Raw genomic sequence first — 111937 nt, 5'->3', positions numbered from 1 at the left:
CGCGGCCGCGCGCGACAGCTACCTGCAGTGGCAGCGCATCCTCGATGCCGCGAAGGCGACCGGCGCCCAGGCCATCCACCCCGGCTACGGCTTCCTGAGCGAGAACGAGGACTTCGCGCGGGCCTGCGCCGCCGCCGGCCTCGTGTTCATCGGCCCGCCGGCCGAGGCCATCGCCGCGATGGGCAGCAAGTCGGCCGCCAAGTCGCTGATGGAACGTGCCGGCGTGCCGCTGGTGCCCGGCTACCACGGCCGCGACAACGATCCCGCGCTGCTGCAGCGCGAGGCCGATCGCATCGGCTACCCAGTGCTGATCAAGGCCAGCGCCGGCGGTGGCGGCCGGGGCATGCGACGGGTCGACCGGGCCGAGGACTTCGCCGCCGCGCTGGCCTCCTGCCAGCGCGAGGCCCAGGCCAGCTTCGGCGACGACCACGTGCTGGTCGAGCGCTACGTGACCCGGCCGCGCCACATCGAGATCCAGGTCTTCGCCGACGGCCACGGGCAGTGCGTCTACCTGTTCGAGCGGGACTGCTCGGTCCAGCGCCGCCACCAGAAGGTGCTCGAAGAAGCGCCCGCGCCCGGCATGAGCGCCGCACGCCGTGCCGAGATGGGCGCGGCGGCGGTGGCGGCGGCGCAGGCGGTGGGCTATGTGGGCGCGGGCACGGTCGAGTTCATCGCCGAGCCGACGGCAGACGGTGACCTGCGGTTTTTTTTCATGGAGATGAACACGCGGCTGCAGGTCGAGCATCCGGTGACCGAGGCCATCACCGGCCACGACCTGGTCGAGTGGCAGCTGCGCGTGGCCGGTGGCGAGCGCCTGCCCGCGACGCAGGACGCGCTGCGCATCCGCGGCCATGCGATCGAGGCCCGCCTCTGCGCCGAGAACCCCGACGCCGGCTTCCTGCCCGCCACCGGCTCGCTGGACGTGCTGCGCTGGCCCGCCCACGTCGCCTTCATGCGCAACGCCAGTGGCTCGGGCGATGAGCCTGCGGCCGCCTTGCGCGTCGATGCCGGCGTGCGCGAGGGCGACGCGATCAGCCCGCACTACGACTCGATGGTCGCCAAGCTCCTCGTCTGGGGCGAGGACCGCGCCCAGGCGCTGGCCAGGCTGGATGCCGCGCTCGCGCAGACCCGCATCGTCGGCCTGCAGACCAACGTCGCCTTCCTGCGCCGCGTCGTCGCCAGCCGGTCCTTCGCCGAGGCCGACCTCGACACCGCGTTGATCGAGCGCGAGCGCGCCGTGCTGTTCGACCAGCAAGGCATGCCGCTCGAATGGGCCGCCGCCGGCGTCATCGCCCAGTCGCTGCAGGCCGAGGTAGCGCTCGAAGGCACGGACCCCTGGTCGCGCCGCGACGGCTGGCGCCTCCACGGCGGCGCGCGGCGGCGCTTCGACCTCAAGCAGGGCGAGGTCCACCACATCGTCACGCTTGAACGCCACCACGACGGCCGGCTGCAGCTGGCGCTGGGTGGGTCGTCCTGGCCGTTGGTCGTGCAGGCGCTCGGCGAGTCCCGCCACGACATCACGCTGGGCAGCGAACGACGCACGCTGCACGTTCACGCGGTCGGCGAGACCGTGGCCGTGTTCGGCGCGCAGGGTTCGGTCGAGCTGCAGGACTTCGACCCGATCGCCCATGCCGGCGACGGCGCCGATGGCGGTGGACGCCTGACCGCGCCCATGCCCGGCAAGGTCGTCGCGCTGCTGGCCCGGGCCGGCGACCGGGTCGAGCGCGGCCAGCCGCTGGCGGTCATGGAGGCGATGAAGATGGAACACACCATCGCCGCGCCGCGCGACGGCGTCGTCGCCGAGCTGCTGTACGCGGTCGGCGACCAGGTGGGCGAGGGCGCCGAGCTGCTGCGCCTGGAAGACTGAGCGACGCTGAACCCGACACGGAGCCCTGCCATGAAGCCATCGATGAACCTGCCCGCCCTCGTCACGATCGTCGAGGTCGGCCCGCGCGACGGCCTGCAGAACGAGAAGCAGGCCGTTGCCGCCGCCGACAAGATCGCCCTGGTCCATGCGCTGCAGGCCGCCGGCCTGCGCGAGATCGAGGTCACCAGCTACGTCAGCCCGAAGTGGGTGCCGCAGATGGCCGACAACACCGAGGTCATGGCCGGGATCACCCGCCAGCCGGGCGTGCGCTATTCGGTGCTGACGCCCAACCTGAAGGGCTGGGAAGCGGCTCGGCAGGACCGGCCCGACGAGATCGTCGTCTTCGGCGCGGCCAGCGAGGCCTTCAGCCAGCGCAACATCAACTGCTCGATCGCCGAATCCATCGAGCGCTTCGCGCCGGTGGTCGCGTCCGCCCGGGCGGCCGGCGTCAAGGTCCGTGGCGCGATCTCCTGCGCCGTCGGCTGTCCCTACGAGGGCGAGATCGCGCCGGGGCGGGTCGAGCTGGTGGCGCGCCTGATGCGCCAGATCGGTGTCGAACACGTCGGCGTGGCCGACACCATCGGCGTGGGCACGCCCGGCCGGGTCCGCGCCGCGCTGGAAGCGGCCCTGCGCCATTACCCGATTGAGCAGGTCAGCGGCCATTTCCACGACACCTACGGCATGGCGCTGGCCAACGTCTACGCCAGCCTGGAGGTCGGCATCGCGACCTTCGACACCAGCGTCAGCGGCCTGGGCGGCTGTCCCTATGCCAAGGGCGCGACCGGCAACGTCGCCACCGAGGACGTGGTCTGGCTGCTGCACGGCCTGGGCATCGAGACCGGCATCGACCTGGACCGCCTGATCGATGCCGGCCAGGCCATCCGCGCCGCGCTGGGCCAGCCCAACGGCTCGCGCGTGGCGCGCGCGCTGCTCGCCAAGCGCGCCGCATGAACAGGTCGCATGAACAGGCCGCATGAACGGGTCGCCACGCAAACCGAACACCCACAGGCTCATTCGATGATCCACCTGCACCACTGTGTCGCCGCCCGGTCCTTCCGGGCCTTCTGGATGCTGGAGGAGCTGGGCCTGTCGTACCAGCTGACCGTCTGGCCCTTCCCGCCGCGCGTGCAGGCGGCCGGCTACCTGGAGGTCCATCCGCAGGGGACGGTGCCGCTGCTGATCGACGGCGAGACCCGCCTGGCCGAATCGGCCGCGATCTGCGAATACCTGGTCGCCCGTCACGGCGGCAACACGCCGCTGGCGGTGCGGCCCGACGAGCCGGCCTTCGGCGCCTGGCTGCAATGGCTGCATTTCGGCGAGGCCACGCTGACCTTTCCGCAGACGCTGCTGCTGCGCTACGCCTGCTTCGAGCCGCCCGAGCGCCGCCAGCCGCAGGTCGTGGCCGACTACACCCAGTGGTTCTTCTCGCGCTTGCGCACGCTCGACGCCGCGCTGCAGCAACCCGGCGCCGGCACCGACCACGTCTGCGCCGGCCGTTTCACCGCCGCCGACGCCTCGCTCGGCTACGCCCTGCTGCTGGCCGACGAGCTGGGCCTGTCGGCCCGCTTCAAGCCGGCGGTCGCGGCCTACTGGCAGGCCCTGCAACAGCGCCCGGCCTTCCAGCGCGCCCGGCAGGCCGAACGAGATGCGGCGATCGCGCAGGGCGTGTCGCCGGCGTCGGCGGTGCCGAGGTTGCCGGGCGCCTAGCGGCGGCTTGCGTCAGGACTCACAACCCGGACCTCAGCTGTCCCCGACCGCCTTCCCCAAGGCCTGATCCACATCCCACAGGATGTCGTCGATGTGCTCGATCCCCACCGAGATGCGGACCATGTCCGGCAGCACGCCGGCGGCGCGTTGCTGGGATTCGTCGAGCTGGCGGTGGGTCGTGCTGGCCGGGTGGCTGATGAGGGTGCGGGTGTCGCCGATGTTGACCAGGTGGCTCATGAACTGGGCCCCCTCGATGAAGCGCACGCCGGCTGCCGCGCCGCCCTTGACGCCGAAGGCGAGCAGGCCGGAGGCGCCGCGCATCTGGCGGCGCATCAGCGCGTGTTGCGGGTGGTCTTCCAGGCCGGGGTAGTTGACCCAGGCCACGCGCGGGTCGTCGCGCAGGTGGCGGGCCAGCGCGAGGGCGTTGGCGGTGTGGCGTTCCATGCGCAGGTGCAGGGTCTCGATGCCCTGCAGCAGCTGCCAGGCGCTGGTCGGTGCCAGCGCGGCGCCCTGCACGCGCAGGGTCTCCATGCGGCAGCGCATCGAGAAGCCGAAGTCGCCAAACGTTTCGTAGAACTTGACGCCGTGGTAGCCCGGTGACGGTTCGGTCATGCCGGGGAACTTGCCGTTGTCCCAGGGGAAACGGCCGGCCTCGACGATCACGCCGCCCAGCGTGGTGCCGTGGCCGCCGAGGTACTTGGTCACGCTGTGGATGACGATGTCCGCGCCCAGGTCCAGCGGGTTGCACAGCGCCGGCGAGGGCACGGTGTTGTCGATGATCAGCGGCACGCCGTGCGCATGCGCCACCTCGGCCACGGCGGCGATGTCCAGCACGACCAGGCTGGGGTTGCCCAGGCTCTCGGCATAGACCGCACGCGTGTTCGGCCGCATCGCGGCGGCGAAGGCCTGCGGGTCGGTGGCGTCAACGAAGGTGGTCTCGATGCCGAACTTCTTCAGGTTGACCGCCAGCATGGTGACGGTGCCGCCGTACAGCGCGCCGGCCGCGACGACATGGTCGCCGGCCTGCAGCAGGGTCATCAGCGCGGTCGCCTCGGCCGCCATGCCCGAGGACACGGCCAGCGCGGCGCGGCCGTTCTCGAGCGCGGCGACGCGCTCCTCCAGCGCCGCGACCGTCGGGTTCGACAGCCGCGAGTAGACGTTGCCGAAGGTCTGCAGGTTGAACAGGCTGGCCGCATGCTCGGCGCTGTCGAACACGAAGCTGGTGGTCTGGTAGATCGGCAGCGCGCGTGCGCCGGTGGCCGCGTCGGGGATCTGGCCGGCATGGATCGCCAGGGTCTCGGGCTGGTAGGCGTGGTCGGCCATGGCGGGTCCGGTGTTCGTGGGGGGCGGCTCTGGCCGCTCAGATCGGCCGCTGCGCCGAGATCACGCCGGTGTTGACGCCGGCCCAGTTCAGGCCGCCGTACAGGCGTGCATGCTCGATCTTCACGCAGCGGTCCATCACGCTGATCAGCCCGGCGGCGCGGGCTGCGGCGTCGGCCTCGCGGTTGATCACGCCGAGTTGCTGCCACAGGCAGCTGGCGCCGATGGCGACGGCGCTGTGTGCGATCGGCAGCACGTCGGCCGGCTTGCGGAAGACGTCCACCATGTCGACGGGAAACGGGATGTCCTCCAGCCGCGCGTAGCTGGTCTCGCCGAGGATCTCCGGGTAGCGCGGGTTGACCGGCACGATGCGGTAGCCCTTGGCCTGCAAGTACTTGGCCGCGAAAAAGCTCGGCCGGTGCCACTCCGCCGACAGGCCGACCACCGCGATCGTGCGGCAGGTCCTGAGGATGCGGCGCAGCGTGGCGATGTCGTCGTCGGGCATGGTGCGGGGTCTCCAGCAGCGAGGACGGGCGTCGGCTCAGCTTGGGTCGGTCAGCAGCCGGCGCCAGCCTGCGGCGCCGAGCTGGCGCAGCGTCTCGATGTTGCGGTCGTAGATGTCGGCCGCGTCGGGGAATGCCTCGACCGCCGCCTCGATGCTGGCCTCGCGCAGCAGGTGCAGCGTCGGCCAGGGCGAGCGGTTGCTGGCGTTGTCGACGTCGTCGGGCTCGGTGCCGTCGAACTGGTAGTCGGGGTGGAAGCTCGCGACCTGCAGCTCGCCCTCGTAGCCCAGCTCCTCGACGGTGGCGTCGGCCACTTCGAGGAAGTCGTTGTAGTCGAGGAAGTCGGTCAGCACCTGCGGGTGGATCAGCAGCGTGGTCTCGATCTGTTCCGGGTCGGTCTCGGCCAGCCGGTGCAGTTCGATGGCGAGTTCGGCCTGCAGCGCCTCGGGCGTGGTGGCCTGGCTGACGACCCAGCGGATCTGGTCCTTGACATGCACGGCCTTGGCGAAGGGGCAGAGGTTCAGGCCGATGACGGCGCGTTCGAGCCAGCGGCGGGTGGCGGCCAGGACCTCGCCATCGGTCGGCACGGGCAGGGCGGGCATGGCGGGCAGGGCAGCTTGGGGCGTGTTCATCGTGTTCAACGCAGTTGCAGCGTGGCGGTGGCGGCGGCCACGTCGATGCCGCGGGCCTGCAGGCGTGCGGCGATGTCGGGCTCGGACAGCAGCGCGGCCAGCGCCGGCAGCAGCGGGCCGAGGCGCTCGTCGATCGTGTCGCGCACGGTGTCGACCATGACCTGGGTGCCGCGCTCGATCTCGAGGTTGAGCGCGTCGCCCGGCCGCTTGTCGCCGAAGGTGGTCTGGCGCAGCGTCTCGGGGATCAGCCAGACCTCGAACCAGCCGGCCGCGCGGTCGGCCTCGGCCACCGTCAGGCTCGCGCCGTTGACGGCGATGTAGCCCTTGGGGAAGACATAGCGCATCCAGGCCGGCGGCACCGAGATGCGCAGCACGTGGTTGTTCTCGGGCTTGCGGACCGACGCGACGCGGGCCTGGCAGTCGATGTGGCCGGAGATCGGATGGCCGCCGATCTCGACGCCATCGCGCGCGGCGCGTTCGACGTTGATGCGGCTGCCGACCTGCAGCGTGCCCAGCGTGGTGAGGTTCAGGCTTTGCTGCATCACGTCGAAGTCGGCCCGCTGCGGGCCCAGGTGGCGCGTGACGGTCAGGCAGCAGCCGTCGCAGGCGACGCTGGCGCCGATCTCCTGGCCGTCGAGGAAGCCGGGCGGGAACTCGAGCGTGAAGCTGCGCAGGCCGGGCCGGTCGTCGATGGCGACGACGGTGGCGATGGATTGGACGATGCCGGTGAACATGGGCGGTCGGTGCGTGGGGTCGTGGTCCTGGTGTCTTGGGTCGGCGGGCGTTCAGGGCAGCTGGTAGGCGACCTTGCCGTGGTCCAGCTCGCTGATCCAGCCCTGCGCGAGCATGTTCTCCAGCAGCGCCTCGACGCCGGCCTCGCTCAGGTCGGCGCGCAGGTGCGAGCGCAGGTGGGCGCGCAGCGAGGCGACCTTGACCGGCCGCTTGCCGTCGCCCAGGCGCTTGAGGCTGTCGAGCGCCTTTCGGGTGTCCGACGGCATCGGCTCGTCGCGCAGCTGGCGGCCGGACGGGGCCGGCGCGGGGGCGGGCACCGGAGCCGGAGCGGGTGCCGGCTCAGCCGCCAACTCGGCCACCGCTGCCGGCTTGCGGCCGGCCGACTTGCGCGCGGCCTTCTTGGCCGGTGCCGCTTCCTGTGCTGCTTCCGGAGCGGGTGCGGGTGCGGGTGCGGGTGCGGGTACGACAGGCTCGGCCGCGGCGCTCACCGCGTCGGCCTTCGCCGTCTTCTTCGCGGCGGCGTTGCGAGCGGTCTTCTTGGCGGCCTTCTTGGCAGGGGCGGGGGCAGGTGTGGCCTCGACCTCTTGGACCGGCACGACCGGTGCCGCGTCTTCGGCCTTCGCAGCGGCCTTCCTGGCCGGCGCCTTCTTCGCCGCAGCCTTCTTGGCGGGCGCTTTCTTGGCGGCGGCCTTCTTCGCTGCGGGAGCGGGTGCCGGTTCCGGCGCGGCGACGTCGACGGGCGCGGCAGCCGGCGCGTCCTCGTCATCCGAGGCGACGATGTCGGCCATCAGCTGCTCGACCGCATCGCGCACGTCGTCGTCGACCTGGGGCGGCGGGGCCATCGGTGTCGGCGAGGCAGCAGGCGCCAGCGCGTTCGTGACCACCGGCACGGTGACCGCTGCGGTGGTCTGGACGTTGGGCTGCGGAGCCGAACGAGGCGCATCGCGGCGCGAGCCGTCGCGGCCGCCACCGCGACGCTGGCCTGTTGCCGCAGGGGCCTGGGCGGACGCGGTGCCGCGACTGGAACCGGACTTGCCGCCACCACTGCCGCCGCCGCCACCGCCACCGCCACCGCCACCGCCACCGCCACTGCGGCTGCGTGACGTGCGCGGCGCGCGGGGCTGGCGGCCGGTGCTGGCCGGCGCGCTCGACTCGGGCTTGACCACCGGCGTGCCGTCGTCGTTCATGTCCTCGTCGCGCAGCGAAGGCACCAGCGTGACCTTGATGCCCAGCTTGCCGCCGTGCTCGATCAGCTGAGAGAAGCCCTTGCGGTCACGCGAGACGATGACGTACTGGGCCTGCGGATGCTGGATCGACAGCCGGCCGAAGTGGAAGGACAGGTGGAAGTCCAGCGCGTCCTTGCCGGCCTTCTCGCACTGGATGAACTCGACCGCCGCGCCGACCGGCATCAGCGTCGTCGCCAGCTTGATCGGCATCGAGTTCTGGCCCGGTCCGTGGAAGACCTTCAGCAGGTGCTTGCCGACTTCCAGGTCGGCCAGGTCCTCGGCGGCGGGCTGCACGTTCTCGTAGTCGACGAGGATGATGAGTTCGATCACGGCGGATGCTTTCGGGCGATGCGTCACCGGGACGGTGCGCGAAGCCGCAATGATCGGTGATTCGGTGACGCGGCGGTGTCATGCGCTGCGGCGCGGCCGCCACGTCGGGGTTCTTCCCGTGGCCCTGGATCAAGCCGGGCGCAGGCGTCTGCCGCTAACCTTTGCGGCCTCACGACTCCTGGAGAACCACACCATGCGCAAGACCCTGCTGACCTTCGCTGCCGCCACCTTGCTGAGCGGCTGCGCCTCGATCCAGACCGGCGACAAGGGCGTCGAGCAGACGCTCAAGAGCTTCCAGCCGGTGGCCGGCAAGACCAGCCTCTACGTCTGCCGCGAGGACGCGATGCTGGTCGCCGCCGGCGTCAAGACCACCGTGCTGGTCGACGGCCGCGACATCGGCACCGTCAAGCCCAACACCTTCGTGCATGCGGTGATCGAGCCCGGCGCGCACAAGGTCCAGATGCGCAACGACGGCATCGCCGGCGTCTACAACCCGGCCATCGACATCGAGACCCAGGCCGGTGCGCTGGCCTACCTCTGGATGGGCGTCAACGGAGGCGGTTTCGGCACCTACACGATCGACTACTTCCGCTCCGACGCGCAGGCCCAGGCCTGCGTGAAGGGCGCGACCTACGTCGTGCCGGCCGCACGCTGAACGCCGCGATGAGCACGCCGGCCGGCCCGCGCGACAGCGCCCACCAGCACCCGCGCGTCGGCGTGGGCGTGCTGGTCCAGGACGATGCCGGTCGCGTGTTGCTGGGGCTGCGACGCGGGGCACATGGTGCGGGCACCTGGTCGGCGCCGGGCGGACACCTCGAATGGGGCGAGTCCTTCGAGGACTGCGCCCGCCGCGAGGTGGCCGAGGAGACCGGCCTGGTGATCGGCGAGTTGCGGGCCGGCCCGGTCACCAACGATGTCTTCGCAGCCGAAGGTCGCCACTACGCTACTGTCGTGATGCTGGCCCGCCACCCCGGCGGCGAGCCGCAACGGCTGGAGCCGGACAAGTGCGAGGCCTGGGCCTGGTTCGACTGGGAGGCGCTGCCGCAGCCGCTGTTCGCGCCGCTGGCGAGCCTGAAGGCGTCGGGCTGGATGCCACTGGGACGGGGCCCCGTGCCCGCGTTGTTCGACGCCTCCGTGCCGGTCTTCCTGCACTACCTCGACCGGCTGGACGGCCTGGTCGCCAAGGTCGAGCGGGCCTGCCGCGCGGCGCCCGACGCGGCCGCGGCCGAGGCCGGCTGGCTGGCCGCGCGCCTGGCGCCGGACATGCTGCCCTGGGCGGTGCAGGTGGAGATCGCTGCCAACTTCGCCTTGCGTGGCTGCTGCCCGCTGGCCGGCTTGCCGGTGCCGCCGGGCGAGTCGCCGCAGGGCCTGACGGGCCTGCGCGGGCGCATCGCACGTGTGCGGTCCCGCGTGGCCTCGTTCCGGCCGCAAGACTACGCCGGTGCCGACGCCCGCCGCATCCGCAGCAGGGCCGGCGATGCCGAGCTGGACCTGCCGGCCGGCGAGTTCCTGCAGCGCCACCTGCTGCCCAACTTCTTCTTCCACCTGGCGATGGTCTACGCCATCGCCCGGCAGCGCGGCCTGCCACTGGGCAAGGCCGACTTCGACGGCTACCACGCCTATCCGCCACCCGGCATGACCTGGAGCGCCCCATGACCCTGAAGATCCTCTGCGTGCACGGTATCGGCAAGCACGAGCCCGGCGCGGCCTGGGAGACGAGCTGGCGCGAGGCCATCCGCGCGCCGCTGGCACGGGTCGCGCCGGAGCTGGCCGTGGAGATCGCCTTCGTGCACCTGGACGCGGAGTTCGGCGCCCGGCAGGCCGGCGCCCTGGACGTCGCGCGGGCGGTCGGCAAGCTGCTCGGCAGCGGCCTGGGCTCGCTCGGCGGCACCGGCGCGGCGGCGTTGCCGCGCGAACGTGGCCTGCTCGGCAACGTCATCGACCGGGTGCGCTGGACCGCCGGCATGGTCGTGCAATGGGTCGAGGACGCGGCCCTGCGGCGCGACACCCGCGCCACGCTGGCGGCCCGGCTGCGCAGCTTCCAGCCCGATGTGGTGGTCGCCCACAGCCTGGGCACGCTGGTCGCCTACGACACCTTCACGCAGGCGAAGACGGCCCCCTTGCTGGCGGGCCGCACGCTGGTCACCTGCGGCTCGCAGATCGGCAACCCTTTCGTGGTCGGCCAGTTCGCGGCTGGGCGGCTGATGCCGCTGCCGCAGGCCACGCGCTGGTTCCACCTCTACAACCCCGAGGACGACGTCTTCACCGCGCCGATCCGGCTGGCCGAGGCCGACAACTACACCCCGCTCACGACCCGCTTCGACATCGACGGCATCGCCGATCACGACGTCGAGCAGTACATGGGCCACCGCCTGACGGTCGATGCGGTCTGGGCGACGCTGGCCGCGCAGGCCGTCGCCACGGGTGCGACACACGACAGGGCAGAACCTGCCGCCGAGGCCGTAGAAGCCGTGAAAGCCGTGAAAGCCGAGAAGGCCGTGAAAGCCTTGAAGGCCACCGCCACGCCGGCACGTCCGCCGCGCCAGCGCGCGTTGCTGGTGGGCATCAACGAGTACGCCGATCCGGCCGCCAACCTGTCGGGCTGCGTCAACGACGTCTGGCTGGTGAGCGCGCTGCTGCAGGAGTCCGGCTACGCGCCCGAGGACATCCGCATCGTGCTGAACGACCGCGCCACCACCGCCGGCGTGGTCGAGCGCATGGACTGGCTGCTCGACGACGCGCGGGGTGGCGACACCTGCTTCTTCTACTACAGCGGCCACGGCGCGCAGGTGCCGACCTATGGGCCGGACGGCAAGGTCGACCGCATCAACGAGTCGCTGGTGCTGCACGACTTCGACTGGTCGGCCGGCAAGGCCTTCAGCGACGTGCAGTTCCATGCGCTCTACAGCCAGCTGCCGTATGACCTGCGCCTGGTCTGCATGTTCGACTGCTGCCATGCCGGCGGCATGACCCGCGCGGCGGCGCAGCGGGTGCGCGGGCTCAACCCGCCCGACGACATCCGCCACCGCATGCTGCGCTGGGACGGCGCGCGCGAGATGTGGTTGCCGCGCCGCTTCGACGCCCCGAGCAAGGCCTACGACGAGCGATTCAACGGCAAGCCCGCGACCCGCTCGGCCGGCGGCCAGGACCAGCCGCTGCGCGCCACGCACCGGCTCGGCCAGGCCATGGACCTGCGTGGGGGCTACGAGCCGGTCCGCGCCGGCAAGGCCGGCACGGCGCAGCAGCGCGGCCACCTCGGGCCCTACCTGCCGACGCTGATCTATGCCTGCAGCGACCAGCAGTTCGCGCACGAGTACGAGCACGGCCCGATCTCGCACGGCGCCTTCACCTACAGCCTGGTCAAGACGCTGCGGCGCGACCGTCGCGAGGCCGGTGGTGCCCGCCGCGGCAAGGCGGCGAGGTTGACCTTCGCCCAGCTGGTCGAGGCGGTCGGGCGCGAGCTGGCCGAGCTGGGCTATGCCCAGTCGCCCAGCCTGATCGCGCCGCAGGTGGTCAAGGACATGACCGTGCCGCTGATGGCCTGAGCGACCGGGCAGCGCCGCCGCCCGGCCAGGCGCCTGATCCGGTGCCGGATCAGGTACCGATGAGGCCGCCGTCGGCCTTGCGCACCACGACCGTGGCCGAACGCGGGCGGCCATCGGCACGCTGGTCGGGCCAGTTCGACACGGCACGCGGGTTGGCCGGGTCGTTGCGTTCGCTGGCCGGCTCGCCGGGGTGCTGGACGTTCAGGAACATCGTGCGGCCGTCCGGCGTCATGGTCACGCCGGTGATCTCGCAGCCCTTCGGGCCGACCAGGAAGCGGCGGATCTCGCCCGTCGCGGGGTCGGCCGCCAGCATCATGTTGTTGCCCAGGTTGACGAGGTCACCCTTGCCCATGGCCGAGGTCGACATGTCGCACTGGATCCAGAGCGTGCCGCGGGCATCGACCCAGAGGCCGTCCGGGCAGGCGAAGGCGTCGCCCTTGATGTTGCCCTTGGCGTCGGCGCGCTCCAGGCTCTTGTCACCGGCCATGACGAAGTGCTTCCACGCGAAGGTGGTGCCGTCGAAGTCGCCGCTGTCCTGCCACTCGATGATGTTGCCCATCGTGTTGTTGGCACGCGGGTTGGCGGCGTCCACGCCGGGGTTGCTGCCCACGCCGCGGTTGCTGTTGTTGGTCAGGGTGCAGTAGACCTTGCGGGTCTTCTGGTCGACCGCCGTCCATTCCGGGCGGTCCATCTTGGTGGCGCCCAGCAGGTCGCTGGCCTGGCGCGACTTGATCAGCACCTCGCCCTGGTCGGCAAAGCCGTTGGCCGCCGTCAGCGGACCCTGGCCATGCACCAGCGGCAGCCACGCGCCCTTGCCATCGGCATCGAAGCGGGCGACGTAGAGCGTGCCGTGGTCCAGCAGCGTGGCGTTGGCGCGGGCACCGCCCGGCTTGATCGCGTCGCGGCTGACGAACTTGTAGATGTACTCGAAGCGCGAGTCCTCGCCCATGTAGATGACGGCACGCTGTTCACGCGTGACGGCCACCGTGGCACCTTCGTGCGCGGCACGGCCCAGGGCGGTGCGCTTGACCGGGGTCGAGCTGGCGTCCATCGGGTCGATCTCGACGACCCAGCCGTGGCGGTTGATCTCGTTGGGATGCTTGACGGCATCGAAGCGCTCGTCATGCTCATGCCAGCGGTACAGCTTCGCGTCGACCTTCTGCAGGCCCCAGCGCTTCTGGTGCGCATCGGGCGTGGACGGACCGTTGAAGTAGTTGATGAAGTTCTCTTCGCAGGTCAGGTAGGTGCCCCACGGCGTCTTGCCCGAACCGCAGTTGTTGAAGGTGCCGAGGATCTTCATGCCCTTCGGGTCGGCGGCGGTCTGCATCAGCTTGTGGCCGGCGGCCGGGCCACCCACGGCCATCGGCGTGGTGGCGGTGATGCGGCGGGCCCAGGGCGAGGGCGTGACCTGCGTCCACTTGCCGTCCTTGAACTCGACCTCGATGACCGACACGCCGTGCGCGGCCTGCGACTTCTTCACCTTCTCGGCCGTCCAGGTGGCCATGCCGTCGGCATGCAGCAGGCCGTCGTCGACGTACTCGTGGTTCATCACCAGCAGGCCGCTCTTGGTGGCGTCGGCCGAGCCTTCCTGGGCGTAGAAGTGGATGCCGTCGTGGTGCATGCCCAGCTGCGCGGCCTGTTCGGCGGCGGTGTTCTTGCCGTCGAACTTGAAGGCCGGGGTCTCGCCCGACAGGCCGACCGGCTCACCCCAGGCGGCGATGGCCTGCGCCACATAGCCCTTGGGCACGGCGATCGCGTCGGCGGTGCCGACCGGCACGCTCTCGAAGCCGATGAGCTTGCCGCCCATCAGGCCACCGACGCTGGCGCAGCCGGTGAGCGCGCCCAGGCCCAGCGAGCCACCGAGCAGCGCGCCCAAGCCGCCGCGCAGCATCACGCGGCGTGACGGGTCGGACACCTCGTGGATGCTCGGGTTGTTCGAGCGGTTGCTGTCTTCCATCGTGTCGAAGTCTTTGGCCATGGGGGCTCCTGCTGGGGTCGTTGCAAACAGCGCGCGAGGCTCGCAGCAGTCTGTGACCGTGTTGTGACGGATCGCACACGATTGCTGCACCGCCAGAATGCAGGGCATGGCCGAACCCCTCAAGAACCTGCTCGACGGCAGCCAGGTCGACGCGATGGCCGCGCACCTGTCGCGCGTCTGTCATGAATTCGACCGCGAGGCCTTCGTCGCCCGCGCCCGTCCGGGCCTCGACGCGCTCGCGTTCAAGGCCCGCGCCATGCAGCTGGCCGATGCGCTGGAGGTGGCCCTGCCGGCCGACTTCGACCGTGCCGCCGACGCGCTGGAGGCGTCGCTGGCGCCGGTCACGGCACACGACTTCGACGAGCCCGGCGAGCTGCGCACCCACGCGCTGGGGCTGGCCGGCTGGCCGGTCTGGGCGATGGGCGAGTATGTCGCCCGGCGCGGCCAAGACCTGCCCGATCGTGCGCTGGCCGCGCTGCATGCGCTGACCCAGCGCTTCAGTGCCGAGTTCGCCATCCGCCCCTTCATCGTCCGCCACCCGGCGCGCGTGATCGCCACGCTGCAGCGCTGGACCACCGATCGCAGCGCGCATGTGCGCCGCCTGGTCAGCGAGGGCAGCCGGCCGCGCCTGCCCTGGGGCCTGCAGCTCAAGGCCCTGATCGCCGACCCGTCGCCGACGCTGCCCCTGCTCGAAGCCCTGCAGGACGACCCGAGCGGCTACGTGCGCCGGTCGGTCGCCAACCACCTCAACGACATCGCCAAGGACCATCCAGCCCGCGTGGCCGACTGGCTGCAGCGCCACCTGCCGGAGGCCAGCGCCCAGCGCCGTGCGCTGCTGCGCCATGCCAGCCGCACGCTGGTCAAGCAGGGTGACGTGGCCGTTCTTGCGGCCTGGGGCCTCGGCCAGCCGCTGCAGGGCCGCGCGGTGCTGCGCGTCACGCCGGCCTCGATCCGGCTGGGCGAGTCGGTCGACCTGAACCTGATGCTGGTCTCGACCTCGCCGCAGCCGCAGCGCCTGGTCATCGACTACGCCGTCCACCACGTCAAGGCCAACGGCAGCAGCTCGCCCAAGGTCTTCAAGGGCTGGAACCTGGAGCTCGCCGCCGGCGAACACCGCGCCATGCTCAAGCGCCACGCCGTCAAGCCGATCACGACCCGGACCTACCACCCCGGCTGGCACCGCATCACGGTGCAGGTCAACGGCCAGGCGGTGGCGGAGGGTGGGTTCATGTTGGGGTGATGAACGTGGTCCAAGCCTGAGCGCCCAAGGGAGATTGACACCGGATCCACTTGTCATCAGACTAGTTATCTGACTAGTTTTGGGGGTTCCGATGAATGCTTGGCCCGTTCAAGACGCGAAGGCGCGATTCAGCGAGTTCCTCGATGCCTGTCTCAACGAAGGGCCGCAGATGGTCACGCGTCGCGGTACCGAGGCCGCCGTGCTGGTGCCGGTGCAGGAGTGGCGTCGGCTCCAGTCCTCTGCCCGTCCTTCGTTGAAGGACCTGCTGCTGAGCGACGAGGCCCGCGCGGAACTGGTCCTCCCTGCACGCGGTCAGGCGAGGAGGCGAGCCGTGGAGCGACTGAAATGACCGGCGGCTACCTGCTCGACACCAACGTGGTGTCCGAGTTGCGCAAGCCACGGCCGCATGGTGGCGTTCTTGCGTGGCTCCAGACGCTCGACAACGCCCAACTCCACCTGTCCGCCGTCACCCTCGGAGAAATCCAGGCCGGCATCGAGATCACGCGCGAACAGGATCCTGAAAAGGCCGCCGAAATCGAAGCCTGGCTGGAGCAGGTGGCCGGTGCCTTCAACGTCCTGCCGATGGATGCCCGTGCCTTCAGCGCCTGGGCGCGGCTGATGCATCGCAAGTCCGACACCCTGTTCGAGGACGCGATGATCGGCGCGACCGCGCAGATTCACGGCTTGCAGGTGGCCACGCGCAACGTCGCCGATTTCGAGGCACTCGGATTGACGGTGTTCAATCCCTTCGCAGCCGCGCGGGCATGAAGTCCGTGTCTCCGGGAACGGTCCATCAGGCAGGGTCCAGCGGCAGCCCCAGCACGAACACCGCCCCGCCTTCGGGCGCGTTCTCGGCGCGCAGCTCGCCGCCGTGCTGCTCGACGATGGCGTAGCTGATCGACAGGCCCAGGCCGGTGCCCTGGCCGACCGGCTTGGTGGTGAAGAAGGGATCGAAGACGCGCGGCAGGTGCTCCTGCGGGATGCCGGGGCCGTTGTCGCGCAGGCGGATCTCGACGCGGCGGTGGGCCGCATCGACGCGGCTGCTGATCCACAGCTCGGGCGGGTCGTGGGCGTTGGGGCGTCCGTCGGGATGGGCGGCGGTGGCGGCGTCCAGCGCGTTCTGGACCAGGTTCATCAGCACCTGCTGGAGCCGGCCGGCGCTGCCGCTGACCGTCACCGGCGGTCCCAGGTCGCGGTGCACCGTCAGCACGCTGGCGCTGGCCTTGGCGACCCAGTGCAGCGCCCGTTCGATGACGGCGTGCAGGTCGACGGCCTGGCGTTCCTCGCGGTCCATGGCCGAGAAGCGACGCAGGCCCTGCACGATGTCGGCGGTGCGCTGCGCGCCTTCGAGCGTGCCCTCCATCAGCGAGGGCAGGTCCTTCAGGATCGGGTCGATGCGCAGCGCGCGGCGCTGCTCGGCCAGGGCCTCGGGCGCGGCACCCGCATGGACCTGGTCGAGGTAGCGGCCCAGCCGCTCGCTGTAGCGCTGCAGCGCGTGAACGTTGGCCAGCACGAAGCTGATCGGGTTGTTCAGCTCGTGCGCGACGCCCGCGACCAGCCGGCCCAGCGAGGCCATCTTCTCGGCATGCAGCAGCTGCTGCTGGGTCCGCTTGAGGGCTTCGTGGGCTTCCTGCAGCTCGCGGTAAGCGCGCTTGATCTCGCCCATCGGGCGGCCGACCCAGACATGGCCGACGCGCCGCCCGGTGGCGTCGAAGCGGGCGGTGCAGTTGAAGTCCACCGGCACCGACTGGCCCTGTGCGTCGACCAGTTCCAGTTCGACCGACAGCGCATCGCGGCGGGCCTGCACCGCCCGCGTCAGCGCGCCCAGGCGCTCGGCCGGCGCGGTCGCGTCGAGCGGGTCCGGGCGTGCCGGGCCGGCCATCAGCTCGGCCATCGGCCGGCCGCGCAGCTCGGCATCGCGACGGCCGACCAGCGTGCACAGGGCGGCGTTGGTCTCCTCGATGCGGCCGTCCTCGCTGCAGGCCAGCAGCACGTCGCTCATCGAGGCCAGCAGGCTGAAGATGAAGCGCTGCGACTGCTCCAGCTGCGCGTTCTTCTCCTCCAGAGCGACCTCGTCGGCGACCAGCTGCGAATAGACCTCGTCCATCTTCTGGATCACGTCCAGCCAGGTCGACTCGTCGATGCCTTCGGCGCCTGCGGGCATGTCCGGAGGCAGCGGGCGAGGGCGTGGGCTGTCGCTCATGACACGGGGGCGTTCAATGGACGGTGCAGACCATGCAGGGGTCGAACGACCGGACGATGTGCTGGACCGACACCGGCGTGGTCTCGCCCGGTTCGACCCGTGCGCCGACCAGCGCGGCTTCCAGCGCACCGGGCGTGCCGGCCGCGTCGCGCGGCGAGAAGTTGATGCTGGTCGGCGCGACGATCTGCCAGCTCGCGATGCGGCCGTCGCGCACCACCGCCCAATGGCCCAGCGCACCGCGCGCGGCCTCGGTCAGGCCGACGCCGGTGCCGTCCTCGGGCAGCTGGAACGGGGCGCTCCAGGGCTCGCCCGGACGCAGCGCGGACAGCCAGCCGACCATCTCGGGCAGCACCCGCGCGATCTCGACCAGGCGGGCCAGCACGCGGGTGCGCACGCTGGCACCGTCGCGGCGCACGGCCTGGGTGATCAGCGGCTGGCCACTGGCCAGCTGGCGGGCCAGCGCGCCGGTCTCGACCACCTGGCCGGCCAGCCGGGGCGCCTTGTTCCAGGTGTAGGCACCGGGCTTGTCGGGCTCTGGCTGGGTGTGGCCGCGCAGCGGTGAGCGGGCCGGCGCGGCATCGGGCTCGTCGCCGGGGCGTGTGGCCAGCCAGGCGTGGGTGGCGTCCTCGGTGAGGTCGGCGCTGTAGCGGGCCGCGTCGATGGCCTGCGGCCCGGCATCGGCCGTCCAGACGCCGGCGGCCAGCAGGTGGCTGCCATCGGGCTGGCGGTAGGCGCCGACGCTGAGCGTGCGGCCCGGACCGATGCCGGCCTGCGCCAGGTCCAGCGAGTCGGCGCAGCGCAGGAACAGCGCCAGGTCGCTGGCCGCGCCGGGTCCGTCGGCCCAGGCACTCAGCGCCGCGTCGTCGGCCAGCGCGGCGATGGCCTCCAGCGGCGCGCCGAACAGGGTCTGTTCGCAGAAGGCCTGCAGCTCGCGCACCTTGGCGATCAGGCGCAGCCGCTCGGCCGCGTCGATCGCCCGGCTGCTGCCGCCGGGGTGGATGCTCTGCGTGTGCGGCCACTTGCCGCCCAGCGTGCCCATCACCGTGAACCAGCGCTGGCGCGCGGCGGTGGCAGCCCGGGCATGCTCGCCCCGGCCGGCGGCGAAGCGCCGCTCGACCTCGCCGAACCACGGCTGCGCGGCATAGGCTGGCCGCGCGAAGTCGGGCATGAAGAACAGGTGGAAATGGGTCAGGTGGTCGGCCAGGTTCTCGCAGGCCAGCATCAGGTTGGTCGCGATCAGGCCGTTGGGCGGCACCTCGACGCCGGCCAGGTCGGCCAGCGCCCGCGCCGCCGCCACGCTCTGGGAGACCGAGCAGATGCCGCAGATGCGCGGCACGATGAACAGCGCGTCCATCGGGTCGCGGCCGACCAGCATCTGCTCGAAGCCGCGGTACATCGGCGCGTTGACGCGGGCCGAGCGCACCCGGCCGTCGACCACGTCCAGGCGCACCTCCAGGTCACCCTCGACGCGGTTGAAGGGTCCGACGACGAGCGTGCGGGTCATGGCATCCCGTTCACTTCAGGCGGGTCTTGCGCGCCACCGGCGGCACGACCACATGGTCGGCGTTGGCGTTCTGACGGACCCGCTTCGGCGTCGCGCTCTTGGACAGCGAGGCCAGCGCGACGAACCAGGCCTTGGGCATGTCGGTCGGCAGGCCGATCGGGATGCCGGCCAGCTTGGGCGTCTGGTGGAAGGCGTGGCCGGGGTCCTGGAAGCCCGGCTCGGTGCAGCTCACGCAGGCATAACCACCCCGGGTGCAGGAGCCTTCACCGTTCCACAGCCGGGTGTTGCAGTCGGCATGCGCCTGGGTGCCCTTGCAGCCCATGTGTTCCATCATGCAGCCGAGGTCGGACGGCTTGTCGGCGCTGGCCTTGAACTCGTAGAACTCGTTGCGGGTGCAGCCGTGGTGGACCAGCTGGTCGGCGTAGAAGCGCGGCCGGCCCAGCGCATCGAGGTCGACCGGACCGAGCAGCCCGGCGGCCAGTGCCGACAGGCTGTCGATGACCCAGCCGGGGTGGGTCGGGCAGCCGGCCACGTTGACGACCGGCAGGCCGCCGCGGGCGACGAAGCCGGCGCCCAGCAGGCCGCCCCTGTGCTCGTCCTCGAACTGCAGGCCGCAGGCATCGGTCGGGTTCGGGCCACTGGCGGTGACGCCGCCCCAGGCCGCGCAGCTGCCGATGGCGACGACGTGGCGGGCGACCGCCGCGAGCTGGCGCACCCAGTCGATCATGGCGACGTCGGTGCCGGCCAGCACATGGAAGCGGCCGCTGCCGTGCGGGCCGCGCAGCAGCGCGCCTTCGACGCACAGCGCGTCCAGCCGGAAGCGGCCGGACAGGCAATCGGCCAGCAGTGTCTGCAGCTCGATGCCGCCGTCCAGCGACAGCGACGGGTGCCACAGCAGCTCGATGCCGGCCTGCCGCAGCGTGGCCTGGAAGTCGGGCGTGTCGGCGCACAGCAGCGACATGCTGCAGCCACCGCAGCCGCCCGATTGCAGCCAGAGCACGTTCAGGCGGGTCATGGCGCGGGGCCTTCCGAGGGCTGCGCCTCGTGGGGGTCGGCGGGCTCGTCGCCGGCCCGCGCGGGCTTGTCGCCCAGCCCGAAGCGCAGCATCTTGGCGCGCAGGCCGACCCGCGACAGCCCCAGCTCGTCGGCCACCCGGGTCCGGTTCCAGCGCTGGCGCAGCAGGGCCTCGCGCAGCAGCCGGGCCTCGATCGCATCGAGGCGTTCCTGCAGCGTGCCGACGGCGGGCAGTCCATCGGCGCGGCTGGCCTGCGACGGCCCGGCCTGGCCGTGCAGCACAGCCGGCGAGAAGGCCGTCGCGTCGATGGTGTCGGCGTCGCTCAGCGCGATGGCGCGGGCGATCTCGTTGCGCAGCTCGCGGATGTTGCCGGGCCAGGGGTAGGCCAGCAGGCAGGCCAGCGCATCCGGCCCGAAGGACAGGCCGCTGCGACCCAGCTCGGTGCCGACCGCATGCAGCAGGCGGATCGCGATGGGCGCGATGTCGCCGGGCCGTTCGCGCAGCGGCGGCACCTGCAGCGTGACGCCGGCGATGCGGTAGTACAGGTCCTGCCGGAAGCGGCCGGCGCGGACCTCGTCGGCGAGCTGGCGGTGCGTCGCGGCGACCACCCGCACGTCCACCGGCACGGCGCGTGCCGCACCGACCGGGCGGACCTCGCCCTCCTGCAGCACCCGCAGCAGCTTGACCTGGAAGGCCGGCGAGGTCTCGCCGATCTCGTCGAGGAAGACGGTGCCGCCGTGGGCGCGCTGGAACAGGCCGACATGGTCCTCGAAGGCGCCGGTGAAGGCGCCGCGCTTGTGGCCGAACAGTTCGCTCTCCAGCAGCGTGTCGGCCAGCGCGGCGCAGTTCTCGACCACGAAGGGCCCGGCCGCGCGCGGCGAGGCGACGTGGATGGCGCGCGCCAGCAGTTCCTTGCCGGTGCCCGATTCGCCCAGCACCAGCACCGGCAGGTCGTAGTGGGCGACCCGCGCGGCCAGGTCGCAGATGCCGTCCAGCGGGCTGCCGGGCGCACGCTCGATGCGCTGGAAGTCGAAGGACTCGCGGACCTCGCGCTGGCGCTCGGCGCGGCGGGCGCGCAGGGCCGGGTTGCCGGCGCGCAGGTCCAGTTCGAGCCGGTCCAGGCCGTGGCGCAGCGCGCGGGCCTCGACGGCCTGCCGCACGGTGGCCAGCAGGTGGTCGGGTACCCAGGGCTTGAGCAGGTACTGGAAGATGCCGGCGTCGTTGATGCCGGCAATGATGTCCTCGCTGTCGGTGTAGCCCGAGATGACGATGCGGACCGCCTCCGGCCATTGCTGGCGGGCTACCTTGAGGAAGTCGACGCCGCTCTGGCCGGGCATGCGCTGGTCGCACAGGATCACGTCGACCGGCTCGGACGCCAACAGCCGGCGGGCCTCGGCGGCGCTGCCGGCGCTGAGCACGCGGAAGTCTTCCTCCAGCGTGCGGCGCATGGCGTCGAGCGAGCGCGGCTCGTCATCGACCAGCAGCACGCTGGGCAGGTCGATGTCGGTGGCGCTGGTGGCGAAGGTGGCGGGGTCGGACGGCAAGGTCATCGGATCACGTCGGGGCGAGGCTGCATTCTCGGCGTGGCCTGCTCGGCCCACATCAGCAGATGCGCGGCAGCGGCTCGCCGCTGAGCCAGTCGACCATGCGCCGGCCGCCGAAGCGGGTCTTCATCTGCACGAAGTGCTGGGCATCGACACCGACCGTGCCGATGCGCGCGGCCTGCGTGCCCAGCGGGTGGCTGCGCAGCGCGGCCAGTGCGTCATCGGCCGACTCGGGCGCGACGATGGCCACCAGCTTGCCCTCGTTGGCCATGTAGAGCGGGTCCAGGCCCAGCAGCTCGCAGGCGGCCTCGACCTGGGGCCTGATCGGCAGCGCGGCCTCGTCCAGCGTGATGCCGGCGCGCGACTGGCGGGCGATCTCGTTGAGCGTGCTGGCCAGGCCGCCGCGGGTCGGGTCGCGCAGCGTGCGCACCGCACCTTCCGGCACGCTTTCCAGCAGCGTGGCGACCAGGCCGTGCAGGGCGGCGCTGTCGCTCTCGATCGTGGTCTCGAAGGCCAGTGACTCGCGCCGCGACAGCACCGCCACGCCATGGTCGCCGAGGGTGCCTGAGACCAGCACCACGTCGCCCGGCCGGGCCAGCGCGCCGCCGATGCGCCGGCCCGGCGGCAAGGCGCCGATGCCGGTGGTGGCGATGAACACGCCGTCGCCCTTGCCCTGCTCGACCACCTTGGTGTCGCCGGTGACGACCGGCACGCCGGCCGCCCGCGAGGCCGCCGCCATGGACTGCACGATCTTCACCAGGTCGACCAGCGCCAGGCCCTCTTCCAGGATGAAGCTGGCGGCCAGGTAGAGCGGCGTCGCGCCCAGCATCGCCACGTCGTTGACGGTGCCGTGTACGGCCAGCGAGCCGATGTCGCCGCCAGGGAAGAACAGCGGCGAGATCACGTGGCCGTCGGTTGCCATGACCAGGCCGTGGCCGGCCGGTGGCGCGGGCAGGCGCGCGCCGTCGTCGCCCTGGCGCAGGAACTCGTTGTCGAAGGCGGGCGCGAAGACCTCCTCGATCAGCTGCAGGCTGGCCCGGCCGCCGGCACCGTGGTTCATGTCGATGCGGCCGTGGCGCAGGTCCAGCGGCCGGATGTAGTCACTTCTGATGGCCATGGGGCTGTCCTCGGGTGTCAGGCCACGACCGGTCCGCGCTCGACCCGGATGGGGATGTCGCGGAAGCGGCCGTAGCTGTAGTGCGCGGCGCAGGCGCCTTCGCTGGAGACCATGCACGAGCCGATCGGGTGATCGGGCGTGCAGACGTTGCCGAACAGCGTGCAGTCGGTTGGCCGCTTGACGCCGCGCAGGATCTGGCCGCAGGCGCACTGCCTGTGGTCGGGCACGGGCTGGTAGCGCAGCCCGAAGCGCCGTTCGGCGTCGAAGCGGACCAGCGCCGGGCGCAGCCGCAGCGCGCTCATCGGCACCTCGCCGAGGCCGCGCCATTCGAAGGTCTCGCGCGGCTCGAAGACCTCGGCGACCAGCGCCTGCGCGGCCCGGTTGCCGTCACGGCTGACGGCGCGGGTGAACTCGTTCTCGACCACGCCGCGGCCGTCGTTGACCTGGCGCACCAGCATCAGGATGGCCTGCATCACGTCCAGCGGCTCGAAGCCGGCGATGACCACCGGCTTGCGGTAGTCGGCCGCGAAGCCCTCGTAGGGCCGCGAGCCGATCAGGATGCTGACGTGGGCCGGACCGACGAAGCCGTCCAGCGGCACCGCGCCGAGCGTGTCGCGGATGTCGCGTGCCTCGGCCGCATCGAGCAGGTGGGTGATCGCGGCCGGCGTGAGCACATGGCAGGCCAGCACGCTGAAGTTGTCCAGCCCTTCGGCCTGGGCCCGCTTCAGGGTCAGCGCCGTGGGTGGCGTGGTGGTCTCGAAGCCGATGGCGAAGAACACCACCTCGCGGTCCGGATGCTGGCGGGCCACGGCCAGCGCATCGGCTGGCGAATAGACCATGCGGATGTCGGCACCGCGGGCCTTGGCCTTGATCATCGACAGCCCGCCGGAGGCCGGCACCCGCATCGTGTCGCCGTAGGTGCAGACGATGGCGCCGCGGTTCAGCGCCAGGTCGATCGCCTGGTCGACCCGCCCGATCGGCAGCACGCAGACCGGACAGCCGGGGCCGTGGATCATGCGCACCTGCGGCGGCAGCAGCTCGGCGATGCCGTAGCGGGCGATGGCGTGGGTGTGGCCGCCGCAGAACTCCATGAAGCGGTAGTCGCGCGCCGGGTCGGCCTCGCGGGCGATGCGCCCGGCGATCTGGCGGGCCAGCTCGCCGTCGCGGAACTCGTCGACGTATTTCATGGCCGGTCTCCGGCGGTGTCCTGGCCGAGGGCGTCCAGCTCGGCGAACAGCGCCAGCGTGCGCGCGGCTTCTTCCGGGTCAATCAGGCCGATCGCGTGGCCGACGTGGACGACCACGTGGTCGCCGACCCGGGCCTCGGGCACCAGGGCGATGTCGACGGGCTTGCGCACCCCGCCGAGTTCGACCAGGGCCTGCTGGTCGGGCAGCAGCGCGACGACGCGCGCGGGCAGGGCTAGGCACATGGCTGGGGCTCCGGGAAACGAGGCGACGGCCGGGCGGACCGCACGGGCAGGGATGGCGTGGCGGCATGGCCCTGGGTCATGCCGGCAGCCAGGCGCTGGCGGGCGATCCAGGCCTGGCCGAGCGCCAGCGCCGCGTCGCCGCAGCTGTGGGCGACCGGGCGCAGCACCCGCAGGCCAAGCAGCGAGAGGCGGGCGTGCAGGGCCTGCGACAGCAGCCGGTTGAACAGGCAACCGCCGGCCAGCACGACGGTGTCGCAGCCGTCCTGGGCGGCGGCGCGTGCGGCGGCCTGGGCCAGGCCGTCGGCCATCGCGAGGTGGAAGTGGTGTGCCAGGCGGGCCCGCTGGGGCGCCTGGGTGGCATCGCTCCAGGCGTCGAACAGCTCGGCCACGACGGGGCCGAGGTCGATGCGGCCGTCGCGCAGCGTGGCCGGGGCGAGGCGCGGGTCGGGCTCGAAGCCGGTCAGGCGGCCATCGTCGTCGTGCTGGGTGGCGAGCGCCTCCAGTGCCTGCGCGGCCTCGGCCTCGTGCTGCTGCTGCCAGCACAGGCCCAGCGCGGCGGCGGCGGCGTCGAACCAGCGGCCGGCGCTGGAGGTGGGCGGGCAGTTCAGGCCGCGCTCGAGCATGGCGCGCAGGCCGTGGGCCCGCTCGATGCCGACCGCGCCGGCATGGCGGCGGGTGATCTCGTCGGCCCGGCCCAGCGCATGCAGCGCCGCGCTGGCCATGCGCCAGGGCTCGCGCGCGGCGCGATCGCCCCCGGGCAGTGCCAGGTGGGCCAGGTGGCCGACCCGCAGCCAGTGCGGGCCGTCGACCCACAGCAGCTCGCCGCCCCAGGCCCCGCCGTCGGCACCGCGGCCGTAGCCGTCCAGCACGATGCCGATCACCGGACCTTCGACCGGCGTGCCGGCCAGGGCCTGTTCGGCCAGCACCACGCCGACATGGGCCAGGTGGTGCTGCACGCTCAGCGCCGGCAGGCCAAGCCGTTCGGCCAGGGCCTGGGCCAGGCGGGTGCTGTGGAAGTCCGGGTGCAGGTCATGCGCCAGGCCGTCCAGGTGGTGCCCGGCACGCGCCAGCAGCCGCTCCAGCGAGTCTTCCAGCGCCCGGCAGGCCTGCGGCGTAACGAGGTCGCCATGGTCGGGCGAGGGCAGCCAGGCGCCGTCCAGCCACAGGCCGGCGGCGTTCTTCAGGTAGGCGCCGGTGGCGAGCACGCGTGGCATGTCAGGCCAGTCCGGCGCGCAGCGCGGCGAGTTCGGCTTCCAGCACGGCGATGCGCGCCAGCCGCGCGGTCGGGCTGTCGCTGCGCGGGTGGGGCGGCGTGGCCGTTGCAGGGTGCATCGAAGGGGTCGGCGCGGCGCTGTCGACATCCTCGTCCAGCAGCCAGTCCAGCCAGGCGTCCAGGCCCTGGCCGGTCGTCGCCGAGACCAGCAGCACCTCGATGGCCGGGTTGACCTGCCGCGCAGCCGCGATGCAGGCGGCGACGTCGAAGTCCAGGTGCGGCAGCAGGTCGACCTTGTTGATGACCATCAGCGAGGCGGCGGCGAACAGGTCGGGGTACTTCAGCGGCTTGTCCTCGCCTTCGGTGACCGACAGGATCGCGACCTTCGCGGCCTCGCCGAGGTCCCACATCGCCGGGCAGACGAGGTTGCCGACGTTCTCGATGAAGAGCAGCGAGCCGGCCTGGTCCGCAGGGGCATGGACGTGGTCGTGAGGATGCTGGTGGTGTTCATGCCCATGCAGCCGCGCGAACGCGGCCGACACCATCGGCGCATCCAGGTGGCAGCCCTTGCCGGTGTTGACCTGGATGGCCGGCACGCCGGTGGCGCGGATGCGGTCGGCGTCGTGGGCGGTCTGCTGGTCGCCCTCGATGACGGCGAGGGTGCGTTGCGGCGCGCGCTGCCGGAGCGCGGCGATGGTCGCGCACAGCAGCGTGGTCTTGCCCGATCCGGGGCTGGAGACCAGGTTCAGCGCCCGCACGCCGTGGGCCGCGAAGTGGGCCCGGTTGGCGTTGGCCTGGCGCTGGTTCTCGCCCAGCACGTCGACTTCGAGCGCAATGGTGCGGCTCATGCTCATGCCGGGCACGGACACCCGCGCCGCGCCGGCACCGAAGTGCAGGTCGCCATTGGCGGCGACAGCCGGTTGTTCGCCGCGGGTCAGGCCGGCGCAGCCACAGACGACACACATGGTGAGGGACTCCTGTTGTTCTCGGTTCGGTGTTCCGGGGGGTGGGCTGCTCAGTCGACCTGCAGGTCGACCAGCTTCAGCTCGGTGCCGCCGGTGACGTGCAGCCGATGGCCGCCGCAATGCGGGCAGGGATCGACACGCCGTTGCAGCGTCACCGAGGTCGAGCAGCCCAGGCACCAGGCCTGGCCGGGCGGCTCGTCGATGTCGATGGTCGCGCCCTCGATCAGCGTGCCGGGTGCGATGGATTCGAGCGCGAAACGCAGCGCACGGACCTCCACGCCGGCCAGCGCCGGCACGCTCAGGCGCAGCACGCGGACCCGCTCGAAGGGGTCGCGCTCGGCGGTCTGCTCGACCAGCCGCAGGATGCCGCCTGCCAGGCTCAGCTCATGCATGGGCGTGCCGCATCGCCGATGCGCTTCGTCACAAGGGTCTCGATCTCGCAGGCCATGCAGGGATCGTAGGCGCAGGCCATGCCACGGGCCACCTCGGCGTTCGAGGCCGTGTCGGCCGGCAGGGCAGCCAGCGCCCGGGCCAGGGTGCCTCGCGGGTGGAAGTTCCATTCGGTCGGGGCCAGGACCTGCCAGTCGGCCATCACGGCGTCGGCACCGGGGCGATCCAGGCTCACCCGATGAGCCAGCAGGCCGCGTGCCGTCTCGACCCAGGCCAGCGCCTGATGCGGCCCGAGCGCGACCGCACCGTGGGCCGGCCGCCAGCCGCCGGCCGGCAAGGCCAGGCTCAACAGCTCGGTCCAGCGCGCCAGCAGGCGCTGGGGCAGGCCGGCCGGCTTCGGCGTGGCGGACCGTGCCAGCCGGTTCCACGGCCCGGTGTCGGGCACGCCGCCGCGCCAGTGCGGGGCCCGGGTGTAGCCCGCCTCGGCCATCGCCTGGCCGAGCGCGCGGGCCTGGTCGGGCTGCTCAGGACGCAGCGGCTCGACCGCTGGACCGGGCTCGAAAGGCAACGCCCGGCTGAGGTGCAGCGCCTGCGCCAGCGTGGCCGCGATGCCGTCCGGGCGGGCCTGCGCGCTGCGCTGCAGGGCGGCGATTGCGCGATCGAGGCCGATCTCGCCGTCCGCATCGCTGGCCTGCCGCAGCCACTGCGCGGGCGTGACGCCCAGCCACTCGCGCGCCAGCCAGTCGCCCAGCGCCGCCGCGTCGGCCTGGCGCGGCAGCCGCGACAGCGCCGGCGCCTGCGACGGCTGGCCCCAGGCCAGCGGCCAGTCGTGGCCGATGCGGCGGGCGTGCTCGCGGGCGATGTCGGCGGCCAGCGCGGCCAGTTGTCCGGACGCCAGGGGTTGGTCCACGCCGGTGATGGCCACGGCCACGGCCCGTTGCGCCACCAGCCGGTGCGCCATCGCGCACAGCGTGTGCAGCAGCGCCACGCGTTCGACCGCGACCTCGGAGGTCTGTCCGCGCAGCAGCACGCCGGCCAGATCCGGCCGTCCGCCACGGATGCCGTCGGGCAGGGCGACGCCGGGCCGCAGGCGCAGCGTTCCGAGGAGCGGGCTGCCAGCGTGCATCGCCTCAGGTCCCGCGCAGGCCGAAGAGGAAGCCGCGGCGACCCGGTGCGGCGGGTCCTTCGTCCGGGCTCGACTTCACGGGCCGGGTCGTCGACACCGGCCGGCGCAGCTGCGCCAGCACCTCGCGGGCGGTGGCGCGGGCCGTGTCGGCATCGGCAAAGGCCTGCATCGGCGAGAACAGCGAGCAGGTCTCGTAGCCGCCCAGGTTGTCGTCGTGCGCGCCGATGAAGGCCAGCTCGCCTTCGGCCTCGTCGTGGCTGACGCGACGGCTGGCAGGGTGACCGACCGGCAGCGTCGCGGCGGCCGGATCCAGCGGCAGGCGCACAAGGTTCAGGCACCACGGCGTCAGCAGCACGCCCATCGCCCAGGCCGGATCGAGGTCGTCGGGCGCGAACCCGATCGCCTCGACCGGCAGGCCGGGGTGGCTGATCGGCAGGTCGCGCATCGGCCCGGCCGCGATGGCACGGAAGCGTGCCTGCAGCAGCTCGACCCGTTCGGTGTGGCGGTCCGGCTTCATGTGAGGACCATGAACTGGTCGGCCGCGCCGTCGCAGGTCGGGCAGCGCCAGTGCGAGGGCAGGGCGGCGAAGGCGGTACCCGGCGCGACCTGCCAGACCGCGTCGCCCAGCGCCGGGTCGTAGACCCACCAGCAGATCTTGCATTCGAGCCGGGCCTCGGCCGGTAGGCGGGCGGCATCGCCGAGGTAGCTGCCCTCGAAGCGGGCGGCGTCGGCGGCCGCTTGCGACGCGGCCATGCGGTCCGGTGTGCCCAGGGCGCTCACGACTGCCTCACCCAGTGCAGCACGTCGGCCAGCCGCTCGACGCTGTCGTGCAGGTCTTCCGGCGCGGCGCAGGCGACCTCCGGCAGGCGGCCGATCTCGACGGTGTTGAGGATCACCTGGTCCTGCGAGTTGTAGTAGACGAGCCGCCAGGTGCCGGCCGCCAGGCAGTTGGTGATGCGGCAGTTGCCGTAGCCGCGCGACAGGATCACGACCCGGCCGGTGCCGAGGTGGTGGTCCAGCCAGCCGATGTCCTCGGGCGTGACGGGCAGCAGCGTGAGGTTGACGACATGCGGCGGTTCATCGGCCGCGAGGCCGGCGCGGCGCAGGCGCTGCTCGTCCAGCTCGACCCGCAGGGCCGGTGCGTTGACCACGCCGGGCGGGGCGGCCAGCTCGACCGGCGCGGGACGCAGGCCGTCGGTCCAGGCGGCCTCGCGCAGCACCTGGGGCACGTCGCCGACCTCGACCTGGTCGAAGGGCTGGCCGGCCGCGTCACGGCCGATGACGCGCCAGACGCCGGGGTAGACCGATTCCTGGATCTGCGCCACCGGCGCGTCCGGCAGGTCCGGGTCGGGCAGCACCTGGGCGCTGACCTCGCCCTCGCCCAGCACCTGGTTGAGCAGGGCCAGGTCGGCCGCGTTCAGGCCCTGCAGCATGACCGGCTCGACCACCGCACCGGCGACCGCGGCGCGGGCAGCGTCCAGCACCGCATCGAGCACGCGGATCGCGCCGTCGTGGCCGGCCAGGTCTTCCGGCTCGGGCAGGCGCGGCGGCGACCAGGTGCTCATGCCCTGTGGCATCACGAGGTAGTCCAGCGTGCCGTCCTCGTCGTCGATCTGGCTGCCGGGGCCGATGGGCAGGACCTCGGCGACCACCGGGATCGGGAAGGGGCGTGGGTTCATCGGCTCTTTCAGCGGCGTTGTCATGGCAGGTTCCTCGGATCAATGGCAGCCCGCGCTGCCGCCATCGGCGGCGACCAGCGGGATGCCGACACCCGGCACGCGCCGGGTCGGCTGGCTCAGCAGATGAGCCACCTGGACCAGGTAGTCGGTCCAGTCGTGCATGCCGGCGAGCACGCCGACGTACTGGCCGTCGCGCAGGAAGACCAGCGCCGGCCAGCGCGTGCTGCCGTAGCGGCGGGCGATGCCGTCCTCGTCGGCCCGGGTGACGACGGCGATGCCGAAGGCGCGCGGCGCGGCGCGCTGCAGCTCGGGCAGCACGACGGCGACATCCAGCACCTCGGGAAAGCGCACCGGGTCGCCGTGGAAGAACAGCACCTGGTCGCCCGGCCGGGCCAGCACGGCATCGAGCGTCGCGGCACTGGCCCAGACGGCGCCGTGCTGCGTCACCAGCCGGGTGACCAGCGGCGCGCTGCCTTCGGCGGGATCGGCGGTCGGCGGTGCCTCAAGGATGTCGGTGCGCATGGTGGCTTTCGGGCTGGCAGTTCAGGCAGGTGACTGACCGGTGAGGGCGGCCAGCGCGTGGGTATCGAGGGTGGACGGCATCTCGAAGTCGGCCCAGCCGTCGGTCGACCGGCCCTGCATCAGCGCGTCGAGCTGGTCCAGCAGCGCACCGACCTCCGCCGCCCGTTCGGCGCTGATGGCCTCGCGGGCCTGGTCGAGGAAGACCAGCAGCCAGTCGCCCGGCTTCGGCGGGTCGATCAGCAGCGTGCCGACCTCGCGCGGCGTGGCGCGCGCGCCGCTGCCGGCGACCTGGGCAAGGCCCGGCCGCGTGGCCAGCACCTGCAGGGGCAGTCCGATGCACATGACAAGGTCCTTCAGCGGGTCGGCGCACGGGCCAGGAAACGCTCGTCGCCGACCCGGCAGGCCTGTTCGGCCGGCGGCCGGCCGGCCTCGTAGGCACCGAGCGCCAGCGTCGGCACCGTCACGGCGTCGTCTTCGGCCAGTGGTGTTGCCCGGGCGAGCGCGACATGGCCCCAGTCGCGCAGGGTCTGCAGGCCGAGTTCGAGCGCCGGAGCCATCGCGGCGCGCACGACCGGGCGCAGGCTGCCGCCGTAGTCCTCGAGTTCCTCCGGCTGGCAGCCGATCAGGCGGATGCGCTGCGGGTAGTGGCCGGTCAGCTGCGCCAGCATCAGCACCTCCTGGAAGCCGGTCTGGTGCAGGCTCATCTTCCGGGCACCCAGGAAGCGCGGCACCTCGTCGTCGTCGACCACCTTCAGCGTGCCGGGCGGCAGGCCGTAGTCGATCGCGTCGAAGATCAGCAGCTGGCGGGCCGACTGGACATGCTGGATCAGGTAGAGGCCCTGGGTGCCGCCGTCGATCAGCCCGACCTCGGGCGCGAAGTCCCAGCGCTGCTGGAGGGATTCGACGCAGCGCACGCCAAAGCCTTCGTCGGCCCACAGGACGTTGCCGATGCCGAGCACGGTGGTGGTCCGGCCGGTCATTTCCTGAAGGTCCGGTGACCCGAGATCATCGTGCTGACGATGCTCTGCCGACCCATGATGTCCTCGCGGATGGCCGCGTACACATGCAGGATCACGAAGACCACCAGCGACCACATGCCCAGGCGGTGCCAGGTGTGAACGTCCTGGCTCTGGCCCATCAGCGGGATGACCCAGCCGAACAGGCGGCTCTGCCAGGAGCCGGCCTGCGCGCCTTCGCCGTACAGCGCGAAGCCGGTGCAGACCATGAACAGCGTGACCAGGAAGTAGCCGAAGAACATCGCCAGCCGCGCCATCGGGTTGTGGCCGACGTACTGGTTGGGCTGCGGCACCAGGAAGGCGTACCACCGGAGCATGGTCAGCACCTCGCGCCAGTAGGCCCGGCTGAGGACCGGCAGCGTGAACAGCTCGCGGGCATGGGCGTTGCCGACGAAGGCCCAGTAGATCCGGCCCAGCAGGCCGACCGCCAGCACGTAGCCGGAGGCGAAGTGGGCGAAGCGGATGTAGCCCATCAGGAAATGGTCGCTGGCCTCGCCGGGCATCGTCGGCAGCGGTGCGCCGATGACGTAGCCGGTGACGGCCAGCACCGTGATGGCCAGCGCGTTGACCCAGTGCCAGATGCGCACCGGCGCTTCATAGACGTAGACCGACTTGATCGACGGCGCGGCGGCGACGGCCGCGTCGTCGATGCCGGTGGCATCGGCCAGGCGGCGTTCGAGCGTGGTGGGGCTCATGGGTTCTCCCCGGTGGCTCAGCGGCTGAGCCTGGCCAGGGCCAGGCCGACGACGACGGCGGCGGACGCCAGCCACAGCGTCAGCGATGGTTCGCCCTGCAGCGTGCGCAGCAGCTCGGCGCCCAGGTCGTGCACAGGGTTCTCGGTGCCGTGGCCGCCATGCGCCGAGGCTCCGCCGGCCAGCATCAGGCCCACTGCGGCGGCCCAGGTCTTGTTGCGTGTCATGCGTGTCTCCTTGGGGTGTCGATCGGGGCGCGCGCTCAGCGCACCTTGACGGTGGCCAGCTCGGCACCGTCCGGACCCATGACGTGGGTCGAGCAGGCCAGGCAGGGATCGAAGCTGTGCAGCGTGCGCAGGATCTCGACCGGCTGTTCCGGGTTGACCATGGGCGTGTTCATCAGGCTGGCCTCGAAGGCGCCGATCTGGCCCTTGGCATCGCGCGGGCTGCCGTTCCAGGTGGTCGGCACGACGCACTGGTAGTTCTCGATCCTGCCGTCCTTGATGCGGATCCAGTGGCCCAGCATGCCGCGCGGCGCGGCCACGGTGCCGACGCCCTTGGCCTCCTTCGGCCAGGTGCTCGGGTCCCATTTCTCGACGTTGGCCGTGGCCCGGTCGCCGGCCTTGATGTTGGCGACCAGTTCCTGGTGGTCCGCGACCATCATCTCGCCGCAGTACTGGCTTTCCAGTGCCCGCGCGAGCGTGCGGCCGATGGTGGTGGGCAGCAGCTGCTGGGCGGTGTAGGTCGTCTCGGGCAGGCCCAGCGCCTTGGGAAGGGCGCGGTTGATGGCCTCGGCCGCCTGCTCGATCTGTTCCTTCGGCCGCTGGGCAAAGGTGTTGCCCTGCTTCGCGTGGGCATAGGCCAGGATGTAGCGCGACAGCGGCCCGACCTCGACCGCGTGGCCGCGCCAGCGCGGGGCCTTGATCCAGGAGTACTTGGCGCTCTCGTCGATCTGGTCGATGGCGGTGCGCGTGCCCTTGGTCTTGCTGCCGAGCACGTAGTTCGGCTCGGTCACGCCATCCCACGGATGCAGGCCCTGGGTCTCGTCGGCGTACTGGTACCAGCTGTGGCTGACGAACTCCTGCACCTGCTCCGGGTCGCGCGGGTCGATCGGGTGGATCTCGTCCCAGTTGCCGCCCAGGATGACGCCGCCGGGCAGCTGCTGCGTGCGGGCGTCGTAGGCGACCTTCTCGTAGGTGCCGTAGTCGGCGACGTTGCTGGCCGACAGGCCGCCGCCGTGCAGCCAGCCGGCCTGCTTGTAGATCGTGCCGATGGCCAGCACGTCGGGGATGTAGACGTTCTTGTTGAACGCCACCATCTCGTCGATGCGGGCCTTGACGAAGTTCAACCGCTCCATGTTGATCGGCGCGCCGGCAGCCCCGTCGCCGTCGATGTTGATGGCGCAGGGGACGCCGCCGACGAGGTAGTTCGGATGCGGGTTCTTGCCGCCGAAGATGGTGTGGACCTTGACCCATTCCTTCTGCAGGTCCAGCGCCTCCAGGTAGTGGGTCACCGCCATCAGGTTGGCCTCCGGCGGCAGCACATAGGCCTTGCTGCCCCAGTAGCCGTTCATGAAGGGGCCGAGCTGGCCGCTTTCGACGAACTTCTTCAGCCGGTTCTGGATGTCGCGGAAGTAGCCCGGCGAGGACAGCGGGTGCGACGGCGAGACGAGCTGCTGCAGCTCGCTGGTCTTCTTCGGATCGGCCTTGAGCGCCGACACCACGTCGACCCAGTCCAGCGCGTGCAGGTGGTAGAAGTGGACCGCGTGGTCGTGTACCTGCAGCGTCTTGGCCATCATCTCGCGGATGAGGTGCGCGTTCTTCGGGATGCGGATGCCCAGCGCATCCTCCACCGCCCGCACCGAGGTCAGCGCGTGGCAGCCGGTGCAGACGCCGCAGATGCGCTCGACGAAGGCCCAGGCATCGCGCGGGTCGCGGCCCTTGAGGATGACCTCCAGGCCGCGCCACATCGTGCCGGTCGACACGGCGTTGCGGATGACGTTGTGGCTGTCGAGGTTGACCTCGCAGCGCATGTGGCCCTCGATGCGGGTGACCGGGTCGACGACGATGCGCCGGCCGGTGTCGTCGAGCTTGTAGCCCTGTGTCTCGTAAGCGCCCATGGCGTGGTGTCTCCAGATCGTGTGGTTCGAGGCCCGCTCAGCGCGGCGCGTCGGTGCGGCCCGAGCCGGCCCGCCGGATGGCCGAGACGGCGGCATGCGCCACCGCTGCGGCGCCCACCACGCCGGCCGCGGTGCCGCCGACCTGGTCGGCGTTGGCCTCGACGCCGAAGGCGTGGATGTGGGTCAGGCGGTCGTAGAACGAGCCCTTGTCCCAGAAGCCGTCCTCGCTGCAGCCGATGCAGCCGTGGCCGGCCTTGATCGGGAAGCTGGTGCCCTCGTTCCACATCACCGTGGAGCAGGCGTTGTAGGTGGTCGGGCCCTTGCAGCCGACCTTGTAGAGGCAGTAGCCGCGGCGGGCGGACTCGTCGTCGAAGTGCTCGACGAACTGGCCGGCGTCGAAGTGCGGCCGGCGGTAGCACTTGTCGTGGATGCGCTGGCTGTAGAACATCTTCGGCCGGCCCTGGCGGTCGAGCTCGGGGATGCGGTCGAAGGTCAGCATGTAGGTGATGACGCCGGTCATCACCTCGGCGATCGGCGGGCAGCCGGGCACCTTGATGATGGGCTTGTCGGTGATCACCTGATGGACCGGCGTGGCCCGCGTCGGGTTCGGCTTGGCCGCCTGCACGCAGCCCCAGCTGGCGCAGGAGCCCCAGCTGATGATCGCCTTGGCGTCCTTGGCGACGTGGCGCAGCTGGTCGACGAAGGGGCGCCCGCCGATGATGCAGCTCATGCCGTCCTGGTTGAGCGGCGGGTTGCCCTCGACGGCGAGGATGTAGTTGCCCTTGTACCGGGTCATCACCTCCTCGAGGATGGCCTCGGCCTGGTGACCCGCGCTGGCCATCAGCGTGTCGTCGTAGTCGAGCGAGATCATCGACAGCACGACGTCCTTGGCCAGCGGATGCGCGCTGCGGATGAAGCTCTCCGAGCAGCAGGTGCATTCCAGCCCGTGCAGCCACAGCACCGGGGTGCGCGGCTTGGTTTCCATCGCATGGGCGATCTGCGGCACGAAGGCCGGCGACAGCCCCAGCGACGTCGCGGTCAGCGAACAGTATTTGAGAAAGCTGCGCCGCGAGATGCCCTGGCGCCGCATCACCTCGTAGAAGGTCTCCATCGTCTTGTCTCCTCGCTCACCGCTCCGGGGTGTGCCGACCTGCCAGTCACAAGAGCCGTGCCGGAAGTCACGGCCTGCGGGTAAGTCCGGGGCGTGCGCGCCAAGTGCTTGATCCGACGTGGTTTTTTGGCGCGATCGATCTGGCCGCGGCCGCAGCGCTGGCGCCGGCTGGTCGGACGCCTTCCGCCCTGGCAGCCGGACTGGAAGCGCCGTGACCAGCACGGGCTGGCCGACTTGACGCCGATTCCATCCTTCAACGATGATTGAACAATGGAAGATCAAGACGTCGTCCGCGCCCTGACCGCGCTGGCCCAGGCCCACCGGCTGCGGCTGTTCCGCGCGCTGGTGGTCGCCGGCCCGGGCGGCCTGACGCCGGGCGTGCTGGCCGCGCAACTGGCACTGCCGGCCAACACGCTGTCCTTCCACCTGAAGGAGCTGACGCAGGCCGGGCTCATCACCCAGTCACGCGATGGCCGCAACCTGATCTACCGGGCGGCCTACGAGCGCATGAATGCGCTGGTCGGCTTCCTGACCGCCCACTGCTGCGAAGGTGCCGCCTGCCCGGTTCCGGACACCAGCGCCACTTCCTGCCCCTGCTGAACCCCCGAGGACACCCCATGAAGCGCTTCCACGTCCATGCCCACGTCGACGACCTGACGGCCAGCATCGCCTTCTACAGCCGGATGTTCGGCGCCGAGCCGACCCGGGTCGAGTCGGACTACGCCAAGTGGATGATCGAGGACCCGCGCATCAACTTCGCGATCTCGACCCGCGGCAGCACGCCGGGCATCGACCACCTGGGCATCCAGACCGACAGCGCCGAGGAACTCGCCGAGCTGAAGGCACGTGCCGAGTCGGCCGACCTGGCGCTGCACGACGTCGGCGAGACGACCTGCTGCTATGCCCGCAGCGACAAGCACTGGCTGACGGATCCGCAGGGCATCGCCTGGGAGCACTACCACACGCTCGACAGCATCCCGGTGTTCAGCGAGAAGGCGGCTGCCGCGGAGCCGGCCTCGGCCTGCTGCCCGCCGCAGGCTGCGCGGCCGGTGTCGCCGACCCGCGGCAAGCCCATCGCCATCGCGGTCAAGTCGGGCGGCAGCTGCTGCTGAAACCCGATGTCCCGTCCCCGACCTCGCGCACCTCTGGAGCCCTCACGTGTCTGATCCGGTTCACCACGTCCTCTTCCTCTGCACCCACAACTCGGCCCGGTCCATCCTCGCGGAAAGCCTTCTGAACGGACTGGGCCACGGCCGTTTCAAGGGCTGGTCCGCGGGCAGCCAGCCCTCGGGTCAGGTCCATCCGCTGGCCTTGCGCACGCTGCAGGGCATGCACCTGCCGACCGAGGGCCTGCACAGCAAGAGCTGGGACGAGTTTGCGCGGACCGGTGCGCCGGCCTTCGACTTCATCGTCACGGTCTGCGACGACGCGGCCGGCGAGGAATGCCCGGTCTGGCCGGGTCATCCGGTTCGGGCGCACTGGGGCGTGGCCGATCCGTCCAGGGTCGAGGGCGACGACGCGCACCGCGCGCGGGCCTTCTACGACACCGCCCTGCTGCTCAAGCGCCGCATCGAGCTGATGCTGGCCCTGCCGCTGGCCGCGCTGGACGCCGACCACCGGCAGCGCGAGATGCACGCGATCGGCACACGCTGATCGGCCCGCTGCATGCCGGCCCGCTGCATGCCGGCCCGCTGCACGCCGGCCCGGACGGCCGGGCTCAGGCCTGTCCGGTGACGCGCTGCGCGTAGGCATCGGCGCTGAACCCGACGCTGATGCGGCCGTCCGGCCAGCGCGTCACCGGGCGCTTGATGACGCTGGCCTGGGCCAGCATCAGGGCCCGGGCACTGGCCGCGTCGACCACGGCCGCGCGGGTCGGCTCGTCGAGCTTGCGCCAGGTGGTGCCGGCGCGGTTGACCAGCTTCTCCCAGCCGACGGCGGCGATCCAGCCGTCGATCTCGGTCTCGGGCACGCCCGCCTTCCTGAAGTCGTGGAAGGCATAGGGCAAGCCCTGTTCCTCCAGCCAGGCACGGGCCTTCTTGACGGTGTCGCAGTTGGGGATGCCGTGCAGCGTGATCACGTCGGGGTCTCCTGCGGGATGCGTGGATGAGGCGGCGGTCACTGGCGCGCGGTGCGCAGGTTGCGCGGCGGCGTGTCCGGGTGGCTGGTGCGCCAGGGGTTGATGTCCAGACCGCCGCGCCGGGTGTAGCGGGCGTAGACCTGCAACTGGACCGGCTTGCAGCGCGTCAGCACGTCCATGTAGATGCGCTCGACGCACTGCTCATGGAATTCGTTGTGCTGGCGGAAGCTGACGAGGTAGCGCAGCAGCCCCGCCTGGTCGATCTGCGGGCCGCTGTAGCGGATCTGGACGCTGCCCCAGTCGGGCTGGCCGGTGACGAGGCAGTTGCTCTTGAGCAGGCCGGAGGTCAGGGTCTCGGTGACGGGCTTCTCGTCGAAGTTCGCGCCCAGCAGCTCGGGCGAGGGCGTGTAGGCATCGCAGTCGAGGTCCAGCCGGTCCAGGTCGACGCCGTCGAGTTCCTCGATGCGCTGGGCCGCGAAGTCGTGCGCGCTCAGGACCTTGACGCCCACGCGCTGGCCGAAGGCGGCGCTGAGGTCGCGCTGCAGCACCTCGCGCACCGCATCGGCCGATTCGAAGCGGCTCATGTTGAAGCTGTTGAGGTAGAGCTTGAAGGACTTGCTCTCCACGATGGCCGGCGACTCGCACGGCACCGTGATCTGGGCGAGCGCCACCTGCGGCTTGCCACGCAGGTTGAGCCAGGACAGCTCGTAGGCGGTCCAGAGGTCGCAGCCCATGAAGGGCAGGGCGCCGGCGATGCCGATCTCCTCGCGCTTGGGCTGGCGGGCGATCGGGTAGAGCAGCTCGGGCGCGTAGGTGTCGCGGTAGGCCGAGACGCGGCCCAGCGGCGAGGCCGCCGGGTCGGCGTGGGGCTGGGCGTGGTCAGGCGGGATCGGGTCGTTCATGATCGGATCGTTCATGGGCCGCATTGTCGGACGCCTCGTCCTGGCCGAAGGGCGTGGGGAAACTGCCGGCGTCCAGGCCCTGCTCGCGCAGCCAGCGCACCATCACCGCCTCCTGGCCGTGGGTGACGATGACGCGCTGGCAGCCGGTCGCCGCGATGGCGCGCTGCAGGCCGGGCCAGTCGGCGTGGTCGCTGAGCACGAAGCCGCGGTCCAGGCCGGGCCGTCGACGGGCGGACCGGACCTGCATCCAGCCGCTGGCGAAGGCGACGGCCGGCTCGGCAAGCGCCGTCGGCTCGTCGCCCAGCCACAGGCCGGGCCGGGCCGACGGCGGCATCACCAGCAGCGCCCGGCCGCGCTCGGCCGGGGACAGGTCTTCCATGCGACGCGTGACGGGCAGCTCGATGCCGGCCTCGCGGTAGGCCCGGTTGATGGCCTCGACGGTCGGGTGAACCACGATCGGCCCGATCGAGGCGTCCACACCGGCCAGCAGGCGCTGCGCCTTGCCGAAGCTGTAGGCCTGCAACAGGCAGGGCCGGCCGATGTCGGCCTGGGCGCGCCACCAGGCGTCGATCTGGGCGAAGACCTCGGCCTCCGGGCGCCAGCGGTAGATCGGCAGGCCGAAGGTCGATTCGGTGATGAAGGTGTCGCAGCGCACCGGCTCGAAGGCCGCGCAGGTCGGGTTGGCCGGCTCGCCGGGTGCGGCGTCGCCGCGCAGGTAGTAGTCGCCCGAGGCGACCCAGACGCGGCCGCCGTGTTCGAGCCGCACCTGGGCCGAGCCGAGCACATGGCCGGCCGGGTGCAGGCTGATGCGCACGCCGTGGTGCTCGACGGACTCGCCGTAGGCCAGGCCCTGCAGGCGGATGTCGCCGAGCCGGGCGCGCAGCACGCCGGCGCTGATCGCGGTGGCCAGGTAGTGGCCGTGGCCGCTGCGCGCATGGTCGGCATGGGCATGGGTGATGACGGCCCGGTCGACCTTGCGCCAGGGGTCGATCCAGAAGTCGCCCGGTGGGCAGTAGAGCCCCTGCGGGCGCAGCACGACCAGGTCGTCGGCCATGGTGCGGGCCGGATCAGGCGTCGGCGCGGCGGATCGCGCGGGCCAGCATCAGCACCGGCAGCAGGCCGACCGCGACGATCGCCAGCGAGGGCAGGGCGGCTTCGGCCAGGCGCTCGTCGCGCGCCAGCTGGTAGGCGACGACGGCCAGCGTGTCGCTGTCGAAGGGCCGCAGCACCAGCGTGGCGGGCAGCTCCTTCATCACGTCGACGAAGACCAGCAGCGCCGCGCCCAGGACCGACGGCAGCAGCAGCGGCCCGTGGACCTGCAGGAACAGCCGCAGCGGCCCGGCGCCCAGCATGCGGCCCGTCTCGTCCAGGCTGGCCGGCAGGCGTGACAGGCCGGCCTGCACCGACTGCAGCGCGACCGCCGAGAAGCGCACCAGGTAGGCGTAGACCAGGCCCAGCGTCGTGCTGGTCAGCAGCGTGCCCCAGGTCGATTCCGGGAAGCGCTGCTGCAGCCAGCCGGCCGGCAGCAGCAGGCCGATGGCGATCACCGCGCCCGGCACCGCATAGCCCAGCGAGACCACCCGCACGCCGGTCTGCAGAACGGGACTGGGTCGCCAGCGCAGCGTCAGCGCCAGGGCCAGGGCCAGCGCGGCGGCCAGCAGGGCGGCACCGCCGGCGAGCTGCAGCGTTGTCCAGGACCAGCCGAGGAAGCGCTCCCAGGGCAGGCCGAACTCGCCGTAGAGGGCTTCGCGCACGACCAGCCGCAGCAGCAGCACGACCGGCACGACGAAGCCGGCCAGCACCGGCAGGGCGCAGACGACCACCGCGATGGCCGCGCTCAGGCCGCGCAGGCGCAGCGGCTGGGCATCGGCAGCCCGCCCGGATGGTCGTGCGGTGGCGTAGCGCAGGCGCGCCTGGGCGCGTTGTTCAGCCCAGGCCAGCAGGCCGACGACGACCAGCAGCAGGGTCGCCAGCTGGGCGGCGGCCAGCCGGTCGCCGAACGACAGCCAGGCGCGGTAGATGCCGGTGGTGTAGGTCTGCAGGCCGAAGTACGCGCCGACGCCGTAGTCGGCCAGCGTCTCCATCAACGCCAGCGAGACACCCGCCGCGATCGCCGGCCGGGCCAGCGGCAGCGCGATCGTGACGATGCGGCGCACCAGTCCGGCACCCAGCAGACGGGCGGCCTCCAGCAGCGTCGAGCCGCGTCCAGCCAGCGCCGTGCGGGTCAGCAGGTAGACGTAGGGGTAGAGCGCCAGCACGAACAGCACCACGGCGCCCCACAGGCTGCGCACGTCCGGCCAGAGCGCGCCGCGCAGGCCGGTCTGCTCGCGCAGCCAGATCTGCAGCGCGCCGCTGGACTGCAGCGTGTCGGTGTAGACGTAGGCCAGCACGTAGGCCGGCATCGCCAGCGGCAGCAGCAGCGTCAGCTCGAACAGGCGTCGGCCGGGGAAGTCGAACAGCGTGACCGCGACGGCCGCACCGGTCCCGACCATCGCCACGCCGACGCCGACCGCCAGCGCCAGCAGCAGCGAGCCGCGCGTGTAGTCGGGCAGGACGGTGGCGAGCTGGTGGCGCAGCACCTCCAGTGCCGCGCTGTCCAGCGCCAGCCAGGCGCTTGCCAGGCTGATCACCGGCAAGGCCAGCAGCAGGCACAGGAGGCCCAGAAGGATGCCCGCCTGCCTCATGGCCGGCGGCCTCTTCGCGCCGACCTTGACGGACGGCAAGTTGAGTGATCGAGAATGATTTGCATTGACATCGCCGTCGCTATGATAGGGCGAGACCACCGGCAGACCGGCGCCGATCGGGGTTTCCAGGCACCTTGCGATGTACCTCCAGCTCGACCAGATTTCCGTCCAGTACAGCGGCGCAGGCCGACCGGCGCTGAACCGCGTCTCGCTGGGCCTGCGGCGCGGCCAGATCGGCGCCTTGCTCGGCCCTTCGGGCTGCGGCAAGACGACGCTGCTGCGCGCGGTGGCCGGCCTGGAACGCCTGCACGGCGGGCGCATCACGCTGGATGGGCGGCTGGTCAGCGAGGCCGCCACCGGCCTGCACCTGGACGCCCGCGAGCGCCGCGTCGGCATGGTCTTCCAGGACTACGCGTTGTTTCCGCACATGACGGCGGCCCAGAACATCGCCTTCGGGCTGCATGGCCTGCCGCGCGCCGAGCAGCGCGACCGGGTCACGCAGATGCTCGATCTGGTCGGCCTGGGCGGCGCATCCAGGCGCTATCCGCACCAGCTGTCGGGCGGCCAGCAGCAGCGCATCGCGCTGGCCCGGGCGCTGGCACCGCAGCCCAGCCTGCTGCTGATGGACGAGCCGTTCTCGAGCCTCGACGTCGACCTGCGCGAGCGGCTGGCGCAGGAGGTCCGTGCCATCCTCAAGCAGACCGGCACGACCGCGCTGTTCGTCACCCATGACCAGCTCGAGGCCTTCGCGGTGGCCGACGAGATCGGCGTCATGCAGCACGGCCAGCTCGACCAGTGGGACGAGCCCTATGCGCTCTACCACCGGCCGGCGACACGCTTCGTCGCCACCTTCGTCGGCCATGGCGTGTTCACGCCCGGCCAGGTCCGCGTCGACGCCAGCGGCTCGCGCGTGCTGACGCCGCTGGGCGAACTCGCCGATCCGCAGGAATGCCCGCTGCCCGACGCGTCCGGCCGTTGCGAGGTGCTGCTGCGGGCCGACGACATCGTTCACGACGACGACAGCCCGGTGAAGGCCCGCATCCAGGCCAAGGCCTTCCGCGGCTCGGAGTTCCTCTACACGCTCGAACTCGCCAGCGGCGAACAGGTGCTGGCGCATGTGCCGTCGCACCACGACCATGCGATCGGCGAATGGATCGGCGTGCGCGCCCAGGTCGATCACGTGGTGACGTTTCCGCCCGCGCCAGCTGCCTGAACCGGCCGGGCGGTGCAGCCCCATGAACCGGGGGGTGAAAACTGCCACGGAAACAGCATGAAACAGCCGGAAAGGCCGTGCTGATCGACCTTCCCAGAGCCCCGCATGGCATGCCGGGGTTGGGACCGACACCTATACTCGCCAGCCATGCAGAAGGGGTCTGACGTCAGGCCCGGCGAGGACGGAAATCATGGGTAGCAAGTTGAAGGTGGCAGGCTGGGTCCTGGCAGGTGCGGTGGCCGGAGCGCTGGCGACGATGCAGTTGCAGGCCACCGCGCGCAGCGCGATGTCGCCGCTGCCCATCGAGGACATGCAGCAGCTCGCGGCGGTCTTCGACCTCGTCAAGCGCTCCTACGTCGAGCCGGTCGACGAGAAGAAGCTGATCCGTGACGCCATCGGCGGCATGGTTGCCGGGCTGGATCCGCACTCGGCCTACTTCGAGGGCCAGGCCTTCAAGGAATTCCACGAGGGCATCAGCGGCAAGTTCACCGGCGTGGGCATCCAGATCGAGATGGAAGACGGCCTGGTCAAGGTGGTCTCGCCGATCGAGGGCTCGCCAGCCGACCGCGCTGGCGTCAAGACCGGCGACCTGATCACCCGCATCGACGACACGGCCGTCAAGGGCCTGACGATGGACCAGGCGATCAAGCGCATGCGCGGTCCGAGCAACACCAAGGTGATGCTGACCATCCTGCGCAAGGCCGAGAACCGCACCTTCCCGGTCAGCATCGTCCGCGAGGAGATCAAGACCAAGAGCGTGCGCTCGCGGGTGGTCGAGCCGGGCTATGCGTGGATCCGCATCAACCAGTTCCAGGAGCCGACGCTGCGCGACTTCGCCGAGCAGCTCAAGGACATCTTCAAGCAGGAGCCCGGCCTGAAGGGCCTGGTGCTCGACCTGCGCAACGACCCGGGCGGCCTGCTCGACGTCGCGGTGGGCGTGTCGGCGGCCTTCCTGCCGCGCGATGCGGTGGTCGTCACGACCAACGGCCAGATCGCCGAGTCGCGCAGTTCGCTGCGTGCGGCGCCGGCCTATTACTCGCGTGATGGCAACGACGTGCTGGCCAGCATCCCGGCGCTGATCAAGAACGTGCCGGTGGTGGTGCTGGTCAACGAGGGTTCGGCCTCGGCCAGCGAGATCGTGGCTGGCGCGCTGAAGGACCACAAGCGCGCGGTGATCATGGGCTCGCAGACCTTCGGCAAGGGCTCGGTGCAGAGCGAGCTGACCCGCCTGCCGATGCCCAACACCTCGCTGAAGATCACCACGGCGCGCTACTACACGCCGTCGGGCCAGTCGATCCAGGCCAAGGGCATCGTGCCGGACGTGCTGGTCGACGAGACGGCCGAGGGCAGCCCCTACGCCGTGCTGCGCATGCGCGAGGCCGACCTCGACCGCCACCTGGGTGCGGCCGCCGGTGCCAGCGACGCGAAGAAGGATGCGGCCCGCGAGAAGGCCCGCGAGGAAGCCCTGCGCAAGCTCGAGGAAGCCAGCAACGCCGCCGGCAAGGACAAGGACAAGGCGCCGCCGCGCCTGCCCGAGTTCGGCTCCAACGAGGACTTCCAGCTCCAGCAGGCGCTCAATCGCCTCAAGGGCAAGCCGGTCCAGGTGAGCAAGACCCAGGTCGAGCGCAAGCCCGGCGAGGCCGCGACGAACTGACCGGCCGCACGCGCCGCGCCATGACACGAGGGGCCTGCGGGCCCCTCGGTCGTTCCTGTCCACACGATGGCCCGCCGTCACTGACTATCCTTGCGGCATGGACACGAACACGCCCCGCCCCGCCGATCCGCAGGACGACCTGAACGACGACCAGCTGCTGCGCTACAGCCGTCACATCCTGCTCGACGACCTCGGCGTCGAAGGCCAGCGCCGCATCGTGCGCGGGCATGCGCTGGTGATCGGCGCGGGCGGTCTGGGCTCGCCGGCCTTGCTCTATCTGGCGAGCGCCGGTGTCGGCACGATCACGCTGGCCGACCACGACACCGTCGACCGGACCAACCTGCAGCGCCAGATCGCCCACACCGATGCGCGCGTGGGCTGGCCCAAGGTGACGTCGGCGGCGGCCACGGTCGCCGCGCTCAACCCCGAGGTGCGCGTGCGGGCCCTGCAGCAGCGCGCCGACGCGGCGCTGCTCGATGCCTGGGTCGCCGAGGCCGACGTGGTGCTCGACTGCAGCGACAACTTCGCCACCCGCCATGCCGTCAACGCGGCCTGCGTGGCGCATCGCAAGCCCCTGGTCTCGGGCGCGGCGATCGGCTTCGACGGCCAGATCTCGGTGTGGGACAGCCGCGGCGAGGCCCATCCCTGCTACGCCTGCGTCTTCCCGCCGGATGCCGGCATGGAGGTGGTGCGCTGCGCCACGATGGGCGTGTTCGCGCCGCTGGTCGGCATCATCGGCACGATGCAGGCAGCCGAGGCGCTCAAGCTGCTGGCCGGCATCGGCACCTCGCTGGCCGGCCGGCTGCAGATGCTCGACGGCCGCACGCTCGAATGGACCGAGATCCGCGTCGGCCGTGATGCCGCCTGCCCGGTCTGTGGCAAGCGTCACTGAGGCTCGCGCTTGTCTTGACACCGGCCGCCGGTATGCTGGCGCCATGGACATGCACCACCCCAAGACCGCGCCCGGACGCGCCACCGTGCGCAACTTCCCCAGTGCCGAAGAGGAAGCGCAGGCGCTCAAGCTGCCGTCACGCTACAGCGGTCCGGAAAGCGCCTACAGCCTGGCCTTCTCCGACACCGACTTCCTGCTCCGAGAGGAGCTGCGCCCGGTGCGCATGCAGCTGGAACTGCTCAAGCCCGAGCTGATCCAGCAGGAACAGGGCATCGAGCAGACCATCGTGATCTTCGGCAGCGCGCGCATCGTGCCGGCCGACACGGCCCTGGCGAACGTCGCCGAGGCCGAGGCCAGCGGCGATCCCGCAGCACTTGCGCGAGCGCGCATGCAGCTGCAGATGAGCCGCTACTACGAGGAGGCGCGCCGCTTCGCGGCCATCGTCACCGAGAAGTCGCGGCGGCTGGAGACGCCGATCTATGTGGTCACCGGTGGCGGGCCCGGCATCATGGAGGCGGGCAACCGCGGTGCCCACGAGGCCCAGGGCCGCAGCATCGGCCTGAACATCGTGCTGCCGCACGAGCAGGAGCCCAACGCCTACATCACGCCGGAGCTGTGTTTCCAGTTCCACTACTTCGCACTGCGCAAGATGCACTTCGTGATGCGCAGCATCGCGCTGGTGTGTTTCCCGGGCGGTTTCGGCACGCTCGATGAGCTGTTCGAGACGCTCACGCTGATCCAGACCGGCAAGTCGCGCCGGCGGCCCATCCTGCTGTTCGGGCGCGCGTTCTGGACCCGGTTGCTGAACTTCGATGCCTTGATCGAGACCGGCATGATCGGCGCCGACGACGTTCACCTGTTCCAGTTCGTCGAGAGCGCCGAGGACGCCTGGGCGCACCTGTCCGCCTACTACGACCTGGACCGTTCCGAGCAGCCCGGCGGCGCCCATGCAGAGGACGTCTGAGATGAATCCCAGCGCAAGCCAACCGCCCCGCATCGTCGACCTGATCGGCGTTCCCACCGACGTCGGGGCGTCCGCACGCGGCGCCTCGATGGGTCCGGAGGCCTTGCGGGTGGCCGGCATCCGCCAGCGCCTGGAGGCCCATGACCTGGTCGTTCACGACCTCGGCAACGTCGCCGGCCCGGCCAACCCGTGGCAGCCGCCGGTCGACGGCTATCGGCACCTCGACGAGGTCGTGGCCTGGAACCAGCTGGCGCATGACGCCGTGCATGCGAGCCTCAAGGCCGGCCACCTGCCCATCATGCTGGGCGGTGACCATTGCCTGGGCGTGGGCTCGATCAGCGCGGTGGCGCGCCATTGCCGGGAGGTCGGCCGCAAGCTGCGCGTGCTGTGGCTCGATGCGCATGCGGACTTCAACACCTCGGCGATCACGCCCAGCGGCAACATCCACGGCATGCCGGTGGCGTGCCTGTGCGGGCTCGGTCCGCAGTCCCTGACCGGCATGTCCGGCGAGGTGCCGGCGATCCCGTCGAAGGCCATCCGCCAGATCGGCATCCGCAGCGTCGATGCGGGCGAGAAGCGCCTGGTGCACGAGCAGGACATCGAGGTCTTCGACATGCGCTACATCGACGAGATGGGCATGCGCCACGCGATGGAACTGGCGCTGGCCACGCTCGATGACCGCACCCACCTGCACGTCAGCTTCGACGTCGACTTCCTCGACCCCGGCATCGCCCCGGGCGTGGCGACCACCGTCCCCGGTGGCCCGACCTACCGCGAAGCCCAGCTGTGCATGGAGATGATTGCCGACACCGGCCGGCTGGCCTCGCTGGACGTGGTGGAACTGAACCCCGCCTTCGACCTGCGCAACCAGACCGCCGAACTCGCCGTTGACCTGGTCGAAAGCCTGTTCGGCAAGAGCACCTTGATGCGCAAGTAGGGACAGGGACGCGCGGTGCGCAGAACGACGAAGCCGCCTCGAGGGCGGCTTCGTCGTTCTGCGTCGATGGGTCAGCGTCGATGGGTCAGCGGGAAGATTCCTTGACGATGTACCACTCGGTGCCGCGACGCTGCCAGGTCAGGACCTTCTGGCTGTTGTCCTTGACCGAGCCCGAGCTGTAGGCCTGGTCGAAGCGGGTCTCGACCTGCGTCGGCGAGATCGTCTTGCGCTGCACGTTGCTGATGCGCAGGTCAATCGGGCCGGCCTTGCGCAGCAGCTTGGTGCGGTTGTCAAACCACTTCTTGCGCGACACCGCCGTGGGCTGGAACTTGGCGTCGTAGAAGCTCAGGTAGCGCGTCACGTCCTTGGTCGACCAGGCGGCGGCCCAGTCCAGCAGGCGTTGCGAGACCGAGGAGCTGAGCGGCGCTTCGGCCCGTTCAGCCGGCGGCAGGGCGCGGGCAGACGGCAGCGGTGCGGCGGCGGGTGCGGCCGTGACGGCCGAGACCTCGACCGGTGCGGTCTGGCGGGCACGGGTGTCGAGGTCGGTCTTCGTGGTCAGCGCGAGTTCGGTCGCGCTGATCGGGCAGCGTGTCGCCGCATCGTCGCCGGCCTGCCAGAAGCGGCCGTCTTCCGGTTCCTCGTTGGCGTCGCTCGCGCGCACCAGGCCGAGCACCGCGACCAGCGTGCTGGCCGACGCATGCGTGCGGGCCTTCGCGATGGCGAGGTCGTGCTCGGCCGAGGTCAATGCGCGGCGCGCGACGTAGAGCTCGTTGTCGGCGTTGAGCACGTCCAGCAGGCTGCGCTGGCCGATGTCGAACTGCTGGCGATAGGCATCGCGCGCCTTCGTGGTCGCCTGCACGTTGCGGTCGAGGTAGCCGATCTGCTCGGCCTGCGTGCGCACGTCGTTGAAGGCGATCGCGGCGGTCTGGCGGGCGTCACGGCAGGCCTTGTCGCGCTGGTCGGCGGCCTGGTTCAGCAGGTTGGCCGACTGGCGGATGCGCGACTGGTCGGCGCCGCCGTTGAACAGGTTCCAGTTGAGGTAGACACCTGCGGAGGTCTCGCGCCGCTGGTCGGGCACGCCGTCGAAGTTGTTGCCCGCGCCGGTGCGCAGGCGGGCTTCGACGCGCGGGTGCCACAGGCCGTCGCGTTCCTTGCTCTGCGACTGCGAGGAGCGGTAGTTCTCGACCGCTGCGGCGACGACCGCGTTGCGCTTGACGCTCTGCTCGACCGCCTGGCCAGCCGTGCCCGGCAGGCTGCGGTCCAGCGAGCCGACCATCGGCAGCTGGGCCGGCGGCAGTGCGCCGACCACGCGGCGGTAGCGCTCGGTCACGTCGTGCAGGTTGGCGGTCTCGGTGGCCAGGTTGGACTCGGCCAGGGCCAGGCGGGCGCCGACCTGTTCCAGGTCGACGCCACGGCCGACACCGGCCTTCACGCGCGACTGGATCTGCTCGTAGACCTGGCGGTGCTGCACGTAGTTGTCCTCGGCCAGCTGGACCAGCTTGCGTGCGCGCGACACGTCGAAATAGGCCCGCGCGCTTTCGAGCGCGGTCTGTTCGCTCGCGTCGATGAACTCGAAATACCGCACCAGCCGGGCATGGTCGAGTCGCTGGACCTGGTTCACGGTCGACAGGCCGTCCCACAGCAACTGCGTCGCGGTCAGCGCGATGCCGGTACTGGTCATCGAGGTGGACTGCGGCGTGCGGTTGTCGAAACGGTCGCGGATACGCGCCGCATCGGCACTCAGATCGACCTTGGGCAAATAGGAGCCGCGCGCCACGCCGACTTCGTCGACCGATGCCCGAAAGGCATTCAGGCGGGCGGTCACTTCTGGATTCGAGGAAATCGCACGCTGTGCCGCGTCCTTCAGCGGATCGGCCACGGGTGCCTGCGACCAGGCCGGGAAAACCAGGGCGAGCTGGCTGGCCAGAGCCAGTCTTCCAATCATCGGGAGAGACACCTTGGACATGGTGATCGATATCCTGTCAAGCCGTTTCGGGCCGTGTCGCCAAAATGCCCAAAGGCAACCCGGCAAGTACGTCAACGGCGGTTGGAGATGCAGCGGAAAAGAACGTTCACGGCCGGCGGTCCGGGGCGTTGCCGACATGAACGACCGGGCGGTCGGACAGCGGCGGCGGCATCGCGCGGATCTGGGTCGAACACCCGGGCAGGTGGCCGCCGATCGTTTGATAATAGATTTTCTTCAGTATCCCACAGGGCGGTCCGATCGGGCAAGACAACCCAGGCGATTGGCCCGATAAGCGGGGCGTTTTCCGGCCAGCTGTGCCGGTTGCCTGTCATCGGGTCATGGTCAACTCGCAGGACTGCCGACCGATAAGGTAGCGATGCCGAGATTCCTGCCGTCCTTCAAAACCGCCAAGCGGTCACACCTTGTGACCTGCTGGGCGGTTTTCGGCATTTTTCTGCAACGCTCGGTCCGCACCCTGGCGGGTGCCTGTGGACTTGGCGTGATGGCCGTGCTGCTGCTGGCGGTGCGGGATTCGGCGGCCTGGGATGTCGACCGCCTGCGACAGTCGGCGGCGCGCCAGGCGGGACAGGCACCCGATTCGATCCGCCAGCTGGTCGATCTGGTCGGTCAGCTCGCCAGCCAGGACGACGAGACCCGGCTGCAGCAGCTCAACCAGTTCTTCAATCGCCGCGTGACCTTCCGTGACGATATCGACGTGTGGGGCCAGATCGATTATTGGGCGACACCCATCGAGATGCTCGGACGCGGCGCCGGCGATTGCGAGGACTATGCGATCGCCAAGTACTTCAGCCTGATCGCCGCCGGGGTCCAGCCGGCGCGCCTGCGGCTGGTGTATGTCAAGGCCACGCTGGCCGGGCCAGGTGGTTCGAGCCAGCAGGCCCACATGGTGCTGGCCTACTATCCGGTGCCGGGCGCGAGCGACCCGGCCATTCTCGACAATCTCGTCGCCGAAATTCGCCCGGCGTCGCGCCGGCCGGATCTGGCGCCGGTATTCAGTTTCAATGCCGAAGGGCTCTGGACCGGAACTCAGGGTCCCGGCGCCGGTGACCCGCTGGCGCGTCTGTCGCGCTGGCGCGATTTGCTGGCGCGGGCCCGTGACCAGGGTTTTCTGTGATCTCCTGTAACTCGATGGGTGCCTTATGTCGTTGATACGCCAGGTGCGTGCCTTGGTGGCGACCCTGATCCTGTTTGCACTGGTCGGCAGCGTGCTGGTGACGACCTGGACCGCCCGCAGTTATCTGCAGACCCAGCTGGCCCTGAAGAACAGCGACAACGCCCAGGCGCTGGCCCTGACGCTGACGCAGCAGGGCGGCGACCGCGGCCTGATCGAGCTGGCGATCGCCTCGCAGTTCGACATCGGCCATTACCAGTCGATCCGGCTGCTGTCGCCCGAGGGCCAGGAGCTGTTCGCCCGCCAGGCGCCGCCGCGATTGGCCGACGTGCCGGCCTGGTTCGAGCGGCTGGTGCCGATCGAGTCCATCCCCGGTCATGCCGAGGTGACCTCCGGCTGGGCCCCGATCGGCCGCGTCGAGGTGATCAGCCAGCCGGTCTTCGCCTATGCCGACCTGTGGAGCGGCGCGTTGCGCACCACGGTCTGGATGCTGCTGCTGGGACTGGCCGGCGGCTTGATCTCGCACCTCGCGGTGCTGCGCCTGCGCCGGCCGCTCGACGCGGTCGTCGCCCAGGCCGAGGCGCTGAGCCAGCGCCGCTACGTCACCACCGTCGAGCCGCGCACGCCCGAGCTGGGTGCGCTGGCCCGCGCGATGAACACCATGGTCGAGCGGGTGCATGCGCAGTTCAACGAGCAGGCGACCGCCCTCGAGCATCTGCGCCGTGTCGCCAACGAGGATGCGCTGACCGGCCTGTCCAACCGCAGCCATTTCCTCGCCCAGCTGCAGGAACAGCTTGACCATGAGGCGCTGGGCGGTGCCCGCCTGATGTTGTTGCGCGTGATGGGCCTGGCCGAGCTGAACCGCCAGCGCGGCCACCTCGCCACCGACGCGATGCTCAAGCTGCTGGCCGACCGCCTGCGACTGCCGCTGGGCACGCACCTGCCGTTGTTCAGCGGCCGGCTCAATGGCAGCGACCTGGCGGTCGTTCACGGCGCGGCCGGTTGGCACGACGACATCCCGGCCGAGCTGATGGCGCGGCTGCGCGAGCGCCTGCAGTCCTACGACGGTGTCTCGGTGGTGATGTCGGTGCGTGCGCTCGGGCGTGGCGAGCCGCTGCACGAAGTCCTCGCCGGGGCCGACGCCGCACTGGCGCGGGCCGAGGCGCGCGAGCCCTTCGCGATCGAGCTGGGTGCGGCGCCGACCACGGTCGAGCCGGTCGGTGGCGAGCAGGCCTGGCGGCAGGCAATCCGCCAGGCGCTCAGCGATGGCCGGGCCCGGCTGGGCGAGTTCCCGGTCGTGGACCGCGACGGCGCGGTGCTGCACCTCGAATGTCCCTTGCGCCTGCAACTGCGCCTGGACGGTCCGCACGAGGTCGCCGGCACCTGGCTGCCCCATGCGCTGCGCACCGGCCTGATGCCCGATGTCGACCTGTGCGCGCTGGACCTTGCGCTGCGCGCGATCGAGCGCGATGGACAGCCGCGCTGCGTCAGCGTGTCGCCGGTCTCGCTGCTGACCAGCGGTTTCCTGACCCGCTTGATGCTGCGCCTGCGCGGGGCGGGCGGCGATGCGTCGCGGCTGCTGTTCGACATCGACGCCGTGCAGATCGCCCGCCATCCCGAAGCGCTGGTGGAACTGGGCCGGCTGGTCCGCGCGCTGGGCGTGCGGGTTGGCCTGGAACATGCCGGCGAGCGTGTGCCCGACTTCGCGCTGGCGGCCCAGGCCGGCATCGACTACGTCAAGCTGTCGCCGTCGCTGGTGCATGAGCTGGCCGACCTGCCGGCGCGCCAGCAGTTCGTGCGCGGACTGGTGTCGACGCTGCGCGGGCTCGGCCTGCAGGTGGGTGCCGAGGGCGTCTCGCGTGCGCAGGACCTGCAGGCCGTGCGCGAGGTCGGCTTCGACGCCTGGACCGGACCGGCGGTGCGGTCCTGAAACGCGACAGGCGCTCGGGAGAGCGCCTGTTGCGGTTCGCGGGCGGGCGATCCGTTCGCCCTGGTCCGCACGCCTTGATCAGGTCGCGGTGATGTCCGCCAGCAGCTTGCCCTGAGCCACCAGCGCCGTGACGATCTGCGCATCGGGTGCGTCCGCACCCAGGCCGAGGCTGGCATTCAGGTCGACGCCCTGCAGCGTGATGCTCAGGTTGGCCGCGCCCTGGCCGTCGCTGTTGACGGTCACGACGGTGCTGCCGCCGACCTGGCTGAAGTCCAGGTAGGCGTCGATGGTGCCGGTGGTGGCACCGACCAGCACGTCGCGCAGGTCCAGCACGTCGCCGTTCTGGCTGAGTGGCGCGGCGTCGAAGTTGTTGACCTGCCAGGCATGCGGGGCGACTTCGGTGCCGGCGTCGGCCAGGGTCCAGGCGAACACGTCGCTCTGGCCGGCCAGGCCGGTCAGCACGTCGGCCGCCGGGGCATTCACGCTCAGGACGCCGGCATTCGGCGCAGCCGGGGTGTCGGCCACCTGCACGCGGTAGAAGGCCGATTCGGTCGAGCCGCCAGCCTGCACCGTGAAGGTGAAGTCGCTGGTGGCGAGCAGGTCGGCGCCGATGATCGGCGAGATGAAGCCGGGGTTCGGCGTGTAGTGGATCTCGTGCGCCGAGAGGATCTGCACCGTGCCGTCCTGCACCGCGATCGTGTCGCCGATGGCGACGGCGGTGTTGTTGATGCGGGTGATGGTCGCGTTCGGGTCCTCGAAGGTCGAGGTCAGGTTGGCCGTGAAGCCCTGGTCCTTGTTGGTCAGGAAGGTGTCGTTGACGATGTCCGAGACCGCCAGCACGACCAGGTTGGCGGTTGGGCTGTTGACGGTCGCCTCGCCGTCGCTGACCGTCAGGTTCAGGGTCGGCGTCGGCTGGCCAGGCGCCGGTGCGCCGCCGCTGGTGTGGCTGAACTGGTCGGGGTTGTTCAGGAAGGAAGCGCCGTTCAGCGCCGCGTTGATCGCGGCGGCGGTGCCCACCAGCTGCACGCTGCCGCTGCCGTCACCGCTGATCCGCAGGCCGTCGACCACCGTGGTGGCCAGCGTGAACTGCCCCTGCGAGACGTTCACCGTCGCGGTCAGGATGGTGCCGGGGCCGTCGGCGTCGGAGACCGTCAGCGCGTTGCCGTTCGCGCTCGAGAAGACCCGGGCGATGTCCTCGCTGGTCGTCAGGCCGGCCGCACCGGTCGCCGGCAGGTTGATCACCGGCAGGTCGTTGACCGAGGCGACGTTGATCGTCGCGGTGGCCGGCGTGCTTTCGAGGCTGCCGTCGCTGATCGTGTAGGTGAAGCTGGCCTGGCCGTTGAAGTTGGCGTTGGGCGTGAAGCTGACGGTGCCGTCGTTGTTCAGCATGGCCGAGCCGCCGGTGCCGCTGGTGACCGAGACGACGCGCAGGTCTTCGGGCGGGTTGTCGACGTCGGTGTCGTTGGCCAGCAGTTGGGCGACGGTGTAGGTCGTGACGGTGTCCTCGGTCGCGCCGAGGGCGTCGTTGTTCGCGACCGGGCGATCGTTGATCGCCTCCAGGGTGATCGTGGTGCGGCCGGTGGTGGCGTTGATGCCGTCGCTGACGCTGTAGGTGAAGTCGCCCACCGGTGCGCCAGCGACATGGTCCGCCGGTGGCTGGTACTGCAGGCCGGCGAGCTGCTGCGCGGTCAGCGTCGCGTTGTTGCCCACGGGGGTGCCGTCGGCCAGCAGCACGCTGCCGATGGCCGGCAGGCCCGTCACGGTGATGGTCAGCGTCGAGCCGGCGTCCGGATCGGTCGGGGCGGTCAGGCCGAGGCTGACGTTCGGGCCTTCCTCTCGCGCATTGATGCCGGAGGACGCCACGATCGGCGAGGCATCGTCGTCGGTGATCGTCACCAGCCGGTCGACGCCGCCGACGCCCAGCTGGAAGGTCTCGTGGGTCTCGTCGATGCCGTCGGGCTGGGTCAGCAGCTCGATCACGAAGGTGGTCACCCCAGCCGGGACGGTGAGGGTGCCGCCGATGACCGGGATCGGCGTGCCGCCGGGGTAGGTCACGGTCATCGCGCCGAGGTCGGCCGCCGGGTTGGCCGCGGCGGTCAGGCCGGTGGCCACGCCGGCCAGCGAGACCGCGAAGGTCGTCGGCGTGCTCGACGGGTTGCTCAGGACCACGTCGTAGGTGACGGTGTTGGGCGTGCCGGTGCCCTCGATCACGTCGGCGATGTTGTCGTTGTCGGTGTCCGGATTGCGCGGCGTGACGGTGGTCACCGTCGGGGCCGCGTCGTCGTTGACGATGACTCCGACGCCGCTGCCGCCACCGGGCAGGTTGGTGATGGGGTCGGTGACGGTGCCGATCAGCGTGACCGTCTCGTTCGGCTCGTGGATGTTGTCCTGCACGATCGGCACGCGGACCTGGATCTCGGTGACGCCGGGCGGCACCTGGACGACGTTGCCGACGGTCCAGGTGACGCCGTCGAGCGAGTGCTCGATCGGGCCGTAGTCGACGATCGGCGTCGCGCTGTCGGCCGGCGAGCCGGTCTCGAGCGTGACCACCAGCGGGCGATCGGACGGCTGCGTCAGCGTGACGGTGAAGGGCAGGGTGCCGCCGCCTTCGGACACGGTCGAGCCGACGATGTTGAGGGCGGGCGCGACGTTGGCGATGCCGGCATTGACCTCGGCACCCGGCTGGTCCTGGGTCGTCAGGTCGCCGATGCCGCGCAGGTCTTCGCCCGCGCCGGCGAGGTCCCAGGACTGGCCGGACAGCGACTCGTTGAGGCGGCCGATGCGCAGGCCCGGCAGCAGCGAGCCCGGTTCGCCGAGACCGGCCGAGGGCGGTTCGAGCAGCAGGTCGGCGCCGAGCGGGCTGCGCGCCAGCCGGCTGCCTTCGGCGTTCATCTCGACGATGCCGTCCTGGGAGGTCAGGATCATGTCGCCCTTGCGGATCTCGTCGCCGACCTTCAGCTGGCGCAGCGTGCCGTCGGGCGTGCGGATCACCACCTCGCCGGTGATGCCCAGCACGACGCCGGCCGGCAGGCGTGCGGGCACGTAGTCGGGGATGAGCTGGACGGCCTTGAGGCTGGGGATGTCCTGCGGCGCGGAGGCGGCACCAGCCGCCGCTGCGGCGGCGGCCGTGTCGGTCTCGGCGACCGGGGTTTCAGTTGTTTCAGCCATGACGTCGTCCACTCCAAGCTAGCCGTGGATCGCCGGTCGCAGCCAGTCGCTGCGCGGCCAACTTCAAGTAACGGATGAAGTGACCCACGTATGGAGTTGAAGGATATCGCTTCGGTTCCTGGGCGGCGCGTCTGAAAAGCCCGGTTTGATACGCGTCACACACCTCGAAACACATCTGTGGCGCACCAGCGCCGTGCAGATGTCACGAACCGTGCGCGAGCGAGATGTTCAGTTCAGGTTGAGGGCGGGCCGAACCCCGGCGGGCTCGGCCGACGTCGCCCCCGCCTCAACGTTCCCGCAGCGCGTAGGCACGGGCCTTCAGGATGGGCTTGAGCAGGTAGGACAGCACCGATTTCTTCCCCGTCAGGATGTCCACCGACGCGGTCATGCCCGGGATGATCGGCTGGTCCTCGCCGAACTCGGGCCGGTTGGTGCGCACGCGCACGAGGTAGTAGGCATTGCCGCGCTCGTCGACCAGCGTGTCCGGGCTGATGTTCTCGACCACCGCCTCCAGGCCGCCGTAGATCGAGAAGTCGTAGGCGGTGAACTTCACCATCGCGGCCTGGCCGGGATGGATGAAGGCGATGTCCTTGGGCTCGACGCGCGCCTCCAGCACCAGCGTGTCGTCCAGCGGGACGATCTCGACGATGTCCTTGCCCGGCTGCACCACGCCACCGATGGTGTTGGCCAGCAGGCGCTGGACCCGGCCCCGCACCGGCGACTTGACCTGTGCCTTGCTGACCCGGTCGGCCAGCGCGACGGCGCCCTGGTTGAGCGCGCTGAGCCGGCCCAGCACGTCCGACAGCTCGCGGCGGGCCTCGTTGCGGAACTGAAGCTCGGTCTCCTGGCTCTTGCGGCGGGCCTCGCCGATGGCGGCCTGCAGGCGGGCGATCTGGGCAGCGGCGGCCTCGACGTCGCCGCGGTTGCGGCTGACCTCCCGGTCCAGGCGCAGCACCTCGACCTCGGAGATGGCGCCGGTGGCCAGCAGCGGCCGGGTCTTCTGCAGTTCCTGGCGCGACAGCGCCAGCGCGCGCTGAGCGGCCGACTGGCGGGCCTGCGATTCGCCGAGTTCCTGCTGGCGCTGCTGCAGCTGCTGGCTGCTGATCGACAGCGTGGCCTGCAGCTCGCTGACGCGGGCGTTGTAGAGGTTGCGCTCCTCGTCGACGATGCGCGTTTCCTCGGCATTGCCCGGCTGCGGTGACGGCGGGTTGAAGCTCGCGCCTTCGGCCAGCGCCTTCAGGCGGGCCTGGCGGACCTTCAGCGCGAACACCTGCGCGGCGCTCTCGCGCACGCCGGATGTGGCGCGGGTCTCGTCGATGCGCAGCAGCAGCTGGCCTTCCTCGACGTTGTCGCCCTCGCGCACCAGGATCTCCGAGACCACGCCACCATCGAGCGACTGCACCACCTGCAGCTGGCGCGACGGGATCACCTTGCCGTCGCCGCGCGTGACCTCGTCGATCTGGCCAATCGCCGCCCACAGCAGCAGCAGCAGCACGATCAGCGAGACCACCCGCACGACGAGCTGGGCCCGCGCGGTGTCCTCCCGGCTCATGAGGTCGAGCGCCTCGTACTCGTAGTTGAAGCGGTTCTGGCGGGCGCGCTGCTCGGCGCCCGGATCGGGCAGGTCGGTCACCGTGCTGCCGAAGACGTGGCGCAGCACCTTCGCGACGAAGGCCTGGGCGCGCTCCAGGCGACCCGGTGCGGCGGCCGCTTCTTGGACGGCCGCGCCGAGCGCGGTCGGCTCGGGTCGCAGGGTGTCGGCGCCGGCTTCGGCCGTGTCGCGGCCATCGGGCCGTTGCCGGCTTCGGGTGGTGTCGTTCATGCGGCCCTCGCGATGCGGCCGGATTGCAGGGCTTCGAGGACGCGGTCGCGCGGTCCGTCGGCGATGACGCGCCCGCCGTCGACCACGACGATGCGGTCGACCAGCGCCAGCATCGAGGTGCGGTGCGTGACCAGTACGACGGTGCGGCCCTCGGCGAAATCGGCCACCTTGCGCGTGACCATCGCCTCGGTCGAGAAGTCCATCGCGCTGGTCGGCTCGTCGAGCAGCAGCAGCGGCGCGTTGTGCAGCAGCGCGCGGGCCAGGCCCACGCTCTGGCGCTGGCCGCCCGACAGCAGCTCGCCGCGTTCGCCGACCTGCAGGTCGTAGCCGCGCGGGTGCCGGTGAATGAACTCGGTCAGGCAGGCGATCTCGGCCGCGGTGGCCACGCTCTGGTCGTCGGCATAGGGCATGCCCAGCGTGATGTTGTCGCGCAGCGTGCCGTAGAACAGCGTGACGTCCTGCGAGACATAGGCCATGTTGCGGCGCACGTCGGCCGGGTCGAGCTGGCGCAGGTCGATGCCGTCGAGCAGCACCGCGCCGGCGCTGGGCTGGTACAGGCCCAGCATCAGCTTCTGCAGCGTGCTCTTGCCCGAGCCGACCTTGCCGATCAGCGCGACCCGCTCGCCGGGCTGGATGCGCAGGCTGACGCCGTCGATCACCGCGTCGTCGCGGCCGGGGTAGGCGAAGCGGACGTCGCGCAGCTCGATCTCGCCGCGCAGCTCGCGACGGTGCAGGAAGTTCTGCCCGACCTCGCGCTCGATCGGCTGGGCCATGACGCCGTTGAGCGCCTCCAGCGCGGTGCGCGCGCCCTGGTACTGCATCAGCAGGCCGACGATCTGGCCGGCCGGCGCCAGCGCCCGCGAGGCGAGCGTGGTGCAGGCGATCAGCGCGCCCATGGTCAGCTGGCGGTCGCCGATCAGGTAGACGCCGATCACGATGATCAGCAGCGAGACCGCCTGCACCAGCGTCGAGGTGCCGAAGCTGGCCCGGTTGGCGATGCCGCGCATGGCCACCTGGGCCTGGGCCAGGAACTGGTTGCCGCGTTCCCAGCGGGCCTGGATGACGCCCTCGGCGGCCTGGGTCTTGAGCGTCTCCAGTCCGGTCAGGGCCTCGACCAGCGTGGCGTTGCGCTGTGCGCTGGCCTGGTGGGTCGACTTGGCCAGGCGGTGCAGGCGGCCCTGCAGCGTCCAGCCCATGAACAGGATCGCGCCGAAGGCCAGCAGCACCGGCAGCGCCAGCCAGCCCGAGATCCAGGTCATCGCCAACAGGAACAGCAGGGCGAAGGGCAGGTCGATCAGCGTCGTCACGGTGGAGGCGGCGATGAAGTCGCGCACCTGCTCGTAGCCGCGCAGGTTGGCCGCGTAGCTGCCGACCGAGGCCGGCCGGTGTTCGAGCTTCATGCCCAACACGCGTTCGAGCAGGCTGGCCGACAGCTGCAGGTCGATGCGCGCGCCGGCCTCGTCGACGAAACGGCTGCGCAACAGGCGCAGGTAGAGGTCCGCGCCCAGCACGATCAGCAGGCCGATGGCCAGCGTCCAGAGCGTCTCGGTGGCGTGGTTGGGCACCACGCGGTCGTAGACGTTCATCGTGAAGATCGGGAACGCCAAGGCGAAGAGGTTGATCAGCAGCGCCGCCCACAGCACGTCGCGGTAGACGCCGCGCTGGCTGCTGACGGCCGACCAGAACCAGTGGCCGGTGTCGGGCGGCGCGGGCTGCGGCGTGCGCTCGTCGAAGCGGAAATGCGGCCGCACGAACAGCACCACGCCGGTGTAGCGCCGGCGCAGCTCGTTGCGGTGCATGACGATGGCGCCCTGGCCGGTCTCGGGCAGCAGCACGCGGGCGTCGCCCTCGGGCGTCCAGCCGAGCAGCACGCAGGCGTTGCCACCCTTGAGCAGCAGGATGGCGGGCAGCGTGGCCGGGTCGATGCGGGTGCGACGCAGGCGCTGCAGCCGCGTGCTCATGCCGGCACGGGCGGCGGCACGGTCGGCCAGCGCGAGGGTCAGGCGGCCCTCTTCGAGCGGCAGGCCCGCGCTGAGCCCGGCGCGCGAGACGTTCACGCCGTGCAGCCGGCAGACCTCGATGAGGCAGTCCAGCAGCGGATCGGGGTGGATCAGGTCCTCGCGCAGCCGGGCGACGACGGGATCGGGTGCCTCGATGGCCGGTTCGGTTCCGGGCACGGGCTGGGGCGGAGGCGCGGCGGCGTCGGTCATGTCGGAGGCAGGTGGGGCGACGCGCAGGGCGGCGTCGCGCGTCGGGTTGCCGGCGTCGGCAGGGCTCAGGCGATGTCGCTGTGGTGCACGCCGAACTGGCCGTTGCGGCGGTCGGCGAAGTAGTGCTCCAGCGTCACCCGCACGGTGCGGAAGGCCAGTTCATGCCAGGGCAGGTCGGCCTCGCTGAAGAGCTGGACCTCGATGGTCTCGGGCCCTGGGTCGAAGCGCAGGTGCTGCAGCGCGGCGCGGTAGAACAGGTGGACCTGGCCGGCCCGCACCACGTTCAGCACGGTGTAGAGCGGCAGCATCTCGATGGCCGCGCCGGCCTCCTCGACGGTCTCGCGCAGTGCGCCTTCTGCCGTCGTCTCGCCCAGTTCCATGAAGCCGGCCGGCAGCGTCCACAAGCCACGTTGCGGCTCGATGTTGCGCCGGCACAGCAGGACCTTGTCCTCCCAATGGGGCACCGTGCCGACCACGTTCAGCGGGTTCTCGTAGTGCACCTCGTGACAGGCCGGGCAGACGGCGCGCTCGCGGTTGTCATCGGCCGGCACGCGGTAGGCGACCGGCGTGCCGCAGGCTCGGCAATGCTTGATGCGGGGCGTGAGAGGCATCGTTCCAGTGTAGCGGCGAGGGTCTGCGTGGCATGATCGTTTGCCGATTCCGGCGGTCTGCCGCGAGGTCCTTCACGGGCCCGGATGGCGCGGTCGCCACCGCCTCCCTATCCCCCTGGTCACGAGCGTTCCCATGTCCTTGCAGCTGTTCAACTACCACCGCTCGTCGGCCTCGTTCCGGGTCCGGATCGCCCTGGCGCTCAAGGGCCTGCCCTACGACTACCAGCCGGTCCACCTGGTGCGCAACGAGCAGCTCGGTGCCGACTACGCCGCCCGCTCGGCCCAGCGCCTGGTGCCGCTGCTGGTCGACGGCGATCAGGCGATCAGCCAGTCGCTGGCCATCATCGAGTACCTCGACGAGACCCACCCCGACCCGGCGCTGCTGCCGGCCGATCCGCTCGGCCGGGCCCGGGTGCGTTCGCTGGCACTGGACATCGCCTGCGAGATCCACCCGCTGAACAACCTGCGCGTGCTGCGCTACCTGGTCAAGGACCTGGGCGTCAGCGAGGACGCCAAGAACGCCTGGTATCGCCACTGGGTCGAAGGCGGGCTGGAGGTGGTCGAGCGCCGCCTGGCCAGCGAGCCGGCCACCGGCCGCCACTGCCACGGCGACACGCCCGGCCTGGCCGACTGCCTGCTGGTGCCGCAGATCTTCAATGCCCAGCGCTTCGACTGCCGGCTCGACGGCCTGCCCACCGTCATGCGCATCTTCGAGGCCTGCATGGCCTTGCCGGCCTTCCAGGCGGCCCAGCCTTCGGCCTGTCCGGACGCCCAGGAATGAGCCTGTCGTCCCTGAGCGTGTCGACCCAGCCGGTCGCCGCCCCGTCGACCCGCCAGGACGAACGTGGCCTCTGGCCTGTCTTCAGCCACCCGGCGGTCGGCGCCTTCATGAGCACGCGGGTCGGGGGTGTCAGCGTCGCGCCCTTCGATGCGCTGAACCTGAAGGCCGAGATCGGCGACGACCCGGCCGCCGTTGCTGTCAACCGGACCCGGCTGCAGGGCTGGATCGGTGCGCGGCCGGTGCGGCTGGACCAGGTCCACGGGACGGTGGTCTGCGCGCTGGAGCAGGTCGATGCGGGCGGCGGCTTGCCGGTGGCCGATGCGTCGGTCTGCGGTCGTCCGGGCCTGGCCTGTGAGGTCCAGGTGGCCGACTGCCTGCCGGTGCTGTTCGCCGACCGCGACGGCCGTGCGGTGGCCGCCGCCCATGCGGGCTGGCGCGGCCTCGCCGGCGGCGTGCTGGAGGCGACGCTGGCCGCCCTGCACGCGCGCCACGGCGTGTCGCCCGATCGTGTCGAGGCCTGGCTCGGGCCCTGCATCGGACCGGCCGCCTTCGAGGTCGGCGCCGACGTGCTGGCGGCCTTCGGTGGCTCAGTCGATGAGCCTGGCGCGTCGTTCCGGCCGCGTGCCGGCGTGGCGGGCAAGTGGTGGGCCGACCTGGCGGGACTGGCGCGCAAGCGACTGGCTCAGGCCGGCGTCACGGCGGTCGGCGGGAATGACGGTGGGATCAGCGGTGGAGTCAGCGGTGGGATGGACGGAGGCACCGGCTGGTGCACCGCCAGCGAGCCGTCACGCTTCTTTTCGTTCCGCCGCGACCGGCTCACCGGCCGCATGGCCGGCTTCGTCTGGCTGCGCGACGGGGGCTGAGGCGGGCATCGTCACGGTGCCCTGTTCAGCCTTGCGGCGTGCCCGCGCCCGCAACGGTGTGCCCAGCAGGTAGAGCACCAGCGCGATCGGGCCGACCCCGTAGAGCATCAGCGTGAAGAAGGCGCCGAGCAGCGAGCCGCCCGGGTGCACGGCCTCCGCCACGGCCATCATCAGGGCGACATAAAACCATGCAATGGCGACGAGATACATCCGAGTTTCCTGTGGCGGTCCGGTGTCGCGGGTGCGACACCTACAGTTTCATGCAAGGCTCAAGACCCATAATCATTTTCGCCGTCCAGTCCATTCCGGGCCCGGCGACGGATTGTCCTGACGCATGGCATGGCCATGCACCGTGTACCCGATGGAGGAGACGATGAGTGGATTTCTCGGGCAGATGCCCGGGTTGGGTGGCTCGATGGGCCTCAACCTCGAAGAGAGCCTGAAGCAGGCGTTCTCCATGACCGGCACGCCGCAGTTTGGCGAAGCCGGCCAGCAACTCGGAGAACTCGGTGCGAGCCTGGGTGATTCCCTCAAGGGTTTCTCGCAGCTCAAGATCGCGCCGGCTGACCTGAACCGCATCCAGGCCGAGTACATGGCCGCCGCCGCCGAACTCTGGAACGGGGCCATTTCCGGTTCCTTCCAGGCCATGGCCGGCGACCGTCGCTTCTCGAACGAAGCCTGGAAGAGCAACCCGCTGTCGGGCTTTTCGGCGGCGGTCTACCTGCTCAACGCGCGCACGATGATGTCGCTGGCCGATGCCGTCGAGGGCGACGCCAAGACGCGTGCGCGGGTGCGTTTCTCGGTGCAGCAGTGGATCGACGCGGCCGCGCCTTCGAACTACCTCGCGCTCAATCCCGAGGCGCAGAAGAAGGCGATCGAGACCAAGGGCGAAAGCATCGCGCTGGGCATGCAGCACCTGCTCAACGACATCCGCCAGGGTCATGTCTCGCAGACCGACGAGAGCCTGTTCGAGGTCGGCCGCAACGTCGCCACGACCGAAGGCTCGGTGGTGTTCGAGAACGAGCTGTTCCAGCTGCTCGAATACAAGCCGCTGACCGAGCAGGTCCACGAGCGCCCGATGCTGTTCGTGCCGCCCTGCATCAACAAGTTCTACATCCTCGACCTGCAGCCGGACAACTCGCTGATCCGCTACACGGTCGCGCAGGGCCACCGCGTCTTCGTGGTGAGCTGGCGCAACCCGGACGAAAGCCTGGCCGCCAAGACCTGGGACGACTACATCGAGGACGCCGTCATCAAGGCGATCTCGGTGGTCGGCGAGATCAGCGGCAGCGAGAAGTTCAACATGCTGGGCTTCTGCGTCGGCGGCACCCTGTTGAGCACCGCGCTGGCCGTCCTGGCCGCGCGCGGCCAGCAGCCGGCCGCCAGCGTCACGCTGCTGACCACGTTCCTGGACTTCAGCGCCACCGGGGTGCTGGACCTGTTCATCGACGAGGCCATGGTCAAGGTCCGCGAGATGACCATCGGCGAGAAGGCCCCGAAGGGCCCGGCGCTGCTCAAGGGCAAGGAACTCTCGGCCACCTTCAGCTTCCTGCGTCCGAACGACCTGGTCTGGAACTACGTCGTCGGCAACTACCTCAAGGGCGAGACGCCGCCGCCGTTCGACCTGCTGTACTGGAACTCCGACAGCACCAACCTGCCGGGTCCGATGTACTGCTGGTACCTGCGCAACACCTACCTCGAGGACAAGCTCAAGAAGCCGGGTGCGACGACGGTGTGCGGCGAGAAGGTCGACCTCGGCAAGATCGAGGCGCCGTTCTACATCTACGCCTCGCGCGAGGACCACATCGTCCCCTGGGACTCGGCCTACCTGAACACCAAGGTGCTCAAGGGACCGCTGCGTTTCGTGCTGGGTGCCTCCGGCCACATCGCCGGCGTGATCAACCCGCCTGCTAAGAAGAAGCGCAACTTCTGGACCAACGACCAGCTGCCCAAGGCCGCCGAGCAGTGGCTCGACGGCGCGACCGACCAGCCCGGCAGCTGGTGGCCGGACTGGTCGGACTGGCTCAAGGCCAACGGCGGCAAGCTCAAGGCGGCGCCGAAGTCGCCGGGCAACCGCAAGTACAAGGCGATCGAGCCGGCACCCGGCCGATACGTCAAGCAGAAGGTCTGACGACCGCCTGCACAAGATTCCGGCGCTGACCGTCGAGCGCCGGACAGGAGACCGGCCGAGCCTCACCACGAGGCGGGCCGCGAACGATACGGGGTGAGTACGGACCCGTGAACCGATCTGGCCGCGCGATGATGCGGACGTCTCAGATCGACTTGCACAGAGGAGCAGAGCAATGGCACAGAAAGTGGCGTATGTGACGGGTGGCATGGGTGGCATTGGTACCGCCATCTGCCAGCGTCTGGCGAAGGACGGTTTCAAGGTCATCGCCGGTTGCGGCCCCAGCCGTGACCACGTGAAGTGGATCGAGGAACAGCGCGTCCTGGGCTACACCTTCTACGCTTCGGCGGGCAACGTGGCCGACTGGGATTCGACCGTCGAGGCCTTCGCCAAGGCCAAGGCCGAACATGGTCCGATCGACGTGCTGGTCAACAACGCCGGCATCACGCGCGACCGCATGTTCCTGAAGATGAGCAAGGAAGACTGGGAAGCCGTCATCAGCACCAACCTGACGTCGATGTTCAACGTCACCAAGCAGGTGGTCGCGGACATGGCCGAGCGGGGCTTCGGCCGCATCATCCAGATCTCGTCGGTCAACGGCGAGAAGGGCCAGGCCGGCCAGACCAACTACTCGGCCGCCAAGGCCGGCATGCACGGCTTCACGATGGCCCTGGCGCAGGAAATGGCGGCCAAGGGCGTCACCGTGAACACGGTCAGCCCGGGCTACATCGGCACCGACATGGTCCGCGCGATCAAGCCGGAGGTGCTGGAGAAGATCGTCGCCACCATCCCGGTCAAGCGCCTGGGCACCCCGGAAGAGATCGCCTCCATCGTCGGCTGGCTGGCCGGCGATGATTCGGGCTTCACGACCGGTGCCGACTTCAGCTGCAACGGCGGCCTGCACATGGGGTGAGTCCGGACAGGAAAAGGTCCTGAGGACCTTTTCCTGCCGGACGAACCGATGGGGCTTGCAAGCCCCATCGTGGGGTGCGATGGCATGTACCCATCTGAATGAACCAACGGCGCACCTCGGTGCGCCGTTTGTCTTGGGGCCAGCGAGGCTCGCGCCTGCCGGCTGATTCAGCCCTCGTCGGCGATCAATTGCCGCGCGGCATCGCTCAGGCTGGCCTCGCCGCCATCGGCCAGCACGAGCCGGCGGGCTGCCGCCAACCCCACGAAATGCTGGGCCAGCGAGCTCATGTAGCCCGGGTCGTAGTGCTGCAGCATCAGGTCCATGAAGACGGCGGCCGTCTGGCCCGCACGCGATTGCGCCTGCCACTGCTGAACCCGCTCGCGGCCCCGCAGTTCGACCAGGGCGCCCAGCAGCCGGCAGAAGTTCTCCGGGTCGCGGTGCAGGTGGTCGTAGTCCTCCAGCAGCAACTGCAGGCGAGCCTCGTCGCTCATCTCGACCAGAACGCAACGGCCGTCGGCGCGCATGCGGGCGATGAGTTCCTCCGGCAACCAGCGCTGGCCGAGCTTCTTGCTCTCGCTCTCGACGTAGACGGGTCGGGTTGGATCGAAGCGCCGCAGGGCCTGCCAGATCCGGCTGTCCAGCATCTTTTGGCTGGGTTGCGTCTCGCCGGGCGGCAGCCCCAGCACCGAGCCGCGATGCACCGCGAGGCCCTCGAGGTCCAGCACCTGCGCGCCCTGGCGGGCCAGCGCATGCAGGAGCCGTGTCTTGCCCGAGCCGGTCTTGCCGCACAGCACGCGCCACTGGAAGCGTGCCGGCCAGGTGTCGAGGTCCTCGCGGACCTGGTTGCGGTAGGCCTTGTAGCCGCCGTCGATCACGCTGGTGCGCAAGCCGATGCGGTCCAGGAACCAGGACATGGTTCCGGAGCGGTCACCACCTCGCCAGCAATAGACCAGGGGACGCCAGTGCTTGTCGACCGGCGCGACCCACCGGTCGATGTGGTCGGCGATCCGGCGGGCAACCAGGGCGGCACCGCGCTTGCGGGCCTCGAAGGCGGAGACCTGCTTGTAGAGGGTGCCGACGATGCGGCGCTCCTCGTCGTCCAGCACGGGCCAGTTGATGGCACCGGGCAGGTGGTCCTCGGCGAACTCGGAGGGGGAGCGCACATCGATGATGGCGCTGTAGCTTTCCAGCGCCGGCATGACATCCGGCGCGGCGACACGTTGGAGACTCATGCGGCGATTGTCGTGCGGCCGCAGGCGCCGCCGTCTCCCGCCCGCTCGCGGAAGGCTGGCAGAACGAATTCAACCGTTCAGGCCGGAAGCGTGCACCGTCAGCCCGGCCTGCTGTGCGGCCTCGCGATCGATCAGGGCGTCCAGGGCGTCGCAGACATCGGCCATGCGGCCACAGATGCGTGTGCGGCTGCTGTCGGCTGGGTCCACGCTCAGGTGCACGCGGCGCGTGGTGTCGGCGTCGAGGGATCGTCCAGCCGACTCGGCCGGACGGGCGGTGACGACGACGGGCCGACGCGACCGACCGCGGCGTGGCAGGGCATGGGGTGCGTGGCCCTGGACGATCAGCGAGCTGGGCGCACGCGGATCGATGCTCGGGATGGCCGCCTGCGGCATGAAGCCCGCGCCCAGGTGTAGGAACCATTGCTGTAGCCAACGTTGCATCACGAACTCCGGTCGGTTATGTCACGGGGACGGAAGTCATGCGGACATGCGCGTGAGTGATCACGCGGCGTCCTCGCGGGCTGCCGTCAATTCCATCTGGCGGTTGTATCGGCGCCGTCGACGCCGAGGTTGAGGCGCTCCCTCGAACGCGGAGGGCGCCGCCGGCATCACGTCACGGACGGGCCTTCGACGCGTGCCGATGGACGGCCCTGAGCCTAGGCCGCACGCAGGCGTTACATCAGCATCGTGTTGCGGATGAGGCCGACGGCCAGGCCCTCAAGCGTGAACTCGGGGCTGTCGTCGCCGACGTGGATGATGTCGAAGTCGGGGTTCTCGGGGATCAGCTCGATGCCTGCCTTGCTGCGCCGGAAGCGCTTGACCGTCACCTCGTCACCCAGCCGGGCCACGACGATCTGGCCGTTCTTGGCCTCGCTGGCGCGTTGCACCGCGAGCAGGTCGCCATCGAGGATGCCGGCGTCGCGCATGCTCATGCCGCGCACCTTCAGCAGGAAATCGGGTTTGCGGGCGAACAGGTGGGCCTCGACCGTGTAGGTCTGGTCGACGTGTTCCTGGGCCAGGATGGGGTGGCCAGCGGCCACCCGGCCGACCAGTGGCAGGCTCAGCTGGGCCAGTGCGGCGAGGGGCAGGTTGTACTGCTGGCCGATGCCCTTGAGGCGCGATTCATGGATCGAGCGCAGTGTGTCAGACTGCAAACGGATGCCTCGCGAGGTGCCGCCGAGCAGTTCGATGACGCCCTTTCGTGCCAGGGCCTGAAGGTGTTCCTCGGCGGCGTTGGCGGACCGAAAGCCGAGTTCGGCGGCGATCTCGGCCCGGGTGGGCGGGGCGCCGGTGCGCTCGATGCTGCTCTGGATCAGTTCGAGAACCTGCTGCTGTCGCGCGGTCAATTTGGGGCTGTCGTTCACGGGGCCTCGCCGGCTGCACGCCCGACGCCGGCTGGCGAGGGCACTGGCTGTTCATCCAGCATCTGTATTTTTATCCAGTTCCAAGGGCATGACAAGCATGATGAGCGAGGGAACCGAAGCGCGTGACGCGGGCGCCACGCGGGGCGTCGTGGTGCTGGGCACGGGCGGCACGATCTCGGGCAAGGCCGGTGATGCGCACGACAACGTCGGCTACAGCGCTGGCCTGGTCGGCGTGGGAGACCTGGTGGACGGCGTGCCGGGGCTGGACACGCGGGTTGCTGCGGGCCTGAGGCTTGAGGTCGAGCAGGTCGCCCAGGTCGACAGCAAGGACATGAGCCACGCTGTGTGGCGCCGCATCGCCGAGCGCGCCGCCTTCCACCTGAACCGCGAGGACGTCGCCGGCGTGGTGATCACGCACGGCACCGACACGCTGGAAGAGACCGCCTACCTGCTGCAACGGGTGCTGGCGCCGTCCAAGCCGCTGGTGTTGACCGCGGCCATGCGGCCGGCGAGTTCCTCCGAGGCAGACGGTCCGACCAATCTTCGCCACGCGATCGAGCTGGCTTGCCTGCCCGAGGCGCGCGGCGTGCTGGCCGTCGTCGCGGGCACGGTCTGGGCCGGCCACGAGGTCCGCAAGGTGCATCCCTACCGCACCGACGCGTTCAGCGCCGGCGATGCCGGTGCGATCGGCTATCTCGAGGAGGGCCGGATGCGCCGCCTGCGCGACTGGCCAACCGGTGAGCCGCTGGGACTGGCCGTGCTGGCCGCCGAGATCTGGCCCGAGGTGCAAATCGTCGTCAGCCACGGCGGGGCGGACGGTCGCCTGGTCGACCTGCTGCTCGACGCCGGCGTCCAGGGCATCGTGGTCGCCTGCACCGGCAATGGCACGGTGCATGACGACCTGCGCGCCAGCCTGATGCGCGCAGCCCGGGAAGGCGTGGCGGTGCTGCGTGCGTTGCGGCATGGCTCGGGCGTGATCCTGCCCGGCAGCGTCGAGAGCCTGCCCAGCGCCGAAGGCCTCACGCCAGCCCAGGCGCGGGTCGAACTGCTGCTGCGCCTGCTGGCGACGATGCACCGGGCTTGATGCACCGGGCTTGATGCGCCTGGACGCAGGCTCGCACCGCGTCGCCTGAAAGGCCGCAGGCCGGCGCCTCCCTGCGGAGACGCCGGCCTGCCTCGTCAAGATCCGGATGCTCAGACCACCGTGGTCAGCGTGACGTCGATGTTGCCGCGCGTGGCGTTGGAGTACGGGCAGACGATGTGGGCGGCCTGCACCAGTTCTTCGGCCTGGCCCTTGTCCATGCCCGGGATCGAGACGGTCAGCGCGGCCTGGATGCCGAAGCCGGTCGGGATCGGGCCGATGCCGACGCTGGCGTCGATCGAGACGGTCGACGGCAGGGCCACCTTCTTCTGCCCGGCGACGAACTTCAGCGCGCCGAGGAAACAGGCCGAGTAGCCGGCCGCGAACATCTGCTCGGGATTGGTGCCGGGACCGTCGTCGCCGCCCAGGCCCTTGGGCACCGACAGCTTGACCGCCAGGCGGCCGTCGTCGGACTTCGAACTGCCGTCGCGGCCGCCGTTGGAGGTGGCGTGAGCGGTGTAGAGAACTTGCTGGAGTGCCATGGGAGGTCCTTTCGGTGAGGTGCCGTTTGCGGCGGTGGGTTGCCCGCGGTCGGGCGGAGGGACGGTAAGGCGGTGAGGCGATGAGGCGGTGCGGGTGAAGCCGGCCGGGCCGGGCGGTCTTCAGCGGTCCTGCAGCGTGTCGCGCAGGGCCTGCAACCGGCGCGTCAGTGACCCGAGTTCGTCCACGGTGCAGCCGACGCCTTCGAGGATGCGGGGCGGGATCTGGCGGGCCTGTTCGCGCAGCGCCAGGCCTTCCTCGGTCAGCCGGACGTCGACCCGGCGTTCATCGACGGCATTGCGCTCCCGGGCGAGGCGACCTTGCTGTTCGAGGCGCTTGAGCAGGGGCGTCAGGGTGCCGGAGTCCAGGTTCAGGCGTTCGCCCAGTTCGCCGACCGAGGCGCTGCCGCGCTCCCACAGCACCAGCATCACGAGGTACTGCGGATAGGTCAGGCCCAGCGCGTCGAGCAGCGGCCGGTAGACCTTGGTCATCGCCAGCGAGGCCGAATACAGCGCGAAGCACAGCTGCTGGTCCAGGCGCAGGAAGTCGTCGGGCAGGACCTCGGCCGGAAGCGGTTCAGCAGGAATCGGGACGACGGATGCAGGCATGGGCGCGAATTTAATTGCGAACAATTGAATTGTTCGCAATGTGGTCTTTCAAACCCAGGATGCGGGAAGCTGTCCGTCCGTCCGTCCGGGTCACGGGCCAGGCGTCTGGCGTCAGGCGTCAGGCGTCAGGCGTCAGTCAACAGGCATCAAAAGAGGGTGACCTGCCGCGGTCCGGCCGGGACGACGGCCGCGGGGGCGACGAAGGGGCGCGCATCGAGTGCCGGCAGCGTGCTGCCCAGGCCAGCCTGCGCGGCCAGGTCGGACAGCGCCAGGGCATCGTCCAGGCGTTCGCCCGGCAGGTTGCAACGCCAGCAGCACGCACCGGCGGCGCGCAGCTGGGCGAACAGCGCCAGCCAGGCCTCGCGCCGGGACGGGTCGGCGACGGGCGGCAACAGATCGGCGGCGTCGACGCCATCGGCGGCCAGGTCCAGTTGCACGCCCACCGGGATCCCGGCCCGCGCCAGCCGGGCCAGCGACTGCAGCCACAGGCTGGCGGCCAGCTGTTGGCGCAGGGCCGCGCCAGGGACGTCCGCGGTGGACTTGCGCGGGCGGCCCCGCGTGGCGGCGGGCTTGGGCGTCGGTACAGCGTCTGCCAACCGCGCCGGCGGCACGTCGCCTTCGCCGGTCCACCCGAGCGGGCAGCTGGAAGGCGCCAGCCGCATCAGCACGACCGCCTGCCGGCGTGCGGCCAGGCCGGCCAGCAGGTCGAGGTCGCGCACGACGGCGGGCGACGCGGTCAGCAGGCCGACCGGGTGTCGCGCCTCGGCCAGCACCTCCAGCAGCGCGCGGGTCAGGCGCTGCTCGCGTTCGACCGGCAGGTAGGGGTCGGCCAGCGTGCCCAGCTGGATCGGGCGGACGACCAGGCCGGGGCGGCGCAGCGCCTCGCGCAGGCGCTGGGGCGCGTTGACCTTGGCGTGGATGCGCAGGCCGCCCGGCGCGTCGCCGGCCGCCGCCTCGACGCGGTAGGCGTTGGCGACCAGCGGGCAGGGCAGGTCGTGGCGGTCGTTGGCACGCAGCAGGCTCAGGCAGGTTTCGGGGACCACCACGGCCGGCGAGGCTGCCGGCGCTTCGGCGGCCTCGCCGCGTCGCCGGATGCCGGGCCAGGGCTGCTCGCGCCAGCCCGGATCGGTGGCCGCGGCATCCTCGTGCGCGGCTTGCTCGGGGGGGCGGGGTGGACGGCCACGGCGGCGGTTCCGCCCGGACGTCGATGCATCGGGCGCATCGAACAGCGCCAGGCTGGGGCCGTCGACCGGCCGGATCGGGGCGACGACCGGCGCGCCGAGCGGCGATCCGGCCGGCGCAGCGACCTGGGCTGCGTGAGCCACCTCGGCAGGCGCGTCAACTGGCGGGCCGTCGATCGCTTCCGGCAACGGTGCGCGAGCTTGGCGCGGGATGCGCCGCTGCGGGGCAAGACGCTCGGGGGCGCGCTGGACGCGGCGGGGAGTGGCACGGCTCATGGCGTGCCAGTCTGCCACAAAAGACTGTATGAACATCCAGTCTTTTGTGGGGCTGATCCGACCGGGTTCAGTTGCCGTTGATCGCGTCCAGCGCCTCGCCGAGTTCGAGCCAGCGCATCTCCAGCGTCTCGATCTCGTCGGCCAGGGCCTTGACGCGGCGACCTTGCTCGGCCCGGTCGGCCGGGCTCAGGCCGGCGTCGCCGAGGCCGGCCAGCAGCCGGTCGTGCTCGGTCTGCGCGGCCGCCATGCGGTTCTCGACGGCGGTCTGCTCCTTCTTGATCGGGCGGACCTGCTCGGCGCGCTTCTGGCGCGCCTCGGCGGCGGCCTTGCGGTCCTCGCGGTTGGCCGCGCTCGGCACGGGGCTGGCAGCCGATGCGGACTTGCCCGCAGCGGCGGCCGTGGCGCCTGCCTTGGCGGGGTTCTGCGCCTCGCGGGCGGCACGCTGGGTCTCGCGGCTCTGTTCGAGCAGCCATTTCTGGTAGTCGTCCAGGTCGCCGTCGAAGGGCTCGACCTTGCCGTGCGCGACCAGCCAGAACTCGTCGCAAACCTCGCGCAGCAGCGCGCGGTCGTGGCTGACCAGCATCACCGAGCCTTCGTACTCGTTGAGCGCCAGGCTGAGCGCCTCGCGGGTGGTCAGGTCGAGGTGGTTGGTCGGTTCGTCCAGCAGCAGCAGGTTGGGGCGCTGCCAGACCAGCATGGCCAGCACCAGTCTGGCTTTCTCGCCGCCCGACAGGCTGCCGACCGCCTGCGCGACCATGTCGCCGACGAAACGGAAGCGGCCGAGGAAGTCGCGCAGTTCCTGCTCGCGGGCCTGCGGGCTGACCTCGCGGGCGAGCCGGATCATGTGCTGCAAGGGGCCTTCGTCGGGCCGCAGCACGTCCATCTCCTGCTGCGCGAAATAGCCGATCGCCAGGCCCTTGCCCTCCTGGATGTGGCCGTCCAGCGCCGGCAGCGTGCGCGCCAGCGTCTTGACCAGCGTGGACTTGCCCTGGCCGTTCGCGCCCAGGATGCCGATGCGCTGGCCCGGCAGCACGCTCTTGTTGATGCGATGGACGATGGCCTTGTCCGGCTCCCCGTCGACGCCCCGGTAGCCGACCTGCAGATCGGTCAGCACCAGCATCGGGTTGGGCAGGCTGGCGGGCTCGCGGAACTCGAACTCGAAGTCGGCGCTGGTCAGCACCGGCGCGAGCTTCTCCATCCGGGCCAGGGCCTTGACGCGGCTCTGCGCCTGCTTGGCCTTGCTGGCCTTGGCCTTGAAGCGGTCGATGAAGCGCTGCAGCTGGGCAACCTTCTCCTGCTGGCGCGAGAAGGCCGATTGCTGCTGCTCCATGCGCTCGGCCCGCATGATCTCGAAGCTGCTGTAGTTGCCGCCGTAGCGGGTCAGCTTCGATTCGTCGAGGTGCAGCGTCACGCGGGTGATCGCGTCGAGGAACTCGCGGTCGTGGCTGATGACCAGCATCGTGCCTTCGTAGCGCTGCAGCCAGGCTTCCAGCCAGACCAGCGCGTCGAGGTCCAGGTGGTTGGTCGGCTCGTCGAGCAGCAGCAGGTCGCTCGGGCACATCAGCGCGCGGGCCAGCTGCAGGCGCATGCGCCAGCCGCCGGAGAAGCTGTTCACCGGCGCGTCGACCTGGGCCATGGTGAAGCCCAGGCCCAGCAGCAGGGCCTGGCCGCGCGAGCGGGCGTCGAACTCGCCGGCCTCGGCCAGCGCGACGTGCGCGTCGGCGATCGCGTGGCCATCGCCGGAGGCCTCGGCCGCCAGCAGCGCGGCCCGCGCGGCGACCAGCGGCGTGTCGCCATCGAGCACGAACTCGGTGGCCGGCATGTCGGTCTCGGGCATGTTCTGCGCGACCTCGGCCAGGCGCCAGCGCGGCGGCATCTCGACGTCGCCGGCGTCGGCCTGCAGGCGATCGGTCAGCAGCGCGAACAGACTGGACTTGCCGGCGCCGTTGCGGCCGACCAGGCTGGCCTTCTCGCCGGGCTGCAGCGTGAAGCCGGTGCTGTCGAGCACGACCTTGGTGCCGCGTCGCAGTGTGATGTTCTTGAGTTGAAGCATGGGGACCGGAAGGAAGGAAGAGGGTCGGGGTCGGGCCGGGCGACGTCAGCGGGCCTGGGCCACCGCGCGGCCCAGTTCGAGCACCGCGCTGGCGTAGTAGGCCGACCAGTTGTAGCGGGTCAGGACCCAGAAGTTCTGTGTGCCGGCCAGGTAGGTCGGTTCGGCCGTGTCGCCGTTCTCGAGCCGGATCAGCGCCAGCGGGCCGCCGTGTTCCATCGCGGCCTCGTCCAGCGCGGCGCCGAGCTGGGCCATCGCGACCGGCGCGAAGCTGGGCTTGATGTCGGGCGCGAGCAGCGTGGCCAGCGCATCGGCCTGGCTGGGCGGACTGACGCCATAGCTGCTGGGCAGGCCGGGCTGCCAGCCGTGTGCCGCGAGGAAGTTGGCGACGCTGCCGATCGCGTCGACCGGGCTGTCCTGCAGCGCGATGCGGCCGTCGCCGTCGAAGTCGACCGCGTGGCGCAGCCAGGAGCTGGGCATGAACTGGGGCCAGCCCAGCGCACCGGCGTAGCTGCCGCGCAGCGTGTCGAGCGCGATGCCATCGCGCAACGCCAGTTCGAGCAGCGCGCTCAGTTCGCTGCGGAAGAAGGCGCTGCGGTCGCTGCGGCCGCTCGGGAAGTCGAAGGCCAGCGTGGCCAGTGCGTCGACCGTCCTCAGGCGGCCGGTGTGACGCCCGTAGAGCGTCTCGACGCCGATGATGCCGACGATGACCTCGGCCGGCACGCCCCAGCGGGCCTCGGCACGGGCGAGCGCATCGGCATGCTCGCGCCAGAACGCGACGCCGGCGGCGATGCGGCGCGACTCGACGAAGCGGGCCCGGTAGGCGGTCCAGTTCTTCGCGGTGCCGGCCGGCGGCGGCATGATCAGTTGCGGCACCTGCGGGATGTGGCGGGCCTGGCCGATGGTGCGGGCGACCCAGTCGGCAGGCCATTCGGGATGGGCAGCCTGTTGCTCGCGGATCCAGGCCTGCACATCCTCGCGCAGGCCGTAGGGCGGGGTGTCGACCTGGGCGGCGCGGGCGGGCTTGCGCGGCGCCTTGTTCGGGGCCTTGTCTGGGGCCTTGTTTAGGGCGATGTACGTCTGCTGCGCCGCGTCGGCAGGCCCGCTCGGCACGGCGCACAGACCCAGGATCAGGGCCAGCGCCAGGACAGGTTTCGACGCGGCGGACAGGACGGACATCGGCGGGGGACGGCAGGGTGGGGCGCGCGCCTGGGACAGGCAACGCGAGCGGCGCGGCAGTGTACGTTCCGACCGGACAGCCTCGGGACAGGCGGCTTCGCTAGAGTGCAGGCATCTGTTTCAGGAGGCTCCGGTGAACCCCGTTCCGCAACCCTTCGTGACCACGCCCGGCATCTACGACCAGGACCTGCCGCGCAACGCCGCCAACCACGTGCCGCTGAGCCCGGTCAGCTTCATCGAGCGCAGTGCCGAGGTCTACCGCGACCGGCCAGCCGTGATCCACGGCGCGCGTCGCTACAGCTGGGGCCAGCTGCGCGAACGCAGCGCCCGGCTCGCCGCCGCGCTGCGCGTGCTGGGCGTGGGCAAGGGCTGCACCGTCAGCGCGATGCTGCCCAACACGCCGGAGATGGTCGAGGTCCACTACGCCGTGCCGGCGCTGGGGGCCGTGCTGAACACGCTCAACACCCGGCTGGATGCGGCCCTGCTGGCCTGGCAGCTGAACCACTGCGAGGCCATGGTGCTGATCACGGACAGCGAGTTCGCCCCGCTGATCGACAAGACGCTGGCGCTGCTGAAGGCCAGCCATGGCCGCGAGCTGGTCGTGATCGACGTCTGCGACAGTGAGTTCGCCGGCCCGCACGAGCGCCTCGGCACGCACGAGTACGAGACGCTGCTGGCCGCGCACGAGCCGCTGGTCCGGCTCGAAGGCCCATCCGACGAGTGGGATGCCATCGCGGTCAGCTACACCAGCGGCACCACCGGCGACCCCAAGGGCGTGGTCACGCACCACCGCGGCGCCTACCTCAACGCTGTCAGCAACAGCGTGACCTGGACCATGCCGCACTTCCCGGTCTACCTGTGGACGCTGCCGATGTTCCATTGCAACGGCTGGTGTTTCCCGTGGACCGTGGCGCTGCTGGGCGGCACCCATGTCTGCCTGCGCAAGGTCGACGCCGGGGCGATCCTGACGGCGATGCGCGAGCACGGCGTCGACCACTACTGCGCCGCGCCGATCGTGCACAGCCTGCTGATCAACGCGCCGGCCGAGCTGCGCGCCGGACTGGGCAAGGTGCGCGGCCTGGTGGCCGGTGCCGCGCCACCGGCAGCGATGATCGAGGGCATGGCCCGGCTGGGCTTCGACATCACCCACGTCTACGGCCTGACCGAGGTCTACGGCCCGGCCTCCGTGGCGGTCAAGGGCCCCGAATGGGCCGATGCCGACCTGTCCGAGCAGACCCGCCTGAACGGCCGCCAGGGCGTGCGCTACGAGCTGCAGGAAGGCATGGCGGTGTTCGACCCGGAGACCCTGGCCGAGCGGCCGGCCGACGGCACGACCATGGGCGAGATCATGTTCCGCGGCAACATCGTCATGAAGGGCTACCTGAAGAACCCGAAGGCGACGCACCAGGCCTTCGAGGGCGGCTGGTTCCACACCGGCGACCTGGCGGTGATGGAGCCGGACCGCTACGTCAAGATCAAGGACCGTTCCAAGGACATCATCATCTCGGGCGGCGAGAACATCAGCTCGATCGAGGTCGAGGACGCGCTCTACCGCCACCCGGCCGTGATGGCGGCAGCGGTGGTCGCCAAGCCCGATCCGAAGTGGGGCGAGACGCCGCTGGCCTATGTCGAACTGGCGCCCGGCGCCCAGGTCGACGCGGCCGCGCTGATCGCGCACTGCAAGTCACTGCTGGCGGGCTACAAGGTGCCGCGCGAGATCCGCTTCGAGGCCATCCCCAAGACCTCGACCGGCAAGATCCAGAAGTTCCAGCTGCGCGAGCGCGCACGCTCGAACTCGGCCATCGAATGAGCCGGGCGAGCCATCCGACCAGGAGACACCCACGATGCTGACCCTCGATGACCCGCTGCTGCTGCGTCGCCTCGACGACCGCGGCGTGCTGACGCTGACGCTCAACCGCCCGCAGGCCTTCAACGCGTTGAGCGAGGCCATGCTGGCCGCGCTGCAGGCCGAGCTCGATGCCATCGCCCGCGACGAGCAGGTGCGCGTGGTCGTGCTGGCCGCCGAAGGCCGGGCGTTCTGCGCCGGCCATGACCTCAAGGAGATGCGCGCCGAGCCGTCGCTGCCCTATTACCAGCAGCTGTTCGCACGCTGCGCCAAGGTGATGCTCTCGATCCAGGCGCTGCCGGTGCCGGTGATCGCGCGGGTCCAGGGCATCGCGACGGCGGCCGGCTGCCAGCTGGTCGCGCAGTGCGACCTGGCGGTGGCCGCCGACAGCGCGCGCTTCGCGGTCAGCGGCGTCAACCTGGGCCTGTTCTGTGCCACGCCCAGCGTCGCGCTGGGCCGCAACGTCGGCCGCAAGCAGGCCTTCGAGATGCTGGTGACCGGCGACTTCATCAGCGCCGACGAGGCTCGCGAGCAGGGCCTCGTCAACCGCGTCGCGCCGATCGAGGCGCTCGATGCGGAGGTCGAGCGCCTGGTCGCGCGCATCGTCGCCAAGCCGCGCGTGGCGCTGGCGATGGGCAAGGACCAGTTCTACCGCCAGCTCGAGATGGGCCTGGCGGCGGCCTACCAGCTGGCCGGCCAGAGCATGGCCTGCAACATGATGGACGAGGCCGCGCTCGAGGGCGTGCAGGCCTTCATCGACAAGCGCCCGCCGCGCTGGTGAGCCCCGCCGCACGCCTGCGGTGCAGACTTCGCTTGGGTTGTGTCGCATTCGCCTTGAAAATGGCTCGAAGACGGGCCTGTCGGACAGGTTCGTCGCAGGATCGTCTGCCGAGCCACTCCCTTGGGTTCGGCATTCGGTGACAATTTGTGACCAGAACGGACGAGCCAGGCAGAGCGGATGACGGTCGGAGTCTTGAATCGATGGGCGCGTGCGCTGCAGGTCGAACAGCCCGACGACTGGCGTTGCTGGTTGAAGCGCCTGTTCGTGCTGCCGCCGCAGCGCCATCGGGCGCGCTTGTCCCGCCACGATCGCCAGGTGTTGCGCGCCTCGCGCGAGCCCGCGCCGGCCAGGCTGCCGACGGCCGTGGCCGCCCGATCCGCGACGCGTGACGGCCCGACCACCGCGCCTGCGCCGCTGAGCCGGGAGACCGCCCCGATCCGCCGCCAGCGCATCGGCGTGCTGCGGCGCGGCAGCAGCGCGGCGAACGGCGGCCCGAGCGAGGGCGGCATCGCGTTCGGCCAGGTCGGGGCGGCGGTCCCGCCGATGCCGCAGCACGCGCCAGCCGCGCCTGCCGCAGTCTCGGCTTCAGCATCAGCCTCAGCGACCGCCGAGCCGCACCCGGACGGCCGGCCGGGCTGGCGCCAGTGGCTGGCGCGCTCGTCGCCCGCGCGGTCCTTCGCGCGGATCGGCGAGCTGTGGCGCAAGCTCGATTTCTCGCCGCTCGCGCGGGTGCTGGAACGCTGGTCCGACCTGCCGATGTGGCGGCGCCGGCCGGTCCGCATCGGCCTGGGTGTGCTCGCTGCCGCCGCCCTGTGGCTGGCCGCCAGCACGCCGCTGAGTCCGTTCGGCCAGTTCCTGTTCTTCCTGGCCATGCTGGGCCTGGTGCTGGTGGTGCGCCGCATCCCCGGCAACCTGCCGACGCTGCTGCTGGTGTCGCTGGCGATGCTGGCGTCCTGCCGCTACGGCTGGTGGCGCGTCAGCGAATCGCTGGACTTCAACCCGGGCTGGGAGGCCGTGCTGGGCACCGGCCTGCTGCTGGCCGAGCTGTACGCCTGGCTGGTGATGGTGCTGGGCTTCCTGCAGACCTCGCGGCCGCTGAAACGGCCGATCGTGCCGATCGAGCTGCCGCGCGATCAATGGCCGACGGTGGACGTCTTCATCCCGACCTACAACGAGCCGATGAGCGTGGTCGGCCCGACCGTGCTGGCCGCACGCGACCTCGACTGGCCGGCCGACCGCCTGCGCATCCACCTGCTGGACGACGGCCGGCGTCCGGAGATGAAGGCCTTCGCCGAGGAGGCCGGCGTCAACTACCTGACCCGCAGCGACAACCGCCATGCCAAGGCCGGCAACCTCAACGCGGCGATGACGGTCACGCAGGGCGAGTACATCGCCATCTTCGACTGCGACCACATGCCGGTGCGCGGTTTCCTGATCCACACGATGGGCTGGCTGTTGCGCGACAGCCGCTGCGCGCTGGTGCAGACGCCGCACCACTTCTTCTCGCCCGACCCCTTCGAGCGCAACCTCGACACCTTCCGGCGCGTGCCCAACGAGGGCGTGCTGTTCTACGGCCTGGTGCAGGACGGCAACGACGTCTGGAACGCGAGCTTCTTCTGCGGCTCCTGCGCGGTGATCCGACGTTCGGCGCTCGACGAGATCGGCGGCATCGCGGTGGAGACCGTCACCGAGGATGCGCACACCGCCCTGAAGCTGCACCGGCGCGGCTGGCGCACCGCCTACCTCAACGAGACGCTGGCCGCCGGCCTGGCCACCGAGAGCCTGTCGGGCCATGTGCGCCAGCGCATCCGCTGGGCCCGCGGCATGGCGCAGATCTTCCGCATCGACTGCCCCCTGCTCGGGCCGGGGCTCAAGCCGATGCAGCGGCTGTGCTACTCGAACGCGATGCTGCACTTCTTCTACGGGCTGCCCCGGCTGGTCTTCCTGACCGCGCCGCTGGGCTACCTGTTCTTCGAATTCCACATCATCCATGCCCAGGTCGGCACGCTGCTGCTCTACCTGCTGCCGCACCTGGTGCTGCCGCACATCGCCAACGCGCACATCGCCGGACCGCACCGCCACACCTTCTGGTCCGAGCTCTACGAGACCGTGCTCGCCTGGTATGTGGCCGTGCCGACCACGGCCGCGCTGTTCAACCCGCGCGGCGGCAACTTCGACGTCACCGCCAAGGGCGGCCTGATCGAGCAGACCCATGTCGACTGGCACATCGCGCGGCCCTATTTCGCGCTGGTGCTGCTCAACGCGGCGGGCCTGCTGTTCGGACTTGGCCGGCTGCTCATCTACCCGTGGGAGTGGGGCACGATCCTGCTCAACATGCTCTGGACGGTCTACAACCTGCTGGCGCTGGGCGCGGCGATCGGCGTGGCGCGCGAGCGCCGCCAGGTGCGCCGCAACACCCGCGTCACCAGCCGCCTGCGGGCCGAGCTGATGACGCCGGACGGCGCCCTGCTGGCCTGCGAGACCGAGGACTACGCGCTGGCCGGCGTCGGCCTGCGTGGCGTGTCGCCCGACCTGGCGCTGCCGACCGGCCAGACCCTCGGTCTGCGCCTGTTCGACGAGGGCCGGCCGCAGCTGCTGCCGGTCCAGGTCGTGAGCCACCGCGGCGACCGGCTGGCGCTGAAGTTCGGTCGCCTCAACCTCGACCAGCAGGCCGCGCTGATCCGCTGCACCTTCACCCGCAAGGACGCGTGGCAGAACTGGCAGCTGTCGCCCGAGAGCGACCGTGCCATGCATGGCCTGATCGAGATCGCCAAGCTCGGCTGGAGCAGCTACGCGCTGCTGATCCGCAATGCCTTGGGCCATGTGCGCGACGGCGCCGCCGGCTGGCGCAGCGATGCCGGCGCGTGGGTCGGCACGCGGGCCGCGCGCCTGCGCCGCGCCATCGAGCGGAGCTGAGCATGGGTGCCGCCTACGCGATCCATTTCCTGCTGAAGTTCGGGCTGCACCTGGCGGGCCTGATCGAGCTGGTGCCGGCGCTGAACCTGGCGCTGGCGCTGCTGCTGACCTGGCCGCTGCGGGGATCGGCGCGCACGGCGGTGCGCTGGCTCGCGCTGCCGCTGGCCTTCGGGCTGCTCTACCACGAGTCGCCCTGGCCGCCGCTCGCGCGGGTCTGGTCCACCTTTGGCGCGGTGACCGACTTCAGCGTCGTCTACCTGCTCGAACTGGCCACCCGCATCGTGCATGCGCAGATGCTGGCCGCGCTGCTGGTGGCCTCGGTGCTGCTGGCCGGTCTGGCGACGCGGCTGCGGCTGTCGGTCTGGGTCTTCATCGGCCTGGCGGTGATCGCCGGGCTGCCGTCGCCGGCCCAGCTTGAACGCGAGCGGGACATCGCCTCGATCGCCACGAGCGACAGCAGCGGCCCGATCGCACTGAACCAGCTGGACCGCACGCTGCAGGCCTTCTTCGACGGCGAACGCGCCAAGACGCTCAAGCTGGCCGAGGACAGCGGGCCGCCGCCCTTCGACCTCGTGATCCTCAATGTCTGCTCGCTGTCCTGGGACGACCTCGACACCGCCCGGCTGGGCGACGCGCCGCTGATGCGCCGCCTCGACGTCGTCTTCGATCGCTTCAACACTGGCGCGACCTACAGCGGTCCGGCCGTGTTGCGGCTGCTGCATGCCAACTGCGGGCTGGTGCCCCAGGGCGAGCTGTACGGCGGCGCGCGGGGCGAATGCCTGCTGATGCGCGGCCTGGAGCAGGCCGGCTACCAGCCTGCCGTGCTGCTCAACCACGATGGCCGCTTCGACGGCTTTGCCGACATGCTGCGGCGCGACAGCGGGCTGTCCATCCCGCCCGAGCAGGTGCTCGACGCGCCGGTGGCCATGAAGAGCTTCGACGGCAACCCGATCCGCGACGACGCCGAGGTGCTGACGCGCTGGTGGCGGGCCCGCACCGACGGCGTCGGCAACGGGCGCGTGGCGTTGCTCTACAACTCCATCTCGCTGCACGACGGCAACCGCGTGCCGGGCATCGCCTCGGTGTCCAGCCTGGAGACCTATGCACCACGGGCGCGCAAGCTGTTCGATGACCTGGAGCGTTTCCTCGACCTGATCGAGCGCAGCGGCCGGCCGACCGTGGTGGTGCTGGCGCCCGAGCACGGCGGCGCGGTGCGTGGCGACGCGCAGCAGATCGCCGGCCTGCGCGAGCTGCCGACCCGGGCGCTGACGCATGTGCCGGCTGGCCTGATGCTGATGAACTTCGGCGTCGCACGGGCCGCCGACGCGCCGCCGGTGCACGTGACCCAGAACGCCAGCTACCAGTCGCTGTTCGCGGTCGTGGCCGCGCTGCTGCGCGGTGGCGAGGAAGCGACCCGGCCGCAGCGCCTGGTCGAGCTGGGCCAGGCCCTGCCGCCGCTCGAATGGGTGGCCGAGAACGCCGGCCACGTCTACCTGCAGCGCGGCCCGTATGGCTACCTGCGCACGCCCGACGGCAACTGGCGGCTGATGTCGGCCCAGCCCTGACGGCCGCGGGCAGCCGGTGCCGGTGATGAGGCCGGCACCCGGTCCGGCTCAGCGCCGCACGTAGGACTCGAGCATCTCGGGTGGCCAGCCCAGCGGCGGCGGCACCCGGCCCAGCCCGTGGCGCAGGTAGACGCTGGCCTGGCGTGGCGAGTAGCCGCTCGACTTCTCGGCCGACAGCGCCGTGCCGATGGCCCAGTCCGGCGCGGCACGCCACTCCAGCAGCAGGCGGCCCGAGCCGCCGAAGCCGTTGCCGGGGCCGCCGCCATGCAGGCGGTTGCCGGAGGCGGACTGCGCGGCCGGGTCGTTCGGGTAGTAGGGCGTTTCCTTCTCGACCGAGACGCTGTGGCTGGCGATCAGCCGCAGTTGCCAGGACAGCCGGCCGTTCATGCCCTCGTGGACCCACGGGATGCTGAAGGAGCCATAGGCCTGCGGGCTGTAGTAGCCGCCCTGGCCGTCGGTGTAGTAGCGCAGGTTGCGCTGGTAGGTCCAGTGGGTCAGCGTCGCGCCCAGCGTGCTGCGGTGGGTCGTGCTGGCGCTGATCACGCGGGTGTAGGCCACCCGTGCCTGCGCGGTGTGGTTGTCGGCCACGCCCTGGCCGCGCAGCAGTCCGACGCGGACCTGGGTGCTCAGGCTGTGGGTCTCGTCGAAGTCCTGGGAGATCGAGCCGTCGAGCGCGGTCAACGTGACGCCGCCCCAGGCATGGCCGTCGACCGGATCGCGCGCGCCGCCCATCGACAGCAGGCTGCCGGTCACCAGGCGGCGGTTCAGGCCGACCCGCCAGACCAGCGTGCCGGTGTCGCCGCTCAGGCGCCAGCCGCCGAGCCAGTTGCGCACCCCCAGGTCGACCACGCCGACGTCGATCTCCTGGCCGGCGCCGCGCCAGCCCGCGCCGATCGCCGCGCCTCGGGCCGACTGCGGCGACGTGGCGGCGAGGCCGCCCGGCGAGCTCAGCAGGGTGCGGCCCAGCAGCCCGGCATTGTCGATGTCGGTCGGCAGCGCGCCGGCATCCAGCGACAGGTGATCGACATGGACGAAGTACTGGCCCTGGCCGATCTTCGGCCAGGTCATGCGGGCGGTGGTCTCGCGGCTGTCCAGGTTGCCGCGCCCGACGCTGCCGGGGTTGCGGCTGGCGTGCATCGCCGCCTCGACGAAGGGCTGGTTTTCGGCCTCGATCGCGTCCTGCACGCGCTCGATCTCCAGCGCGGTCTCGCTGCCGGGCAGGGCGCGGCGACGGGCGATGTCCAGATGCGCCAGCGCCTCGCCTTCGTCCGCGTCGGCACGCGCCTGGCGGGCCGCTTCCAGGCGCACCAGCGGGTCGTTCGGCGTGCGGGCCAGCAGGCCGTCGAGGGTCGAGCGGGCCGCCAGCGCATGGCCCATGCGACGTTGCAGCCGCAGCAGCCGCAGGCGGGCCTCCTGGGCGTCGTCGGGCAGCAGCATGGCGACCTGCTCGGCATCGGCGCGGGCGGTGCTGTTGAGGTCGAGGTCCAGCGCCAGACCGGCATGCGCGAGCAGCACCTCGGCCCGCTCTGCCGGCGTCCAGCCGGTCCGTTCGGCCGGTGCGTCGAGGGCACGCTGCACGCCGTCGTAGGCGGTCGCCAGCTGGTCGGCGTCGACGTTCAGGCGGGCCCATTCGAGCAGCGCGTCGACCTGCGGGGCGAGCGCGACCGGATCGAGCCGCTCCAGGCGGTCACGCGCGGCCCGGGTCTCGTGCGTGGCCAGGCGCATGCGGGCCAGGCGCAGGTTGGGCCAGGGCTCGCTGGCCACGGCATCGCTGACCACGGCATCGCTGACCGACAACGAGCTGCCGGCCGTGCTGCTGGCCAGCACGAACCGGCCGCGGTCGTCGACCAGCTGCTCGGCCTCGGCCAGCCAGACGCGGGTGAGCGCGATGTCCTGCGCGAGGAAGGCCTCGCGGGCCGAGGCCAGGGCGCGTTCACGGCGGGCCCGCTGCACCAGCTCGCGCTGCGGCCCCTGGGCGATCGCGACCGGCAGGCCGTCGAGGATCTCGACCGCGCGCCGTGGCGCGTCGGCCGCCAGCGCGATCAGCGCGGCGGCCTGCAGCAGGTCAGGCTCCTGACGGTTGCGCGCCAGGCCTTCGTCCATCACGGCCAGGGCGATGTCCGGCAGCCGGAAATCGGCATAGATGCGGGCGGTGTCGTAGCGCAACCAGGTCTCGTCCGGTGCCAGCAGCAGCGCCTGTTCGATCAGCCGCAGGGCCGAGCCGTGGCGGCCCTCGGCCCGGCGCTGGTCAACGACACGGCGGACCGTGGCGGTGTCGACCGCGTCGGCCGGATCGAGCGGTCCGGCCGATGCGGCCCGTGCGGGTGCCTGCGGGGCGCTTTCGGGCCGGTCCGGATCGTTCGCCGCCGGTCCGATGCCGTAGCGCTGCGCCAACATCGCCAGCGCGCTTTCCGGATCGCGGCGCATCGCCAGCGCGGTCAGGCCGCGCCAGGCCCGCGCTTCGTTCGGCGCGAGGGCCAGCACGCGTTCATAGAGCTGGCGGGCCGCGCCATCCTCGCCCTGCCGGGCCCGCGCGCCGGCCAGCAGCAACGTGCCCTCGATGGCCTCGGGCTGGGTGTCGATCAGCGGGTCCAGCAGCGCGACGACGGCCGCATCGTCGCCGGCCTCGGCCGACCGGCGTGCCTCGGCCACGCCGGCCCAGTAGCGCGAGGTCAGCCCCAGGCTGCGCCAGCGCGCCGCATCGTCCGGATCGCCGGCCAGTGCCCGATCGAAGGCGGGCACCGCCGCGGCATGGTCACCCTGGCGCATGCGGGCGATGCCGTAGAGGCCCCAGGCCCGGCCATCGTCGCCCAGCCGCACCAGCACGTCGGCCAGCAGCACGGCGGCCTGTTCGTTCTCGGGGATGTCGAGCAGCCGGTCGGCTTCCCGGCGCGCGGCTTCCAGCGCCACGTCACGCGCCGGGGGTTCCGGCGCGGTCGAGGCGGTCCTGGGGGCGGCCTTCTCGGCGACCTTCTCAGCGGCCTTCTCAGCGACCTTGGCGGCTGATCGGGGCGCCGTCGACGCGCCCTCCGCCGCCGTGCCGCCGGGCAACACGGCGGCGGCGGCGGCGCGACCGTTGCCGGTGCTGCCGATCGGCGCCACGCCTTCGCCCATCGTGCCTCGGTAGTCGTCCCACAGCGGTCCGGCCGCGACGTCGTCAGGTTGCAGCCGGATGGCCCGGCGCCAGCTGCTGGCGATGATCTCGCGCGGCAGCACGCCCTCGTCGACCAGGCCGTGCAGCCGCGTCCAGGCCTGCTTGCGGGTGGTCGGCGACAGCGCCAGCACCTCGGCCAGCGCCAGCCGGTCGATCGCGGTGCCGCTGCGGGCCACGCGGGCTTCCATCTGGCGTCGGCTGATGTCCCAGCCGCCGGGCGTGCTGGCGATCAGGCCGGCCATTTCCGCGCCCAGCAGGCCGGGCGCCTCGCCGGTCGGGAACATCTGCCGGGCCAGTCGCGCGGCCTCCGCCAACTGGCCGACCTCGCGCAGCTGCTGCAGCCGGTTCAGTCGCACCAGGTCGCTGCTGTGGAGCTGGGCGAGCTGCTGGAGCTGGCGCAGTTCGGGACTGTCGGGGTGGCTGGCCTGCAGCTGCGCCAGGGGCGCCAGTGCGGCGTTCCGGCTGCCGGCCCTCAGCTCCAGCTCGCCGAGCATCAGCAGGGCGCGCGGTTCGTCGGACTGCACCGCGAGCACCTTCTGGAGCACGCTGCGGGCCAGATCCGGGCGCTTGCGGGCCTGCCAGAGCTGGGCGCTGTCGATCAGCGCATCCATGCTGCGGCGGGCCGGTTCGGCGGCGGCAATGGCCGGTGCGGCGGCTGCCGGCAGCGGCAGCGCCAGGGCCAGCATCAGCCAGCTCAGGCGTCGCATGGCGCCCAGCCGGTCTGCAGGCTGCCGTTGGCGGTGAAGCGATAGCGGCCGGAGACGAAGCCGGAGGCAAACAGATGGAGCACCTGGTCGTAGTAGTGGCGCGCCTGGATCGGCCGGGCGGTGATGCGTGCCTTGAGCTTGTCGGCGATGTCGCGTTCGCCCATCAGCGCCAGCATCGGCTGCAGCGCCGACTGGAAGCCCGACGGGCCGTCGCCGCTGGTCGACAGGGCCTCACCGCTGGCCGGATCGACGACCTCCGGCACGGCGCCGCGCTGGCCGGCCAGCCGGGCCATCGGCGCGTACTGGCGCAGCAGGCCGGGCAGGGCAGGGTCGTCCGGGTGGGTCAGGCCCAGCCACAGGTAGACCCGGATCGCGTTGTAGCTGCCGACCCGGTCCTCGACGGCGAGCCGCTCCGGCACGAAGCCGCGGTCACGCACATGCACCGTCCACTCGGGCGCCAGGCCGCGTGGCGCGCTGCCGGCCAGCACCTGCAGCGACGAGGCGCGCAGGCCCTTCCAGGCCGGTTCCGGCCGGTTCGCGGCGAACCAGGCCAGCAGCGGTGGCGCCAGGTAGCTCGGGTTCAGGCGGTGGCTGTCCTCGTCGAGCCGGAAGCCCTTCGGGCCCGGCAGCAGCGTCGGGCCGAGGCCGGCCAGATCGACCACCTCGTCGGCCAGGATGCGCCGGCCCAGGACCTGCGACAGCGCCTCGTAGCGGCGGTTCTTCCACAGCCGGCCGGCCTGCGCCAGGGTGTAGGCGATCCACAGGTCGGCGTCGCTGGCGGCGTTGGGGTCGATCACGTCCCAGCGGCCGTCGTCGCGCCGGCCCCATTGCCAGGCCGGCAGGCGGCTGGCGATGTCGCCGGCGCAGAGGTTGTCCTCGGTCCAGCGCAACAGCCGGTCGAACACCGCCTGCTGGCCGGCCACCAGCGCGAAGAACATCGCGTAGGACTGGCCTTCGGAGGTCGTCACGTCCTTGGCGATCGGGTCGATCACGCGGCCATCGTCGCTCACCAGCGCGCGGCGGAAGACCTCCCAGTCGGTCCATTCGGTCGCGCCGCCCGGCAGGCAGCCGGTCGATGCGCGGGCACAGGCACCCACCGGCAGTGCGAATGCCAGGGCGGTCAGCAGGTCACGTCGGAGCACCACGGTTCAGGATTCGCCTTGGACGCGACGTTCGGCGCGGGCCCGCAGCGCGCGGTAGAGCGTCAGGGCCAGCAGGAGGGAAATGACGGCGACCAGCAGGACCAGCAGCAGCGGATGGCCGCGCATCTGGTACCAGACCCAGCGCCACCAGCGCAGTTCACCGACCTGGTAGACGTCGCCGACCCGGAAGGATTCCAGCTGCGAGCCACGCACCAGCACCAGGTCGCCCTGCATCCTGGCGACCTTGGCCGGATCGAGCAGGGCGACGCGCATGGCGCCGAGCGTGGCCGGGTCGGTCGCCTGCAGCGCGACGACGCTGCGACCGGCCGACAGCGGCGACTCGAAGCCCATCAGCGCGGCCAGCGGGCCTTCGGATTTCCACTCGGTCCAGGCCTTGCCGGGGTAGCGGCGCGGGGTGGCGCCGGTGAACCATTCGGAGGCGGTGTCGCTGAAACGGGTCAGCGGTGAGTTGCCCCGCGCGGCGGCGTCCAGGTGGGTCGGCAAGGACTGCGACCAGCCGTCCAGCGGCGCCGGCGACGGACCGGTGGCGATCACCAGGAGGTCGCGGTCCGCGACGCTCTTGACCTGGCTGGCGCCCACCACCTGCAGCCGCGTGCCGGCCACGCCGGTGGCCGCGCCCATCTGGCCCAGCACGCCCAGCGCGGTCTCGATCTCCTCGGGTCCGGGCTGGTCGGACATCACCACGGCGGTCTCGGCCAGGTCAGCGAACTTGGTGAAGGGAAAGCCGCTGTTGGCGTACATCGCCAGGTTGGGCAGCGTCGCGTAGTGCTCCAGGTTGCGCAGGTCGATGGTCGAGTCGGCGTCGACGCTGGCCTGCGAGACCAGCACGGTGTCGCGGCAGCGCGAGCTCTCGACCGGCGGAATCTCGAAGCGGAACTGCAACTCGTTGGTGCTGCCCAGCTGGAAGGCCGGCACGACCAGGTCCTGCCGGTCGAAGGTGCCGCCGATCTCCAGGAAGGGCAGCAGCATGCGCTGCGACTGCGTGCTCTGGGCGGCGGCCGGGCGCAGCAGGAAGGACTCGACCAGCTGGTCGTTGATCTGCACCGCCAGCCGCGCCGTGCCGAGCTGCGCCGGCGGCGTGTAGCGGTAGCGCAGCTCGATGGGCACGCCCTCGGTGCGCCAGGCAAAGGTGTCGGCCGGCAGGCGCAGCGGCAGGCGGATCACCGGCAGCGTCGTGCCCGTGACCTGCAGCGCCTGGCTGTTGCCGACCAGCTGGCCGAGCTTGACCACGGTGCCGGTCTTGACGATGTTGGGCGCATCGTGCGCGGCCAGCCGGGCCGGCAGCTCGACCTTGCCGACGCTGGCCTGTTCGCCGCTGAGAGCGGCCTGGCCCAGCACCAGTGCGTCGACCGCCTGCGACAGCTGCGCGCCGTCGCGGCCCAGCACCAGCAGCACCTTGGCGCCCGGGTCGCTCGGGTGGTCGATCAGCTTGAGGGTCGGTTGCTCGACCGTCGGGATCTCGACGCCGGTCGGGCGATGCTCGTTGGTCGCCAGCACGATGGTGTGCCCGGCCGGGACCTTGGAGCTGACCGGGAAGTCGGCGCCACGGTAGCTCGCCAGCGCACCGAACCAGCTGCTGGGCACGCCGGCGCTGCGCACCACGTCCAGCGGCGGCTGGCTGGCCATCACGAAGGGCAGACGCAGGCGGGCGGCATCGCGCACGTCGAAGAAGGGCGTCGGCAGCAGCGACAGGTCGTTGCGCAACGGCAGCCGGCGGGTCGTCAGCTCGAGCACGCTCTGATTGCTGACCTGGGCCCACAACGAGGTGTGGAAGGGATATTCGCAGTCGGTGGTGTAGTGGCCGATGAACTGCAGCCGCAGCTTGGCGTACTCGGTGAAGTAGCGCGGATCCAGCTCGATGTCGGCGGACTGCGGGCTGCCGAGCTTGCCCTTGACCGCCGGCACGGTGCCCAGCACCTCGTCGTTGATCGAGACCTTGATCTGCGAGAGGTCGGCCAGCAGGCCCGGCGAGAAGGTGTAGTTCAGCCGCAGCCGCGCCTTCTGGACCGTCTCGTCCAGTCGCATCGACAGCGGCAGGTAGACGCTCTGGTCGATGCCGCGCAGCTCGATCGGCACCTGGGCACCCAGGTCGCGCAGCAGGATCTGCTGGTTCCGCACCGAGCTGTCGGTGCTGCCCGCGCCGGTTGGTGTCTGCAGCGCCTGGTTGACCACGTCCTGGGCGACGTTGGCGACCTGGACCTCGCTGAGCGCTGCGTGACCGACCATCGGTGCCGGCCCGGTGCCGGCCGCGGTCGTCGCCTGGATCGGCGCCAATCCGAAACCCGCTGCGGCGACCAGCAGGGCGAGTCGTTGTCGACGTGGCGGGAATATGTAACGAATGTCGGCCATTGAGCGCAGTACAACGAGGTTGATCGAGTCTGTCACGCCGTCCAGGAAAACCAGCCCATGAATGCTGGCTTCAAAATGTCCATGGCGTAACAAGATGATACCTTGAGGTCCGGGATACGTATTACGCGAAAAGCGATCCCGAAACTGACAAATTCACGCCCTTGAACGCGGGGTGTGCCCCCGATGTCGGGCGCTGGACGCCACGGCCGTCTCCCAGGAGCCGAGGGTCTGAAACGACAAAGGGGACGCGGCCCCTGGCCCCGTCCCCTCCGATGGCATTCGCCGAACCGCGGCCCGCGCGATCGGCGCGGCGGCGAATCAGGTACCGATCACATACCCCCGTAGTTCGGGCCGCCGCCACCTTCTGGCGTGACCCAGACGATGTTCTGGGTCGGGTCCTTGATGTCGCAGGTCTTGCAGTGCACGCAGTTCTGCGCGTTGATCACCAACTGGTCCGCACCGTCCTTGTTGACAAACTCGTAGACCCCCGCCGGGCAATATCGGCTCTCGGGGCCGGCATATTTCGACAGGTTCACCGACACCGGCACCGAGGCGTCCTTGAGCGTCAGGTGCGCCGGCTGGTTTTCCTCGTGGTTGGTGTTGCTGATGAAGACGCTGCTGAGGCGGTCGAAGGTCAGCTTGCCGTCGGGCTTGGGGTAGCGGATCGGCTCGCAGGCCGAGGCGGCATGCATGCGGGCATGGTCCGGGCCGTGGCGGTGGATCGTCCACGGCGGGCTCTTGATGCCGAGCTTGGGCAGCAGCCACTGCTCGATGCCGGTCATCACCGTGCCGACCGTGTTGCCCTTCTTGAACCACTGCTTGAAGTTGCGGCTGCGGTCCAGCTCGGCGTGCAGCCAGCTGGACTCGAAGGCGGCCGGGTAGGCGACGAGTTCGTCGCGGGCACGACCGGCGGCCAGCGCGTCGGCGGCGGCATCGGCGGCCAGCATGCCGGTCTTGATCGCGGCGTGGCTGCCCTTGATGCGCGCGGCATTGAGCGTGCCCGCGTCGCAACCCAGCAGGCCGCCGCCGGGGAAGGCCAGCCTGGGCAGGCTCAGCAGGCCGCCGGCGACGATCGCCCGGGCGCCGTAGCCGATGCGCTTGCCGCCCTCGATGTGGGCGCGGATCGCCGGGTGGGTCTTCCAGCGCTGCATCTCCTCGAACGGGCTCAGCCAGGGGTTCTGGTAGTCCAGCCCGACCACGAAGCCCAGCGTCACGAGGTTGCCTTCGAGGTGATACAGGAAGCCGCCGCCGTAGGTCTGCTCGTTCATGGGCCAGCCGGCGGTGTGCACCACCTTGCCGGGCTGGGCCTTGTCGGCCGGCACTTCCCAGAGTTCCTTGATGCCAAGGCCGTAGCTTTGTGGATCGCGGCCCTCGTCGAGCGCGTACTTCGCGATCAGCTGCTTGCCCAGGTGGCCCCGCGCGCCCTCGGCGAAGAAGGTGTACTTGCCCAGCAGTTCCATGCCGAGCTGGAAGTTGTCGGTCGGCTCGCCGTCCTTGCCGACGCCCATGTTTCCGGTGGCCACGCCGCGCACCGCACCCGCCTCGTCATACAGAAGCTCGGCGGCGGTGAAGCCAGGGAAGATCTCCACGCCCAGGCCCTCGGCCTGCGTCGCCAGCCAGCGCACCACGTTGGCCAGGCTGACGACGTAGTTGCCGTGGTTGTGGAAGCAGTCCGGGATCAGCCCCTGTGGCGTGCTCTGCGCGTGGGTTTCGCTGAGGAAGAGCACCTCGTCGCCGGTGACGGGCTGATTCAGCGGCGCACCAAGCGCCTGCCAGTCGGGGATCAGCTCGTTCAGCGCGATCGGGTCCATGACCGCGCCGGACAGGATGTGGGCGCCGGGCTCGGAGCCCTTTTCGAGCACCACCACCGACAGGTCGGCATGGCGCTGCTTGAGCCGGATCGCGGCGGCGAGGCCGGCCGGGCCTGCACCGACGATCACGACGTCGTATTCCATCGACTCGCGCGGGCCGAACTGGGCCAGGATCTCCTCGGGACTCATGCTCATCCTTGTCTTCCGTGTGGGCTGGGGTTCCACAGTCTTCGCTGCGGCGGCGAGATTCTACTCAGCTGCACTGCAACAAAAGCACGGTCGTGCTAAATTGACATTTGGTAAGTTGAAGAATCGAAGACGTGCCGCACGACGTTCACAGTTCGCGGAACCCACGCCAATTCGGTCGATCGCGACGGTGTCACTGACGCTAATCTGCGGCCCTGAAGCCCCGGCTTGTCCTGGGCGGATGCACCGCCCTGTCGCCAAGCCCAGCCCCGCCCCGTCCCTGCCCGACCTCCCATCCGACGCCTGTTCCCGCATGTCCTCCGGTATCGACCTGCTGTTGTCCTCCGTTCATGCCGCGCAGTCATCGCAGGCACCGGCGATCGTGGGGGCGACCGTGCCGGCGTCCGGCCGGAGCCCCGCATGAAGGCCGATCGCGTTCCGGTGGCACCGGATGCGGGTCTGCCGCTGGCCGAGCGACTGGCCCGGCAGCTGGCCCAGGAACGCGCCGCCCGCCAGGCCAGCGAGACACGTCTGGCCGGACACCTGCAGGAACTTCACGACGCCCGGCTGGCGCTGGAACAGGCCCGGCTGGAGATCCGCCGCAGCGAGGATGCCGAGCGGCGCCTGCAACGCGCACTCTGGGCCAGCGGCGAGGCGGTCTGGTCCTGGTCGTCCGACGACCTTCGCTTCCGCGTCGAGCCCTACGTGGACGAACACGGCCGCGACGTCTGCGTGCCGGCGCTGACCAAGGCCGAGCTGGCCGCGATCGTGCATGTCGAGGACATCGAGACCTTCCGGCTGACCTGGCGCATGCATGCCAGCGGCCTGCGCCACGATCTGGACGTCGCCTTCCGCCTGCAACTGCCGCAGGGCCTGCGCTGGGTGCGCGCGCGCGGCCGGGCGGTCCAGCGCGACCGCCAGAACCATGCCCTGCTGGTCACCGGGACGATCAAGGACATCACCGAGCAGCGCGAGGCCGAGGAATCGCTGCGGCTGATGGCGCAGGCCTTCACCAGCACGCGCGATGCCATTGCGGTGACCGACGGCGAATGGCGCATCCAGGAAACCAACCAGGCCTACAGCGCGCTGTGCGGCCTGCATGGCGACGAGCTGGCCGGGCAGGCGATCGCGCCGAGGCTGACGCTGCCGGCCGGGATCGAGGCCGAGCTGGCCGGACTGGGCGGCTGGGCCGGTCCGGCCGAGCTGCATTCGCTGCAGGGCGAGGCCATTCCGGTCGAGGTCAACATCACGCCGCTGTCGCACTTCACCGAGTCGGGACGCGGCTACATCGTCTCGTTGACCGACCTGCGCGAGCAGATGCGCGCCGAGGCCCGGCTGGCCCGCATGGCGCTGGCCGATGCGCTGACCGAGCTGCCCAACCGGGCGGCGATCGAGCAGCACCTGGCTTCGCGGCTGACCGAGGCGACCCGGCGGCCATTTGCGATCGTGTTCATCGACCTTGACGGCTTCAAGGAGGTCAACGACTCCTTCGGCCACGAGGTCGGCGACCAGCTGCTGCGCGCGGTCGCCCGGCGCCTGACCGGACTGCTGCCGGACGACGCGCTGGTCGGTCGTTGGGGCGGCGACGAATTCGTCATCGTGCTGGGACCGGACTCGGGCGACAACGAGGTCCGGTCGGTCGCGCAGATCGTGCTGGCCGCACTGAACCAGCCGATCGCGCTGGACGCCCATGAGGTCACCGTGACGCCCAGCATCGGCGCCGCCCTGTCGCCGCGCGACGGCACCGATCCCGGCACGCTGCTGCGCAAGGCCGACGCGGCGATGTACGTCGCCAAGGAACGTGGCCGCAACGGCCTGTCCTTCTACGACCCCGAGCTGGACACCGACGTGCAGCGGCGCGTGCGCATGCAGTCGCTGCTGCGCACCGATGCCGAGCGCAACGGCTTCACCTTCGTGGCCCAGCCCAAGGTCGACCGCGACGGCCATGCCGTGGGCGTCGAGCTGCTGATGCGCTGGTCGACCGCGGCCTTCGGCAACGTCTCGCCGGTCGAGTTCATCCCGATGGCCGAGAAGACCGGCCTGATCGGCCTGATGGGTCGCCATGCGCTGCATGCGGCGGCCCAGCTGGTCAAGCGCGGCCAGGAAGCCGGTCACCGTTTCACCGTGGCCGTCAACCTGTCGCCCAAGCAGCTGCTGCAACGCGGCCTGGAACAGCAGCTGATGGTGGCCTGCCAGCGCGCCGGCATCACGCCCGATCAGCTTGAGCTGGAGATCACCGAGTCGGCCCTGGTCGACAACATGACCGTGGTCGAGCCGCTGCTGCGGCGGCTGCGCGAAACCGGCTACTCGCTCGCGCTGGACGACTTCGGCACCGGCTATTCCTCACTGAGCTACCTGCGCCACCTGCCGTTCAACAAGATCAAGATCGACCGCAGCTTCGTGATGGACATCGACCACGATGGCCGCGCCGCCAAGCTGCTGGCCCACATGGTCCAGCTGTGCGCGGCGCTGGGCATGTCGACGGTCGCCGAAGGGGTCGAGACACAGGCCCAGTTCGAGGCCTTGCGCGCCCTTGGCGTGCAGGAATTCCAGGGCTATCACTTCGCCCGCCCGATGCCGGTCGAGCAGTGGTTGCAGCAGCTCGGACCTGTCCCGGCCGTCGGCCCCTCCAGCCCGCTGGACAGCCCCGCAGCCTGAGCTTCCGGCCGCCTCGGACCAGGCCCGCGCCAGGGGCCTTCTGCTATCGTGATGTGATCCCTCGCGGGGTGCCGGAAGGCACCTCGCCGAGCGCTTTCAAGTCGTTCCCTACAGACCCACACCATGAGCTACAGCATCGACCTGTCGGGCCGCGTCGCCCTCGTCACCGGCGCTTCCAGCGGCCTGGGCGAACAGTTCGCCCGCACCCTTGCCAAGGCCGGCGCCGCCGTCGTCCTGGCCGGGCGCCGCACCGAGCGGCTCAAGACCCTGCGCGCCGAGATCGAGGGGCAGGGCGGTGATGCCCACGTCGTCGAACTGGACGTGACCGACACCGACAGCATCGCCTCGGCGGTGGCGCATGCCGAGACCGAGGTCGGCACGCTCGACATCCTGATCAACAACTCCGGCGTCAGCACGACCCAGAAGCTGCTGGACGTGGGCCCCGAAGACTTCGACTTCGTGTTCGACACCAACGTGCGCGGCGCCTTCTTCGTCGCCCAGGAAGTCGGCCGCCGCATGGTGGCGCGGGCCCGTGGCGCGGCACCGGGCACCTACACCGGTGGGCGCATCGTCAACATCGCCTCGATGGCTGGCCTGCGCGTGATCAGCCAGATCGGCGTCTACGCCATGAGCAAGGCCGCCGTCATCCACATGACCCGCGCGATGGCGCTGGAATGGGGCAAGTTCGGCATCAACGTCAACGCGATCTGCCCCGGCTACATCGACACCGAGATCAACCACCACCATTGGGAAACCGACGGTGGCCAGAAGCTCGTCAACATGCTGCCGCGCAAGCGCCTGGGCAAGCCGGCCGACCTCGACACCAGCCTGCTGATGCTGTGCGCCAACGAGAGCCATTTCCTCAATGGCGCGGTGATCCAGGCCGACGACGGGTTCGGCCTGTGAGCGAGGCGCATGGCACGGGCGCACGCCAGGTGCGCGACCTGACGCCGGTCGAGGCCCGCGTGCTGGCCGTGCTGGTCGAGAAGCAGGCGACGGTGCCCGACACCTACCCGATGTCGCTCAACGCGCTGCAATCGGGCTGCAACCAGAAGACCGCGCGCGAGCCGGTGATGGCGCTGACCGAGCCGCAGATCCTGGCCGCGCTGGACGAGCTGAAGTCGCTCAGCCTGGTCGGCGAGGTCAGCGGCAGCCGGGTGGTGCGCTACGACCACAACCTGCCGCGCGGCCTGGGCGTGCCCGGCGCGGCCGGCGCGCTGCTGGCCACGCTGATGCTGCGCGGTCCGCAGACCGCTGCCGAACTGCGCGCCAATGCCGAGCGGCTGCACCGCTTCGCCGATGTCTCGTCGGTCGAGGGCTTCCTGGAAGAGCTGGCCGAGAAGACGCCGCCGCGCGTCATCAAGCTGGCCCGTGCGCCGGGCTCGCGCGAGTCACGCTGGACCCACCTGCTGTGCGGCCCGGTCGACCCGGCGCTGCTGGTGCAGGCCGGCGGCGCACCGTCGTCCCATGCCGGCGGCGGATCGGCCACCGACGAGGAACTTGCGCTGCTGCGGGCCGAACACCGCCAGATGCAGGCCGAGATCGCGCAGCTGCGTGCCCAGGTCGCCAAGCTGGCCGGCGAGCTGGGCGTGTCGCTCGACGACGCCTGACGTCGCCTGACATCGCCTGAGCCCGCGCCTGCGGACGCACGCGGGCTTCCACCTTCTCCTTCCATTTCCGACCTGAGATGCGCTTCGATCTTCCCGAGGACAAGGTCTTCGTTCACACCAGCCGCTTCCCGGTCCGCTGGGGCGACATGGACGCGATGGGCCATGTCAACAACACCGTCTACTTCCGCTACCTCGAGATCGCCCGGCTGGAGTGGCTGGCGTCGACCGGGCTGCAGGTTGAGCCGCACGGCATCGGGCCGGTGATCGTCAACGCCTTCTGCAACTTCCACCTGCAGCTGGCGTTTCCGGCCGAGGTGGTCGCCCGCATGTACGTGCGCAATCCCGGCCGCAGCAGCATCGAGACCTACACGACGCTGGAGAAGGCCGACGAGCCCGGCGTCATCTACGCCAGTGGCGGCGCGCTGACGGTCTGGGTCGACCAGCGGGTGCGCAAGTCGGTGCCGCTGCCCGATGAGCTGCGCGGGCTGTTGACGGCCGCGACCTGAGGCCGCGCGCCGGGGTGGCTCACCTGCCGAGCCACCGGGCTGGCACGCTCGCCACCTTCGCGAGCTTGCAAGGACACCGATGACCGACGCCCTCAACCTGCCCTGGCTGCTGCTGGTCCTGCTGGGCGCCGTCAACCTGGTCGTGCTGCTCATGCTGGTGCTGCGCGCGCCAGCCGATCCGGCCGACAGCGACTGGGCCCAGCGCATCGAGTCCGACCTCGACCGGCTTCAACGCGACCTGGCCGGCGGCCAGCAGCGCCTGGAGCGTGAGCTGCGCGAGGCGGTGCAGGGCTCGGCCCGCGACACGAGGCTTGAACTGGTGGCCAGCCTGGGCGAGCTGCGCGCCAGCCTCGACCGGCGCGTGCAGGCCATGCAGGCGGGTGTCGAACAGCGCCTGTCGGCCTTGCAGGCCGACAACGAGCGCAAGCTCGAACAGATGCGGGCCACCGTCGACGAGAAGCTGCATGCGACGCTGGAACAGCGCCTCGGCGAGAGCTTCCGCCAGGTTGCCGAACGGCTCGAACAGGTCCACCGCGGCCTGGGCGAGATGCAGACGCTGGCCCAGGGCGTGGGCGACCTCAAGCGCGTGCTGGGCAACGTCAAGACCCGTGGGGTGTTCGGCGAGGTGCAGCTCGCGGCCCTGCTCGAACAGGTCTTTACGGCCGAGCAGTACGCCGTCAACATGGCGACGGTGCCGGGCAGCAGCGAGCGGGTCGAGTTCGCGCTGCGCCTGCCCGGACGCGGCGGCGCGGGCCCCGACGGCCCCGACCGCCAGATGCGCGAGGCCACGCCGGTCTGGCTGCCGATCGACGCCAAGTTCCCGCGCGAGGACTACGAGCGCCTGATCGACGCCCAGGACCGCGCCGACAAGGAGGCGGCCGAAGCGGCATCGCGCGCGCTCGAAGGCCGTATCCGGGACGAGGCCCGCACCATCCGCGCCAAGTACCTGGCGCCGCCGCACACGACCGACTTCGCGCTGCTGTTCGTGCCCACCGAGGGCCTCTACGCCGAGTTGCTGCGCCGTCCCGGCCTGAACGAGGCGCTGATGCGCGAGCACCACGTCACCCTGGCCGGCCCGACCACGCTGCTGGCGCTGCTCAACAGCCTGCAGATGGGCTTCCGCACGCTCGCCATCGAACGCCGCAGCGCCGAGGTCTGGACCGTGCTGGGTGCCGTCAAGACCGAGTTCGCCAAGTTCGGCGACGTGCTGGCCAAGGCCCGCAAGAAGCTGGAGGAGGCCCACCACACGCTCGACCAGGCGGAGGTCCGCACGCGCGCCATGGGCCGGCGGCTCAAGGGCGTCGAGGCGCTGTCCGAGCCGGACGCTCGCCACCTGATCGGGCCGTCCGGACCGCCCGCCGTGGACGAGGACGACGCGCCGGAGAATCCGGCCTGATGAGTCCCACCGCTGCCCCGGTCGCCCGCCACCACATCCTGTTCGCGCTGGTGTTCGGCCAGGTCTGCCTGCATGCCGCGATGGCCGGGCTGCGCATGGCGTTGCCGCTGATGCTGCTGCGCCAGGGCGGCCTGGGCTGGCTGCACGGCGAGGCGGCGGCCGGCCTGCTGCTGGGCCTGTTCTCGATCGTGCCGGTGGTGACGGCCGTGCGCGCTGGCCGCTGGACCGATCGGCGCGGCTACCACCGCCCGGTGCGCAGCGCCGTCGTGCTGGTGCTGCTGGGCGGCTTGCTGGCGGTACCGGCCGCCGCCTGGGGCCTGTTGTGGTCGACGCCGCAGCCGGCCGGTGGCCTGGCTCTCGCGCAGCTGCTGCTGCTCGGCCTGGCCGCGTCGCTGGCCGGCACCGGCAGCAACCTGGGCCTGATCTCGATCCAGCGCAGCGCCGGCCGGCTGGCCAGCTACGGCCTGCCGGCCGGCGCACCGGAGGATGACGAGCGTGTGCGCGCCGAGTTGAAGCGCGTGTTCAGCTGGCTGGGCGTCGCGCCCTCGTTCAGCAACGTGCTCGGGCCGATGATGGCCGGCTTCCTGATCGACGCGATCGGCTTCCCCGGCGCGGCGGCGGTGCTCGCGCTGCTGCCGCTGGGCACGCTGCTGTGCGCCGCGCGCGTGCCGGTCGCGCTGGCGCCGGGTTCGCAGGCCGATCCGGCGGTGGCGGGCCGCCGCGTGGCGGTGCCGCGCCACGGCGTGATCGCGCTGCTGTCGCTGCCGGGTGTCGGCGGCATCCTGCTGAGCAACTGGTTCTTCTCGACCAGCTGGGACCTGCACACCTTCCTGGTGCCGCTGATGGGCCACCAGAACGGCCTGAGCGCCTCGGCCATCGGCACCGTGCTGGGCGTGTTCGCGCTGGCCGTGACGGCCGTCCGGCTGCTGGTGCCGGTGCTGGCCGAGCACCTGACCGAGCGCCATGTCATGAGCGTGGCCATGCTGGTGATCGGCGCGGTCTTCTTCGTCTACCCGCTGGCGACCACCGCGGGCGCGATGGTGGTCTGCGCCATCGTGCTGGGACTGGCCCAGGGCATCGTGCAGCCGATGATCCTGAGCGCGCTGCACCAGCTTGCGCCGCCCGACCAGCAGGGCGAGGTGATCGCGCTGCGCTCGGCCGTCATCAACCTGTCGAGCGCCGTGCTGCCGCTGGTCTTCGGCCTGCTCGGCGGGGCGCTCGGGCCGGCGCTGCTGTTCCGTGTCATGGGCGGCCTGCTGTGGGCCGGCGCCTGGTTGCCGCAGCGGCTGGCACGTCGGGTGGCACGTCGGCCGAGCGAGGGCTGAATCGTCTGGCTCGGCCCGGCTCCACCCGTCTCGACCCGGCTCAGCCGAGGTCGCGGGCCGGGTCCAGCGCGTCGCGCAGCGCGGCCTCGACCGGCATCGGCTCGCCCCCGACCCAGGCCGCCAGCACCCGCCCGGCCAGCAGCGCCGAGGTGATGCCGCGCGATCCCAGTCCGGTGCACAGGTAGAGCCCGTGGGCGGGGCCAACGAGGCGAGGCTGGTGGCGCGGTCCGTCCAGCCGCGTCCGGCCGGCGGCCAGCAGGCGCGCCCGCTCGATGCCATCGACCACCGGCCCGACCAGGGGCAGGCGGTCCGGTGTCACCGCCCGCCAGCCGGCCCGGCCCGGCAGCAAGGGGGCGTCCGGATCGGCGTCGCCGTCCAGGCCCGGCGGCACGATGCCCAGCGCGGCGGCGCGGCACAGGTTGTGGCGCTGGTCGTCCAGCCGCAGGGTGCGGCCGGCGTCGTCGGGCGCTTCATGCTGCGTGGTCGCGCCGACCAGCACCTCGCCGCCGGGCAAGGTCAGGCCATAGCCCTGGCCGGACAGCGGCAGCGTCGGTCGACGCAGGCCCGGCAGGTCGGCCGGCAGGCGCGTGACCTGGCCGCGCACCGACGACAGGCGCGGGCGCAGCGCGCCGGCCGGCAGCAGCCGGGTCGCATCCAGCGCATTGGCCAGCACGACGACCGGGGCGCGGGCGATCACCGCGCCGTCGGCACCGAGCGCGGTCCAGCCCTCATCGTCCGACGTGGGCGGGACCAGCCGCTCGACCTGCCGCGCACCGATCCATCGGGTCGACGTGGCCGCGTCGACGCCGGCCTGGGCCAGCATCCAGCGCGTCCAGCCGGCCGGGTCCAGCCAGCCGGCGGCGTGCTCGAACAGCCAGGCGCCCGAGGCCAGCGGCAGGCCGGACAGGGCAGCGGCCTGACGGGCGTCGCTCCAGTCGACCAGCGCCGGCGGCAGGCCGACCGCATCGCGCTGCTGGCGTGCCCGGTCGTCGGCCAGCCGAGGCTCCAGGCGCAAGAAGCCTTCGAGCGAGCCGGCCAGTTCGCCCCGTGCCAGCGCAGGTCCTGCGGCCTGAGCCGTCGCCAGCGCGGCGGCCCGGAACCAGCGCGCGTGCAGGCTGTCGGGCGCGTTGAAGATCGCGTGGACCAGGCCACCGGCGTTGCCCGAGGCCTCCTGCGCCGGCTGTGCATGGCGGTCGAGCACGGTCGGGCACCAGCCCGCACGCGCGAGGCCCCAGGCGGCGGCGGCGCCGGCCAGGCCGGCGCCGATCACCAGCGCGTCGCGGCCCGGTGCCGCGGTCGGCGTGTGCCAGCCGCGCGGCACCGGTGGCTGGAAGCGAGGCCTGTGGCAACCGACCGTGATCTCGGCCTGATCGCCGATGCCGGGTCGCTGCGTGGTCTCGAAGCCCTGGCGCGCGAGTTCGTCGCGCAGGCCCGGGTCGACGCTCCGGGTCGCCAGATGCGCACCGGGTGCCGCCAGACGGGCGATGCGCCGGCAGATGTCGGCATCCCGCACCGCCGGGAGGCAGGCCGCCGCGCTGCCGTCGAGGTAGAGCGTGTCGAATCGCAGGTGCAGGCCGTCAAGCACCTCGGCGAGGTCGCCCCAGGCCAGCAGCAGCTGCACCCGGCCGGCCTCGACGTCGATGCCCTGCAGGTCCGGCGAGGCCGGCGGCCAGGCTGCGACCAGCTGCGCCACCCGCTCGGGCCAGGGCGAGTCGCGCAGCCCGCTCGCCAGGTCCTGCGCGGTCGGCGGATGCCGGTCCAGCGCGACGTAGACCAGCCGATCGCAGCGCTGTGGATCGCGCCGCCAGGCATCCCAGGTGGCGAGGAACCGGTGGCCCAGGCCGAAGCCGGTGTCCAGCACGACATGCCGCGCCTGCCCGGCCCACCGACCGGGCAGCCCGTTGCCGCCCAGGAACACATGCCGCGCCTGTGCCTGCGCTTGTGCCTGCGCCTGCGCCAGCGCCTGCGCACCGAGCGCCGTCGGGTCGAGGCCGCCGAACGCGTCCGGGAACGGCAGCCCGTCGTCGCGGGGCTGGGTGCGGGCGGGCGTGATGGGCGTGATGGGCGTGATGTGAGTGGAACGCTTCAAGGCGGCGGGCCGGCAAGTCAGGGGGCGACGGTGCGTGATTGTCCGGTCGCCAGGCGGTCCGGTCCGCCGATCACGGACAATTCGGCCCATGAATGAATCCGCTTCCACCGCCCCGGCGACCGCCCCCAAGATCGGCTTCGTGAGCCTCGGATGCCCGAAGGCGCTCACGGACTCCGAACTGATCCTGACCCAGCTCAGCGCCGAGGGCTACGCCACCAGCAAGACCTTCCAGGGGGCCGACCTGGTGATCGTCAACACCTGCGGCTTCATCGACGATGCCGTCAAGGAAAGCCTCGACACCATCGGCGAGGCGCTGGCCGAGAACGGCAAGGTGATCGTCACCGGCTGCCTGGGCGCGAAGTCCGGCGAGGACGGTGGCAACCTGGTGCGGCAGGTCCATCCCAAGGTGCTGGCCGTGACCGGTCCGCACGCCACGCAGGAGGTCATGGACGCGGTCCACCTGCATGTGCCCAAGCCGCACGACCCCTTCATCGACCTGGTGCCGCCGGCCGGCATCAAGCTCACGCCGCGCCACTACGCCTACCTCAAGATCAGCGAGGGCTGCAACCACCGCTGCACCTTCTGCATCATCCCCAGCATGCGCGGCGACCTGGTGTCGCGGCCGGTCGGCGACGTGCTGACCGAGGCGCAGCGGCTGTTCGAGGGCGGCGTCAAGGAACTGCTGGTCGTCAGCCAGGACACCTCGGCCTATGGCGTCGACGTCAAGTACCGCACCGGCTTCTGGAACGGCGCGCCGGTCAAGACCCGCATGCTCGACCTGGTCGCCAAGCTCGGCGAGATCGCCAGGCCCTTCGGTGCCTGGGTCCGGCTGCACTACGTCTATCCCTACCCGCATGTCGACGAGGTGCTGCCGCTGATGGCCGAGGGCCTCGTGCTGCCCTACCTCGACGTGCCCTTCCAGCATGCCCATCCGGACGTGCTGCGGCGCATGAAGCGGCCGGCCAGCGGCGAGCGCAACCTCGAGCGCATCCTGGCCTGGCGTGCGGCCTGCCCCGAGCTGGTGGTGCGCTCGACCTTCATCGCCGGCTTCCCCGGCGAGACCGAGGACGAGTTCCAGATGCTGCTGGACTTCCTGAAGGAAGCACAGATCGACCGCGCCGGCTGCTTCGCCTATTCGCCGGTCACTGGCGCGGCCGCCAACGAGCTGCCGGGCGCCTTGCCCGACGAGGTCCGCGAGGAACGCCGCGCCCGCTTCATGGCGGTGGCCGAAGCGGTCTCGACCGAGCGCCTGGCCCGCCGCGTCGGCGCGACCATGCAGATCCTGGTCGACCGCGCGCCGGCGATGGGCCGCAAGGGCGGCGTGGGCCGCAGCTATGCCGATGCACCCGAGATCGACGGCACCGTGCAGGTGCTGCCGCCGAGCAAGGCGTCGAAGACGATGAAGGTCGGCGAGTTCGCCAGCGTGCGCATCGTCGGCACCTCCGGCCACGACCTGGTCGGCGAGCTGGTCTGATCGGGTGGGGCGGGCGCGATGGCCGATGAACACGACGATCCGACCTCACCGGTCAGCACCGCGCTGATCCACCACGCCTACCGCGCGCCGGTCGAATGGGACGCGATCCCCGTCGGCGTGCACAAGGCCTCGACGGTCTTCTTCCCGAACGTGAAGGCGCTGCGGGAGCGGCGCTGGATCGACAAGAGCGCCTACACCTACGGTCTCAAGGGCACGCCCACCAGCTTCACGCTGGAGGCCCGCCTGGCCGTGCTGGAAGGCGCCGAGCACGTCATGCTCGTGCCGAGCGGACTGGCGGCGATCACGCTGGTCGACCTGGCGCTGCTGAAGACCGGCGACGAGCTGCTGCTGCCCGACAACGTCTACGGTCCCAGCTTGTCGCTGGCCCAGCATGAGCTGGCGCGCTGGGGCATCTCGCACCGCTTCTACGACCCGCTCGACGCGGCCTCGCTGGCGCAGTCCATCACGCCGGCCACGAAGCTGGTCTGGCTGGAAGCGGCCGGCTCGGTGACGATGGAGTTCCCGGACCTGCGCGGGCTGATCCGCACCGCCCGCGCGCTGGCACCGCAGGCCCGCATCGCGATCGACCACACCTGGGGCGCGGGCCTGGCCTTCAACCCGTTCCGGCTGGGCGAGCCGGGCGTCGACGCGGACGACTTCGGCGTCGACATCGCGGTGCATGCGCTGACCAAGTTCCCGTCCGGTGGCGGCGATGTGCTGATGGGCTCGGTCGCCTGCCGCGACGTCGCGCTGCACCACCACCTGTCATGGACCCACAGCCGGCTCGGCTACGGCGTCGGTGCCGACGACGTGTCCGCCGTGCTGCGCGGCCTGCCGACGATCGAGCTGCGTTACCGCGCGCAGGACCTGGCGGCCCGCCGCATCGCCGCCTGGGCGCAGACGAGGCCCGAGTTCGTGCGGGTGCTGCACCCGGCCTTGCCGGCCTCGCCCGGCCATGCCCACTGGGCGGCGCTGTGCACGCAGGCGGCGGGGCTGGTGACGGTGGCGTTCGATCCAGCCATCGCATCGGCGAGGGTCGACGCCTTCGTCGATGCCTTGCGGCTGTTCCGCATCGGCTGGTCCTGGGCCGGGCCGGTTAGCCTGGTTGCGCCCTACGACCCGGCGACGCTGCGCAAGCGTTCGAGCGACTACCGGGGCACGCTGGTGCGGCTGTGCATCGGGCTCGAGAACGTCGACGACCTGATCGCCGACCTGACCCAGGCGCTGGGCGCGCTGGGTTGAGCCGGGCTCACTCGCGGTTGCCGGTCGACGAGACCTTCGTGCGCATCAGCCGGCCCTTCTCGCGCTCCCACTCGCGGTCCTTGATGGTGTTGCGCTTGTCGTGCTCGGCCTTGCCCTTGGCCAGCGCGACATCGACCTTCACGCGGCCGCCCTTGTAGTGCAGGTTCAGCGGCACGAGGGTGTGGCCCTTCTGCTCGACCTTGCCGATCAGCCGCCGGATCTCGGCCTTGTGCATCAGCAGCTTCTTGGTGCGGTCCGGCTCGGGCTTGACGTGGGTCGACGCGCTGCGCAGCGCGTTGATGCGCGCGCCGATCAGGAACAGCTCGCCGTCCTTGATCACCACGTAGCCGTCGGTCAGCTGGACCTGGCCGGAACGGATCGCCTTGATCTCCCAGCCCGAGAGCACGATGCCGGCCTCGAAGCGTTCCTCGATGTGGTAGTTGAAAAAGGCCTTCTTGTTCTCGGCGATGCTCATGGCGTGTCCTGCCGACACGGCGGCGTTGGATGGGTCGTTCTTAGAATGGGCGGATTGTATGAAGCACGTCAAGAAGTCCGTCCTCCTCTGGTACTCGCCGCGCGAGATGTACGACCTGGTCGTCGACGTCCCGGCCTACCCGCAGTTCCTGCCCTGGTGCCAGAAGGCGGAGGTGCTGGCGCAGTCCGACCATGAGGTCACCGCGCGCCTGCACCTGTCCTTCGGCGGCGTGCGGCATGCCTTCACCACCCGCAACACCCACGTCAGCGGCGAGCAGGTCTCGATGGCGCTGGTCGACGGGCCGTTCTCGAGCCTGGAAGGCGCCTGGCGCTTCGTGCCCATCGGCACGCCGGCAGCGGCCACGCCGGGCGGCGGTGCGCAGGCCTGCCGGGTCGAGTTCGAGCTGCGCTACGCCTTCTCGAGCCGGCCGCTGGAACTGGTGGTCAGCCCCGTGTTCGACCGCATCGCCAACACCTTCGTCGACGCCTTCGTGGCCCGGGCCGAGCAGGTCCATGGCAAGCGCTGAGACGCTGACCATCCACGTGGTCGCCAGTCCGGCTGCGCGCCAGACCGTCTCGGTGACGCTCTGCCTGCCGGCCGGCTCGACCGTGGCCGATGCCGTCCAGCACAGCGGCCTGCTGGTCGACCATGCGCTGTTGCGCGAGCTGGCCGCGCAGCCTTCGGCCGAGGCCGGTGGCGTGATCGGTGCGCTGACGGTGGCGGTGTGGGGCAGGGCGGCGGCACCCGAGCGGCTGCTCGACGACGGCGACCGCGTCGAGATCGTGCGCGGTCTGCGCGTCGACCCCAAGGAAGCGCGCCGGCTGCGCTACGAGGTCCAGGGCGACCGCGGGCGGGTGCGGCGCAAGGTGGGCTCGCTCAAGCCTTGAGCGGCAAGCCGATCCGGCTCAGCGGCAGTCCGACGAGATGATCTCGCGCGCCCGGCGCAGCTCGGCGTCGCGTTCGGCGCCTGGCACGTTCTCGCGCTCGCCCTTCTCGTTGACGCGGGCCAGCGGCAAGCCGGTCTCCAGCACCCGCAGGTAGTCGCGGGCCCGCGCGCAGCTGGCCTGGCGCTCGCGGGCGAAGCGCTCGTCCTCGGCCTTGCGTTCGGCGGCCTCGGCGGCGCGCTTGCGGGCGGCCAGTTCAGGGTCGACGTTGCGTGCGCCGGAAGCGGCCTCGGCCGTGGCTGCGGGTGATGCAGCCGGGTCTACTGCTCGGGCCTGCACCGGCGCGGGAGCGGCTGGGCGGGCCAGCACGCTCCTGGCCGGAATGCCCGGCGGCGGCGGGCGGTCGCTGTACTGGATCCGGCCGTCCGCATCGCGCCATTTCCATTGCGCAAGCGCGGGCGCCGCGACACCGGCATAGGTCCCGGCCAGGGCTGCCACGACGAGCAGCCGGACCAGGCCGGAGCGACGCGCAGCGGGCGTCTGGAGCGACCGCCGCAGGGCGAGCCGCAGCGGAGCGGGGCGGTGTGTGCAGGCCATCGTTTCAGTGTACCGGCCGGCCCGCTCGGGGTTTTCTATAATCTCCTTTTGCGTCTGGAGCTCTCCTCATGCGCCTTCTAGGCAAAGCGCTCACCTTCGACGATGTGCTGCTCGTGCCAGCCTATTCGCAGGTGCTGCCGCGCGACACCAGCCTCGCCACCCAGCTGTCCCGCAACATCCGGCTCAACCTGCCGCTGGTGTCGGCCGCGATGGACACGGTGACCGAAGCCCGACTGGCGATCGCGATCGCGCAGGAAGGTGGCATCGGCATCGTCCACAAGAACCTCAGCCCGAAGCAGCAGGCGGCCGAGGTCGCCCGCGTCAAGCGCTATGAATCGGGCCTGCTGAAGGACCCGATCACCATCTCGCCCGGCGTCCCGGTTCGCCACGTGATCGAGCTGTCCCGCCAGCACGGCATCTCGGGCTTCCCGGTCGTCGACGAAGGTCGCGTGGTTGGCATCGTGACCGGCCGCGACCTGCGCTTCGAGGTCCGCCTCGACGCCCCGGTGCGCGAGATCATGACCCCGCGCGAGCGCCTCATCACCGTCCGCGAAGGCGCAACGCTGGCCGAGGCCAAGGCGCTGATGCACCAGCACAAGCTCGAACGCGTGCTGGTCCTGAACGACCAGAGCGAGCTGCGCGGCCTGTTCACCGTCAAGGACATCACCAAGCAGACCAACTTCCCGAACGCCGCCCGTGATGCCCACGGCAAGCTGCGCGTCGGTGCGGCGGTCGGCGTGGGTGACGGCACCGAGGAGCGCGTCGAGCTGCTGGCCCGTGCCGGCGTCGATGCCATCGTGGTCGACACGGCCCACGGCCACAGCGCCGGCGTCATCGAGCGCGTGCGCTGGGTCAAGAAGAACTTCCCGCAGGTCGACGTCATCGGCGGCAACATCGCCACCGGCGCGGCCGCGCTCGCGCTGGTCGAGGCGGGAGCCGACGGCGTCAAGGTCGGCATCGGCCCGGGCTCGATCTGCACCACCCGCATCGTCGCGGGCGTGGGCGTGCCGCAGATCACCGCCATCGACAACGTCGCCACCGCGCTGGCCGGCACCGGCGTCCCGCTGATCGCCGACGGCGGCATCCGCTACTCGGGCGACATCGCCAAGGCCATCGCCGCCGGTGCGGGCACCGTGATGATGGGCGGCATGTTCGCCGGCACCGAGGAAGCGCCCGGCGAAGTGATCCTCTACCAGGGCCGCAGCTACAAGAGCTACCGCGGCATGGGCTCGATCGGCGCGATGAAGGCCGGCTCGGCCGACCGCTACTTCCAGGAAAACGACGAGAACGCCAACCCCAACGCCGACAAGCTCGTGCCCGAAGGCATCGAGGGTCGCGTGCCCTACAAGGGCTCGGTGGTGGCGATCCTGTTCCAGATGGCCGGCGGCATCCGGGCCTCGATGGGCTACTGCGGCTGCGCGACCATCGACGACATGCGCAACCGCGCCGAGTTCGTCGAGATCACCTCCGCCGGCATCCGCGAGAGCCACGTGCATGACGTGCAGATCACCAAGGAAGCGCCGAACTACCGCATGGAGTGAGGCCCGTCCCCGATGACGCACCGTCGCCCGGCTCCGGCCGGGCGCGGTCGTTTTGGCGATCTGACCCGCGCTGCCATGCCGCTCCGACTCCGCGCCAGCCCCCGACCCGAAAGCCACGCTTGACCCGCAGCAGCAGCCCCGCCGAACCCGCCGCGCCCGCCGCCGTGAAGGCGCGCCCGCAGCGTCAGGCGGCGATGCCCTTCATCATGGTCACGGTCCTGATCGACATGGTCTCGATCGGACTGATCATCCCGGTGCTCGCGCCGCTGGTCGGCACCTTCACCAGCAACCAGGGCGACCACGCCTTCTGGTACGGCGTGGTGACCTTCGCCTTCGGCCTGGCCAGCTTCTTCGCCTCGCCCATCCTGGGCGGCCTGTCCGACCAGCACGGCCGCCGGCCGGTGCTGCTGCTGGGCTTTACCGGCCTGGCCTTGAGCTTCTTCGTCACCGCGCTCGCATCGGCCCTGTGGATGCTGGTCGTGGTGCGCCTGTTCAGCGGCGCGATGCAGGCCAACGCGGCCATCGCCAACGCCTACGTCGCCGACATCACCCCGCCCGAGGACCGCGCCAAGCGCTTCGGCATGCTGGGCGCGATGTTCGGCCTGGGCTTCGTGCTCGGGCCGGTGATGGGCGGCGTGCTCGGCGCGATCGACCTGCACCTGCCCTTCTTCGTCGCCGGCACGCTGTCCATCGCCAACGGCGTCTACGGCTGGCGCGTGCTGCCCGAGTCGCTGCCGCCCGAGCGCCGCAAGCCGATGGATTGGCGTCGGGCCAACCCGGTCAGCGCGCTGCGCAAGCTCCATGCGCTGCATGGCATCGGCTCGCTGGTGGCAGTGGTGGCGCTGACCAGCCTGGCGCAGTTCATCCTGCACACCACCTGGGTGCTCTACACGACCTTCAAGTTCGGCTGGGGCCCGCGCGAGAACGGCTGGTCGCTGTTCGCGGTCGGCGTCATGTCGGTGCTGGTGCAGGGCGGGCTGATCCGCGTCGCCCTCAAGCGCGGCCGGCCGCACCGCATCGCGCTGTGGGGCCTGGTCTCGTCGACGATCTGCTACGCGCTGTGGGGCGCGGCCACCGAGGGCTGGATGATGTACGCCGTGATCGGCCTGAACGTCTTCGGCTTCATGACCGCCGCGGTGATGCAGAGCATCGTGTCGGGCGCCGCCGACCCGCACGCGCAGGGCGAGGTGATGGGCGCGGTGGCCTCGCTCAACAGCGCCACCCAGGTCTTCGCGCCGGTGCTCGGCGCGGCGCTGCTGGGCCTGGTCTCGCACCTGCCGCAGGGTGACTGGCGCATCGGCGCCCCCTTCTTCCTCTGTTCCGCGCTGCAGGTCACCGCCCTGGTGCTCGCGCTGCGCCACTTCCGCCGCCATCCGCCGTCGGCTCCGCATGAAGCGCATGCCGAGCCGAGCGACGAGGATGCGCCTCGCCAACCGGCCATCCCGGCCTGACCCGTCCGACCGACTCGAAGACCCGCCATGCAACACGACAAGATCCTCATCCTCGATTTCGGCTCGCAGGTCACCCAGCTGATCGCCCGGCGCGTGCGCGAGGCGCAGGTCTATTGCGAGATCCATCCCAACGACGTCTCCGAGGACTTCATCCGCGCCTTCAACCCGCGCGGCATCATCCTCAGCGGCAGCCATGCCAGCACCTACGAGGACCACCAGCTGCGCGCGCCGCAGCAGGTCTGGGACCTGGGCGTGCCGGTCCTGGGCATCTGCTACGGCATGCAGACCATGGCCGTGCAGCTCGGCGGCAGCGTCGAATGGAGCGACCACCGCGAGTTCGGCTATGCCGAGGTCCGGGCCCACGGCCACACGAAGCTGCTCGATGGCGTCGAGGACTTCCGCACCGCCGAGGGCCACGGCATGCTCAAGGTCTGGATGAGCCATGGCGACAAGGTCACCACGCTGCCGCCGGGCTTCAAGCTCATGGCCAGCACGCCCAGCTGCCCGATCGCCGGCATGGCCGACGAGGCGCGCGGCTACTACGCGGTCCAGTTCCATCCCGAGGTCACGCACACGCTGCAGGGCCACGCGATGCTGGACCGCTTCGTGCGCGGCATCTGCGGCTGCAAGGGCGACTGGATCATGGGCGACTACATCGAGGAGGCGGTCGCCCGTATCCGCGAGCAGGTCGGCGACGAGGAGGTCATCCTCGGCCTGTCCGGCGGCGTCGACTCCAGCGTGGCCGCCGCGCTGATCCACCGCGCCATCGGCGACCAGCTCACCTGCGTCTTCGTCGACCACGGCCTGCTGCGCCTGAACGAAGGCCGCATGGTCATGGAGATGTTCGCCGGCCGGCTGCATGCCAAGGTCGTGCACGTCGAGGCGGCCGAACAGTTCATGGGCCACCTCCAGGGTGTCACCGACCCGGAGCAGAAGCGCAAGATCATCGGCCGCGAGTTCGTCGAGGTCTTCAAGGCCGAGGCCGCCAAGCTCAAGGCCGCGGACGCGAGCGCCAAGGGCGCGAAGTGGCTGGCCCAGGGAACGATCTACCCCGACGTGGTCGAGAGCGGCGGCACCCAGACCAAGAAGGCCACGATCAAGAGCCACCACAACGTCGGCGGCCTGCCCGAGCAGCTCGGCCTGAAGCTGCTGGAGCCGCTGCGCGAGCTGTTCAAGGACGAGGTCCGCGAACTCGGCGTGGCACTGGGCCTGCCGCACGACATGGTCTATCGCCACCCGTTCCCGGGCCCGGGCCTGGGCGTGCGCATCCTCGGCGAGGTCAAGGCCGAGTTCGCCGCACTGCTGCAGCGTGCCGACCACATCTTCATCGAGGAACTGCGCAAGACCGTCGACGAGGCTACCGGCAAGACCTGGTACGACCTGACCAGCCAGGCCTTCACGGTTTTCCTGCCGGTCAAGAGCGTGGGCGTGATGGGCGACGGCCGCACCTACGACTACGTCGTCGCGCTGCGCGCGGTCCAGACCAGCGACTTCATGACGGCCGACTGGGCCGAGCTGCCGTACAGCCTGCTCAAGCGCGTCTCCAGCCGCATCATCAACGAGGTCCGCGGCATCAACCGCGTGACCTACGACGTGAGCAGCAAGCCGCCGGCGACGATTGAGTGGGAGTAGTTATTCTGACGTAAGTGCTTGATTTTTAACGATTTTGCACTTACACAAATCTTTCACAGCGCCAGCTAAGTCGTTGATTTAGCTGGCGCTTCGCGTTTACAGTTGCACAAAACCTTGCACGTAAAGGTATTTGTTCAAAACCGTAGCAACTCCAAATTGCAATGACACTGAAGAAGAAAGAGTACGACGCCGACGAAGAAGCTATCTTCGATGAAGCCATCATCTACAAGCGCGGTGATTATTGGCACTTTCGAATGTGGCTTGCGAAGGAACGAAAGTACGCTCGTCTTTCGCTAAAGACACGTAGTAAGAGCACGGCCATAGATAGGGCCAAACAGCGATTCTATGAGTTGATGGCGCAGCAATTGGCAGGTAAGTCGTATTTCTCAAAGAACGCAAAGGATGGCGTAGAGGAATACTTGGGACAACGACAAAAAGATGTCGACGCAGGGATTATCGTAAAAGGTCGATACGGTACGATCAAGACTCATCTTGGCCATTGGCTTGACTTCATAGGGCGCGATACAAAGTTGAAGGAACTTGAGCGCACTGACTGCGAAAACTACTTTCATGAGCGCACAAAGACGAAGCGTGGTCTTGCAATCAGCCAGACAACTGTACTCAATGAGCAGAGTACGATCAACGCGATGATGTCATGGCTTTACAAGAACAAAGAGACGTACATCGAGGCATTTGATTTCAAGAAGCTGCCGCGAATTGACCGGGGTGATGACGCCAATAGGCGTGCAAGTTTCACCGACGACGAGATTCTTGATATTCAGCGTGTACTTGAAGGCGGTTTGGTAGAGGCGCGAAAGCAAATCGACGACGAAGATGGTCTCACCAGATACATCGTAGGTCACTATTTGCTGCTCTCGATAGAAACTGGCCTGCGTCGTGGGGAGCAGTTGCAACTACGCTGGAGGGACATAACGTGGTTGGACAGGAATATCGGCGGGATTGATCGAAGCCTTGTGAAGATCACTGTTCGAGGCGAGACGAGCAAGGTTCGTAAGACAAGGACATTTGCAATCGAGGACAGAGAATACTTCGATGGCTTGTTCAAGTTGCTTCAACCGCGATATATCAAAGTCCACAAGGGTGAACGCGACGCGCCTGTATTTGCGGAGACTCTAATCTTCAGCGTGGATGGCAAGTCTCCAATTACAGTTCGCTCGATCGACTATCACTTTCGGAAGGCGCTAGAGCAGGCGAACATCCGAAACGTCGAAAAGCGTGATCTGGTTCCATATAGCTTTAGGCACTACTTCATCACTAAGAAGGTGAATAGCGGTTTACTGCCGCAGCAGGTGGCGGAAATGTGCGGAACAAGCACTGCACAGATTGATCGCACCTACTACCACACTACTGAAGAGCGGATGATTACGAACGCTCTGGCCGGCTACATATATAAAGACGGCTTGCTGATTCCGAAGCAAAGCGCATAGGTGCCCGCTGAGACGCCGGACATGACCGACGAACCGACGAAGTACAAGGGGTGAGAGGTATGAATCCCGATACGCCGTGGTACATGAACCGCATCCTTCAATGGCTCTGGTTCTTCCTGAACAACCGCGACTATCGGCGCTACTGCTGGGCACGACGAACGAAACGCGATGCCGTTTGCTTGGAACTACAGCAGCAGTACCCCGGCCTCACCGAGCTGTTCGACGACTGGGGCGACATACATGCCGTTGATCTGTTTGGAGATGCGGCTGCACAACGCGAGTGGTGGGAGCCAAGGTCACATCTCTTTTGGGACTTGCCGCACATCAAGTGGATCGAGGAGCCGTCTGAGTACAAGCCGCGAGCGGGTTATATGCTTGTCGAACTTCCGCTCATGAAAACGAAGGCTGAAGCACTGCGGATGTTCGAGAAGTTCCTTGACTTGAACGAGACAGGTCGGAAGCGAGCACACGAAAGTACCAAGCCGCAGTTCAGATTGATTATGCAGAAGCGGCCGGGCTCCAAGTACCACTACCACCCTGAGGGCTGGAAGCTCAGCACAGCTACGAGAAAGGCACTTGCAAAGGCGGCATACGTTGGACGACTGCGCTACCGCAAGACGCCTGCCGGCAAGCCGTTGAGCTTGACCGACAAAGTGCTCGCCATCAAGGAAGACCCGAAGAACCCGTTCGGATGGTCGCTGACCGAGCAGGACAAGCGCGACATCGCCAAGGGTGTCTATAAGAAGGGCCTGTTCGGGGGCAGCGAAGTGACGCTGGTCAAGCGGGCGCAGAAGGACTTTGACGCCTACGTCCGCAACACGATCTACGGGCGGTTCCCCGACAACAGCTGACGGCGGCCGGGCCGGTCTGCTAGGAACGATCGCTAGGAACAAACTGCCGGGAGGCTGCATTGTTCAGACCGCGCGGATGACTCTAAAACTACATTCATTCAATCGATGACATTCCGTCATTGATTTATCTTGAATGGAGCTTAGTTATGTCTACTCAAAGTCACAATGGCACCACTGGTGCCAAGTACCTGTCTCGCGTCGCTACAGTCGTTCCCAGTGTTCGCGCACTTAAGTCGTTGAATACCAGTCGCACCAAGCGCCACACATTGAACGATGCGCGTCAGGCAGTCTCTGAAAAGCTTCGCCAAAACATCGCCTACTTGCGCGATCCGAAGAACGTTGAACAGCCCGATCTTGTCTACAAGATTCAACAGGATGGTCTGTATGCAGTTGGAATTAAGTACGGCAATCGGTGGCTGAAGAATGTCTTCGGTGAAACTACGTACTTGCAGGTCAATACTCCCGAGCAAGTGTGCGAATTGATGGAATTGTTCGCCGATGATGTCATCAAAGGCGAATTTGATGAGTGCATCATTCCCATCATGGAAGCGAACATCGACGCGCGCAAGAAGTAAAGTCAATATTGAATGCGCGGGGCGACGGTGTGCGCTCCCTGCATTCAATCACGGAGTGAAGCATGACTCTTCATGTTTATCAAGACGACACCAAAATTGTCTTGGTGAGTCGTATCAGCGTGGCTGACTGGAGAAACGAACTAAGGCACTTTGAGCTGTCGGAAGAGACGGCAACTTGTCTGCTAGCACTCTTGCCGCCTGAAGACAACGAACTTGGATTAAGTGGTGATCAACTGCTAGGTCTTTTGCGTGGTACGAACGAAACGGCGACGTTCGTCAAGATGTCAATGGCAGAAGGCAAAGTTCAACGTACGCTGACGGCACTTGCGAAAGTGGCCTGGGAGCGTGAAGCCATCTACAGTGTTGACGAGACTGAAGCTGCAAAAGGCGATGAGTATTTCGTTGAGTACAAGACTGTTTACACAGTCGTCAACGGGTCGGTGGAGTAGTTAAGCCAACTCCACCGCACGACGCAGCATGTTGTCGTTGACGTCGATGTACCGCTGCGTCGTTTGAATGGACCTGTGGCCGGCAAGCGCTGCTAGAACGCGGACCGACACGCCTTGTGCGGCCAAGTTCGTGATGAAAGTGCGACGGCCCGAGTGTGATGTGGCACCTTCGA

General features: G+C 70.4%; 98 protein-coding genes (1 of these 98 cut by a window edge). 45 read left to right on the top strand and 53 right to left on the bottom strand.

Annotated features, from left to right (window positions below; genetic code table 11):
• The 3 genes from Q8X39_RS06660 to Q8X39_RS06650 form a co-directional block, all read left to right on the top strand.
• Positions 1-1867 carry the 3' portion of an acetyl/propionyl/methylcrotonyl-CoA carboxylase subunit alpha gene (locus tag Q8X39_RS06660; RefSeq protein ID WP_305748874.1) on the top strand. It extends 158 nt beyond the left edge of the window, so 1867 of the gene's 2025 nt are visible here — the last part of the coding sequence; its start codon lies beyond the left edge, outside the window; the stop codon is at positions 1865-1867.
• Between the two features lie 30 nt (positions 1868-1897).
• Positions 1898-2818: a hydroxymethylglutaryl-CoA lyase gene (locus Q8X39_RS06655; protein WP_305748873.1), complete on the top strand. Its 921-nt coding sequence runs from the start codon at positions 1898-1900 to the stop codon at positions 2816-2818.
• 66 nt (positions 2819-2884) lie between these two features.
• Entirely contained in the window at positions 2885-3574 is a 690-nt protein-coding gene (locus Q8X39_RS06650; RefSeq protein ID WP_305748872.1) for a glutathione S-transferase family protein, read from the top strand.
• 33 nt (positions 3575-3607) lie between these two features.
• Here Q8X39_RS06650 and Q8X39_RS06645 read toward each other — a convergent pair whose 3' ends face one another.
• From Q8X39_RS06645 to Q8X39_RS06625, 5 genes are read right to left on the bottom strand one after another with little or no spacing between them, the layout of a single operon-like run.
• Positions 3608-4897 (bottom strand): O-acetylhomoserine aminocarboxypropyltransferase/cysteine synthase family protein, encoded by a 1290-nt coding sequence (locus tag Q8X39_RS06645; protein WP_305748871.1) that lies wholly within the window; start codon positions 4895-4897, stop codon positions 3608-3610.
• A 37-nt stretch (positions 4898-4934) separates the two neighbouring features.
• The gene (locus Q8X39_RS06640; RefSeq protein ID WP_305748870.1) at positions 4935-5399 is read right to left on the bottom strand and encodes a CoA-binding protein; all 465 of its coding nucleotides are present in this window, start codon (positions 5397-5399) and stop codon (positions 4935-4937) included.
• A gap of 36 nt (positions 5400-5435) precedes the next feature.
• Positions 5436-5999 (bottom strand): DUF1415 domain-containing protein, encoded by a 564-nt coding sequence (locus Q8X39_RS06635; RefSeq protein WP_305748869.1) that lies wholly within the window; start codon positions 5997-5999, stop codon positions 5436-5438.
• 35 nt (positions 6000-6034) lie between these two features.
• Positions 6035-6763 (bottom strand): riboflavin synthase subunit alpha, encoded by a 729-nt coding sequence (locus tag Q8X39_RS06630; RefSeq protein WP_305748868.1) that lies wholly within the window; start codon positions 6761-6763, stop codon positions 6035-6037.
• 51 nt (positions 6764-6814) lie between these two features.
• Positions 6815-8317 carry a PIN domain-containing protein gene (locus Q8X39_RS06625; RefSeq protein WP_305748867.1) on the bottom strand — a complete coding sequence of 501 codons (1503 nt, stop codon included), beginning with the start codon at positions 8315-8317 and terminating at the stop codon, positions 6815-6817.
• A gap of 193 nt (positions 8318-8510) precedes the next feature.
• On the opposite strand from Q8X39_RS06625, the gene Q8X39_RS06620 reads away from it, so the two are divergent.
• Genes Q8X39_RS06620 through Q8X39_RS06610 form a run of 3 tightly spaced genes read left to right on the top strand, consistent with a single transcriptional unit; the run spans position 8511 to position 11862 of the window.
• On the top strand, positions 8511-8972 hold the full coding sequence (locus Q8X39_RS06620) for a DUF2846 domain-containing protein (protein WP_305748866.1): 462 nt from the start codon (positions 8511-8513) through the stop codon (positions 8970-8972).
• Positions 8973-8980: 8 nt separating this feature from the next.
• The gene (locus Q8X39_RS06615) at positions 8981-9973 is read left to right on the top strand and encodes a DUF1993 family protein (protein WP_305748865.1); all 993 of its coding nucleotides are present in this window, start codon (positions 8981-8983) and stop codon (positions 9971-9973) included.
• A complete protein-coding gene (locus Q8X39_RS06610; RefSeq protein ID WP_305748864.1) occupies positions 9970-11862 on the top strand; it encodes a caspase family protein in 1893 nt (630 codons plus the stop codon). The genes Q8X39_RS06615 and Q8X39_RS06610 overlap by 4 nt, the downstream gene beginning before the upstream one ends.
• A 49-nt stretch (positions 11863-11911) precedes the next feature.
• Here Q8X39_RS06610 and Q8X39_RS06605 read toward each other — a convergent pair whose 3' ends face one another.
• A complete protein-coding gene (locus tag Q8X39_RS06605; protein ID WP_305748863.1) occupies positions 11912-13840 on the bottom strand; it encodes a PhoX family protein in 1929 nt (642 codons plus the stop codon).
• A gap of 106 nt (positions 13841-13946) precedes the next feature.
• On the opposite strand from Q8X39_RS06605, the gene Q8X39_RS06600 reads away from it, so the two are divergent.
• The 3 genes from Q8X39_RS06600 to Q8X39_RS06590 all read left to right on the top strand — a co-directional run bounded on the left by Q8X39_RS06600 (position 13947) and on the right by Q8X39_RS06590 (position 15848).
• The gene (locus Q8X39_RS06600; RefSeq protein WP_305748862.1) at positions 13947-15080 is read left to right on the top strand and encodes a DNA alkylation repair protein; all 1134 of its coding nucleotides are present in this window, start codon (positions 13947-13949) and stop codon (positions 15078-15080) included.
• Between the two features lie 91 nt (positions 15081-15171).
• Entirely contained in the window at positions 15172-15429 is a 258-nt protein-coding gene (locus tag Q8X39_RS06595; protein WP_305748861.1) for a type II toxin-antitoxin system Phd/YefM family antitoxin, read from the top strand.
• Positions 15426-15848 (top strand): type II toxin-antitoxin system VapC family toxin, encoded by a 423-nt coding sequence (locus Q8X39_RS06590; RefSeq protein WP_305748860.1) that lies wholly within the window; start codon positions 15426-15428, stop codon positions 15846-15848. Before Q8X39_RS06595 ends, Q8X39_RS06590 begins: the two co-directional genes overlap by 4 nt.
• Before the next feature lie 25 nt (positions 15849-15873).
• Here the strand turns inward: Q8X39_RS06590 and Q8X39_RS06585 are convergent, their stop codons facing one another.
• The 21 genes from Q8X39_RS06585 to Q8X39_RS06485 are packed head-to-tail and all read right to left on the bottom strand — an operon-like array spanning position 15874 to position 34725.
• Positions 15874-17244 carry a sensor histidine kinase gene (locus Q8X39_RS06585; protein WP_305748859.1) on the bottom strand — a complete coding sequence of 457 codons (1371 nt, stop codon included), beginning with the start codon at positions 17242-17244 and terminating at the stop codon, positions 15874-15876.
• A gap of 52 nt (positions 17245-17296) precedes the next feature.
• Positions 17297-18787, bottom strand: a complete 1491-nt coding sequence (locus Q8X39_RS06580) for a nickel-dependent hydrogenase large subunit (RefSeq protein WP_305748858.1) — start codon at positions 18785-18787, stop codon at positions 17297-17299.
• Between the two features lie 10 nt (positions 18788-18797).
• Entirely contained in the window at positions 18798-19802 is a 1005-nt protein-coding gene (locus tag Q8X39_RS06575) for an NADH-quinone oxidoreductase subunit B family protein (RefSeq protein ID WP_305748857.1), read from the bottom strand.
• The gene (locus Q8X39_RS06570; protein ID WP_305748856.1) at positions 19799-21352 is read right to left on the bottom strand and encodes a sigma-54-dependent transcriptional regulator; all 1554 of its coding nucleotides are present in this window, start codon (positions 21350-21352) and stop codon (positions 19799-19801) included. The genes Q8X39_RS06575 and Q8X39_RS06570 overlap by 4 nt, the downstream gene beginning before the upstream one ends.
• A 52-nt stretch (positions 21353-21404) precedes the next feature.
• Positions 21405-22463 carry a hydrogenase expression/formation protein HypE gene (gene hypE / locus Q8X39_RS06565; RefSeq protein ID WP_305748855.1) on the bottom strand — a complete coding sequence of 353 codons (1059 nt, stop codon included), beginning with the start codon at positions 22461-22463 and terminating at the stop codon, positions 21405-21407.
• 17 nt (positions 22464-22480) lie between these two features.
• The gene (gene hypD / locus Q8X39_RS06560) at positions 22481-23650 is read right to left on the bottom strand and encodes a hydrogenase formation protein HypD (RefSeq protein WP_305748854.1); all 1170 of its coding nucleotides are present in this window, start codon (positions 23648-23650) and stop codon (positions 22481-22483) included.
• Positions 23647-23892 carry a HypC/HybG/HupF family hydrogenase formation chaperone gene (locus Q8X39_RS06555; RefSeq protein WP_305748853.1) on the bottom strand — a complete coding sequence of 82 codons (246 nt, stop codon included), beginning with the start codon at positions 23890-23892 and terminating at the stop codon, positions 23647-23649. Before Q8X39_RS06555 ends, hypD begins: the two co-directional genes overlap by 4 nt.
• A complete protein-coding gene (locus tag Q8X39_RS06550; protein WP_305748852.1) occupies positions 23883-25106 on the bottom strand; it encodes a Kae1-like domain-containing protein in 1224 nt (407 codons plus the stop codon). The genes Q8X39_RS06555 and Q8X39_RS06550 overlap by 10 nt, the downstream gene beginning before the upstream one ends.
• A 1-nt stretch (position 25107) precedes the next feature.
• Positions 25108-26070, bottom strand: coding sequence for a hydrogenase nickel incorporation protein HypB (gene hypB, locus Q8X39_RS06545; protein ID WP_305748851.1), 963 nt, complete (start codon positions 26068-26070; stop codon positions 25108-25110).
• A 50-nt stretch (positions 26071-26120) separates the two neighbouring features.
• Entirely contained in the window at positions 26121-26462 is a 342-nt protein-coding gene (hypA, locus tag Q8X39_RS06540; RefSeq protein ID WP_305748850.1) for a hydrogenase maturation nickel metallochaperone HypA, read from the bottom strand.
• Complete coding sequence (locus tag Q8X39_RS06535) at positions 26450-27586, bottom strand: nickel-dependent hydrogenase large subunit (protein ID WP_305748849.1); 1137 nt, start codon at positions 27584-27586, stop codon at positions 26450-26452. Before Q8X39_RS06535 ends, hypA begins: the two co-directional genes overlap by 13 nt.
• Positions 27587-27590: 4 nt before the next feature.
• The gene (hybE, locus tag Q8X39_RS06530) at positions 27591-28103 is read right to left on the bottom strand and encodes a [NiFe]-hydrogenase assembly chaperone HybE (RefSeq protein ID WP_305748848.1); all 513 of its coding nucleotides are present in this window, start codon (positions 28101-28103) and stop codon (positions 27591-27593) included.
• On the bottom strand, positions 28100-28339 hold the full coding sequence (locus Q8X39_RS06525; RefSeq protein ID WP_305748847.1) for a rubredoxin: 240 nt from the start codon (positions 28337-28339) through the stop codon (positions 28100-28102). Before Q8X39_RS06525 ends, hybE begins: the two co-directional genes overlap by 4 nt.
• Positions 28340-28362: 23 nt before the next feature.
• On the bottom strand, positions 28363-29289 hold the full coding sequence (locus tag Q8X39_RS06520) for a hydrogenase expression/formation protein (protein ID WP_305748846.1): 927 nt from the start codon (positions 29287-29289) through the stop codon (positions 28363-28365).
• 15 nt (positions 29290-29304) lie between these two features.
• The gene (locus Q8X39_RS06515) at positions 29305-29787 is read right to left on the bottom strand and encodes a thioredoxin domain-containing protein (RefSeq protein ID WP_305748845.1); all 483 of its coding nucleotides are present in this window, start codon (positions 29785-29787) and stop codon (positions 29305-29307) included.
• 21 nt (positions 29788-29808) lie between these two features.
• Positions 29809-30129 (bottom strand): HypC/HybG/HupF family hydrogenase formation chaperone, encoded by a 321-nt coding sequence (locus Q8X39_RS06510; RefSeq protein ID WP_305748844.1) that lies wholly within the window; start codon positions 30127-30129, stop codon positions 29809-29811.
• 11 nt (positions 30130-30140) lie between these two features.
• Positions 30141-30767 carry a HyaD/HybD family hydrogenase maturation endopeptidase gene (locus Q8X39_RS06505; RefSeq protein WP_305748843.1) on the bottom strand — a complete coding sequence of 209 codons (627 nt, stop codon included), beginning with the start codon at positions 30765-30767 and terminating at the stop codon, positions 30141-30143.
• Positions 30764-31498 carry a Ni/Fe-hydrogenase, b-type cytochrome subunit gene (gene cybH / locus Q8X39_RS06500; protein ID WP_305748842.1) on the bottom strand — a complete coding sequence of 245 codons (735 nt, stop codon included), beginning with the start codon at positions 31496-31498 and terminating at the stop codon, positions 30764-30766. The genes Q8X39_RS06505 and cybH overlap by 4 nt, the downstream gene beginning before the upstream one ends.
• 17 nt (positions 31499-31515) lie before the next feature.
• Positions 31516-31722 (bottom strand): hypothetical protein, encoded by a 207-nt coding sequence (locus tag Q8X39_RS06495; RefSeq protein ID WP_305748841.1) that lies wholly within the window; start codon positions 31720-31722, stop codon positions 31516-31518.
• A 35-nt stretch (positions 31723-31757) separates the two neighbouring features.
• Positions 31758-33614 (bottom strand): nickel-dependent hydrogenase large subunit, encoded by a 1857-nt coding sequence (locus tag Q8X39_RS06490; RefSeq protein WP_305748840.1) that lies wholly within the window; start codon positions 33612-33614, stop codon positions 31758-31760.
• A gap of 37 nt (positions 33615-33651) precedes the next feature.
• Positions 33652-34725, bottom strand: a complete 1074-nt coding sequence (locus Q8X39_RS06485; protein ID WP_305748839.1) for a hydrogenase small subunit — start codon at positions 34723-34725, stop codon at positions 33652-33654.
• A gap of 270 nt (positions 34726-34995) precedes the next feature.
• On the opposite strand from Q8X39_RS06485, the gene Q8X39_RS06480 reads away from it, so the two are divergent.
• The 3 genes from Q8X39_RS06480 to Q8X39_RS06470 are packed head-to-tail and all read left to right on the top strand — an operon-like array spanning position 34996 to position 36378.
• On the top strand, positions 34996-35325 hold the full coding sequence (locus Q8X39_RS06480; RefSeq protein WP_305748838.1) for an ArsR/SmtB family transcription factor: 330 nt from the start codon (positions 34996-34998) through the stop codon (positions 35323-35325).
• A 17-nt stretch (positions 35326-35342) separates the two neighbouring features.
• Positions 35343-35837 (top strand): ArsI/CadI family heavy metal resistance metalloenzyme, encoded by a 495-nt coding sequence (locus Q8X39_RS06475; protein WP_305748837.1) that lies wholly within the window; start codon positions 35343-35345, stop codon positions 35835-35837.
• Positions 35838-35883: 46 nt separating this feature from the next.
• On the top strand, positions 35884-36378 hold the full coding sequence (locus Q8X39_RS06470; protein ID WP_305748836.1) for an arsenate reductase ArsC: 495 nt from the start codon (positions 35884-35886) through the stop codon (positions 36376-36378).
• 64 nt (positions 36379-36442) lie between these two features.
• On the opposite strand, the gene Q8X39_RS06465 is transcribed toward Q8X39_RS06470, so the two are convergent.
• From Q8X39_RS06465 to Q8X39_RS06450, 4 genes are read right to left on the bottom strand one after another with little or no spacing between them, the layout of a single operon-like run.
• Positions 36443-36799: an ArsC family reductase gene (locus tag Q8X39_RS06465; RefSeq protein WP_407067986.1), complete on the bottom strand. Its 357-nt coding sequence runs from the start codon at positions 36797-36799 to the stop codon at positions 36443-36445.
• A 41-nt stretch (positions 36800-36840) separates the two neighbouring features.
• Entirely contained in the window at positions 36841-37704 is an 864-nt protein-coding gene (queF, locus tag Q8X39_RS06460; protein WP_305749283.1) for an NADPH-dependent 7-cyano-7-deazaguanine reductase QueF, read from the bottom strand.
• Complete coding sequence (locus Q8X39_RS06455) at positions 37682-38758, bottom strand: ligase-associated DNA damage response exonuclease (RefSeq protein ID WP_305748834.1); 1077 nt, start codon at positions 38756-38758, stop codon at positions 37682-37684. The genes queF and Q8X39_RS06455 overlap by 23 nt, the downstream gene beginning before the upstream one ends.
• 13 nt (positions 38759-38771) lie before the next feature.
• Positions 38772-40388: an ABC transporter permease gene (locus tag Q8X39_RS06450; protein WP_305748833.1), complete on the bottom strand. Its 1617-nt coding sequence runs from the start codon at positions 40386-40388 to the stop codon at positions 38772-38774.
• Positions 40389-40527: 139 nt separating this feature from the next.
• Here Q8X39_RS06450 and Q8X39_RS06445 point away from each other — a divergent pair, with 139 nt between their 5' ends.
• From Q8X39_RS06445 to rocF, 5 genes are all read left to right on the top strand, one after another.
• Positions 40528-41601 (top strand): ABC transporter ATP-binding protein, encoded by a 1074-nt coding sequence (locus Q8X39_RS06445; RefSeq protein WP_305748832.1) that lies wholly within the window; start codon positions 40528-40530, stop codon positions 41599-41601.
• 190 nt (positions 41602-41791) lie between these two features.
• The gene (locus Q8X39_RS06440) at positions 41792-43255 is read left to right on the top strand and encodes a S41 family peptidase (protein ID WP_305748831.1); all 1464 of its coding nucleotides are present in this window, start codon (positions 41792-41794) and stop codon (positions 43253-43255) included.
• Positions 43256-43394: 139 nt separating this feature from the next.
• A complete protein-coding gene (locus tag Q8X39_RS06435; protein ID WP_305749282.1) occupies positions 43395-44147 on the top strand; it encodes a HesA/MoeB/ThiF family protein in 753 nt (250 codons plus the stop codon).
• A 43-nt stretch (positions 44148-44190) separates the two neighbouring features.
• On the top strand, positions 44191-45111 hold the full coding sequence (locus tag Q8X39_RS06430) for an LOG family protein (RefSeq protein WP_305748830.1): 921 nt from the start codon (positions 44191-44193) through the stop codon (positions 45109-45111).
• Between the two features lies 1 nt (position 45112).
• Positions 45113-46048, top strand: a complete 936-nt coding sequence (rocF, locus tag Q8X39_RS06425; RefSeq protein WP_305748829.1) for an arginase — start codon at positions 45113-45115, stop codon at positions 46046-46048.
• Between the two features lie 85 nt (positions 46049-46133).
• Here rocF and Q8X39_RS06420 read toward each other — a convergent pair whose 3' ends face one another.
• Positions 46134-47993 carry a TolC family outer membrane protein gene (locus tag Q8X39_RS06420; RefSeq protein ID WP_305748828.1) on the bottom strand — a complete coding sequence of 620 codons (1860 nt, stop codon included), beginning with the start codon at positions 47991-47993 and terminating at the stop codon, positions 46134-46136.
• 397 nt (positions 47994-48390) lie between these two features.
• On the opposite strand from Q8X39_RS06420, the gene Q8X39_RS06415 reads away from it, so the two are divergent.
• Together Q8X39_RS06415 and Q8X39_RS06410 are read left to right on the top strand one after the other, a co-directional pair.
• Entirely contained in the window at positions 48391-49149 is a 759-nt protein-coding gene (locus Q8X39_RS06415; RefSeq protein WP_305748827.1) for a transglutaminase-like cysteine peptidase, read from the top strand.
• A gap of 55 nt (positions 49150-49204) precedes the next feature.
• A complete protein-coding gene (locus tag Q8X39_RS06410) occupies positions 49205-51076 on the top strand; it encodes a bifunctional diguanylate cyclase/phosphodiesterase (protein WP_305748826.1) in 1872 nt (623 codons plus the stop codon).
• Between the two features lie 78 nt (positions 51077-51154).
• Here the strand turns inward: Q8X39_RS06410 and Q8X39_RS06405 are convergent, their stop codons facing one another.
• From Q8X39_RS06405 to Q8X39_RS06390, 4 genes are all read right to left on the bottom strand, one after another.
• Complete coding sequence (locus tag Q8X39_RS06405) at positions 51155-54244, bottom strand: tandem-95 repeat protein (protein WP_305748825.1); 3090 nt, start codon at positions 54242-54244, stop codon at positions 51155-51157.
• A 286-nt stretch (positions 54245-54530) separates the two neighbouring features.
• Positions 54531-56066, bottom strand: coding sequence for an HlyD family type I secretion periplasmic adaptor subunit (locus Q8X39_RS06400; protein ID WP_305748824.1), 1536 nt, complete (start codon positions 56064-56066; stop codon positions 54531-54533).
• Entirely contained in the window at positions 56063-58276 is a 2214-nt protein-coding gene (locus Q8X39_RS06395; protein WP_305748823.1) for a type I secretion system permease/ATPase, read from the bottom strand. Before Q8X39_RS06395 ends, Q8X39_RS06400 begins: the two co-directional genes overlap by 4 nt.
• A 65-nt stretch (positions 58277-58341) precedes the next feature.
• The gene (locus Q8X39_RS06390; protein ID WP_305748822.1) at positions 58342-58887 is read right to left on the bottom strand and encodes an NUDIX hydrolase; all 546 of its coding nucleotides are present in this window, start codon (positions 58885-58887) and stop codon (positions 58342-58344) included.
• A gap of 139 nt (positions 58888-59026) precedes the next feature.
• Between Q8X39_RS06390 and maiA the strand changes: the two genes are divergently transcribed.
• Positions 59027-59668, top strand: a complete 642-nt coding sequence (gene maiA / locus Q8X39_RS06385; RefSeq protein ID WP_305749281.1) for a maleylacetoacetate isomerase — start codon at positions 59027-59029, stop codon at positions 59666-59668.
• Positions 59665-60531, top strand: a complete 867-nt coding sequence (gene pgeF / locus Q8X39_RS06380; protein ID WP_369538096.1) for a peptidoglycan editing factor PgeF — start codon at positions 59665-59667, stop codon at positions 60529-60531. Before maiA ends, pgeF begins: the two co-directional genes overlap by 4 nt.
• On the opposite strand, the gene Q8X39_RS06375 is transcribed toward pgeF, so the two are convergent.
• Complete coding sequence (locus Q8X39_RS06375; protein ID WP_305748821.1) at positions 60454-60741, bottom strand: hypothetical protein; 288 nt, start codon at positions 60739-60741, stop codon at positions 60454-60456. The genes pgeF and Q8X39_RS06375 overlap by 78 nt on opposite strands.
• 163 nt (positions 60742-60904) lie before the next feature.
• Here Q8X39_RS06375 and phaC point away from each other — a divergent pair, with 163 nt between their 5' ends.
• Complete coding sequence (gene phaC, locus Q8X39_RS06370) at positions 60905-62662, top strand: class I poly(R)-hydroxyalkanoic acid synthase (RefSeq protein ID WP_305748820.1); 1758 nt, start codon at positions 60905-60907, stop codon at positions 62660-62662.
• A 172-nt stretch (positions 62663-62834) separates the two neighbouring features.
• The gene (gene phbB / locus Q8X39_RS06365; RefSeq protein ID WP_305748819.1) at positions 62835-63572 is read left to right on the top strand and encodes an acetoacetyl-CoA reductase; all 738 of its coding nucleotides are present in this window, start codon (positions 62835-62837) and stop codon (positions 63570-63572) included.
• A gap of 167 nt (positions 63573-63739) precedes the next feature.
• On the opposite strand, the gene mnmH is transcribed toward phbB, so the two are convergent.
• The 3 genes from mnmH to lexA form a co-directional block, all read right to left on the bottom strand.
• The gene (mnmH, locus tag Q8X39_RS06360; RefSeq protein ID WP_305748818.1) at positions 63740-64804 is read right to left on the bottom strand and encodes a tRNA 2-selenouridine(34) synthase MnmH; all 1065 of its coding nucleotides are present in this window, start codon (positions 64802-64804) and stop codon (positions 63740-63742) included.
• Positions 64805-64873: 69 nt separating this feature from the next.
• Positions 64874-65245, bottom strand: a complete 372-nt coding sequence (locus Q8X39_RS06355) for a hypothetical protein (RefSeq protein WP_305748817.1) — start codon at positions 65243-65245, stop codon at positions 64874-64876.
• Between the two features lie 233 nt (positions 65246-65478).
• Positions 65479-66168 (bottom strand): transcriptional repressor LexA, encoded by a 690-nt coding sequence (gene lexA, locus Q8X39_RS06350; protein ID WP_305748816.1) that lies wholly within the window; start codon positions 66166-66168, stop codon positions 65479-65481.
• A 100-nt stretch (positions 66169-66268) separates the two neighbouring features.
• Here lexA and Q8X39_RS06345 point away from each other — a divergent pair, with 100 nt between their 5' ends.
• Positions 66269-67252 carry an asparaginase gene (locus tag Q8X39_RS06345; RefSeq protein WP_305748815.1) on the top strand — a complete coding sequence of 328 codons (984 nt, stop codon included), beginning with the start codon at positions 66269-66271 and terminating at the stop codon, positions 67250-67252.
• A gap of 110 nt (positions 67253-67362) precedes the next feature.
• Here Q8X39_RS06345 and Q8X39_RS06340 read toward each other — a convergent pair whose 3' ends face one another.
• The 5 genes from Q8X39_RS06340 to mltB all read right to left on the bottom strand — a co-directional run bounded on the left by Q8X39_RS06340 (position 67363) and on the right by mltB (position 73083).
• The gene (locus tag Q8X39_RS06340; protein ID WP_305748814.1) at positions 67363-67791 is read right to left on the bottom strand and encodes an organic hydroperoxide resistance protein; all 429 of its coding nucleotides are present in this window, start codon (positions 67789-67791) and stop codon (positions 67363-67365) included.
• Positions 67792-67911: 120 nt separating this feature from the next.
• On the bottom strand, positions 67912-68397 hold the full coding sequence (locus Q8X39_RS06335; protein WP_305748813.1) for a MarR family winged helix-turn-helix transcriptional regulator: 486 nt from the start codon (positions 68395-68397) through the stop codon (positions 67912-67914).
• 146 nt (positions 68398-68543) lie between these two features.
• Complete coding sequence (locus Q8X39_RS06330) at positions 68544-69722, bottom strand: SPL family radical SAM protein (protein ID WP_305748812.1); 1179 nt, start codon at positions 69720-69722, stop codon at positions 68544-68546.
• 199 nt (positions 69723-69921) lie between these two features.
• Positions 69922-71907, bottom strand: a complete 1986-nt coding sequence (locus Q8X39_RS06325) for an ATP-binding cassette domain-containing protein (RefSeq protein ID WP_305748811.1) — start codon at positions 71905-71907, stop codon at positions 69922-69924.
• Positions 71908-71952: 45 nt separating this feature from the next.
• Positions 71953-73083, bottom strand: coding sequence for a lytic murein transglycosylase B (gene mltB, locus Q8X39_RS06320; RefSeq protein WP_305748810.1), 1131 nt, complete (start codon positions 73081-73083; stop codon positions 71953-71955).
• Positions 73084-73216: 133 nt separating this feature from the next.
• On the opposite strand from mltB, the gene Q8X39_RS06315 reads away from it, so the two are divergent.
• The 4 genes from Q8X39_RS06315 (at position 73217) to bcsG (ending at position 80191) form a co-directional block, all read left to right on the top strand.
• Positions 73217-74893, top strand: coding sequence for an acyl-CoA synthetase (locus Q8X39_RS06315; protein ID WP_305748809.1), 1677 nt, complete (start codon positions 73217-73219; stop codon positions 74891-74893).
• A gap of 34 nt (positions 74894-74927) precedes the next feature.
• The gene (locus tag Q8X39_RS06310; RefSeq protein ID WP_305748808.1) at positions 74928-75710 is read left to right on the top strand and encodes an enoyl-CoA hydratase; all 783 of its coding nucleotides are present in this window, start codon (positions 74928-74930) and stop codon (positions 75708-75710) included.
• A gap of 192 nt (positions 75711-75902) precedes the next feature.
• On the top strand, positions 75903-78626 hold the full coding sequence (gene bcsA, locus Q8X39_RS06305) for a UDP-forming cellulose synthase catalytic subunit (RefSeq protein WP_305748807.1): 2724 nt from the start codon (positions 75903-75905) through the stop codon (positions 78624-78626).
• Between the two features lie 2 nt (positions 78627-78628).
• Positions 78629-80191, top strand: a complete 1563-nt coding sequence (gene bcsG, locus Q8X39_RS06300; RefSeq protein ID WP_305748806.1) for a cellulose biosynthesis protein BcsG — start codon at positions 78629-78631, stop codon at positions 80189-80191.
• Positions 80192-80239: 48 nt separating this feature from the next.
• On the opposite strand, the gene Q8X39_RS06295 is transcribed toward bcsG, so the two are convergent.
• The 4 genes from Q8X39_RS06295 to Q8X39_RS06280 all read right to left on the bottom strand — a co-directional run bounded on the left by Q8X39_RS06295 (position 80240) and on the right by Q8X39_RS06280 (position 89564).
• Positions 80240-84052: a cellulose synthase subunit BcsC-related outer membrane protein gene (locus tag Q8X39_RS06295; RefSeq protein ID WP_305748805.1), complete on the bottom strand. Its 3813-nt coding sequence runs from the start codon at positions 84050-84052 to the stop codon at positions 80240-80242.
• Positions 84040-85197 carry a cellulose synthase complex periplasmic endoglucanase BcsZ gene (bcsZ, locus tag Q8X39_RS06290; RefSeq protein ID WP_305748804.1) on the bottom strand — a complete coding sequence of 386 codons (1158 nt, stop codon included), beginning with the start codon at positions 85195-85197 and terminating at the stop codon, positions 84040-84042. The genes Q8X39_RS06295 and bcsZ overlap by 13 nt, the downstream gene beginning before the upstream one ends.
• Before the next feature lie 3 nt (positions 85198-85200).
• Entirely contained in the window at positions 85201-87441 is a 2241-nt protein-coding gene (gene bcsB, locus Q8X39_RS06285; protein ID WP_305748803.1) for a cellulose biosynthesis cyclic di-GMP-binding regulatory protein BcsB, read from the bottom strand.
• Positions 87442-87893: 452 nt separating this feature from the next.
• Entirely contained in the window at positions 87894-89564 is a 1671-nt protein-coding gene (locus Q8X39_RS06280; protein ID WP_305749279.1) for an electron transfer flavoprotein-ubiquinone oxidoreductase, read from the bottom strand.
• Positions 89565-89981: 417 nt separating this feature from the next.
• Here Q8X39_RS06280 and Q8X39_RS06275 point away from each other — a divergent pair, with 417 nt between their 5' ends.
• The 6 genes from Q8X39_RS06275 to Q8X39_RS06250 all read left to right on the top strand — a co-directional run bounded on the left by Q8X39_RS06275 (position 89982) and on the right by Q8X39_RS06250 (position 97056).
• On the top strand, positions 89982-92219 hold the full coding sequence (locus Q8X39_RS06275) for a putative bifunctional diguanylate cyclase/phosphodiesterase (protein ID WP_305748802.1): 2238 nt from the start codon (positions 89982-89984) through the stop codon (positions 92217-92219).
• Between the two features lie 123 nt (positions 92220-92342).
• Positions 92343-93125: an SDR family oxidoreductase gene (locus Q8X39_RS06270; protein ID WP_305748801.1), complete on the top strand. Its 783-nt coding sequence runs from the start codon at positions 92343-92345 to the stop codon at positions 93123-93125.
• 29 nt (positions 93126-93154) lie between these two features.
• Entirely contained in the window at positions 93155-93829 is a 675-nt protein-coding gene (locus Q8X39_RS06265) for a YceH family protein (protein ID WP_407067985.1), read from the top strand.
• Between the two features lie 77 nt (positions 93830-93906).
• Positions 93907-94335 (top strand): acyl-CoA thioesterase, encoded by a 429-nt coding sequence (locus Q8X39_RS06260; RefSeq protein ID WP_305748799.1) that lies wholly within the window; start codon positions 93907-93909, stop codon positions 94333-94335.
• A gap of 79 nt (positions 94336-94414) precedes the next feature.
• A complete protein-coding gene (locus tag Q8X39_RS06255; protein WP_305748798.1) occupies positions 94415-95731 on the top strand; it encodes a DNA recombination protein RmuC in 1317 nt (438 codons plus the stop codon).
• A complete protein-coding gene (locus Q8X39_RS06250) occupies positions 95731-97056 on the top strand; it encodes an MFS transporter (RefSeq protein WP_305748797.1) in 1326 nt (441 codons plus the stop codon). Before Q8X39_RS06255 ends, Q8X39_RS06250 begins: the two co-directional genes overlap by 1 nt.
• Before the next feature lie 40 nt (positions 97057-97096).
• Here Q8X39_RS06250 and mnmC1 read toward each other — a convergent pair whose 3' ends face one another.
• Positions 97097-99145 carry an FAD-dependent 5-carboxymethylaminomethyl-2-thiouridine(34) oxidoreductase MnmC1 gene (mnmC1, locus tag Q8X39_RS06245; protein WP_305748796.1) on the bottom strand — a complete coding sequence of 683 codons (2049 nt, stop codon included), beginning with the start codon at positions 99143-99145 and terminating at the stop codon, positions 97097-97099.
• An 88-nt stretch (positions 99146-99233) separates the two neighbouring features.
• Here mnmC1 and rimO point away from each other — a divergent pair, with 88 nt between their 5' ends.
• Together rimO and Q8X39_RS06235 are read left to right on the top strand one after the other, a co-directional pair.
• A complete protein-coding gene (gene rimO, locus Q8X39_RS06240; RefSeq protein ID WP_305748795.1) occupies positions 99234-100619 on the top strand; it encodes a 30S ribosomal protein S12 methylthiotransferase RimO in 1386 nt (461 codons plus the stop codon).
• An 18-nt stretch (positions 100620-100637) separates the two neighbouring features.
• On the top strand, positions 100638-101861 hold the full coding sequence (locus Q8X39_RS06235; protein WP_305748794.1) for a PLP-dependent transferase: 1224 nt from the start codon (positions 100638-100640) through the stop codon (positions 101859-101861).
• A gap of 7 nt (positions 101862-101868) precedes the next feature.
• On the opposite strand, the gene smpB is transcribed toward Q8X39_RS06235, so the two are convergent.
• A complete protein-coding gene (smpB, locus tag Q8X39_RS06230) occupies positions 101869-102336 on the bottom strand; it encodes an SsrA-binding protein SmpB (RefSeq protein WP_305748793.1) in 468 nt (155 codons plus the stop codon).
• A gap of 58 nt (positions 102337-102394) precedes the next feature.
• On the opposite strand from smpB, the gene Q8X39_RS06225 reads away from it, so the two are divergent.
• On the top strand, positions 102395-102862 hold the full coding sequence (locus Q8X39_RS06225; RefSeq protein ID WP_305748792.1) for a type II toxin-antitoxin system RatA family toxin: 468 nt from the start codon (positions 102395-102397) through the stop codon (positions 102860-102862).
• On the top strand, positions 102849-103223 hold the full coding sequence (locus tag Q8X39_RS06220) for an RnfH family protein (protein WP_305748791.1): 375 nt from the start codon (positions 102849-102851) through the stop codon (positions 103221-103223). The genes Q8X39_RS06225 and Q8X39_RS06220 overlap by 14 nt, the downstream gene beginning before the upstream one ends.
• A gap of 18 nt (positions 103224-103241) precedes the next feature.
• Here the strand turns inward: Q8X39_RS06220 and Q8X39_RS06215 are convergent, their stop codons facing one another.
• Positions 103242-103817, bottom strand: coding sequence for a DUF4124 domain-containing protein (locus Q8X39_RS06215; protein ID WP_305748790.1), 576 nt, complete (start codon positions 103815-103817; stop codon positions 103242-103244).
• A 68-nt stretch (positions 103818-103885) separates the two neighbouring features.
• Between Q8X39_RS06215 and guaB the strand changes: the two genes are divergently transcribed.
• The 7 genes from guaB (at position 103886) to Q8X39_RS06180 (ending at position 111764) form a co-directional block, all read left to right on the top strand.
• Positions 103886-105358 (top strand): IMP dehydrogenase, encoded by a 1473-nt coding sequence (guaB, locus tag Q8X39_RS06210; RefSeq protein ID WP_305748789.1) that lies wholly within the window; start codon positions 103886-103888, stop codon positions 105356-105358.
• 119 nt (positions 105359-105477) lie between these two features.
• Positions 105478-106809 carry a TCR/Tet family MFS transporter gene (locus Q8X39_RS06205; protein ID WP_305748788.1) on the top strand — a complete coding sequence of 444 codons (1332 nt, stop codon included), beginning with the start codon at positions 105478-105480 and terminating at the stop codon, positions 106807-106809.
• 27 nt (positions 106810-106836) lie between these two features.
• The gene (guaA, locus tag Q8X39_RS06200) at positions 106837-108441 is read left to right on the top strand and encodes a glutamine-hydrolyzing GMP synthase (RefSeq protein ID WP_305748787.1); all 1605 of its coding nucleotides are present in this window, start codon (positions 106837-106839) and stop codon (positions 108439-108441) included.
• 161 nt (positions 108442-108602) lie between these two features.
• Positions 108603-109889, top strand: a complete 1287-nt coding sequence (locus tag Q8X39_RS06195) for a tyrosine-type recombinase/integrase (RefSeq protein WP_305748786.1) — start codon at positions 108603-108605, stop codon at positions 109887-109889.
• An 83-nt stretch (positions 109890-109972) separates the two neighbouring features.
• Complete coding sequence (locus Q8X39_RS06190) at positions 109973-110740, top strand: hypothetical protein (RefSeq protein ID WP_305748785.1); 768 nt, start codon at positions 109973-109975, stop codon at positions 110738-110740.
• Positions 110741-110886: 146 nt separating this feature from the next.
• Positions 110887-111315: a hypothetical protein gene (locus Q8X39_RS06185; RefSeq protein WP_305748784.1), complete on the top strand. Its 429-nt coding sequence runs from the start codon at positions 110887-110889 to the stop codon at positions 111313-111315.
• 62 nt (positions 111316-111377) lie between these two features.
• On the top strand, positions 111378-111764 hold the full coding sequence (locus tag Q8X39_RS06180) for a hypothetical protein (protein WP_305748783.1): 387 nt from the start codon (positions 111378-111380) through the stop codon (positions 111762-111764).
• Here Q8X39_RS06180 and Q8X39_RS06175 read toward each other — a convergent pair.
• Positions 111765-111937: tyrosine-type recombinase/integrase (locus tag Q8X39_RS06175; RefSeq protein ID WP_305749278.1), on the bottom strand; the 173-nt coding region annotated here is incomplete at its 5' end. It abuts the gene before it with no gap.

Origin of the sequence: Leptothrix discophora (assembly GCF_030705305.1) — a bacterium.
GTDB lineage: Bacteria > Pseudomonadota > Gammaproteobacteria > Burkholderiales > Burkholderiaceae_C > Sphaerotilus > Sphaerotilus discophorus.
Note: the sequence above shows the minus strand (reverse complement) of the source record. Positions and strands in the feature narration are given on the sequence as shown.

Excerpts from the sequence above, each read along its gene's own strand:
- Q8X39_RS06455 (WP_305748834.1), bottom strand. The coding sequence starts at position 38,758 with ATGGCCGACGACCTGGTCGTGCTGCGCCCGCAGGGGCTCTACTGCCCA.
- Q8X39_RS06325 (WP_305748811.1), bottom strand. The coding sequence starts at position 71,907 with ATGCTTCAACTCAAGAACATCACACTGCGACGCGGCACCAAGGTCGTG.
- bcsB (WP_305748803.1), bottom strand. The coding sequence starts at position 87,441 with ATGGTCGGTCACGCAGCGCTCAGCGAGGTCCAGGTCGCCAACGTCGCC.
- Q8X39_RS06485 (WP_305748839.1), bottom strand. The coding sequence starts at position 34,725 with ATGGAGACCTTCTACGAGGTGATGCGGCGCCAGGGCATCTCGCGGCGC.
- hypA (WP_305748850.1), bottom strand. The coding sequence starts at position 26,462 with ATGCATGAGCTGAGCCTGGCAGGCGGCATCCTGCGGCTGGTCGAGCAG.
- Q8X39_RS06580 (WP_305748858.1), bottom strand. The coding sequence starts at position 18,787 with ATGACCCGCACGCTCGTCGTCGGACCCTTCAACCGCGTCGAGGGTGAC.
- hybE (WP_305748848.1), bottom strand. The coding sequence starts at position 28,103 with ATGAAGCCGGACCGCCACACCGAACGGGTCGAGCTGCTGCAGGCACGC.
- Q8X39_RS06255 (WP_305748798.1), top strand. The coding sequence starts at position 94,415 with ATGACCGACGCCCTCAACCTGCCCTGGCTGCTGCTGGTCCTGCTGGGC.
- Q8X39_RS06405 (WP_305748825.1), bottom strand. The coding sequence starts at position 54,244 with ATGGCTGAAACAACTGAAACCCCGGTCGCCGAGACCGACACGGCCGCC.
- Q8X39_RS06400 (WP_305748824.1), bottom strand. The coding sequence starts at position 56,066 with ATGAACGACACCACCCGAAGCCGGCAACGGCCCGATGGCCGCGACACG.
- Q8X39_RS06185 (WP_305748784.1), top strand. The coding sequence starts at position 110,887 with ATGTCTACTCAAAGTCACAATGGCACCACTGGTGCCAAGTACCTGTCT.
- Q8X39_RS06650 (WP_305748872.1), top strand. The coding sequence starts at position 2,885 with ATGATCCACCTGCACCACTGTGTCGCCGCCCGGTCCTTCCGGGCCTTC.
- Q8X39_RS06600 (WP_305748862.1), top strand. The coding sequence starts at position 13,947 with ATGGCCGAACCCCTCAAGAACCTGCTCGACGGCAGCCAGGTCGACGCG.
- Q8X39_RS06180 (WP_305748783.1), top strand. The coding sequence starts at position 111,378 with ATGACTCTTCATGTTTATCAAGACGACACCAAAATTGTCTTGGTGAGT.
- Q8X39_RS06295 (WP_305748805.1), bottom strand. The coding sequence starts at position 84,052 with ATGCGACGCCTGAGCTGGCTGATGCTGGCCCTGGCGCTGCCGCTGCCG.
- Q8X39_RS06420 (WP_305748828.1), bottom strand. The coding sequence starts at position 47,993 with ATGATTGGAAGACTGGCTCTGGCCAGCCAGCTCGCCCTGGTTTTCCCG.
- bcsG (WP_305748806.1), top strand. The coding sequence starts at position 78,629 with ATGGGTGCCGCCTACGCGATCCATTTCCTGCTGAAGTTCGGGCTGCAC.
- Q8X39_RS06390 (WP_305748822.1), bottom strand. The coding sequence starts at position 58,887 with ATGCCTCTCACGCCCCGCATCAAGCATTGCCGAGCCTGCGGCACGCCG.
- Q8X39_RS06590 (WP_305748860.1), top strand. The coding sequence starts at position 15,426 with ATGACCGGCGGCTACCTGCTCGACACCAACGTGGTGTCCGAGTTGCGC.
- Q8X39_RS06260 (WP_305748799.1), top strand. The coding sequence starts at position 93,907 with ATGCGCTTCGATCTTCCCGAGGACAAGGTCTTCGTTCACACCAGCCGC.
- hypB (WP_305748851.1), bottom strand. The coding sequence starts at position 26,070 with ATGTGTGTCGTCTGTGGCTGCGCCGGCCTGACCCGCGGCGAACAACCG.
- hypD (WP_305748854.1), bottom strand. The coding sequence starts at position 23,650 with ATGAAATACGTCGACGAGTTCCGCGACGGCGAGCTGGCCCGCCAGATC.
- Q8X39_RS06270 (WP_305748801.1), top strand. The coding sequence starts at position 92,343 with ATGAGCTACAGCATCGACCTGTCGGGCCGCGTCGCCCTCGTCACCGGC.
- hypE (WP_305748855.1), bottom strand. The coding sequence starts at position 22,463 with ATGGCCATCAGAAGTGACTACATCCGGCCGCTGGACCTGCGCCACGGC.
- Q8X39_RS06445 (WP_305748832.1), top strand. The coding sequence starts at position 40,528 with ATGTACCTCCAGCTCGACCAGATTTCCGTCCAGTACAGCGGCGCAGGC.
- Q8X39_RS06440 (WP_305748831.1), top strand. The coding sequence starts at position 41,792 with ATGGGTAGCAAGTTGAAGGTGGCAGGCTGGGTCCTGGCAGGTGCGGTG.
- guaB (WP_305748789.1), top strand. The coding sequence starts at position 103,886 with ATGCGCCTTCTAGGCAAAGCGCTCACCTTCGACGATGTGCTGCTCGTG.
- Q8X39_RS06480 (WP_305748838.1), top strand. The coding sequence starts at position 34,996 with ATGGAAGATCAAGACGTCGTCCGCGCCCTGACCGCGCTGGCCCAGGCC.
- Q8X39_RS06225 (WP_305748792.1), top strand. The coding sequence starts at position 102,395 with ATGAAGCACGTCAAGAAGTCCGTCCTCCTCTGGTACTCGCCGCGCGAG.
- Q8X39_RS06535 (WP_305748849.1), bottom strand. The coding sequence starts at position 27,586 with ATGCACGCTGGCAGCCCGCTCCTCGGAACGCTGCGCCTGCGGCCCGGC.
- guaA (WP_305748787.1), top strand. The coding sequence starts at position 106,837 with ATGCAACACGACAAGATCCTCATCCTCGATTTCGGCTCGCAGGTCACC.
- Q8X39_RS06235 (WP_305748794.1), top strand. The coding sequence starts at position 100,638 with ATGGCCGATGAACACGACGATCCGACCTCACCGGTCAGCACCGCGCTG.
- Q8X39_RS06515 (WP_305748845.1), bottom strand. The coding sequence starts at position 29,787 with ATGCGCACCGACATCCTTGAGGCACCGCCGACCGCCGATCCCGCCGAA.
- Q8X39_RS06220 (WP_305748791.1), top strand. The coding sequence starts at position 102,849 with ATGGCAAGCGCTGAGACGCTGACCATCCACGTGGTCGCCAGTCCGGCT.
- Q8X39_RS06340 (WP_305748814.1), bottom strand. The coding sequence starts at position 67,791 with ATGGCACTCCAGCAAGTTCTCTACACCGCTCACGCCACCTCCAACGGC.
- Q8X39_RS06195 (WP_305748786.1), top strand. The coding sequence starts at position 108,603 with ATGACACTGAAGAAGAAAGAGTACGACGCCGACGAAGAAGCTATCTTC.
- Q8X39_RS06430 (WP_305748830.1), top strand. The coding sequence starts at position 44,191 with ATGGACATGCACCACCCCAAGACCGCGCCCGGACGCGCCACCGTGCGC.
- Q8X39_RS06520 (WP_305748846.1), bottom strand. The coding sequence starts at position 29,289 with ATGACAACGCCGCTGAAAGAGCCGATGAACCCACGCCCCTTCCCGATC.
- Q8X39_RS06450 (WP_305748833.1), bottom strand. The coding sequence starts at position 40,388 with ATGAGGCAGGCGGGCATCCTTCTGGGCCTCCTGTGCCTGCTGCTGGCC.
- Q8X39_RS06490 (WP_305748840.1), bottom strand. The coding sequence starts at position 33,614 with ATGGGCGCTTACGAGACACAGGGCTACAAGCTCGACGACACCGGCCGG.
- Q8X39_RS06570 (WP_305748856.1), bottom strand. The coding sequence starts at position 21,352 with ATGACCTTGCCGTCCGACCCCGCCACCTTCGCCACCAGCGCCACCGAC.
- Q8X39_RS06250 (WP_305748797.1), top strand. The coding sequence starts at position 95,731 with ATGAGTCCCACCGCTGCCCCGGTCGCCCGCCACCACATCCTGTTCGCG.
- Q8X39_RS06585 (WP_305748859.1), bottom strand. The coding sequence starts at position 17,244 with ATGCCCGCAGGCGCCGAAGGCATCGACGAGTCGACCTGGCTGGACGTG.
- Q8X39_RS06475 (WP_305748837.1), top strand. The coding sequence starts at position 35,343 with ATGAAGCGCTTCCACGTCCATGCCCACGTCGACGACCTGACGGCCAGC.
- Q8X39_RS06635 (WP_305748869.1), bottom strand. The coding sequence starts at position 5,999 with ATGCCCGCCCTGCCCGTGCCGACCGATGGCGAGGTCCTGGCCGCCACC.
- mltB (WP_305748810.1), bottom strand. The coding sequence starts at position 73,083 with ATGTCCGTCCTGTCCGCCGCGTCGAAACCTGTCCTGGCGCTGGCCCTG.
- cybH (WP_305748842.1), bottom strand. The coding sequence starts at position 31,498 with ATGAGCCCCACCACGCTCGAACGCCGCCTGGCCGATGCCACCGGCATC.
- rocF (WP_305748829.1), top strand. The coding sequence starts at position 45,113 with ATGAATCCCAGCGCAAGCCAACCGCCCCGCATCGTCGACCTGATCGGC.
- smpB (WP_305748793.1), bottom strand. The coding sequence starts at position 102,336 with ATGAGCATCGCCGAGAACAAGAAGGCCTTTTTCAACTACCACATCGAG.
- Q8X39_RS06355 (WP_305748817.1), bottom strand. The coding sequence starts at position 65,245 with ATGCAACGTTGGCTACAGCAATGGTTCCTACACCTGGGCGCGGGCTTC.
- Q8X39_RS06645 (WP_305748871.1), bottom strand. The coding sequence starts at position 4,897 with ATGGCCGACCACGCCTACCAGCCCGAGACCCTGGCGATCCATGCCGGC.
- Q8X39_RS06615 (WP_305748865.1), top strand. The coding sequence starts at position 8,981 with ATGAGCACGCCGGCCGGCCCGCGCGACAGCGCCCACCAGCACCCGCGC.
- Q8X39_RS06415 (WP_305748827.1), top strand. The coding sequence starts at position 48,391 with ATGCCGAGATTCCTGCCGTCCTTCAAAACCGCCAAGCGGTCACACCTT.
- phaC (WP_305748820.1), top strand. The coding sequence starts at position 60,905 with ATGAGTGGATTTCTCGGGCAGATGCCCGGGTTGGGTGGCTCGATGGGC.
- Q8X39_RS06510 (WP_305748844.1), bottom strand. The coding sequence starts at position 30,129 with ATGTGCATCGGACTGCCCCTGCAGGTGCTGGCCACGCGGCCGGGCCTT.
- Q8X39_RS06190 (WP_305748785.1), top strand. The coding sequence starts at position 109,973 with ATGAACCGCATCCTTCAATGGCTCTGGTTCTTCCTGAACAACCGCGAC.
- Q8X39_RS06555 (WP_305748853.1), bottom strand. The coding sequence starts at position 23,892 with ATGTGCCTAGCCCTGCCCGCGCGCGTCGTCGCGCTGCTGCCCGACCAG.
- Q8X39_RS06640 (WP_305748870.1), bottom strand. The coding sequence starts at position 5,399 with ATGCCCGACGACGACATCGCCACGCTGCGCCGCATCCTCAGGACCTGC.
- Q8X39_RS06335 (WP_305748813.1), bottom strand. The coding sequence starts at position 68,397 with ATGCCTGCATCCGTCGTCCCGATTCCTGCTGAACCGCTTCCGGCCGAG.
- pgeF (WP_369538096.1), top strand. The coding sequence starts at position 59,665 with ATGAGCCTGTCGTCCCTGAGCGTGTCGACCCAGCCGGTCGCCGCCCCG.
- Q8X39_RS06395 (WP_305748823.1), bottom strand. The coding sequence starts at position 58,276 with ATGACCGACGCCGCCGCGCCTCCGCCCCAGCCCGTGCCCGGAACCGAA.
- Q8X39_RS06280 (WP_305749279.1), bottom strand. The coding sequence starts at position 89,564 with ATGAGTCCCGAGGAGATCCTGGCCCAGTTCGGCCCGCGCGAGTCGATG.
- Q8X39_RS06605 (WP_305748863.1), bottom strand. The coding sequence starts at position 13,840 with ATGGCCAAAGACTTCGACACGATGGAAGACAGCAACCGCTCGAACAAC.
- Q8X39_RS06620 (WP_305748866.1), top strand. The coding sequence starts at position 8,511 with ATGCGCAAGACCCTGCTGACCTTCGCTGCCGCCACCTTGCTGAGCGGC.
- phbB (WP_305748819.1), top strand. The coding sequence starts at position 62,835 with ATGGCACAGAAAGTGGCGTATGTGACGGGTGGCATGGGTGGCATTGGT.
- Q8X39_RS06575 (WP_305748857.1), bottom strand. The coding sequence starts at position 19,802 with ATGACCCGCCTGAACGTGCTCTGGCTGCAATCGGGCGGCTGCGGTGGC.
- Q8X39_RS06525 (WP_305748847.1), bottom strand. The coding sequence starts at position 28,339 with ATGGCCGCGTCGCAAGCGGCCGCCGACGCCGCCCGCTTCGAGGGCAGC.
- Q8X39_RS06610 (WP_305748864.1), top strand. The coding sequence starts at position 9,970 with ATGACCCTGAAGATCCTCTGCGTGCACGGTATCGGCAAGCACGAGCCC.
- Q8X39_RS06310 (WP_305748808.1), top strand. The coding sequence starts at position 74,928 with ATGCTGACCCTCGATGACCCGCTGCTGCTGCGTCGCCTCGACGACCGC.
- Q8X39_RS06215 (WP_305748790.1), bottom strand. The coding sequence starts at position 103,817 with ATGGCCTGCACACACCGCCCCGCTCCGCTGCGGCTCGCCCTGCGGCGG.
- Q8X39_RS06550 (WP_305748852.1), bottom strand. The coding sequence starts at position 25,106 with ATGCCACGCGTGCTCGCCACCGGCGCCTACCTGAAGAACGCCGCCGGC.
- Q8X39_RS06495 (WP_305748841.1), bottom strand. The coding sequence starts at position 31,722 with ATGACACGCAACAAGACCTGGGCCGCCGCAGTGGGCCTGATGCTGGCC.
- rimO (WP_305748795.1), top strand. The coding sequence starts at position 99,234 with ATGAATGAATCCGCTTCCACCGCCCCGGCGACCGCCCCCAAGATCGGC.
- Q8X39_RS06655 (WP_305748873.1), top strand. The coding sequence starts at position 1,898 with ATGAAGCCATCGATGAACCTGCCCGCCCTCGTCACGATCGTCGAGGTC.
- Q8X39_RS06630 (WP_305748868.1), bottom strand. The coding sequence starts at position 6,763 with ATGTTCACCGGCATCGTCCAATCCATCGCCACCGTCGTCGCCATCGAC.
- Q8X39_RS06595 (WP_305748861.1), top strand. The coding sequence starts at position 15,172 with ATGAATGCTTGGCCCGTTCAAGACGCGAAGGCGCGATTCAGCGAGTTC.
- Q8X39_RS06275 (WP_305748802.1), top strand. The coding sequence starts at position 89,982 with ATGAAGGCCGATCGCGTTCCGGTGGCACCGGATGCGGGTCTGCCGCTG.
- queF (WP_305749283.1), bottom strand. The coding sequence starts at position 37,704 with ATGAACGACCCGATCCCGCCTGACCACGCCCAGCCCCACGCCGACCCG.
- Q8X39_RS06505 (WP_305748843.1), bottom strand. The coding sequence starts at position 30,767 with ATGACCGGCCGGACCACCACCGTGCTCGGCATCGGCAACGTCCTGTGG.
- Q8X39_RS06345 (WP_305748815.1), top strand. The coding sequence starts at position 66,269 with ATGAGCGAGGGAACCGAAGCGCGTGACGCGGGCGCCACGCGGGGCGTC.
- mnmH (WP_305748818.1), bottom strand. The coding sequence starts at position 64,804 with ATGAGTCTCCAACGTGTCGCCGCGCCGGATGTCATGCCGGCGCTGGAA.
- Q8X39_RS06375 (WP_305748821.1), bottom strand. The coding sequence starts at position 60,741 with ATGTATCTCGTCGCCATTGCATGGTTTTATGTCGCCCTGATGATGGCC.